Source organism: Streptomyces sp. NPDC028928 (genome assembly GCF_055564915.1).
Genome location: NZ_JBVHVI010000002.1, coordinates 169,639 through 272,897 on the forward strand (window position 1 = coordinate 169,639; position 103,259 = coordinate 272,897).

At 72.1% G+C, this 103,259-nt stretch carries 95 protein-coding genes and 4 tRNA genes; 47 read left to right on the top strand and 52 right to left on the bottom strand.

The features are described 5' to 3' along the window. Nucleotides 1-20: 20 nt before the first annotated feature. The 3 genes from ACZ4U1_RS06615 to ACZ4U1_RS06625 form a co-directional block, all read right to left on the bottom strand. The gene (locus tag ACZ4U1_RS06615; protein WP_467900404.1) at nt 21-887 is read right to left on the bottom strand and encodes an LLM class F420-dependent oxidoreductase; all 867 of its coding nucleotides are present in this window, start codon (nt 885-887) and stop codon (nt 21-23) included. 95 nt (nt 888-982) lie between these two features. Further along, nucleotides 983-1,486, bottom strand: a complete 504-nt coding sequence (locus ACZ4U1_RS06620; RefSeq protein ID WP_467900407.1) for a heme-degrading domain-containing protein — start codon at nt 1,484-1,486, stop codon at nt 983-985. Beyond that, nucleotides 1,486-2,559 carry a Gfo/Idh/MocA family protein gene (locus ACZ4U1_RS06625; RefSeq protein ID WP_467900409.1) on the bottom strand — a complete coding sequence of 358 codons (1,074 nt, stop codon included), beginning with the start codon at nt 2,557-2,559 and terminating at the stop codon, nt 1,486-1,488. Before ACZ4U1_RS06625 ends, ACZ4U1_RS06620 begins: the two co-directional genes overlap by 1 nt. On the opposite strand from ACZ4U1_RS06625, the gene ACZ4U1_RS06630 reads away from it, so the two are divergent. The 5 genes from ACZ4U1_RS06630 to ACZ4U1_RS06650 all read left to right on the top strand — a co-directional run bounded on the left by ACZ4U1_RS06630 (nt 2,558) and on the right by ACZ4U1_RS06650 (nt 7,440). Continuing rightward, nucleotides 2,558-3,844 carry an ROK family transcriptional regulator gene (locus ACZ4U1_RS06630; protein WP_467900412.1) on the top strand — a complete coding sequence of 429 codons (1,287 nt, stop codon included), beginning with the start codon at nt 2,558-2,560 and terminating at the stop codon, nt 3,842-3,844. The genes ACZ4U1_RS06625 and ACZ4U1_RS06630 overlap by 2 nt on opposite strands. Before the next feature lie 258 nt (nt 3,845-4,102). Then, the gene (locus ACZ4U1_RS06635) at nt 4,103-5,080 is read left to right on the top strand and encodes a hypothetical protein (RefSeq protein ID WP_467900414.1); all 978 of its coding nucleotides are present in this window, start codon (nt 4,103-4,105) and stop codon (nt 5,078-5,080) included. Between the two features lie 229 nt (nt 5,081-5,309). After that, nucleotides 5,310-6,089, top strand: coding sequence for an HAD-IIA family hydrolase (locus ACZ4U1_RS06640; protein ID WP_467900415.1), 780 nt, complete (start codon nt 5,310-5,312; stop codon nt 6,087-6,089). 114 nt (nt 6,090-6,203) lie between these two features. Beyond that, nucleotides 6,204-6,764 carry a hypothetical protein gene (locus tag ACZ4U1_RS06645; protein ID WP_467900418.1) on the top strand — a complete coding sequence of 187 codons (561 nt, stop codon included), beginning with the start codon at nt 6,204-6,206 and terminating at the stop codon, nt 6,762-6,764. A gap of 7 nt (nt 6,765-6,771) precedes the next feature. Then, nucleotides 6,772-7,440, top strand: a complete 669-nt coding sequence (locus ACZ4U1_RS06650; RefSeq protein ID WP_467900420.1) for a class F sortase — start codon at nt 6,772-6,774, stop codon at nt 7,438-7,440. A gap of 13 nt (nt 7,441-7,453) precedes the next feature. On the opposite strand, the gene ACZ4U1_RS06655 is transcribed toward ACZ4U1_RS06650, so the two are convergent. Together ACZ4U1_RS06655 and ACZ4U1_RS06660 are read right to left on the bottom strand one after the other, a co-directional pair. Next, nucleotides 7,454-8,143: a FadR/GntR family transcriptional regulator gene (locus ACZ4U1_RS06655; RefSeq protein WP_467900422.1), complete on the bottom strand. Its 690-nt coding sequence runs from the start codon at nt 8,141-8,143 to the stop codon at nt 7,454-7,456. A gap of 104 nt (nt 8,144-8,247) precedes the next feature. Then, nucleotides 8,248-8,321, bottom strand: a tRNA-Lys gene (locus ACZ4U1_RS06660). Nucleotides 8,322-8,507: 186 nt separating this feature from the next. On the opposite strand from ACZ4U1_RS06660, the gene ACZ4U1_RS06665 reads away from it, so the two are divergent. From ACZ4U1_RS06665 to ACZ4U1_RS06690, 6 genes are all read left to right on the top strand, one after another. Then, the gene (locus tag ACZ4U1_RS06665; protein ID WP_467900424.1) at nt 8,508-9,794 is read left to right on the top strand and encodes a peptidoglycan-binding protein; all 1,287 of its coding nucleotides are present in this window, start codon (nt 8,508-8,510) and stop codon (nt 9,792-9,794) included. Nucleotides 9,795-9,866: 72 nt separating this feature from the next. Then, complete coding sequence (locus ACZ4U1_RS06670) at nt 9,867-11,003, top strand: SPFH domain-containing protein (RefSeq protein ID WP_467900426.1); 1,137 nt, start codon at nt 9,867-9,869, stop codon at nt 11,001-11,003. Between the two features lie 112 nt (nt 11,004-11,115). After that, a complete protein-coding gene (locus ACZ4U1_RS06675) occupies nt 11,116-11,721 on the top strand; it encodes a lytic polysaccharide monooxygenase auxiliary activity family 9 protein (protein ID WP_467900430.1) in 606 nt (201 codons plus the stop codon). Nucleotides 11,722-11,841: 120 nt separating this feature from the next. Beyond that, nucleotides 11,842-12,249 carry a DUF3592 domain-containing protein gene (locus ACZ4U1_RS06680; RefSeq protein WP_467900432.1) on the top strand — a complete coding sequence of 136 codons (408 nt, stop codon included), beginning with the start codon at nt 11,842-11,844 and terminating at the stop codon, nt 12,247-12,249. A gap of 97 nt (nt 12,250-12,346) precedes the next feature. After that, a complete protein-coding gene (locus ACZ4U1_RS06685) occupies nt 12,347-12,814 on the top strand; it encodes a DUF3592 domain-containing protein (RefSeq protein WP_467900434.1) in 468 nt (155 codons plus the stop codon). Between the two features lie 40 nt (nt 12,815-12,854). Continuing rightward, nucleotides 12,855-14,519 carry an AMP-binding protein gene (locus ACZ4U1_RS06690; protein WP_467900436.1) on the top strand — a complete coding sequence of 555 codons (1,665 nt, stop codon included), beginning with the start codon at nt 12,855-12,857 and terminating at the stop codon, nt 14,517-14,519. 56 nt (nt 14,520-14,575) lie between these two features. Here ACZ4U1_RS06690 and ACZ4U1_RS06695 read toward each other — a convergent pair. From ACZ4U1_RS06695 to ehuB, 6 genes are all read right to left on the bottom strand, one after another. Beyond that, a tRNA-Lys gene (locus tag ACZ4U1_RS06695) sits at nt 14,576-14,649 on the bottom strand. A gap of 87 nt (nt 14,650-14,736) precedes the next feature. Next, complete coding sequence (locus tag ACZ4U1_RS06700; RefSeq protein WP_467900438.1) at nt 14,737-15,489, bottom strand: IclR family transcriptional regulator; 753 nt, start codon at nt 15,487-15,489, stop codon at nt 14,737-14,739. A gap of 194 nt (nt 15,490-15,683) precedes the next feature. Next, nucleotides 15,684-16,466 (bottom strand): ectoine/hydroxyectoine ABC transporter ATP-binding protein EhuA, encoded by a 783-nt coding sequence (ehuA, locus tag ACZ4U1_RS06705; protein WP_467900440.1) that lies wholly within the window; start codon nt 16,464-16,466, stop codon nt 15,684-15,686. After that, nucleotides 16,456-17,106 carry an ectoine/hydroxyectoine ABC transporter permease subunit EhuD gene (gene ehuD, locus ACZ4U1_RS06710; protein WP_467900442.1) on the bottom strand — a complete coding sequence of 217 codons (651 nt, stop codon included), beginning with the start codon at nt 17,104-17,106 and terminating at the stop codon, nt 16,456-16,458. Before ehuD ends, ehuA begins: the two co-directional genes overlap by 11 nt. Continuing rightward, the gene (gene ehuC / locus ACZ4U1_RS06715; RefSeq protein WP_467900444.1) at nt 17,103-17,750 is read right to left on the bottom strand and encodes an ectoine/hydroxyectoine ABC transporter permease subunit EhuC; all 648 of its coding nucleotides are present in this window, start codon (nt 17,748-17,750) and stop codon (nt 17,103-17,105) included. Before ehuC ends, ehuD begins: the two co-directional genes overlap by 4 nt. Beyond that, nucleotides 17,750-18,664, bottom strand: a complete 915-nt coding sequence (gene ehuB / locus ACZ4U1_RS06720; protein WP_467900446.1) for an ectoine/hydroxyectoine ABC transporter substrate-binding protein EhuB — start codon at nt 18,662-18,664, stop codon at nt 17,750-17,752. The genes ehuC and ehuB overlap by 1 nt, the downstream gene beginning before the upstream one ends. A 47-nt stretch (nt 18,665-18,711) precedes the next feature. On the opposite strand from ehuB, the gene ACZ4U1_RS06725 reads away from it, so the two are divergent. Then, nucleotides 18,712-19,206 (top strand): DUF3830 family protein, encoded by a 495-nt coding sequence (locus ACZ4U1_RS06725; RefSeq protein WP_467900448.1) that lies wholly within the window; start codon nt 18,712-18,714, stop codon nt 19,204-19,206. Here the strand turns inward: ACZ4U1_RS06725 and ACZ4U1_RS06730 are convergent. Both ACZ4U1_RS06730 and ACZ4U1_RS06735 read right to left on the bottom strand, forming a co-directional pair. Beyond that, the gene (locus tag ACZ4U1_RS06730; protein WP_467900450.1) at nt 19,187-20,593 is read right to left on the bottom strand and encodes an amidase; all 1,407 of its coding nucleotides are present in this window, start codon (nt 20,591-20,593) and stop codon (nt 19,187-19,189) included. The genes ACZ4U1_RS06725 and ACZ4U1_RS06730 overlap by 20 nt on opposite strands. A 29-nt stretch (nt 20,594-20,622) precedes the next feature. Then, complete coding sequence (locus ACZ4U1_RS06735) at nt 20,623-21,576, bottom strand: D-2-hydroxyacid dehydrogenase (protein ID WP_467900452.1); 954 nt, start codon at nt 21,574-21,576, stop codon at nt 20,623-20,625. A 138-nt stretch (nt 21,577-21,714) separates the two neighbouring features. Between ACZ4U1_RS06735 and ACZ4U1_RS06740 the strand changes: the two genes are divergently transcribed. The 3 genes from ACZ4U1_RS06740 to ACZ4U1_RS06750 all read left to right on the top strand — a co-directional run bounded on the left by ACZ4U1_RS06740 (nt 21,715) and on the right by ACZ4U1_RS06750 (nt 24,405). After that, the gene (locus ACZ4U1_RS06740) at nt 21,715-22,494 is read left to right on the top strand and encodes a maleate cis-trans isomerase family protein (protein ID WP_467900454.1); all 780 of its coding nucleotides are present in this window, start codon (nt 21,715-21,717) and stop codon (nt 22,492-22,494) included. Beyond that, entirely contained in the window at nt 22,491-23,222 is a 732-nt protein-coding gene (locus tag ACZ4U1_RS06745) for a maleate cis-trans isomerase family protein (protein WP_467900456.1), read from the top strand. Before ACZ4U1_RS06740 ends, ACZ4U1_RS06745 begins: the two co-directional genes overlap by 4 nt. Before the next feature lie 85 nt (nt 23,223-23,307). After that, the gene (locus tag ACZ4U1_RS06750; protein ID WP_467900459.1) at nt 23,308-24,405 is read left to right on the top strand and encodes an LLM class flavin-dependent oxidoreductase; all 1,098 of its coding nucleotides are present in this window, start codon (nt 23,308-23,310) and stop codon (nt 24,403-24,405) included. Here ACZ4U1_RS06750 and ACZ4U1_RS06755 read toward each other — a convergent pair. Continuing rightward, entirely contained in the window at nt 24,384-26,189 is a 1,806-nt protein-coding gene (locus ACZ4U1_RS06755) for a putative bifunctional diguanylate cyclase/phosphodiesterase (protein ID WP_467900462.1), read from the bottom strand. The genes ACZ4U1_RS06750 and ACZ4U1_RS06755 overlap by 22 nt on opposite strands. Nucleotides 26,190-26,565: 376 nt before the next feature. On the opposite strand from ACZ4U1_RS06755, the gene ACZ4U1_RS06760 reads away from it, so the two are divergent. Next, nucleotides 26,566-27,780 (top strand): M6 family metalloprotease domain-containing protein, encoded by a 1,215-nt coding sequence (locus ACZ4U1_RS06760; RefSeq protein ID WP_467901446.1) that lies wholly within the window; start codon nt 26,566-26,568, stop codon nt 27,778-27,780. A gap of 68 nt (nt 27,781-27,848) precedes the next feature. Here the strand turns inward: ACZ4U1_RS06760 and ACZ4U1_RS06765 are convergent. From ACZ4U1_RS06765 to ACZ4U1_RS06800, 8 genes are all read right to left on the bottom strand, one after another. Continuing rightward, nucleotides 27,849-27,922, bottom strand: a tRNA-Lys gene (locus ACZ4U1_RS06765). Further along, complete coding sequence (locus tag ACZ4U1_RS06770; protein ID WP_467900465.1) at nt 27,913-28,482, bottom strand: bifunctional DNA primase/polymerase; 570 nt, start codon at nt 28,480-28,482, stop codon at nt 27,913-27,915. The genes ACZ4U1_RS06765 and ACZ4U1_RS06770 overlap by 10 nt, the downstream gene beginning before the upstream one ends. A 111-nt stretch (nt 28,483-28,593) precedes the next feature. Further along, the gene (locus ACZ4U1_RS06775; protein ID WP_467900467.1) at nt 28,594-28,962 is read right to left on the bottom strand and encodes a hypothetical protein; all 369 of its coding nucleotides are present in this window, start codon (nt 28,960-28,962) and stop codon (nt 28,594-28,596) included. An 83-nt stretch (nt 28,963-29,045) separates the two neighbouring features. After that, nucleotides 29,046-29,201 (bottom strand): hypothetical protein, encoded by a 156-nt coding sequence (locus ACZ4U1_RS06780; protein WP_467900469.1) that lies wholly within the window; start codon nt 29,199-29,201, stop codon nt 29,046-29,048. Nucleotides 29,202-29,212: 11 nt separating this feature from the next. Continuing rightward, on the bottom strand, nt 29,213-30,550 hold the full coding sequence (locus ACZ4U1_RS06785; RefSeq protein WP_467900471.1) for an AAA domain-containing protein: 1,338 nt from the start codon (nt 30,548-30,550) through the stop codon (nt 29,213-29,215). Beyond that, entirely contained in the window at nt 30,547-32,136 is a 1,590-nt protein-coding gene (locus ACZ4U1_RS06790; RefSeq protein ID WP_467900474.1) for a hypothetical protein, read from the bottom strand. Before ACZ4U1_RS06790 ends, ACZ4U1_RS06785 begins: the two co-directional genes overlap by 4 nt. Further along, on the bottom strand, nt 32,127-33,329 hold the full coding sequence (locus ACZ4U1_RS06795; RefSeq protein WP_467900476.1) for a hypothetical protein: 1,203 nt from the start codon (nt 33,327-33,329) through the stop codon (nt 32,127-32,129). The genes ACZ4U1_RS06790 and ACZ4U1_RS06795 overlap by 10 nt, the downstream gene beginning before the upstream one ends. After that, nucleotides 33,301-34,245, bottom strand: coding sequence for a phosphatase PAP2 family protein (locus ACZ4U1_RS06800; protein WP_467900478.1), 945 nt, complete (start codon nt 34,243-34,245; stop codon nt 33,301-33,303). Before ACZ4U1_RS06800 ends, ACZ4U1_RS06795 begins: the two co-directional genes overlap by 29 nt. Before the next feature lie 200 nt (nt 34,246-34,445). Here ACZ4U1_RS06800 and ACZ4U1_RS06805 point away from each other — a divergent pair, with 200 nt between their 5' ends. Further along, the gene (locus ACZ4U1_RS06805) at nt 34,446-35,042 is read left to right on the top strand and encodes a histidine phosphatase family protein (RefSeq protein ID WP_467900480.1); all 597 of its coding nucleotides are present in this window, start codon (nt 34,446-34,448) and stop codon (nt 35,040-35,042) included. Nucleotides 35,043-35,083: 41 nt separating this feature from the next. On the opposite strand, the gene ACZ4U1_RS06810 is transcribed toward ACZ4U1_RS06805, so the two are convergent. Next, entirely contained in the window at nt 35,084-36,523 is a 1,440-nt protein-coding gene (locus ACZ4U1_RS06810) for a hypothetical protein (RefSeq protein ID WP_467900482.1), read from the bottom strand. Between the two features lie 266 nt (nt 36,524-36,789). Here ACZ4U1_RS06810 and ACZ4U1_RS06815 point away from each other — a divergent pair, with 266 nt between their 5' ends. From ACZ4U1_RS06815 to ACZ4U1_RS06825, 3 genes are all read left to right on the top strand, one after another. Beyond that, complete coding sequence (locus ACZ4U1_RS06815) at nt 36,790-37,200, top strand: hypothetical protein (protein WP_467900485.1); 411 nt, start codon at nt 36,790-36,792, stop codon at nt 37,198-37,200. Between the two features lie 46 nt (nt 37,201-37,246). Then, complete coding sequence (locus tag ACZ4U1_RS06820) at nt 37,247-38,116, top strand: spermidine synthase (RefSeq protein ID WP_467900488.1); 870 nt, start codon at nt 37,247-37,249, stop codon at nt 38,114-38,116. Nucleotides 38,117-38,281: 165 nt separating this feature from the next. Next, complete coding sequence (locus ACZ4U1_RS06825; RefSeq protein WP_467900490.1) at nt 38,282-38,632, top strand: hypothetical protein; 351 nt, start codon at nt 38,282-38,284, stop codon at nt 38,630-38,632. A 1-nt stretch (nt 38,633) separates the two neighbouring features. Here ACZ4U1_RS06825 and ACZ4U1_RS06830 read toward each other — a convergent pair whose 3' ends face one another. Next, nucleotides 38,634-39,137 carry a hypothetical protein gene (locus tag ACZ4U1_RS06830; RefSeq protein ID WP_467900493.1) on the bottom strand — a complete coding sequence of 168 codons (504 nt, stop codon included), beginning with the start codon at nt 39,135-39,137 and terminating at the stop codon, nt 38,634-38,636. Between the two features lie 99 nt (nt 39,138-39,236). Between ACZ4U1_RS06830 and ACZ4U1_RS06835 the strand changes: the two genes are divergently transcribed. The 4 genes from ACZ4U1_RS06835 to ACZ4U1_RS06850 all read left to right on the top strand — a co-directional run bounded on the left by ACZ4U1_RS06835 (nt 39,237) and on the right by ACZ4U1_RS06850 (nt 44,211). After that, on the top strand, nt 39,237-39,944 hold the full coding sequence (locus ACZ4U1_RS06835) for a response regulator transcription factor (protein ID WP_467900495.1): 708 nt from the start codon (nt 39,237-39,239) through the stop codon (nt 39,942-39,944). After that, the gene (locus ACZ4U1_RS06840; protein ID WP_467900497.1) at nt 39,941-41,344 is read left to right on the top strand and encodes a sensor histidine kinase; all 1,404 of its coding nucleotides are present in this window, start codon (nt 39,941-39,943) and stop codon (nt 41,342-41,344) included. The genes ACZ4U1_RS06835 and ACZ4U1_RS06840 overlap by 4 nt, the downstream gene beginning before the upstream one ends. A 107-nt stretch (nt 41,345-41,451) precedes the next feature. Further along, nucleotides 41,452-42,927, top strand: a complete 1,476-nt coding sequence (locus tag ACZ4U1_RS06845) for a glycoside hydrolase family 18 protein (protein ID WP_467900500.1) — start codon at nt 41,452-41,454, stop codon at nt 42,925-42,927. Between the two features lie 168 nt (nt 42,928-43,095). Next, nucleotides 43,096-44,211 carry an SH3 domain-containing protein gene (locus ACZ4U1_RS06850; RefSeq protein ID WP_467900502.1) on the top strand — a complete coding sequence of 372 codons (1,116 nt, stop codon included), beginning with the start codon at nt 43,096-43,098 and terminating at the stop codon, nt 44,209-44,211. A gap of 41 nt (nt 44,212-44,252) precedes the next feature. On the opposite strand, the gene ACZ4U1_RS06855 is transcribed toward ACZ4U1_RS06850, so the two are convergent. From ACZ4U1_RS06855 to ACZ4U1_RS06870, 4 genes are all read right to left on the bottom strand, one after another. Continuing rightward, nucleotides 44,253-45,683, bottom strand: coding sequence for a GH1 family beta-glucosidase (locus tag ACZ4U1_RS06855; RefSeq protein WP_467900504.1), 1,431 nt, complete (start codon nt 45,681-45,683; stop codon nt 44,253-44,255). 96 nt (nt 45,684-45,779) lie between these two features. Next, nucleotides 45,780-46,664, bottom strand: coding sequence for a carbohydrate ABC transporter permease (locus tag ACZ4U1_RS06860; protein WP_467900506.1), 885 nt, complete (start codon nt 46,662-46,664; stop codon nt 45,780-45,782). Beyond that, on the bottom strand, nt 46,661-47,686 hold the full coding sequence (locus ACZ4U1_RS06865) for a carbohydrate ABC transporter permease (protein ID WP_467900508.1): 1,026 nt from the start codon (nt 47,684-47,686) through the stop codon (nt 46,661-46,663). The genes ACZ4U1_RS06860 and ACZ4U1_RS06865 overlap by 4 nt, the downstream gene beginning before the upstream one ends. Beyond that, complete coding sequence (locus ACZ4U1_RS06870) at nt 47,683-49,011, bottom strand: ABC transporter substrate-binding protein (RefSeq protein ID WP_467900510.1); 1,329 nt, start codon at nt 49,009-49,011, stop codon at nt 47,683-47,685. The genes ACZ4U1_RS06865 and ACZ4U1_RS06870 overlap by 4 nt, the downstream gene beginning before the upstream one ends. A 310-nt stretch (nt 49,012-49,321) precedes the next feature. Here ACZ4U1_RS06870 and ACZ4U1_RS06875 point away from each other — a divergent pair, with 310 nt between their 5' ends. Then, entirely contained in the window at nt 49,322-50,377 is a 1,056-nt protein-coding gene (locus ACZ4U1_RS06875; RefSeq protein ID WP_467900513.1) for a LacI family DNA-binding transcriptional regulator, read from the top strand. 108 nt (nt 50,378-50,485) lie between these two features. Here ACZ4U1_RS06875 and ACZ4U1_RS06880 read toward each other — a convergent pair. The 4 genes from ACZ4U1_RS06880 to ACZ4U1_RS06895 form a co-directional block, all read right to left on the bottom strand. Beyond that, nucleotides 50,486-50,558 (bottom strand) — tRNA-His (locus ACZ4U1_RS06880). Nucleotides 50,559-50,662: 104 nt separating this feature from the next. After that, entirely contained in the window at nt 50,663-51,265 is a 603-nt protein-coding gene (orn, locus tag ACZ4U1_RS06885; protein ID WP_467900515.1) for an oligoribonuclease, read from the bottom strand. A 157-nt stretch (nt 51,266-51,422) separates the two neighbouring features. Beyond that, nucleotides 51,423-52,646, bottom strand: a complete 1,224-nt coding sequence (locus ACZ4U1_RS06890; protein ID WP_467900517.1) for a helix-turn-helix domain-containing protein — start codon at nt 52,644-52,646, stop codon at nt 51,423-51,425. Between the two features lie 378 nt (nt 52,647-53,024). Then, on the bottom strand, nt 53,025-53,294 hold the full coding sequence (locus tag ACZ4U1_RS06895; protein WP_467900519.1) for a hypothetical protein: 270 nt from the start codon (nt 53,292-53,294) through the stop codon (nt 53,025-53,027). 315 nt (nt 53,295-53,609) lie between these two features. On the opposite strand from ACZ4U1_RS06895, the gene ACZ4U1_RS06900 reads away from it, so the two are divergent. Together ACZ4U1_RS06900 and ACZ4U1_RS06905 are read left to right on the top strand one after the other, a co-directional pair. Continuing rightward, nucleotides 53,610-54,137 (top strand): universal stress protein, encoded by a 528-nt coding sequence (locus ACZ4U1_RS06900; RefSeq protein WP_053710488.1) that lies wholly within the window; start codon nt 53,610-53,612, stop codon nt 54,135-54,137. Between the two features lie 116 nt (nt 54,138-54,253). Next, nucleotides 54,254-54,814, top strand: coding sequence for a GPR1/FUN34/YaaH family transporter (locus ACZ4U1_RS06905; RefSeq protein WP_467900522.1), 561 nt, complete (start codon nt 54,254-54,256; stop codon nt 54,812-54,814). A 64-nt stretch (nt 54,815-54,878) separates the two neighbouring features. On the opposite strand, the gene glmS is transcribed toward ACZ4U1_RS06905, so the two are convergent. Both glmS and ACZ4U1_RS06915 read right to left on the bottom strand, forming a co-directional pair. Next, nucleotides 54,879-56,696, bottom strand: a complete 1,818-nt coding sequence (glmS, locus tag ACZ4U1_RS06910) for a glutamine--fructose-6-phosphate transaminase (isomerizing) (RefSeq protein ID WP_467900524.1) — start codon at nt 56,694-56,696, stop codon at nt 54,879-54,881. Nucleotides 56,697-56,722: 26 nt separating this feature from the next. Continuing rightward, entirely contained in the window at nt 56,723-56,980 is a 258-nt protein-coding gene (locus ACZ4U1_RS06915) for a hypothetical protein (protein ID WP_467900526.1), read from the bottom strand. A gap of 165 nt (nt 56,981-57,145) precedes the next feature. On the opposite strand from ACZ4U1_RS06915, the gene ACZ4U1_RS06920 reads away from it, so the two are divergent. Beyond that, nucleotides 57,146-58,711: a purple acid phosphatase family protein gene (locus ACZ4U1_RS06920; protein WP_467900529.1), complete on the top strand. Its 1,566-nt coding sequence runs from the start codon at nt 57,146-57,148 to the stop codon at nt 58,709-58,711. A 22-nt stretch (nt 58,712-58,733) separates the two neighbouring features. Here the strand turns inward: ACZ4U1_RS06920 and ACZ4U1_RS06925 are convergent, their stop codons facing one another. Next, the gene (locus tag ACZ4U1_RS06925; RefSeq protein WP_467900533.1) at nt 58,734-59,606 is read right to left on the bottom strand and encodes a DUF4429 domain-containing protein; all 873 of its coding nucleotides are present in this window, start codon (nt 59,604-59,606) and stop codon (nt 58,734-58,736) included. Between the two features lie 63 nt (nt 59,607-59,669). Here ACZ4U1_RS06925 and ACZ4U1_RS06930 point away from each other — a divergent pair, with 63 nt between their 5' ends. Beyond that, on the top strand, nt 59,670-61,271 hold the full coding sequence (locus ACZ4U1_RS06930) for a beta-N-acetylhexosaminidase (protein ID WP_467900535.1): 1,602 nt from the start codon (nt 59,670-59,672) through the stop codon (nt 61,269-61,271). A 64-nt stretch (nt 61,272-61,335) separates the two neighbouring features. Here ACZ4U1_RS06930 and ACZ4U1_RS06935 read toward each other — a convergent pair whose 3' ends face one another. The 6 genes from ACZ4U1_RS06935 to ACZ4U1_RS06960 form a co-directional block, all read right to left on the bottom strand. Further along, complete coding sequence (locus tag ACZ4U1_RS06935) at nt 61,336-63,105, bottom strand: IucA/IucC family protein (RefSeq protein WP_467900538.1); 1,770 nt, start codon at nt 63,103-63,105, stop codon at nt 61,336-61,338. Beyond that, on the bottom strand, nt 63,102-63,629 hold the full coding sequence (locus ACZ4U1_RS06940; RefSeq protein WP_467900540.1) for a GNAT family N-acetyltransferase: 528 nt from the start codon (nt 63,627-63,629) through the stop codon (nt 63,102-63,104). The genes ACZ4U1_RS06935 and ACZ4U1_RS06940 overlap by 4 nt, the downstream gene beginning before the upstream one ends. Continuing rightward, entirely contained in the window at nt 63,626-64,903 is a 1,278-nt protein-coding gene (locus ACZ4U1_RS06945) for a lysine N(6)-hydroxylase/L-ornithine N(5)-oxygenase family protein (protein WP_467900543.1), read from the bottom strand. Before ACZ4U1_RS06945 ends, ACZ4U1_RS06940 begins: the two co-directional genes overlap by 4 nt. Continuing rightward, a complete protein-coding gene (desA, locus tag ACZ4U1_RS06950; protein WP_467900545.1) occupies nt 64,887-66,329 on the bottom strand; it encodes a lysine decarboxylase DesA in 1,443 nt (480 codons plus the stop codon). The genes ACZ4U1_RS06945 and desA overlap by 17 nt, the downstream gene beginning before the upstream one ends. Nucleotides 66,330-66,440: 111 nt before the next feature. Further along, nucleotides 66,441-67,295, bottom strand: coding sequence for a siderophore-interacting protein (locus ACZ4U1_RS06955; RefSeq protein ID WP_467900548.1), 855 nt, complete (start codon nt 67,293-67,295; stop codon nt 66,441-66,443). A gap of 66 nt (nt 67,296-67,361) precedes the next feature. Further along, nucleotides 67,362-68,408, bottom strand: a complete 1,047-nt coding sequence (locus ACZ4U1_RS06960; RefSeq protein WP_467900550.1) for an ABC transporter substrate-binding protein — start codon at nt 68,406-68,408, stop codon at nt 67,362-67,364. 121 nt (nt 68,409-68,529) lie between these two features. Here ACZ4U1_RS06960 and ACZ4U1_RS06965 point away from each other — a divergent pair, with 121 nt between their 5' ends. Further along, nucleotides 68,530-68,991 (top strand): hypothetical protein, encoded by a 462-nt coding sequence (locus ACZ4U1_RS06965; RefSeq protein WP_467900552.1) that lies wholly within the window; start codon nt 68,530-68,532, stop codon nt 68,989-68,991. A gap of 3 nt (nt 68,992-68,994) precedes the next feature. On the opposite strand, the gene ACZ4U1_RS06970 is transcribed toward ACZ4U1_RS06965, so the two are convergent. From ACZ4U1_RS06970 to ACZ4U1_RS06985, 4 genes are read right to left on the bottom strand one after another with little or no spacing between them, the layout of a single operon-like run. Further along, a complete protein-coding gene (locus ACZ4U1_RS06970) occupies nt 68,995-70,155 on the bottom strand; it encodes an acyl-CoA dehydrogenase family protein (RefSeq protein ID WP_467900554.1) in 1,161 nt (386 codons plus the stop codon). A gap of 5 nt (nt 70,156-70,160) precedes the next feature. Further along, nucleotides 70,161-71,084, bottom strand: coding sequence for a hydroxymethylglutaryl-CoA lyase (locus ACZ4U1_RS06975; protein WP_467901448.1), 924 nt, complete (start codon nt 71,082-71,084; stop codon nt 70,161-70,163). Between the two features lie 17 nt (nt 71,085-71,101). Then, nucleotides 71,102-73,033 carry an acetyl/propionyl/methylcrotonyl-CoA carboxylase subunit alpha gene (locus ACZ4U1_RS06980; protein ID WP_467900556.1) on the bottom strand — a complete coding sequence of 644 codons (1,932 nt, stop codon included), beginning with the start codon at nt 73,031-73,033 and terminating at the stop codon, nt 71,102-71,104. Nucleotides 73,034-73,044: 11 nt separating this feature from the next. Beyond that, nucleotides 73,045-74,661 carry a carboxyl transferase domain-containing protein gene (locus tag ACZ4U1_RS06985; RefSeq protein WP_467900558.1) on the bottom strand — a complete coding sequence of 539 codons (1,617 nt, stop codon included), beginning with the start codon at nt 74,659-74,661 and terminating at the stop codon, nt 73,045-73,047. 107 nt (nt 74,662-74,768) lie between these two features. Between ACZ4U1_RS06985 and ACZ4U1_RS06990 the strand changes: the two genes are divergently transcribed. The 4 genes from ACZ4U1_RS06990 to tesB all read left to right on the top strand — a co-directional run bounded on the left by ACZ4U1_RS06990 (nt 74,769) and on the right by tesB (nt 78,231). After that, nucleotides 74,769-75,365: an SACE_7040 family transcriptional regulator gene (locus ACZ4U1_RS06990; RefSeq protein ID WP_467900560.1), complete on the top strand. Its 597-nt coding sequence runs from the start codon at nt 74,769-74,771 to the stop codon at nt 75,363-75,365. 74 nt (nt 75,366-75,439) lie between these two features. Next, nucleotides 75,440-76,069: a hypothetical protein gene (locus tag ACZ4U1_RS06995; RefSeq protein ID WP_467900563.1), complete on the top strand. Its 630-nt coding sequence runs from the start codon at nt 75,440-75,442 to the stop codon at nt 76,067-76,069. Nucleotides 76,070-76,170: 101 nt separating this feature from the next. Beyond that, complete coding sequence (locus tag ACZ4U1_RS07000; protein WP_391681117.1) at nt 76,171-77,328, top strand: acyl-CoA dehydrogenase family protein; 1,158 nt, start codon at nt 76,171-76,173, stop codon at nt 77,326-77,328. A 36-nt stretch (nt 77,329-77,364) separates the two neighbouring features. Then, nucleotides 77,365-78,231, top strand: a complete 867-nt coding sequence (gene tesB / locus ACZ4U1_RS07005; RefSeq protein ID WP_467900566.1) for an acyl-CoA thioesterase II — start codon at nt 77,365-77,367, stop codon at nt 78,229-78,231. 74 nt (nt 78,232-78,305) lie between these two features. Here the strand turns inward: tesB and ACZ4U1_RS07010 are convergent, their stop codons facing one another. Then, nucleotides 78,306-78,494, bottom strand: coding sequence for a hypothetical protein (locus ACZ4U1_RS07010; protein ID WP_467900568.1), 189 nt, complete (start codon nt 78,492-78,494; stop codon nt 78,306-78,308). Between the two features lie 332 nt (nt 78,495-78,826). On the opposite strand from ACZ4U1_RS07010, the gene ACZ4U1_RS07015 reads away from it, so the two are divergent. Next, the gene (locus ACZ4U1_RS07015; protein ID WP_467900570.1) at nt 78,827-79,174 is read left to right on the top strand and encodes a hypothetical protein; all 348 of its coding nucleotides are present in this window, start codon (nt 78,827-78,829) and stop codon (nt 79,172-79,174) included. Nucleotides 79,175-79,277: 103 nt separating this feature from the next. On the opposite strand, the gene ACZ4U1_RS07020 is transcribed toward ACZ4U1_RS07015, so the two are convergent. Together ACZ4U1_RS07020 and ACZ4U1_RS07025 are read right to left on the bottom strand one after the other, a co-directional pair. Continuing rightward, nucleotides 79,278-80,066: a phosphatase gene (locus tag ACZ4U1_RS07020; protein WP_467900573.1), complete on the bottom strand. Its 789-nt coding sequence runs from the start codon at nt 80,064-80,066 to the stop codon at nt 79,278-79,280. Nucleotides 80,067-80,156: 90 nt separating this feature from the next. Further along, entirely contained in the window at nt 80,157-81,653 is a 1,497-nt protein-coding gene (locus ACZ4U1_RS07025) for a PucR family transcriptional regulator (protein WP_467900575.1), read from the bottom strand. A 174-nt stretch (nt 81,654-81,827) separates the two neighbouring features. Here ACZ4U1_RS07025 and ACZ4U1_RS07030 point away from each other — a divergent pair, with 174 nt between their 5' ends. Genes ACZ4U1_RS07030 through ACZ4U1_RS07040 form a run of 3 tightly spaced genes read left to right on the top strand, consistent with a single transcriptional unit; the run spans nt 81,828 to nt 86,007 of the window. Beyond that, nucleotides 81,828-83,288, top strand: coding sequence for a sodium:solute symporter family protein (locus tag ACZ4U1_RS07030; protein ID WP_467900577.1), 1,461 nt, complete (start codon nt 81,828-81,830; stop codon nt 83,286-83,288). A 56-nt stretch (nt 83,289-83,344) separates the two neighbouring features. Then, nucleotides 83,345-84,325, top strand: a complete 981-nt coding sequence (speB, locus tag ACZ4U1_RS07035; protein WP_467900580.1) for an agmatinase — start codon at nt 83,345-83,347, stop codon at nt 84,323-84,325. Further along, nucleotides 84,322-86,007 carry a thiamine pyrophosphate-binding protein gene (locus ACZ4U1_RS07040; protein ID WP_467900582.1) on the top strand — a complete coding sequence of 562 codons (1,686 nt, stop codon included), beginning with the start codon at nt 84,322-84,324 and terminating at the stop codon, nt 86,005-86,007. The genes speB and ACZ4U1_RS07040 overlap by 4 nt, the downstream gene beginning before the upstream one ends. On the opposite strand, the gene ACZ4U1_RS07045 is transcribed toward ACZ4U1_RS07040, so the two are convergent. Further along, nucleotides 86,008-86,406 (bottom strand): ATP-binding protein, encoded by a 399-nt coding sequence (locus ACZ4U1_RS07045; protein WP_467900585.1) that lies wholly within the window; start codon nt 86,404-86,406, stop codon nt 86,008-86,010. Nucleotides 86,407-86,607: 201 nt separating this feature from the next. Between ACZ4U1_RS07045 and ACZ4U1_RS07050 the strand changes: the two genes are divergently transcribed. Then, nucleotides 86,608-87,366, top strand: coding sequence for a GntR family transcriptional regulator (locus ACZ4U1_RS07050; protein ID WP_467901450.1), 759 nt, complete (start codon nt 86,608-86,610; stop codon nt 87,364-87,366). Between the two features lie 48 nt (nt 87,367-87,414). Here the strand turns inward: ACZ4U1_RS07050 and ACZ4U1_RS07055 are convergent, their stop codons facing one another. Then, nucleotides 87,415-87,771, bottom strand: coding sequence for a peptidase inhibitor family I36 protein (locus ACZ4U1_RS07055; RefSeq protein ID WP_467900587.1), 357 nt, complete (start codon nt 87,769-87,771; stop codon nt 87,415-87,417). Nucleotides 87,772-87,937: 166 nt separating this feature from the next. Here ACZ4U1_RS07055 and ACZ4U1_RS07060 point away from each other — a divergent pair, with 166 nt between their 5' ends. Beyond that, nucleotides 87,938-89,242 carry a hypothetical protein gene (locus ACZ4U1_RS07060; RefSeq protein WP_467900590.1) on the top strand — a complete coding sequence of 435 codons (1,305 nt, stop codon included), beginning with the start codon at nt 87,938-87,940 and terminating at the stop codon, nt 89,240-89,242. On the opposite strand, the gene ACZ4U1_RS07065 is transcribed toward ACZ4U1_RS07060, so the two are convergent. Further along, a complete protein-coding gene (locus tag ACZ4U1_RS07065) occupies nt 89,239-91,392 on the bottom strand; it encodes a mannosyltransferase YkcB-related protein (RefSeq protein WP_467900593.1) in 2,154 nt (717 codons plus the stop codon). The two genes, ACZ4U1_RS07060 and ACZ4U1_RS07065, sit on opposite strands and share 4 nt — an antisense overlap. Before the next feature lie 204 nt (nt 91,393-91,596). Between ACZ4U1_RS07065 and ACZ4U1_RS07070 the strand changes: the two genes are divergently transcribed. The 5 genes from ACZ4U1_RS07070 (at nt 91,597) to ACZ4U1_RS07090 (ending at nt 99,354) form a co-directional block, all read left to right on the top strand. Next, nucleotides 91,597-92,520, top strand: coding sequence for a serine hydrolase (locus tag ACZ4U1_RS07070; RefSeq protein ID WP_467900595.1), 924 nt, complete (start codon nt 91,597-91,599; stop codon nt 92,518-92,520). A gap of 74 nt (nt 92,521-92,594) precedes the next feature. After that, the gene (locus ACZ4U1_RS07075) at nt 92,595-93,518 is read left to right on the top strand and encodes a serine hydrolase (protein ID WP_467900597.1); all 924 of its coding nucleotides are present in this window, start codon (nt 92,595-92,597) and stop codon (nt 93,516-93,518) included. Between the two features lie 93 nt (nt 93,519-93,611). After that, on the top strand, nt 93,612-97,331 hold the full coding sequence (locus ACZ4U1_RS07080; RefSeq protein WP_467900600.1) for an ABC transporter ATP-binding protein: 3,720 nt from the start codon (nt 93,612-93,614) through the stop codon (nt 97,329-97,331). Nucleotides 97,332-97,443: 112 nt separating this feature from the next. Then, nucleotides 97,444-97,836: a hypothetical protein gene (locus tag ACZ4U1_RS07085; protein ID WP_467900602.1), complete on the top strand. Its 393-nt coding sequence runs from the start codon at nt 97,444-97,446 to the stop codon at nt 97,834-97,836. A gap of 102 nt (nt 97,837-97,938) precedes the next feature. Then, entirely contained in the window at nt 97,939-99,354 is a 1,416-nt protein-coding gene (locus ACZ4U1_RS07090; protein ID WP_467900605.1) for a S28 family serine protease, read from the top strand. An 8-nt stretch (nt 99,355-99,362) separates the two neighbouring features. Here ACZ4U1_RS07090 and ACZ4U1_RS07095 read toward each other — a convergent pair whose 3' ends face one another. Next, nucleotides 99,363-101,204: a glycoside hydrolase family 3 protein gene (locus tag ACZ4U1_RS07095; RefSeq protein ID WP_467900608.1), complete on the bottom strand. Its 1,842-nt coding sequence runs from the start codon at nt 101,202-101,204 to the stop codon at nt 99,363-99,365. A gap of 187 nt (nt 101,205-101,391) precedes the next feature. Here ACZ4U1_RS07095 and aroA point away from each other — a divergent pair, with 187 nt between their 5' ends. Then, nucleotides 101,392-102,627 carry a 3-phosphoshikimate 1-carboxyvinyltransferase gene (gene aroA / locus ACZ4U1_RS07100; protein WP_467900610.1) on the top strand — a complete coding sequence of 412 codons (1,236 nt, stop codon included), beginning with the start codon at nt 101,392-101,394 and terminating at the stop codon, nt 102,625-102,627. 43 nt (nt 102,628-102,670) lie between these two features. Continuing rightward, a partial coding sequence (locus tag ACZ4U1_RS07105; protein WP_467900612.1) for an RBBP9/YdeN family alpha/beta hydrolase occupies nt 102,671-103,259 on the top strand: 589 nt, incomplete at its 3' end.

The window sequence follows — 103,259 nt, forward strand, 5'->3', positions numbered from 1 at the left end:
GCCCCTCTGAGCAGGACCGGTCACCCGAGCAGCGAGGCCAGGCGGCGCCATTCCTCCCTCGGGAGGGTGTCGTCCGTGTTCGCCGTGACCACCTGGAGGGCCACGTGGTCGGCGCCTGCCTCGTGGAAGGCGGTGATCCGGTCACGGATCCGGTCTTCGTCGCCCCAGGCGAAGACCGCGTCGATGAGGTGGTCGCTGCCGCCGTCGGCGACGTCGGTCTCGGTGAAGCCGAGGCGGAGGAAGTTGTCGGTGTAGTTGGGGAGTTGCAGGTAGCGGGCCAGGTAGGCGCGGGCCGTCTCCCGGGCGCGGGCCGGGTCGGGCTCCAGGATCACCTTGAACTCGGGGGCCAGCAGCGGCTCTTCACCGAGGATCTCGCGGGCCCGGGCGGTGTGCTCGGGCGTGACCAGGTAGGGGATCGCGCCGGCCGCACGGTCGCCGGCCAGGCCCAGCATCCTGGGGCCGAGGGCGGCGAGGACGCGGCGGTCGGCCGGGACTCCCGCCTTGTCCAGCTCGTCCAGGTAGCCGACCATGGCCGCGTACGGGCGGCGGTAGCCCTGCACCAGCGGGCCGTGGCTCACGCCGAGGCCCAGCGCGAAGCGGCCGGGATGAGCCGCCTCCACTTTCAGGAAACCGGCCGCCGTCGTGGCGGCGTCCTGCTGCCAGACGCTCTGGATGCTGGTGCCGACGACGACGCGCCGCGTCGCCGCGATGAGCGGGGCCGCGTGGTCCACGGTGCTGTTGCCGCCCAGCCAGACGGCGCCGTACCCGAGTTCCTCCAGTTCGGCGGCGGCCTCGGCCAGTTCACCGCGCCGGTCCGGGTCCTCCGAGCGCAGTTCGTGGCTCCAGATGCCGTGACGGCCGACGGTCTCCTTCAGCGAAGCGGTCATCGGGGTGGTCCCTCCGGTGGGTGGGTGCTGCTGTGATCATCACGTCTTCCGTCACAGCCAACCGGAGGGCGTCCCGGCTGATTCCCGCCGTCCGTTCAGCCGGCTGAGCGGTCCAGGAACACCTCCAGTGCCTCCACCACGAACCGGTGGTCCTGGAGCTGGGGCAGGCCGGAGACGGTCACCGCGCCGATCACGCCCACGCCCTCGACCGTGATCGGGAAGGATCCGCCGTGCGCCGCGTAGGTGTCCGGGTCCAGGCGGGAGGCCTCCTCGAAGGTTGTGCCCTTGGCCCGGAAGCGGGCGCCGACCAGGTAGGAGGAGGCGCCGTAGCGCTCCACCACCCGGCGCTTGCGGGCGATCCAGGCGTCGTTGTCCGGGGTGGAGCCCGGCAGGGCGGCGTGGAAGAGCTGCTGGCCGGCGCGGTGGATGTCGATGGCGACCGGCGCCTGGCGCTCCCGGGCCAGCTCCACCAGGAGGGCGCCGAGGGCCCAGGCGTCCTCGTAGGTGAACTGCCGGAAGACCAGGCGGCGTTGCTGTGCCTCCAGTTCCTCGACGGACGGGGTCAGTTCGGGTGTGTTCCGGGGTGTGATCTGGGGCATCAGAGGGTCACCGTCACCTTGTCGCGGGCGGACCTGCGGGCCGCTTCCAGTACGTCGAGCGCGGCGGCCGCCTCCAGGGCGGTCACCGGGTTGGGGCCGGCGCCGCGCAGGGCGTCGGCGACGGCCGCGTAGTAGGCGGGGTAGTCACCGGGGAGGGTCGGCACGGGGGTGCCGCCGCCGCTCAGCGGGGACTCACCGGAGCCGATACGACCCCACAGGGACTCGTCCTCGGCGCCCCAGTCGGCGATGGTGCCGGGGCGGCTGCCCTCGCGCAGGGCCGCTTCCTGGGGGTCCAGGCCGTACTTGACGTAGCCCGCGCGGGAGCCCAGCACCCGGAAGCGGGGGCCGAGCTGGGCGGCGGTCGCGGAGACGTAGAGGTGGGAGCGGACGCCGCTCGCGTGGGTGAGCGCGATGAAGGTGTCGTCGTCGGTCTCGGCGCCGGGGCGGCGGATGTCCGTCTCGGCGTAGACCTCGGTGGCCGGGCCGAAGAGGACCAGGGCCTGGTCGACGACATGGCTGCCGAGGTCGTAGAGCAGACCTCCGATCTCTGCCGGGTCGCCGGACTCGCGCCAGCCGCCCTTGGGCTGGGGGCGCCAGCGCTCGAAGCGGGACTCGAAGCGCCAGGCGTCGCCGAGTTCGCCGTCCGCGAGGAGCCGGCGGAGGGTCAGGAAGTCGTTGTCCCAGCGGCGGTTCTGGAAGACCGAGAGGAGCAGACCGCGCTCCTCGGCGAGGGCGGCGAGCGTGCGCGCCTCGGCGGCGGTGCCGGCGACCGGCTTGTCCACGACCACCGGCAGGCCGGCCTTGAGGGCGGCCGTGGCCAGCGGGACGTGCGTCTTGTTCGGGGAGGCGACGACGACCAGGTCCAGCTCGTCCGCGCGGTCGAACAGCTCCTCGGCGGTGGCGGCGAGCGTCACGTCCGGGAACTCGGCGCGGGCCTGCTGCTGCCGCTCCGGGTTCGAGGTGACCACGGTGTCCAGGGCGAGGCCCTCGGTGGCGGCGATCAGCGGGGCGTGGAAGACGGAGCCGGCGAGGCCGTAGCCGATCAGGCCGACGCGGAGGGGGGTAGCAGTCATGCCTCCACTTTGGCAACGCTGTTGCGAAAGTGCAAGCGGTGGGGAGAATGGGGCTGTGAAGAGGGTGAACGCGCCGACGACAGGGCCAGGTACGTCAGGGACGGGGACGGGGCCGAGGAGTGGCGGGGCCGTCGCCGGGGTGAACCTGGGGGCGCTGCGCAGCCACAACGCGGCGCTGGTGCTGGGGCTGCTGCGGGACGCCGGTGCGGAAGGCATCAGCCGGCTCGAACTGGCCGAGCGCACCGGGCTCACCCCGCAGGCCGTCAGCAAGATCACCGCACGGCTGCGGGAACAAGGGCTCGCCGCGGAGGCCGGACGGCGGGCGTCGACCGGGGGCAAGCCGCGGACCGTGCTCCGGCTGGTGCCGGAGGCGGGGCACGCGGTCGGGGTCCATCTGGACCGCGACGAGCTGCGGGTGGTGCTCGTGCATCTGGACGGGGCCGTGGTGGCGGAGCGGTGCGAGGAACTGGATCTGGGGGCGGGGGCGGAGGCCGTGCTGGGGGCGGTGACCGCGGCGGTGCGTGAGGTGGCCGGGGCTTCGGGCGCGGGTGGCGGTTCCCCGGCCGGCGGAGGGGACGGTCCTGTCGCCGGTGGCGGGGGGCTTGGCGGGGCCGGGTCCCTGGTGGGGGTGGGGGTCGCGCTGCCCGGGCCGTTGGACCATGCGCGCGGGGTGCTGCACCGGGTCACCGGGTTCCCCGAGTGGGACGGCTTTCCGCTGCGGGACGCGCTCGCGGAGCGGCTGGGCGTGCCGGTGGTGGTGGACAAGGACACCAACGCGGCGGCGCTCGGGCTGGCGGTCTGCGGGGAGACGGGCGTCGCGGGCCGGTCCTTCGCCTATCTGCACCTCGGTACCGGGCTCGGCGCCGGGCTGGTGATCGGCGGGAGCGTGCACCGGGGTGCGCGGACCGGGGCGGGGGAGTTCGGGCACCAGGTCATCCAGCTGGACGGGCCGCTGTGCGAGTGCGGGAACCGGGGGTGCGTGGAGGTGCTGTGCCTCGGGGCGGCGGCGCGGGGGGACGTGGCCGAGGCGGCGCGGGTGCTGGGGGTGGCCGCCGGGAATCTGGTGGGGCTGCTGGACATCGATGTGGTGCTGCTCGGGGGGCGGACCGTGGCCGGGGCGCCCGAGGCGTACGTGCGGGGGGTGGGGGACGTGCTGGGGGAGCGGGCTCGGCGGGAGGGGGTGCGTGGGGGTGCCGTGCGGATCGCTCCGCGGGGGGAGCGGTTGGTGGCTGAGGGAGCTGCGCAGTTGCTGTTGGCGCCGTTGTTCGGCCGCGGGGATGCGTGACGGGCGTGTTCGGGTGCCCTGTGCTGCGGCTGGGCGGGGGTGGGTCTCGCCTGCCCGCAGGCAGGCGTCGGCAGTAGCGCCCCGAAAGGGCGCGGGGAACTGCGCGATCGGCCACCGCGTGCCCGCAGCGGACGTACGGCCGCTAGCACCACGGCGCTGTCGGTCATCGCACCCCGCTCCGCTGATCGAGCGGACCTCGGCCCCGCCCCGGAGCGGTGCCGCTTCTCCTCCCGGCCCGACCGGCATGGTTATGTGTTCATGCGACCGTGCACGTCCCTGTCCCCCCGGCGCACCGCAGCCGTCACCGCAGCCCTCGCCGCCGCCGCTGTCGTCGTCCCCCTCTCGCCCGGCACCGCCTTCGCCGAGGCGATGCCGCCCCCCTCCTGTGTCGGCGCCGACGCGCGGGCCTTCCCGTTGGCCACCCGGATCCGGGGTGGGCCCGGGTCCTACGAGGCCGGTGGCGGGTACGGCACCTGGTACATCGACCTCACCAACACCACCCGCCGGACCTGCGCCGGCATCCACCCGGTCGTGGTGCTCGTCGACGACAAGCGCGCGCTGCGGCCGGACCAGCCCCGGCTGGACTTCTACGACGGCGCCCGGGACCGGCGGGTGGCCTTCGAGAGCACGGACGAGCAGGAACTGGTCGGCGTGCTGGACGGCGCCGGTTTCGGCGGGTTCACCGTGCCGCCCGGGCGGACGGTCAGCGTCCGGGTCCGGCTGGCGCTCCCCTCCGACGCCGTACCCGACCAGGTCACCGCCAACGCGGCCGTCGTGCAGCGGCGGGGCGAGGACGGGGACTGGGTCGGCGAGTCCAACGCGTACCGCTTCTCGATCGGCGAGGAGGGGGACGAGGACACGCAGGAGACCGTGCAGGAGGACGAGCGTGTCCAGGAGGCCGAGGGCCTGCCGACCACCCCCTCCAGCAGCGCACCGGCCACCGACGCCGCCACCGACGCCACGGACACCGCCGACGCCACCAACGGCACGGACGGCACGGACGGCACGGACGGCACGGAGGACACGGAGGACCCCTACGACTCCTACGACTCCTATGACCCGGACGACCCTGACTCCTCCCTGACCCTCGCCCAAGAGGCGCGGGAGGTCGGAGAACACGCGCGCGAGCTGGCCCGCACCGGGCCCGGCGGCCTCGCCCACGGCCTCCTCGCGGCCGTCGCCGCCCTCGGCTGCCTGGCCGCCGGCGCCTACCTCCTGGCGCGCAACCGCCACTGACCGCCTACGACAAGAAGGAGCACGCCGGCGTCATCGTGGAGCACCCCGCGTCGTACGTCGAGGACTGGAAGTGCGCCACCGGCAGCTGACCGGGGATACCAGCTGACCGGGGATACCAGGTGATCGGCGGGGTCAGGAACGGCCGGTCCTGACTAGGCTGGGGGCGTCGGTACGCCGTGGTTCCGGCGCCCCCGCTTCCCGACCGTACGTACGCCAGGAGACGCACAGCATGGCAGACCGCAAGCCCATCGAGTCATGGCTCACCGACATGGACGGCGTCCTGATCCACGAGGGCGTCCCGATCCCCGGCGCCGACGCCTTCCTGAAGAAGCTGCGCGAGTCGGGCCGGCCCTTCCTGGTGCTCACCAACAACTCCATCTACACCGCCCGTGACCTGCACGCCCGGCTGCGCCGGATGGGCCTGGACGTGCCGGTGGAGAACATCTGGACCTCGGCCCTGGCCACCGCCCAGTTCCTGGACGACCAGCGGCCCGGCGGCACCGCCTATGTCATCGGCGAGGCGGGTCTGACCACCGCGCTGCACGACATCGGCTACATCCTCACCGACCACGACCCCGACTTCGTGATCCTCGGCGAGACCCGCACCTACTCCTTCGAGGCCCTGACCAAGGCCGTCCGGCTGATCAACAACGGCGCCCGGTTCATCGCCACCAACCCCGACAACGTCGGCCCGTCCATTGAGGGCGACCTGCCCGCCACCGGCTCGGTCGCCGCCCTGATCACCGCCGCGACCGGCAAGAAGCCGTACTTCGTCGGCAAGCCCAACCCGCTGATGATGCGGGCCGGGCTGAACGCGATCGGAGCCCACTCCGAGACCTCCGCGATGATCGGCGACCGCATGGACACCGATGTGCTCGCGGGCCTGGAGGCCGGGATGCGTACGTTCCTGGTACTCAGCGGCGTGACCCAGCCGGACGACGTGGACCGTTACCCCTTCCGCCCGTCCCAGGTGGTCGACTCCATCGCGGACCTGGTCGACCTGGTCTGAGCGGGGAACGGGTCCCGCCGAAACCCGGCCTCACCCGTTCGGAGCAACAACGCGCCTCCCGAGGATGCGGGGGCGCCCGGGGCGGGGGAGCCTCCAGATAACTGGAGGTTCACGATGGGCTCACTACGCCTCACTCTCTGCACCGGAATCCTCGCCGTCGCCGCCGGCGCCGCGGGCGCCCCGGCGGCCCACGCGGCGGACGGCGGCGCGGTCACCGTGACCCCCGCCACCCCGGCGCCGGGCGACGACATCACCCTGCAGGTCAGCGGCTGCACCGGCGCGCAGGGCACCGCCGCCTCGGCCGCCTTCGTCGCCGACGCCCAGCTGACCGGCGCCCAGGGCAGCCTGACCGGCGAGACCCGGGTCCGCTCCGCCCTCGCGCCCGGCGCCTACACGGTGAAGATCAGCTGCGCCGGCTCCGTGCGCACCGGCAGCATCACGGTCACGGAGGCGGGCGGCGCCGGCCGGCCCGCAGAGCCCATGGAGCCGCCCGCCGACGCCGCCTCGCCCATCGCCCCCGTCCCGGCGGGCGGCGGCGGCACCGCGCACTTCGCCACGGTGGCCACCAGCGGCTCCGCTCCCGACACCGGGCAGGCGGTGACCGGCCTCGCCCTCGCCGGGGTCGCCGCGGCCGCCGTCGGGCTGCGCGCCCGCCGGAGCCGCGGCCCCCGCTGAACCCGCCATGTCCGACGAGGGGCGCACCACCGGCACCGGTCGGCTCGTCACCTGCCTGGCCTGGGCGCTGCTGCTGTTCGGGCTGTGGCTGTGGGGCCGTGGCGTGACCGGCGTACCGGAGGGCCCGGGCGGCCCGGCCACCGGCGACGTCTTCGCCCTGGGCCGGGACGCCGGCCCCCTCCGGCTGCCGAGCCCGGCGAAACCCCTGGCCGCCGCGGTCCCCCAGCGCGTCGACATCCCCCGGCTGGGCGTCCAGGCCCCGGTGGTGGCCCGCGGCCTGGACGCCCGCGGCGCGGTCGACCCGCCGCCCTACGACCAGCCGGGCGTGGTCGGCTGGTACGGCGCCGGTCCCAAGCCGGGCGCCGCCGGGGCGGCCCTGCTGGTGGGCCATGTCGACACCGAGACCCGGCCCGCCGTCTTCTACCGGCTCAGCACCGTCAAGCCCGGCGAGACGGTCCGGGTCTTCCGCGCGGACGGAAAGGTCGCCGAGTTCACCGTCGACGACGTCCGTGTGCTGCCCCGCGACGGCTTCGACGCCCGGCAGGCCTACGGCCCGCACCGACCCGGCCGCGCCGAGCTGCGCCTGATCACCTGCGGCGGCTCCTTCGACCGCGCCAGCCGCAGCTACACGGCGAACGTCGTGGTCTCCGCCTACCTCACCGGGACGCGCGGCTGAGGGCCCGCGCGGCTCACCGGTTGGTCACGGCCGCCGGGGAGAGCCGGGTGCGCAGATTGCCGAAGTGGTCTCGTATGGCCCGCTCGGCCCGCAGGGAGTCGCCGGAGCGCACCGCGTCCAGGATCTCCCGGTGCTGGCGGCAGGTGACCCGGGGATCCTGCGGGACCTCCACCAGGTCCTGCTGCACCCGGTGGAAGGCGTCCCAGAACGCCTCCAGCACCTCGCTCAGCAGCACGTTGTCCAGTCCCCGGTAGAGGGTGGCGTGAAAGGCGCGGTCGGTCCCGGCGAGCCCGGTGCCCTCGGCGGCCTCCCGTTCCATGCGCTCCACGAGCGCCTCCAGCTCCACCAGGTCCGCCTCCGGCAGCCGCCCGGCCAGCCGCGACACCAGCCCGGTCTCCACGGCCTCGCGCAGCTCCAGCAACTGCAGCAGGGAGTCCTCGCCGCGGTAGTGGCCGGCGACGGTCCGGAAGGCCAGCCCCTCGATCATCGGCGCGAACGACATCGAGCCGACGTACGTCCCGAACCCGTGCCGGATCTCCACGATCCCCATCGCCTGGAGCGCCTTCAGGGCCTCCCGCACCGAGTTCCGGCTCGCTCCGAGGAGCCGCATCAGCTCCGGCTCGGTGGGCAGCGGGGCACCCGAGGGCAGCCGCTGGTCCACGATCAGCTTCTTGATCCGCTCCTGAAGGTCCCGGGCTGCCATGGCGAGAGGGTATCCGGCCATTCGGGCGGAGGGCATAGGAGCGGGGGCATGCGAGCGGGGGCATGCGAAAGGCCCCTCGCTCTCGCGAGGGGCCTTCCGGTCGGTGCGCCGCCAGGGACTCGAACCCCGGACCCGCTGATTAAGAGTCAGCTGCTCTAACCAACTGAGCTAGCGGCGCCTGCTGACAGAGAAAACTCTACCCGACCTCCCAGGGTGCTCCTGACCACCGGCAGGTGGCGGGGGAGGCCTCCGGAGGGCGGCGTACATCATTCGGACCGTCAAAATGCGCGTTCTGTGCACAGTTGGGAAACTGATCAACGTGCACACTCGCGGACAAACCACCCCCGAATGTGAGGCAGATCGCATGACCGCTCCCGTGTTCGAGGACGTCGACCCGGCGAGCGACTGCGACTGTCCAGGCTGCGTCCACGAACGGCGGCCGGCCCCCCGCCCGCTGTCCGGCCGCGGCCGGCCGGCGGCCCGCGGAGTGGTGGTCGTGGCCGCCGCGTCCGCCGCCCTCGCCACGGTCCCGCCGGCCGCCGCCCTCACCCCCGGCCACTCCCCGCACCGCCAGGCCGTGCCCGGCGACGGCACACCCGACACCCCGCAGGGCGCCAAGGCCCCCCTGCACGGACCGGCGGCCAGACCCGGCGGGTCCGCCACCGTCCCGATCCCCGCCACCACCCGCACCAAGATCATCAACCGGGCCAAGGTCTGGGTGGCCGCCCAGGTGCCGTACAGCATGTACGCCTTCTGGTCCGACGGTTACCGGCAGGACTGCTCGGGCTATGTCTCGATGGCCTGGGGCCTGCCGAACAACGAGTGGACCGGCAGCCTCGGCCAGTTCGGGGTGAAGATCACCAAGGAGGAGCTGCAGCCCGGCGACATCCTGCTGTACCACAACCCCGACAACCCCGAGAAGGGTTCCCACGTCGTGATCTTCGGCGGCTGGACGGACTACACGCACACCTACTACACGGCCTACGAGCAGACACCCCCGCACACCCGCCGCCAGGCCACCCCCTACCCGTACTGGAGCCACGCCGACAAGTACGTCCCCTACCGCTACAAGGGCGTGACCAAGGCCGCGGCCGCCGCCCAGCCGGCGGCCGGCGGGAAGTCGGCGGCGGCCTACCCGGGCGCGGCCTACTTCGGTCCCGGCGCCGACAACAAGTACGTCACCCTGCTCGGCGAGATGCTGATCGCCAGGGGCGCGCGGGGCTACTACGCCACGGGCCCGGGCCCGGTCTGGGGCGAGGCCGACCGGCGCGCCACCCGGGCGTTCCAGCTGGCCCAGGGCTGGACGGGCGCCGACGCCGACGGGATCCCCGGCCGGCGCACCTGGCAGCTGCTGAGCACGGGCCGGGGCAAGGACATCGGACCCGGGGCCGGCGGACCCGCCTCGCACGGGGTGCCCGGCTACCCCGGCCGGCAGTACTTCCGCCCGGGCGCGACCAACGACCACATCACGCGGCTCGGCGCCCAGCTGGTGAAGAAGGGGTTCGGCCGGTTCTACACCCTCGGTCCGGGCCCGCACTGGGGCGAGTCGGACCGGCGTGCCGTCGAGGCCTTCCAGCGCGCCCAGGGCTGGCGGGGCGGCGCGGCCGACGGCTACCCGGGGCCGGAGACCTGGCGCCGCCTGTTCGCCTGACCGGGCCGGACCCGCCTGCTTCCCATTCCACCCCCTGTTCATGACGCGTCTGGCGCGGAGGCTGGAGCACGCATGAGTACGACCACATCCCACACGCCGCCCGGGTCCGAGGGGCAGTCGGACGGCGCGGGCGTCGGCCCCGGCACCCGGCCGGCCCGCCTGATCCAGAACGAGGCGACCACCGAGATCCCCGTCCACCTGCTCTTCCGGGACGATCCCGACCCGGTGAAGGTGCCGCTCCGGCCGGCCGTGGTGGCCCGCCGGCAGGGCACCGGCGAGCACCCCCGGCCGCGCCGCCCGGTACCGGTGCGCCGGCGGCCGCTGCCGGAGGTCGACGCGGGGCTGGCGGAGCGGCCGGCACGGGTGCTGCCCGGCGCGGCCGGGGTGCTCGCCGGGGCCTGCGGGGTCACCGGCTGTCTGGCCACCACCTGGTGGGCGGGGCTGCTGCCGCCGCTCGCCGCGGAGGCGCTGCGGCTGCCGGCGTACGCGGGCGCCGGTCTCGGTCCCGCGCAGTGGGCCGCGTACGCCGGGGCCGGGATGCTCGGGGTGCTGGGCTTCGGCGGGCTGGCCCGGGGCAGGACCGGGCGGGCCTGGGTGCTCGGGCTGTTCGGGCGGTACCGGGGGACGGTCCGGCGTACCGGGCTGCTGTGGGTGAACCCGCTGGTGCTGCGCCGCCGGGTGGATGTGCGGCTGCGGCACTGGCGCAGCGAGGCGATGCCGGCGACGGACCCCGACGGGGTGGCGCTGCGGGTGGTGGTGCTGGTGGTGTGGCGGGTGCGGGACACCGCGCGGGCGCTGCTCGGCATCGACGACCACGAGACGTACCTGCGCGAGTGCGTGGAGGCGGCGCTGGCCCGGGTGCCGGTGGAGCCGGCGGGCGGGACGCGGGGCGGGACGACGGCGGCGGGGGACGCGCTGACCCGGCTGGTGGCGCAGGAGACCGCGCCGGTCGGTGTGGAGGTGTTCTCGGTGCAGCCGGTCCGGGTTGACTACGCCCCCGAGGTGGCCGCCGCGATGCACCGGCGCCGGATCGCCGCGCTGGACGCCCGGCAGCGGGCCTCCATGCTCAGCTCGGTGGTGGACTCGGTGGAGGACACGGTGACCCGGCTGACCACGCGCGGGCTGGTCGAACTGGACGACTACGACCGCAAGGTGCTGGTCCGTGACCTGACGGTGGCGTTCTGCTCGGGGCGCGGGGAGCCGGTCTAGCGCACTCGGCGATTGGTATGGACATGTTCAACTACCGGCAATAATCTGAGACTTGGTCTAGACCTACTCTGCACGGCTCACCGAACTCCCCACGTTCCCCAGGAGCGGCAGTATGCGCACCAAGACCAAGTTGTCCGCGGTCGTGCTGGGCGCGGTGACCGCCGGAGCGTTCGCGCTCTCCACCGGCGGCGCCAGCGGGCACGGCTACACCGACCTCCCCATCAGCAGGCAGAAGCTCTGCCAGAACGGCACCGTCTCCAACTGCGGCTCGATCCAGTGGGAGCCGCAGAGCGTCGAGGGTCCCAAGGGCTTCCCGGCCGCCGGACCCGCCGACGGGCAGATATGCAACGCGGGCCTGAGCCAGTTCGCCCAGCTCAGCGCGCCGAAGACGCCGTCCGGCGCGGCCTGGCCCACCACGAAGGTGACGGGCGGCCAGTCGTACACCTTCCGCTGGCAGTTCACCGCCATGCACGCCACGACCGACTTCAGGTACTACGTCACCAAGCCGGGCTGGAACCAGAATCACAACCTCTCCCGCTCGGACCTCAACCTCACCCCGTTCCTGACGGTGCCGTACAACGGGCAGCGCCCGCCGGCCACCCTCAGCCACAGCGGCACCCTGCCGGCCGGTCTGAGCGGACACCACGTCATCCTCGCGGTGTGGACGATCGCCGACACGGGCAACGCGTTCTACGCCTGCTCCGACGTCACCTTCTGATCCCCCTTCGGGTAAGGTCCGCGTGCGCCGCGGCCCCGCACTCCGGCCCCGGCGCACGCGAGTCCTCACCATCGACGTACGGGGGTACGGGCACCTGTGGACGCCCTGTTCAACATATCCATGGCGGGTCTGCTCGGGTTCATGGTCTTCGCCGCCGTGGCACTCGTCCGCCGGACCCGGCAGCGGCGCTCGGCCTGGGAGAGCGGACTGACCGCGCAGGCGCGGGTCGTGCGCGCCTGGGCCACCGCTCAGGTGGTCAACAACGCCGCCCGGCGGGTGCAGTGGCACGAGTACGACTTCACCACGCACGACGGCCGGGCCGTGCGCTTCAAGGAGGCCGGCGGTCCGGCCGAGAGGGGCGCCGGCGACGTCGTCCGCGTGTACTACGCCCCGCAGGAGCCCGAACGGGCCACCGCCACCGAGCCGCAGCCCGGCAAGGACACGGCGGGCATGGTGGTCTGGCTGCTGGTGCTCGGCGCCTGCGCGGTCTTCACGGTGCGCGAGTGGATCGCATTGTCCCGGTTCTGATACTGAGCTTCCCTTGAGGCGGGCCGCCTCGCGCGGCGGGTACGTTCCTCGCACGCCGGCCGAGCGGGAACGGCGTACCTGACCTCGGGGGGACCTCATGCTCGAGTTGTTCTTCTACCTTGTGCCCGGACTGATGCTCGCGGGCTTCGCCTATGCCGCGTACCTGCTGGTCCGGCGTGCCCGGCGGATCGGCAGGACGTGGGCGCACGGCCTGACCGCCGAGGCCCGCTGCCTCAGGATGTTCACGACGACCAGCGGGGGCGGCGGGGACACCTCCGTGCACACGACCGTGCACCACGTCTACGAGTTCACCACGCACGAGGGCCGCACGGTCCGCTTCGAGGAGGAGAACGGCCCCGCGACCGTCCTGGAGGGCGACTTCGTGACCGTCCGCTACCTCCCGGAGTTCCCCCAGCGGGCCACCGCGCTGCCCCCGAGGCCCGGCAGGCTCGTCGCCGGCACCGGTTGCGGGCTCGTCCTCCTCGGCGTGGCCGGCGCCTTCTGCATCGGCTTCATGGCGGTGGCCCACATGATGTTCGCCGAGTCGGGCGGCCTGATGCCGTAGCCCTCCACATCTGACGGTATGTCAGTTACCGTGCCTCGCCATGGAGTCCACGACGGTCGCCGCGCTCGTCGCGGCGCGCTGGGGTGACCACCGGCCGGGGCTGTGGTGCGAGGACCGGGTGCTGACCCACCACGAGACGGCCGCCGGCGCCGCCGCCCGCGCCGCGCTCCTGGCCGACCTGCTCCCGCCCGGCGCCGTACCGCACGTCGGGGTGCTGCTCGACAACACCGAGGAGTTCCCGCTCTGGCTCGGCGCCGCGGCCCTCGCCGGAGCGGCCGTCGCCGGGCTCAACCCCACCCGGCGCGGCCCCGAGCTGGCCCGGGACATCCGGCACACCGAGTGCCCGGTCCTGGTCACCGAGCGGGCCCACCTGCCGCTGCTGGCCGGGCTCGACCTGCCGGGGGTACGGCTCCTCGTCACGGACACCCCGGAGTACGGCGCGCTGCTGGCGCCCTACGCCGGCGCCGTGCCCGACCCGTCCCGGGCCACCCCGGCCGACCGGCTGCTGCTGTACTTCACCTCCGGCTCCACCGGCGCCCCCAAGGCGGCCCTGTGCTCCCAGGGCCGGCTGGCGGCGGCCGGGCAGGCCCTGGTCCGGCAGTTCGGGGTCCGCGCGGACGACGTGCACTACGTCTGCATGCCGATGTTCCACGGCAACGCAGTCATCGCGGACTGGGCGCCCGCGCTGGCCGCCGGTGCCGGCGTGGCCCTGCGCCGGCGCTTCTCGGCCTCCGGTTTCCTGCCGGACGTACGCCGCTACCGCGCGACCTACTTCACCTACGTCGGCCGGGCGATCCAGTACCTCCTCGCCACCGAACCGCGCCCCGACGACCGGGACCACCGACTCCGGCTCGGCTTCGGGACGGAGGCGGGCGCGGTGGACGCGGCGGCCTTCGAGCGGCGCTTCGGGGTACGGCTGGTGGAGGGGTACGGCTCCTCCGAGGGCGGCGCGGCGATCCAGTGGGCGCCCGGGACCCCGGCGGGCGCGGTGGGTCCGGCCGGGCCCGGCCTGGTGGTGCTGGACCCGGCCACCGGGCGGGAGTGCCCGCCGGCCGTCTTCGACGGCGCCGGGCGGCTGCTCAACGCGGAGGAGGCGATCGGCGAGCTGGTCAACCGGGGCCCGAACCCCTTCGAGGGCTACTGGCGCAACCCGGCCGCCGAGGCCGAGCGGCGCCGCGCGGGGGCGTACTGGACGGGCGACCTCTTCTGCCGGGACGCCGACGGCTATCTGTACTTCGCGGGCCGGACCGGCGACCGGATCCGCGTCGACGGGGAGAACCTCGCCGCCGCGATGATCGAGAACATCGTGGCCCGGTACCCGGGCGCGGACGCCGTCGCCGTGTACGGCGTGCCGGACCCGGTCACCGGGGACCAGGTGATGGCCACCCTCGCCGGCAGCTTCGACCCGGCGGCCTTCGCGGCGTTCCTGCGGGCCCAGCCGGACCTCGGCACGAAGATGGCACCGCGGTTCGTGCGGGTGGTGGAGCGGATGCCGGTGACGGCGACGAACAAGATCGAGCGGGCCCGGCTGCGGCGGGAGGGGTACGTGTGCGCCGACCCGGTGTGGTGGCGGCCGCCGGGGGAGGAGTCGTACCGGCGGCTGACCGCGGAAGACGTCGAAGGGCCCCTCGCTTCCGCGAAGGGCCCCTCCGCGGGGGGTGTGGGTGGCGGAGCCCCCACCACGCGCGGCGAAGCCGCGCAATAACAGAGATGGCGAGCCAGGTCCGCGCTTTTTGCGGACGTGGCTCGCCATCGTCATCGTGCGCCGCCAGGGACTCGAACCCCGGACCCGCTGATTAAGAGTCAGCTGCTCTAACCAACTGAGCTAGCGGCGCATGACTCCCGCCTGCCTCGGTTGCCCGTGGCCGGCGACGAAGAAAATACTACCCGGTCCCGAGGGGTGCTCGTGACCACCGCCTGATCTAGATCGTCAGCGAGAGGACCACCGGGGCCGCGCTCCGGTTCAGCGTCTCCGCCGCCCGCTTCAGCCGGTGCGCGTGCTCCACCGGGAGCGAGAGGGCCAGGCAGCCCACCGAGGAACCCGCGGTCAGCGGTACGGCCGCGCAGACCGTGCCGACCGCGTACTCCTGGAGGTCCAGCACCGGCACCGTCGCCGGCTGCGACTCCAGCCGGGACAGCAGCAGCTTGTCGCTGGTGATGGTCCGCGAGGTGAGGCGGGCCATCTTGTACCGGGAGAGGTGGTCGCGGCGGGCGTTGTGATCCAGCTGGGTCAGCAGGCTCTTGCCGACGGCGGTGGCGTGGGCGGAGCAGCGGAAGTCCACCCACTCGTTGACCGCCGGGGTGGTCGGCCCGGCGGCGTACTGGGTGACCCGGACCTCGCCGTCGAGATACCGGCTGAGGTAGACCGCCGCGCCGACCGAGTCGCGCAGCCGGTCCAGGGTGTGCTGGAGCTTGTCCCGCAGGGCCCGCTCCCGGTCGTGCGCCGAGGTGAGCCGGCGCAGGGTGTCGCCGGTGACGTACGCACCGTCGGTGACCTGCTCGACGTAGCCCTCGCGGCGCAGCATCCGCAGCAGGGCGGTGAGCCGCTCGGCGCCGAGGCCGGTGCGGCGGGCCAGCTCGGTGTCGGTGACGCCGGCGGAGTGCCGGGCCACGGTCTCCAGTACGCGCAGCGCGTCCTGGGCGGAGTGGTACGGGGCGGTCGGCTCGATCCTCATGTCGGTCCCCTCGGCCACGATCCGGGTCGGCGGATCGTTACCACGATAGCCGTCAAAGGCTGCACGGTGAGAGGGTGTTGGCGAGATTGCGCCCGTGCGCCCCGGCCCCCAACTGCGGTGCTGATCCGCTGGCATATGCCAGGGTCATGCCCCAGTGAGCGGACCTCGGCTCTTTCCGCCCGCACCCCCCGCCCTCACAGGACCGCGCTGATGAACTCCCGGGTGCGCTCCTGCTCCGGGTCGCCGAAGATCTTCTCCGGCGGGCCGGCCTCGATGACCCGGCCCCCGTCGAACATCAGCACCTGATCGGAGATGTCCCGGGCGAAACCCATCTCGTGGGTCACGCACAGCATCGTGATGTCGGTGCTGCGCGCGATGTCCCTGAGCAGGTCGAGCACGCCCGCGACCAGCTCCGGGTCGAGCGCGGAGGTCACCTCGTCCAGCAGCAGCACCTGGGGCCGCATCGCCAGCGCCCGGGCGATCGCCACCCGCTGCTGCTGGCCGCCGGAGAGCCGGGTCGGCTTCGCGTCGCACTTGTCGGCCAGGCCCACCAGGTCCAGCAGCTCCCGGGCCCGCGCCTCGGCCTCATCCTTCGACAGGCCGAGCACCCGGACCGGCGCCTCGGTGAGGTTGCGCAGCACCGACATGTTCGGGAACAGGTTGAACTGCTGGAAGACCATCCCGATCTTCTTGCGGACCTCCCGGACCTGCCGCTCGGGCGCCGGGAACAGCCGCTGCCCGTCGACGGTGATCGTGCCCGCGTCCGGCTTGGCGAGGGTCATCAGCAGTCTGAGGATCGTGGTCTTGCCGGAGCCGGAGGGCCCGATCAGGGTGACGTGCCGGCCCGCGTCCACGGACAGGTCGAGGCCGTCGAGGACGGTGTTGTCCCCGAACCGCTTGGTCACCCCCTCGATGCGGATCAGCTCGGTCGGCGGGGTGCCGGTCAGGGCCGGCTGCTTGCTGGTCTCAACGGACAAGGCGTCGCTCCAGGGTGCGCAGACAAACGGAGGCCAGGTACGAGACGACGACGAAGGCGACCCCGATCACCGTCAGGGGCTCGGTGAACTGGAAGTGCTGCTGGGAGACGAGCCGCGCCCGGCCCAGCATCTCCAGCACGCCGATCGTCATCAGCATCGGCGTGTCCTTCAGCATCGCGATGACGTAGTTGCCGAGCGGCGGCACCACCCGGCGGACCGCCTGCGGCAGGATCACCGCCGTCCAGGTGCGCCGCACCGGCAGGCTGAGCGCGGTCGCGGCCTCCCACTGGCCGGCCGGCACCGCCTCGATACCGGCCCGGTAGACCTGCATCGTGTACGTCGAGTAGTGCAGCCCGAGCCCGAGGACGCCGGTGGTCAGCGGGGACAGGGTCACGCCCGCCTCGGGCAGCACGTAGAACAGGAAGAACAGCTGCACCAGCAGCGGGGTGTCCCGCACGAACTCCGTGAAGACCCCCACCGGCCAGCGCACCCACCGGGTCGGCGTGCGCGTCAGCAGGGTCCACACCAGGCCCAGCGCGAACGCGATCAGCGACCCCAGGGCCAGCGCCTCCAGGGTGACCAGCAGGCCCTTCCAGAAGTAGGGCATGAAGTCGGAGACGGCTCCCCAGTCCCAGTTCATCGGGCCACCTCCGCCTTCAGCCGGCGCTCCAGCACCCGCATCCCGCGGGTGAGCAGGAACGCGATCACGAAGTAGATCAGCAGCAGGTAGGCGTAGATCTGGCCGCTCTGCTGGAGGGCCAGGCGGACCAGGTTGCCGCTGAACGCCAGGTCGCCCATGCCCGTGATCGACACCAGCGCGGTGCCCTTGAGCAGCTCGACCAGCAGGTTGGAGAAGGACGGGATCATCTCCGGCACCGCCTGCGGCAGCAGGATCAGCCGCAGCCGCTGCCAGGCCGAGAAGCCGAGCGCGATCCCGCCCTCCCGCTGGGCCGGGTCCACCGCCGCGAGGGCACCGCGCACGATCTCCGAGCCGTACGCGCCGTAGGTGAGGCCCAGCGCGAGCGTGCCCGCCCACATCGGCACCAGCTGCCAGCCGAAGGCGACCGGCAGCACGAAGAACACCCAGAAGATCATCACCAGCGCCGAGATGCCGCGGAACACCTCGGTGTAGCAGGCCGCGAGGAAGCGGACGAGCCGCGAGCGGTGGGTGCGCGCGGCGCCGACGACGAAGGAGACCAGGGCGGTGAGCAGCGCGCTGTACACCAGCAGCTGGAGTGTGGTGCCTATGCCCTGGAGGACGAGTTCCCAGAGTCCCCGAGTCATCAGCCGCACAGCTCCTTCGCGGTCAGGGTCGTCATCTCCGCCTTGGTGAAGCCGAAGGGCCGCACGATCCGGTACAGCTCGCCGCTGCGGCGCAGCTTGTGCAGCTCGGCGTTGAAGGCGTCCCGCAGGCGGGTCTCGGTCGGCCGGAACGCGAACGCCCCGCCGTCCGCCTTCGGCTTGCCGTCGACGAGCGCGACGAACGGCTCGGTCGACTCGGCCCTGGCGGAGCCCCGGGCGACGAGCCGGGCGGTGACCGCCGTCGCCGCGAACAGGTCGACCCGCCCGGACTCCACCGCGTTCAGCCCCGCGACCTGGTCCGGGACGATGACGAGGTCGTTCTCCTTGTAGCCCGCCTCCACGGCGTGCTGGATCTGCGCGTACCCGGTGCCGGTGGCCACCTTGGCGTGCCGGCGCAGCGCGTCCGCGTAGGTGCGCAGCCCCAGCGGGTTGCCCTTGCGGACGATGAAGGCGTCCGGCATCTGGTAGTCGGGATCGGCGAAGATCACCTGCTCGCAGCGGTCCGGAGTGACGTACATGCCCGCGGCCACCACGTCGAACTGCTGGGACTTCAGCCCGGGTATCAGCGAGCCGAACTCGGTCGGCACCGGCTGCACCCGGTCCACCCCGAGCCGCTTGAAGATCGCCTTCGCCAGCTCGGGCGCCTCCCCGGTGAGCTTCCCGTCCCGGTCGATGTACCCGAAGGGAATCTCCCCGGCGATCCCCAGCCGTACGACACCCAGCGCGCGCAGCCGCTCCAGCAGGTCGCCGCCGTCCTTGCCGGACGCCGACGCCACCCGGGTACAGCCCGCCGCGCCCAGCGCGCCGAACGCGGCGAGGCCCGCCAGCACCGAGCGCCGGGTGTGTCTGTGTTCCGACCGGATCGTGTGTACGTCGTTGCCAAGTGGTGGAGCCATGGCGGCGCGGCTACCCAAGCGCAACCGGGCTATGCACCCTGGTTCTCATGGCCGAACGATTCGTCACCGTCTCGCTGGACCGGCGGGACGTGCACTGCACGGCACGCCTGTTGACCGACCGCGCGCCCCTGACCTGCGCGGCAGTGGAGGAGGCACTGCCGCTCACCGGCGATGTCTTCCACGCCAAGTACGCGCGCAACGAGATCTACGCCCTCTTCCCGCCCTTCGCCTCCACGGAACCCCCACTGGAGAACCCGACGGTCACCCCGATCCCCGGCGACCTCTGTTACTTCTCCTTCGCCGGCACCGAACTGGGCACGCGGGCCTACGGCTACGACCACGAGGTCCGCCCCGGCACCACGGTGGTCGACCTGGCCCTGTTCTACGAGCGCAACAACCTGCTCCTCAACGGCGACGTCGGCTGGGTGCCCGGCATCGTCTGGGGCCAGGTCACCGAGGGCCTCGACCGGATGGCCGAGGCCTGCAACGACCTGTGGCGGACGGGAGCGGCGGGGGAGACGCTCAGTTTCCGGCGGGCCTGACGAGCCCGGACAGGGGGACGCGGGCCTCGTACAGGGCGTGCGCGGCCCGCAGCACCAGATCGTCGCGGTGCCGGGCCGCGACGATCTGCATCCCCACCGGCAGACCCGCCCCGTCCGCCCCCACCGGCACGCTCGCCGCCGGCTGCTGGGTCAGGTTGAAGGGGTACGTGAACGGCGTCCACCCCGTCCAGCGCCGGTGTGCGGAGTGCTCCGGCACCTCCCGGCCCGCCTCGAACGCCGTGATCGGCACCGTGGGCGTCACCAGCAGGTCGTATCGCTCGTGGAAACGCCCCATGCGCTGCCCGAGGTTCATCCGGACGTCCACCGCGGCCAGATAGTCCAGCGCGCTCATCCGGGCGCCCTGGGCGCAGATCTCCCGCAGCCCGGGGTCCAGCAACTGCCGGTGGCGCGGCGGAAGGTTCTGGGTGAGCCGGGCCGCGCCGGTGAACCACAGGGTGTGGAAGGCGTCCACCGGTTCGCTGAAGTCGGGGTCGGTCTCCTCGACGTACGCCCCCAGCTCGGCGAGCGCGGCCACCGCCCGCCGTACCGCCGCGGCCACCGCCGGCTGGACCGCCACCTGCCCGCCCAGCGACGGCGAGTACGCCACCCGCAGCCCCCGCACACCCCCCTTCAGCGCCTCCCGGAAGGAGCCCGGCGCGGGCGGCAGCGCCGACCAGTCCCGCGGGTCGGGCGTGCCGATGACGTCGAGCAGCAGGGCCGCGTCGGCCGCGTCCCGGGTCATCGGGCCCGTGTGCGACAGCGTGCCGAACGGGCTCGCCGGATACACCGGCACCCTGCCGTACGTCGGCTTCAGCCCGAAGATCCCGCAGAACGCGGCCGGGACGCGGATGCTGCCGCCGCCGTCCGTGCCCAGCGACAGCGGGCCCGCGCCGAGCGCGACGGCCGCCGCGCTGCCCCCGCTGGAGCCGCCCGCGGTGCGCGTGGGGTCGTAGGGGTTGCGGGTGATGCCGGTCAGCGGGGAGTCGGTGACGCCCTTCCAGCCGAACTCGGGCGTGGTCGTCTTGCCGAGGAACACCGCGCCGTGCGCGCGCAGCCGGGCCACCGGCGGCGCGTCCTCGTCCCAGTCGCCCCGCTCACCGACGGTCTTCGAGCCGCGCAGGGTGGGGTGGCCGCGCAGCAGCAGGATGTCCTTGACCGTCACCGGCACCCCGTCGACCAGCCCGGCCGGCTCCCCGCGCCGCCAGCGGGCCTCCGACTCCCGGGCCCGGGCCAGCGCGTCCTCCTCGGTGAGCCGTACGAACGCGTTCACTTCCGGCCGGCTCCGCCGCGCCCGCTCCAGCGCCTCCTCGGTCACCTCCACCGGGCTGAACTCGCCCGTCCGGTAGCCGTCGAGGAGCCGGACGGCGGTGAGGTCGGTGAGCTGCATGCACCCTCCAGGGGTTCGGTGGCAGGCCTTCAGTGACCGGGCACGTAACCACGCGTCTTGTCGACCACGTTCAGCAGAGATCTGCCCGCCGCCCACCGCTCGTACAACTCCACGAACTGCGTCCCCAGCTCGTCCCGCCAGCCGACCGTGTCGCCGCTCATGTGCGGGGACACGATGAGCCCCGGCAGCTTCCACAGCGGGCTGTCCGCGGGCAGTGGTTCGGCGGCGAACACGTCCAGGGCCGCGCCCGCGATCCAGCGCCGGGTCAGGGCGTGCGCGAGGGCCTCCTCGTCGACCAGACCACCCCGTCCGACGTTCACGAAGAACGCCGACGGCTGCATCACATCGAACCGGTGGGCGTCGAACATGCGGTACGTCCGCTCGGTCAGCGGAGCCGCCGCGATCACCCAGTCCGCGCGGGAGACCAGCCGGTCCAGGTCGTCGGGGCCGTGGACGCCGGTCCGCGGCACCCGCCCCACCAGCGCCGTCGTCACCCCCAGGGCCTTCAGTGTGCGGGCGATCGCCCGGCCGATCGGGCCCGAGCCGACCACGCACGCGCGCGTGCCCGCCACCCGCCGGGTTTCCCGGTGCCGCCAGGTCCGCTCCCGCTGGTACTCCAGCGTGCGCGGCAGATCCTTGGCGGCCGCCAGCACCAGGGCCGCGACGTACTCGGCGATCGGCTGGTCGAAGATCCCGCGCGCGTTGGTCACCACCGTGTCCGACGCGGCCAGCTCCGGGCACATCAGATGGTCCACGCCCGCGCTCGCCGTGTGCACCCAGCGCGGCCGGGGCCCGCCGCCGGGCCACGCCTCGCGCACCGCGTGCGAGGTGAAGTCCCACACCAGCAGCACGTCCGCGTCCGGCAGCCGCTCGGCCAGGTGCGCCGCGTCCGTGTGCACGATCCGGGCGCGGCCGGTGAGGCGGCCGAGCCGGGGCGGCGGATCGGCGTCGAGGACCACGACGGTGGGGGGTGTCGGCGTCATGCAGGGCTGCTCCCGGCGTCTGACATGCGCGGATTGTGCGCGGATTGACCACGCTCGCACCCGAACCTACCTTCGTCAACACGGGCGTACCCACGATCCGTTGCCCACTCGTCTCCCAGCGTGAGGCCGGTGCCAGCCATGGACGTCCCTCTTCTCGGCGGCCCGCAGCGCGGCATCGGCGTGGTGGCCCCCTTCGACTTCGCCCTGGACCGCGAGCTGTGGCGCTGGGTGCCTGACGAGGTCTCCCTGCACCTGACCCGGACCCCGTTCGTGCCGGTCGAGGTGAGCCTGGACATGGCCCGGCTGGTCAGCGAGCACGAGACCCTCGGCGAGGCGGTCCGCGCGCTCACCGCCGTCGCCCCCGAGGTCGTCGCCTACGCCTGCGCCTCCGGCAGCTTCGTCGGCGGGATCGCCGGGGAACGGGCGATGTGCGCGGCGATGACCATGGCCGGATCCCTGCCCTCGCTGACCACCTCCGGCGCGCTGCTGGAGGCGCTGGCCGAGCTGGGCGCCCGGCGGGTCGCGCTGGTCACCCCGTACACCGGCTCCCTGACCCGGGCCCTTGAGGAGTACGTGGGGCAGGCCGGCGTCCGGGTCACCGGCTGCGCCTGCATGGGCCTGACCCGGCACATCTGGAAGGTGCCGTACCGGGACGTCGTCGCCATGGCCCGCCGGGCGGCCCGCCCCGGCACCGCCGACGCCCTCTTCCTGTCCTGCACCAACCTGCCGACCTACGACGTCATCCCCCAGCTGGAGGCGGAACTGCGGATGCCGGTGATCTCGGCCAACCAGGTCACGATGTGGGCGGCGCTGCGCCGACTGGGTACCCGGGCCGTGGGGCCCTACCAGGCGCTGCTGGACGCGGCTGCCCGCGCATGGCCCGTACTGCCGGAAGAACAGCAGGAAGGCTGGACATGACCGCACTCGGATTCCTCTACCCGGGCCACTCCGCCGAGGACGACTATCCACGCATCGAGCAGCTCCTGGGCAGCGACATCCGGGTGGACCTGTTCCACACCGACATCGGCGAGGACGCGCACCGGGTGGACGCCCTGCGCGAGATGGGCTCCGCCGAGCGGCTCGCCGCGGGTGTGGAGGGGCTGCGGCTGGCCGGGGTGGAGACGGTGGTGTGGGCGTGCACCAGCGGCGGCTTCGTGCACGGCTGGGAGGGCGCCCAGGAGCAGGTGCGGAGCCTGGCCCGGCTGGCCGGCATGCCGGCCTCCTCGACGTCCTTCGCCTTCGTGCACGCGGCCCACGAGATCGGCGTGCGCCGGGTCGCCGTCGGCGGCACCTATCCCGAGGACATCACCGCGCTCTTCGCCGACTTCCTGCGGGCCGGCGGCCTGGAGGTGACCGGAACGCGCTCCTCCGGGATCGTCACCGCCGCCGAGGTCGGCACCTGGGGCGAGGAGGACGTGCTCACCCTGGCCCGCGCGGCGGACAGCCCCGACGCCCAGGCCGTCCTCCTCCCGGACACGGCACTGCACACGGCCGCCCACCTCGGCCTGCTGGAGAAGGCCCTGTCCAAGCCGGTCCTCACCGCCAACCAGGTCACGGTCTGGGAGGCCCTCAGGCTCGCCGACCGCCGGGTGAACGCGCCGTCCCTCGGGACGCTGTTCACGCGGGAACCCCTGGTCCAGGCCTAGGCGGTCCGGCCACCGGGAATAACCGGAGACACCCTCCTGTTAGCAGCGCGAGGACAGCCCACGCGCGACAACAGGAGGCCACACCGTGGCGGCAGACGAGGCAGACGAGATCCGGGGAACCACGCACGGCACGGCCCCCGCCCCCCTCTCCGTACTGGACCTGGCCACCGTCGGCACGGGCAGTACCGCGAGCGACGCCCTGCGCACCGGCGTCGCGCTCGCCCGGTTCGCCGAGTCCCGCGGCTTCCACCGCTACTGGGTCGCCGAGCACCACTCCATGCCCGGTGTGGCCTCCTCCTCGCCCGCCGTGATCCTCGCCCACCTCGCCGCCCACACCGACCGCATCCGGCTCGGCTCGGGCGGCGTCATGCTGCCCAACCACGCCCCGCTGGTGATCGCCGAGCAGTTCGGCACGCTGGAGGCCATGGCGCCCGGGCGGATCGACCTGGGCCTCGGCCGGGCGCCGGGCACGGACGGGGCCACGGCGGCGGCCCTGCGCCGCACCGACACCCTGAACGAGGGCGCCGACGACTTCCCGCAGCAGCTCGCGGAGCTGACCCGGTTCCTGGACGACGACTTCCCGGACGGACACCGCTACGGCCGGATCCACGCGATCCCCGGCCCGGTGCAGGGCACCACCCCCGGCGGCGTGCAGTCCCCGCACCGCCCGCCGATCTGGCTGCTCGGCTCCTCCGGCTACAGCGCCCGGCTGGCCGGCGTGCTCGGCCTGCCGTTCGCCTTCGCGCACCACTTCTCCGCGCAGAACACCATCCCGGCCCTGGACCTGTACCGGCAGACCTTCCGGCCCTCCGCCGTCCTGTCCGAGCCGTACGCCCTCATCGGCGTCTCCGCCCTCGCCACGGACGACGAGCGGGAGGCCCGCCGGCAGACCCGGGCGCTGGCGCTGAACATGCTCCGGCTGCGCACCGGCCGCCCGGGCCTGTACCCCGCGCCGGAGGAGGCCGAGCGCCACGAGTTCAGCCCGATGGAGGAGGAGTTCGTCACCTCCTGGACGAGCAACGTCGTGCACGGCACGGCCGACGAGGTCCGCTCCGGCCTGGACGACCTCCACAAGCGCACCGGCGCCGACGAGCTGATGCTCGTCTCCCACGCGCACCGCGGCGAACTGCGTCTGCGCTCCTACGAGTTGATCGCGGACGCCTACGGCTTGCCGACCGCGTAGGCCTGCGACCCCAGCAGCTCGGAGATACGATCCGGCGGCACCGGGCGGGAGTACAGCCAGCCCTGCCCGGTGTCGCAGCCGATCCGGCGCAGCCGGGTGGCCTGGGCCGAGGTCTCCACGCACTCCGCGGTGACCGTCAGACCGAGCCGGTGGGCGAGCTGGATCATCGCCTCCACGATGACCTCGTCGGCCGGGTTGGGCACGGCCCCCTTGGCGGCCTCCTCGTACTGGAAGCCCCGGACGAAGGAGCCGTCCAGCTTCAGCACGGAGACCGGCAGACGGCTCAGGTAGGCGAGGTTCGAGTAGCCGGTGCCGAAGTCGTCGATGGCGATGTGCACGCCCATGTCGCTGAGGGCCTGCAGGGCCTGGAGCGGCCGGCCCGCCGAGCCCATCACCGCCGACTCGGTCAGCTCCAGCTGGAGCAGGTGCGGGGCGAGCCCGGTCTCCGCGAGGGTCTCGGCCACGTCGGCCACCAGGTCCGAGTCCCACACCTGCCGCACGGCGACGTTCACGCTGACGAAGATGGGCGGTTCGCCGGGGTGGTCCAGCTGCCAGCGGCGGGCCTGCCGGCAGGCGGTGGCCAACGCCCAGCGGCCGAGCTGCACGATCGAGCCGTCCTCCTCGGCCAGTCCGATGAACCGATTCGGCGTCAGTGTGCCGAACTGCGGGTGATGCCAGCGGATGAGGGCCTCGACGCCGTTGAGCCGGCCGTCCTCCATCGCCACCAACGGCTGGTACTCCAGGGCGAACTCGCCGCGCTCGATGGCGGGGCGCAGGGTGGAGGACAGCGCCTGGCGGGTCATGCGGTGGGCGTTGCGCTCGGGGTCGAACAGGGTCCAGCGGGCCTTGCCGTCGGCCTTCGCCCAGTACAGGGTCGTATCGGCCGCCTGCATCAGACCCGTGGCCGTGGTGCCGGCCGCGTGCCGCTCCACGACCCCGATGGACGCGGTCAACGACAGCCGCTGCCCGGCCAGATCGAAGGGCTGCTCCAGCGCCTTCAGCGCGGACTCGGCGAGGTCGGCGAGCTGTTCGGTGCCGGTGGAGTCCTCCACCAGCAGGGCGAACTCGTCACCGCCGAGCCGGGCCACCAGGGGAGTCGCGGCGCGGGCGTACCCGGCCTCGTCGGCGACCCTGGTCAGGCGCTCGGCCACGGCCGCGAGGAGCCGGTCGCCGACCCGGTGGCCGAGGGTGTCGTTCACGGCCTTGAAGCCGTCGAGGTCCAGGTAGCACAGGCCGATCCGGCCGGTGCCGCTCTGCTCGTACGACTCCGCCTCCAGCGCGGCCGAAAGACGCTCGAAGAACAGCGTGCGGTTGGGCAACCGGGTCACCGGGTCGTGCATCTGCAAGTGCCGCAGCCGCGCCTGGAGTTCGCGCCGGGAGCTGATGTCGGCGACCGACAGCAGGACGCCGGGCTCGCCGCCGGTCAGCGGGGCGACGGTGACCTGCACCCACAGCGAGTGCCCCTCGGGGTGTTTGAGGCGGCGGGTGCAGCGCAGGCGGGCCTGCCGGCCGCGCAGCACCTCGCGGTAGGCGTGCCAGCTCCGGGCGTCGGAGGCCAGGTCCACCAGGTCGGCGGCGACCCGCCCGACGAGCGTGTCCGGACCGGCGCCGAGCAGCTCGCCGAGGGCGGCGTTGGCGCTGACGACGAGTCCCTCCGGGGCCACGACCGCCATGGCGAGCGGGGCGGTCGCGAAGACACGGTGGTAGGTGGTGTGGTGACTGTCTGTGACGGCAGACCGGTCTGGGTCTGCCGCGGGCGTCGGCCCTTCGGACGTTCCGCTCACCGCTCGCTCCCGCAGTGCACTCGATCTGTGTCCGTGCCTGTCCGTGCCGGAAAGTGTGCCGATCATAGAGGCTGGCCCCGGGCCCTTCCAGCCACTGTCCAGTGTCCCGGACGGAGTACAGGTTCTGACAGATCGTTTCTGCCCGCACCTGGACGGGTTCCACAGGCCCCCGACCAGTTGTGACGTTCCGTGAGTGTTTCGGGGTGTCGGGCGCCGGGGCGCGCCGGCGTACGACGGGGGCGCGCTCACCCTTCTGGTGCAGGCAAACAGGGCAAAACACGGTGAATGCCAGCAATCTGGGTGCGGGTCCCGCGAACCGCATCCGGAGGTCAAGTCCGTGCCCAAGCTGCGCAGCACCGCCGCCGTGTTCACCACGATGTCGGCGCTCGCCGCGACCTCGATCCTCACCGGCCCGTCGGCCGCCGAACCGTTCTCGACGGCCCCCTGCGCCCTGCACCGCAGCGAGGCCCACCACTCCGAGGGCGTGGACAGCTGGAACCCCTCCTACACCCGCCCGACCGGCGCCCTCGACGCCGTGATGATCTTCCTCTCCTTCCCGGACGCCACCCCCCGCACCACGCCCGCCCAGCTGACCGCCGACCACTTCCCGGCCACCAGCCGCTTCTACGAACAGGCGTCCTACGGCAGGTTCACCCTGCGCCCGCACCCGCTGGGGCACTGGCTGCGCATGCCGCGCCCGTCGACGTCGTACGCCATGAGGCGGGACTGGAGCGCCGAGGACCGGGCCGCCTATCTGCGGGACGCCTTCGCCGTGGCCGACAAGGAGGTCGACTTCTCGCGCTACCCGGTCGTCTACCTCGTCGCCGACCCGGACGCGCCCGGCGTCGACTCGGACGCCACGAAGGTCGTGAACCTCGACACCCCCGTGCGGGCCGACGGCACCGACATCCAACGGGTCGTCACCGTGTTCGAGCACCATCCGCCGGACCGGCTCGTCCTCGCCCACGAGACCGGCCATGTCTTCGACCTGCCCGACCTCTACCACCGGCCGGTGGACGGCAAGGGCGACTGGGACACCTACGTCGGCGACTGGGACCTGATGGGCAGCCAGTTCGGGCTGGCCCCGGACCTGTTCGGCTGGCACAAGTGGCGGCTCGGCTGGCTGGGTCCGCGCCAGGTGGTCTGCGTGCGCGGTGCCACGCCGACCCGGCTCACCCTGGAGCCCCTCGCGGCCGGGCCGGGCGTGGCGGTGCCGGGCGCGGGCGGCGCCCCCGCCTTCGGCCTCGGCCAGGGCGTCAAACTGGCCGTCGTGCGCACCGGCGAGGACAGCGCCCTCGCCTTCGAGGCGCGCGGCACGGCCGGCAACGACCGGCTGTCCTGCCGGCAGGGGATCCTCGTCTACCGGGTGCGGGGCGGCGCCCCGTCCGGCGACGGCCCGGTCCAGGTCGTGGACGCCCACCCGCGTACCGAGTCCTGCTGGGAGAACTCCGTCTACCCGCCCCTCGCCGACGCGCCGGTCTTCCTCGGGGAGAGCTTCACCGTGCCCGGGGAGGGCGTGAAGGTGGAGGTGGAGGGGCGCACGGCGTCGGGGGCCTGGACGGTGAAGATCACGCCCGGTCTGCGCGAGTGATCAGGGGCTCGTGTATACGAAAACGGCGGGCCGGATTCTTTCGAACCGGACCCGCCGTTTCCCTCAGGTGCGCCGCCAGGGACTCGAACCCCGGACCCGCTGATTAAGAGTCAGCTGCTCTAACCAACTGAGCTAGCGGCGCCTGCTGACGTCGTAGACATTAGCACCCTGGTCGGCGGGAGGAAAAATCGATATCCGCACGGCGGCCCGGGCGGCTCGCACGGCCGCCCAGAGCAGCACCTCGGGGCCGGGCAGCCAGGGGTGCCGGGTGTCCGGGGCGACCACCCAGCGGGCGGTGCCGACGGCGTCCTCGCAGGTCAGGGCGGGCACGGTCACCGCGTCGCCGGTGCCGTGGCACAGCAGCGGCGGCACCTCCCGGGCCCGCTGCGAGCCCCACTCCTCCCAGTCCAGCAGCGAGGGCAGCCGCTGGGCCGTGCCGGGGGCGGCGAACAGCAGCATCCGGCCCCGGAACACCGCGACCGGGCCCGAGCCCGCGCCCTCGTCCCACAGCCGGTCCAGCATGCGGCGCCCGAAGACGACCGGGGCGCTCACCACGTCGAAGACGGTGCCGCAGGGCAGGACGACGGGGGCGTCCGGGCGGTCCTGCCACAGGACGAGGGTGCTGCGGGGGAACGGTGCCGCCGAGGCGAGCCAGGCGACGCCGTCGGAGCTGACACGGGTGACGTTCGGTGCGCTGCTCATACCACCCAGGTGTACAGGCAGTGAGCGGACCGTTCTTCTGAGTTGCGGAAAACCGGGACACGGGCGCGCGGGGAGGAGTATCTTGCCCGCCTGGCATATGCCGCGTGGGTGCTACACCGGGTCGGCGGTCGTCCGCCCGTCCTGCTCCCCGCGCAGCAGATCCTGGCCGAACTCGACCATCTTCTTCGCGTAGTCCTCGGTCCACTCCGCGCGCTCGGCGATGTCCGCCGGGGTCAGCCGGTCGAACCGGCGCGGGTCGGCGAGCTGGGCCGCCGCGATGGCCTGGAACTCCACCGCCCGGTCGGCGGCCGCGCGGAACGCCTGGGTCAGCTCCGTCGCCCGGGCCAGCAGCGCCCGCGGATCCTCGATCGACTCCAGGTCGAAGAAGTGCTCGGGATCGGAGGCCGCCTCCGCGGGCTCGAAGAGCAGGGGCGCGGGGCGTAGCCGCGGTTCGTTACGACGCGGCGTGGGCTCCGCCATGTCTTCTCTCCTCCTCGTACGATGCACCGGCCCCGCCTTCAGGTGGGCCACCGTCCATTGTCCCGCGCCCACGCAAGGGGCCCTCACACCCGCCGGCTCACGCGGTGTTCGGCCAGGTGGGAGAGGACCGCGTGGTTCGCCTCCCAGCCGTCGGGGCTGTTTTCATCGGCCGCCTCCGGCGGCGTGCCGGACTCCGTCCGGCGGAGGGTGGTGTCGTCGTCAGGTCGGTGGCTGCCCACGCAAGGGGCCCTCACACCCGCCAGCTCACGCGGTGTTCGGCCAGGTGGGAGAGGACCGCGTGGTTCGCCTCCCAGCCGTCGGGAAACTTCACCAGGGTGCCCAGCTGGACCGGCTCCGTGGACGGGTAGTCGTCCAGGAGGTCGGTGACGCCGGCCCGGCAGATCATGATGCAGGCGTGGCGGTGGCGGGAGGCCAGGACGCACAGGCGGCCGGTCTCCAGGTGGAACGCGGTGGCGTCGGGGCGGCCGGAGAGCGGGTGCAGGACGACCGTGACGTCGTACTCACGGCCCTGGAGCCGGTTCGCGGTGTCGACGGTCACGTCCGGTACGCCCAGCTCGGCCAGGGCCGTGCGGACCGCCGCCGCCTGGTCGCGGTGGGCCGTGCCCACGGCGATGCGGTCGGCCGTCAGCGGGGTGGGGTCCGGGGAGCGTTCCGACAGGGCGGCGCCGCCTCTGTCCAGCAGGCGGCGGACCACCGTCGCCACCGCCCGCACCGCCTCCGGGTCCGTGCGCGGGGTGTGCCGGGCGGGCAGCTCCAGCAGGCCCCAGCCGGACTCCGCGGCCTCGTCGATCACCCGGTCCGGGCCGGAGCCGTCGGAGGGCACGGCGAAGCCGAGGCGGCGGTCGCCGTGGTCCGTGCCGCTGCGGAACGGCGTGTACGGGTAGAACGCGTCCGAGACCAGGGGCGCCGCGGAGGCCGGCAGGCGCCAGGACACCGGGAGGCGGTGCTGGGGCAGGCCCGGGTTGTGGGCCAGGAGGGTGGTCACCGCGGAGGCCGACGGGTCGTACGACAGGCCCGCCCACTGCTCGCTGCCGACGATCGCGAACGGGTCCAGCTGGCCCGGGTCACCCACGAACAGCGCCCGCTCGAACAGGCCCGCCACGGCCAGCAGGGAGTCCGAGCGCATCTGGTAGGCCTCGTCCACGATCGCGTGCCGCCACGGCTCGTCCACCTTCACGTGCGCCCACTTCGCGGCCGTGGAGAGGACCACCGGGAGGCCGCTCAGATCGGCCGCCTTCGCCGACGTACGGACCTGCGGCAGGGCGTCCAGCGCCTTGTCGTACGCGTCGGCGTCGCTGCTGTGCAGGCGGCCCACCGGCAGCTCCGGGTTCTTCTCCGCCAGCCGCAGGACCAGGTCGTCCACCTGGGCGTTCGTCTGCGCCACCACCATCAGCGGGCGGCCCGCGCCGGCCAGCTCCAGGGCCGCGCGCACCACCAGCGTGGACTTGCCGGCGCCGGGCGGGGAGTCGACCACCACGCCCCGCTCGCCGCCGTGCAGCGTGTCGTGCAGGATCGCGTCGGTGGCACGGGCGGCCGCGGCTCCGGGGTCGAAGTCGACGGTCGTCACAGCACGTCCTCCTCGGTCACGGGGTCGGGCGCCTCCGGAGCCGGCTCGCCCGGCGGGCCGCCGTGCGTCCAGGGCGTCTCCTCGGGGTCGGGCAGCTTCGCGCCGCCGCGCTGCTCGTGCTCGAAGAGGGTGAAGCAGACCCGGTCGCCCTTCTCCGGCACCGACCCGGGCTCGGGCTCCTTGCCGCGGCCCATCTTGTCCAGGATCCGCAGCACCAGCGCCCCGTCGTCCTCCTGGCCGACGAACTCCGCGGACTGCGGCTTGCCGCCCAGCGAGCGGTACACCTTCGCCCGCTCGGCCAGGTGCGGCCGGTCCTCCGTGCGGACCGTCACCAGCGGGCGCGGGCTCGGCCGCCTGCCCTCGCTGTACGCCATCACCACGTCGGTCACCTCGCCCGCGAACGCCTCCCCGGCCAGCCGCCGCCCCGCCATCACCAGCGGATCGTCCAGCGCCTCCTGCGCCTCCAGCCGGGCCTGCTCCCGCTCGCGCGTGGCCAGCTTGTTCGCCGCCGTCACCGCGTCGTCCCGGCGCGGTTGCGGGGGCTCGCCGGCCAGCACCCGGTCCCGGTGCGCGGTGAACGACCAGCGGTCCCTGGTCCAGCGCGCCGCCACATGCGCCCCGGCCGGCAGCGCCCGCAGCAGGTCCAGGCCCCGCCACACCGCATCCCAGGTGGGCCGGGTGCGGCTCTCGACCAGCTCCCGGACCTCCCGCTCGGCCAGGGTGAGCGCGGCCAGCCGGTCGTCGGCCTCCAGCGGGTCCTCGGCGGCGGCCAGGGCGGTACGCGCGCGGTCGTAGCGCTCGATCGCCGGGGCCAGCAGCTTGTTGTCGAACGCCGGGTCGGTGGCGGGACCGGCCGGCGGGCACAGCAGCTGCCCGTCGGTGTCCCTGGCGAGTTCGGCCCGGCGGGCGGCCTCCGCGCCGGTCAGGCCCTCCGGGGGGTCGATCCAGGCGAGCAGCGCGCCCAGGTGCTGGTCCTCGAGACCGGACTGGCCGGTCGCCCAGTGCCGGGACAGCACGTCGGTCAGGGCGAGCAGCAGCGAGGAGCCGGGCACCCGGGACCGCTCGCCGTAGTGGGTGAGCCAGCGGCCGAGCAGCGGCACCCGGGGCGGCGCCGGGTAGGGGGCGTCGGGGTCCTGCTCGGCGGTGCGCCGGAACCGCATCGAGCGGCCCAGCAGCCGTACGAAGTCCAGGCCCGTGCGGCTCGGCACGATCAGCTGGGGCGCGTCCGCGCACAGCTCGGCCTCCACCTTGACCCGCTTGCCGGTCTCCGGGTCGGTCTCGGTGCGCTCGGCCGCCTCCACGGACTCCGCGTACGCCTCGATGTAGGGCAGGACGATGTCCGCCAGGTCGGCGAGGAACGCGAAGCGCAGGTCGCGGTCGCGGGGCTGCGGTACGACCAGCAGGCGGGGCGCGTCCCGGTCGGTGCCGACCAGCGCGCCGAGCGGGGCGCCGGTCTCACCGGCCGTGGTGAGCGGCACGAACACCAGCGGGTGGTCGGACAGGTGCCGGTGCCGGACGGTCGCGGCCGGCTGCGCCCGGCCACTGCCGACGGCCTCCAGCCGGGCGAGGGTGGTGATCAGGGACACGCGGTCGCCTCCCGGGCCGTCGCCGGAGCATCCCCGGCCGTCGCCAGTGCCTCCGCGCGCGGGGCCGCGACACCGGCGGCCGTCCGGGGGGCCGCCACGCCGCCGGCCGCCCGGAGGGCTTCCGCGCGCAGGGCCGCCGCGCGGCGCAGGGCGGCCACCGCCGGGTCGTCCGGGTCACCGGCCTCGCCGCGGGCGGCGGCCAGGACCTCCTCGACCGTGGCCAGGCCGCCCAGTTCGGCCCGCAGGGGCCGGCCGAGCCGGGTGACCGCGCCGGCCGCGCGGGCGCGGTCCCGGCAGTGGAAGGCCAGTTCGCAGGCGGACAGGCACTCGGGCGCGTACGTCGCCGGCACCGCCTCCACGGCCGCCGTCAGTTCCTCGGCGGGCCGGTCGGGCGCGAAGCAGGTGCCCTCGGGCAGCGCGTCGGTGAGTTCCTCGATGCGGGTGAGCCGGGCCAACTGGCGCGCGGTGACGGCGCGCTGCTTGCGGACGTCCACGGCGGAGCCCGCGGCCAGGTTGGAGAAGTCCTTCGGGCACACCAGCAGCACCCGGTGACGCACCCGGGGAGCGGGGGAGAGCCGGGCCGCGACCTCCTCCAGGGCGAGTACGTAGACCGCCGCCTGCCGGGCCGCCGCGCCCACCTTCGCCGGGTCGGCGGTGCCGTCCACCATCGGGAAGGACTTGATCTCCACCACCGACCAGCTGCCGTCGGGGTGCACCACCACCGCGTCCGGCTCCAGGAAGGCGAGCGAACCGGCGACGTCCAGGGCGAGCATCGGGTGGTCCAGCAGCGTCCAGCCGCCGGCCCGCACGGCCTCGCGCAGCGCCAGCGCCGTACGGGCCGTACGCCCCTCGGGGCCGTGCGCGGTCAGGTCGGGTACGGCCGCCCCGGCGGGCGGTTCGGCACCCGGATCGAGCCGGGCGTGCACCAGCCGCAGCAGCTCCGCGCCGCCGTCCGCCTTCACCCGCGCCTCGAACGCGTTGCCCCGGGTCAGCGCGAACTGCGACTGCCCGAAACCGGACGGCGCGCCCAGCGCGGTCGCCAGCCGGGCCTTGTCCACCCCGGCGCCGTCCAGGACCGCCCGCCGGGCGCACCCGGGGTTCGCGGCGAGCGCCGCGAGGGCGCGGGCGTCCAGGGCCTTGGCCGGTACGTCGGGACCGCGCAGCTCAGCGAGCCGGTGCCGGAGCTTCCTCACCGACGTCGGAGGGGGAGGCGTCCGGTCCGGCCGCGGGGTCGAGCCGCGACTCGCGCTGCCGTGGAATTCGCTCACCCGCGGAAGTCTGGCACCCGGCACTGACAATCGGGGAACCCGTGCCGTCCGCGGCCGGTGCGGCACGGCGTGCCGGCCGGGTCCGGACGAGGTCCACGGCCCGCATCACGTGCGGTGCCAGCAGCAAGCCGACGCCCATCGCGGCGACGCCCGCGACCGCGTCCAGGAAGTAGTGGTTGGCGGTGCCCATGACCACGAGCGCGGTCACCAGCGGGTAGACGACACCGAGGACCTTCGTCAGGCGCGTGCCGCCGTACCGCCACAGCATGACGCCGCACCACAGCGCCCAGCCCACGTGCAGACTCGGCATCGCCGCGTACTGGTTGGTCATGCCGCCCATGCCGCGCGGGGCACTGGCCGCGCCGCCCCACCAGCCGTACGTGCTGTACTGCGCCATCGTGTCCACGAAGCCGTGGCCGGCGGAGAGCAGCCTGGGCGGGCAGGTCGGCAGCAGGGTGAAGCCGATCAGGCCCAGGAACGTGGACGTCATCAGCCAGGTGCGGGCCGCCCGGTAGTGCCGGGGACGCGCGCGGAACAGCCAGACCAGGACGGCGGGCGTGACCAGGTAGTGCAGCGAGGCGTACCAGAAGTCGGCCGGGACCCCGAGCCAGGCCTCGTGCGTGAACAGCCGGTTCAGCGGGTGTTCGGCGTTGAGGTGGAGGGCCTTCTCGACGCGCAGGATCGCCAGGCCGTGGTCGACGGCGCTGGTGACGTCACCGCGCGCGAGGAGCCGGCCGGCCGAGTAGCAGCCGTAGACCAGCAGGATCAGGGGCAGCTCGGTCCACCAGCGCAGCCGGGGTTGCGGGACCACCTCGGTGCCCGGTGTCTCGGTCTGCGGCATCCGATCGCCCTCCCCCTTCTGCTGTGCGGCGCCCCGGCGGGCGACCGTGCCACTTTACGGTGTGCCTACTCCGCCCCTGGCGGGCACTCCGATCACGCCGGTGCGTCAGCCCTCGAAGACGCGGAGATCGCCCGGCCGGTTGCCTCGGACCGGGGTGCGCGATGATGGAAGGACCGCATCCGCTCACTGAGAGGTCCTCCATGGCACCGCGCATCCTGCTGGCCCGGCACGGACAGACGGCCTGGTCGCTGTCCGGCAAGCACACCGGCAGGACCGACGTGCCGCTGCTGGAGGAGGGGCGGCGCGGGGCCAAGCTGCTCGGCGAGCGGCTGCACCGGGCGCCGCTGGACGGGCTGGCCGGTGCGGAGGTGCGCACCAGTCCGCTCTCCCGCGCGCGCGAGACGTGCGAACTGGCCGGCTTCGGTGACCGTGCCACGGCGTGGGACACGCTCATGGAGTGGGACTACGGCGTGTACGAGGGCATGACCCCGGCCGAGATCCAGGCCGTCCGGCCCGGCTGGCTGATCTGGCGGGACGGCGTCCCGGAGGGCGAGACCCTCGCCGAGGTCACCGCGCGCGCGGACGAGGTGGTCTCCTGGGCCCGCTCCGCCGACCGCGACGTCCTCGTCTTCGCCCACGGCCACATCCTGCGCTCGATCGGCGCCCGCTGGCTGGGCCTGCCCCTGGACTTCGCCGCCCGCATCCGCCTGAACCCGACCTCCCTGTCCGTCCTGGGCTGGGCCTACGGCGAACCGGCGATCGAGAGCTGGAACGACCTGGGGCACCTGGCCGGCTGACGGGTGAGCGCCCCGCAGGGGCACCCCGGACCGGAACGGCCCTACGCCCGCCGTGGCAGAGAAGCGTGGCGGTCCAGGAAGTCCGACACCCCCGAAGCCCGCCGGTGGGGCAACAGCACACGCGCCGTACCCGCGAGCATCGTCTGGATGCGGGAGGACTGGACCTGGTCCAGCAAGCCCAGCACCCGCAACCCGGCCTCCGCCGCCTCGTCGGGACGACCCTCGCGGGCGAGATCGTCGGCCAGTTCCGCCGTGTAGAGCGCGATGTTGCGGGTGAAGTGCGGATCCTGCAGATGCGCCGCCCGCCGCGCGTGCCGGGACGCCCGGCGCCAGTCGCCCAGCGTGGACCAGCACTGCGCCTCCAGCCCCTCCAGCTCGGCCTCGCCGTAGAAGCTCATCCACTCGGGGTCGGCGTCCGAGCGGCCCCGGTCGAAGAGGGCGTGCGCGCGGGCCAGCGCCTGCTCGCAGCCGGTGCGGTCGGCGAGTCCCGCCCAGCCGCCCGCCTCGCGCAGCGCGAGCAGGGACATCAGCCGGTCGGAGCCGAGCGGCCGGGCGGCGCGCTGGGCGGCCTGCGCGGCCCGGACCGCCTCCCGGGGGCGCCCGGCGTCCCGGGCCAGGAACGCGGTGTTGCAGAAGGCGTGCGCCTCAAGGGCCGGGTCGCCCGTCATGCGGGCGGTGGCCAGCGCCTCCGCGTAGTGCGAGCGCGCGTCGTCGAAGCGGCCGGAGTCGTGGGCCAGCCAGCCGACGGAGATGGCGAGTTCACCGGCGCCCGCGTGCAGCCGGTCGGCGGTGGTCTGCCGGGTCGCGCCGGCGTCGAGCAGCGCGTAGGCGGCGCGCAGCGGAGCCGCCGCGCGCCGGTAGAGGCCGTCCGCGCCGTGCCGGTCGTCGAGCAGCCGGATCCGGCGGACGGCCTCCTCCAGCGCCGCCGCCTCGGGGGTCCCGGCCCGCCGCAGCGGCCGTTCCGCCGCCACGGCGGGCGTGTTGAGCCCCAGCGGGGCCAGCGTGGCGGCGGCCACCGTGGCGCCTCCGCCGGTCATGAATGCGCGACGCAGCACGTCGCTCTCCTCGTGGTTCAGGGGGTCTTTCTCGTGGGGGTCCTGCGGGTCATACGGATCGAGGGTCCCGCCCGGCTCACCGGCCCCCGCGTCGGGGACGAGCGCCTCCGGCGCCTCCCCGGCCGTACGCGCCGCGCGTCCGCGGACGGACGAGCGGGGTGCGAAGCCGAGGTCGGTGAGCGTGCGGCCGGGGAACATATGCAGGAACACCCGTTCGTACGCGTAGTTGGGGCAGCGGATCTCACCGGCCTCGACCCGGCCGATGTAGCGCGCGTCACAGCTCACCCGCTCACCGATCTCCCGCGCCGCCCGCCGTACCAGCGCCGCGAACTCGGCCGGTGAGCGCCGGCCGCGCAGGTGTCGGAAGGCGAGGTTCGGCCGGGCTGGCCGTTCGGGTTGTGACGAGGTCATCGTTGACGACGCCATGGCCGGGTCCTCTCGTGCGAACCGTCGAACCATGCCGGAGCCCGGGTGATTTCGGGACGAGTTGCCCGTGTGACGCCCTGGTTCCGGCGGGCATGAACGTACCTGCTGTGAAGGACCCGCCACGCGGTGTTTGGCTACAAACCGGATATCTCATCCACGATCTGCCATGAAGTGCCATCCTTTGCGGCGCACTTGTGCCGTAGCCGTTGACGGGCTCGCGCGTTGGACCCCATGGAGCGCAACAGGTCTGTGTGGTGGAGGTCGGCATGGAGACCAGCCAGAGCAACGATCCTTGTACGGCGCCGTCGTCGTCCGCGTCCGTGGCGGGCGGCACGGCATGCGACCTCGTGACGGTACCGACCCGGCAGGGGCTGGAGGCGGTCGACATCCTGCGGCGGGGCGCCGCGGACGCGGTGGGTCCTGTTCTGCACGACGACGGCTGCGGCACCCTCGGCTTCCTGGTGCCGGCCGGTACGGCCGCGGGCTGGGACGTGCCCGGCAGCACCTGCACCGAGACGAACGGACGCGGGCTGCGGCTGAACCCCGAGCCGCCGGTGGAGGGCTCCGACTGGCTGCTGCCCCCCGGCGAGGCCGACCTCGCCACCGACCCGGTGGTGCTGCGCCGGGCCCTGGGGGAGGCGGCCCGCCTGATCGAGGCGGCCGACAACTGCCGCTGACCGCTCCGGCGCCGCGCCCACCCCCCACACCTGCGAAAATGGACAGATGGGCAGGTCCAGGAACACGCGCCGCAGGTCGGCCGCCGCAGCCGTCGTCGAGGAGCCGGTCGACGGCGGGCTCGCGCGGCTCGTGCCCGATCCGGACCGCGGCCGGGCCTGGACGCTGCTGATCGACGGGGCACCCCAGTCGCACGTCGACCTGGACGACCCGGCGTACCTCTCCTTCGAGTACCAGCGCCGCCTCGGCCATGTCATCGACCTCGTCGCCCCGCCCGGCAAGCCGGTGCACGCCGTGCACCTCGGCGGCGGCGCGTTCACCCTCGCCCGGTACGCCGCCGCGACCCGGCCCCGCTCCACCCAGCAGGTCGTGGAGCGCGACACGCGCCTGGTCCACCTGGTCCGCCGCGAGCTGCCCCTGGACCCGAACGCGCGGATCCGGGTGCGGGCGACCGACGCCCGCGCGGGGCTCGCCAAGGTGCCCGACGGCTGGGCCGACCTGGTCGTCGCCGACGTGTTCAGCGGTGCCCGCACCCCCGCCCACCTCACCTCCACCGAGTTCCTGGACGAGGTCCGCCGCGCGCTGAAGCCCTCCGGGGTCTACGCGGCCAACCTCGCCGACGGCCCGCCGCTCGCGCACCTGCGCGGCCAGATCGCCACCGCCGCCGCCCGCTTCGGTGAACTCGCGCTGATCGCCGACGCGGCCGTGCTGCGCGGCAAGCGCTTCGGCAACGCGATCCTGGTCGGCTCCGACCTCCCGCTGCCGCTCGCCGAACTGACCCGCCGCGCCGCTTCCGACCCGCACCCCGGCCGGGTCGAACACGGCCGGCAGCTCGTCGACTTCGCCGGTGGCGCGGTGCCGGTGACGGACGATACGGCAGCGGCCTCCCCGGCCCCTCCGCCCTCGGTGTTTCGCTAGGGTCCCGCGGCCCGGGCCGAAAGGGTTGCCGGGCGGATCAGGATCGGTCAGAAACGGTCTGACTTAGAGCAACTCCCTTCATTTCAGGAGGCTTTCGCGTGTCGCTTTGCGGCTGCTGCTGATCTGGTGGCCCATCGTTTCGGTAGGAACCGAAAGGAAACGGTCATGAGCGCTGCTGTCCGACGGATGGCCTACACCCTGGGCGCGGTCGCCGCGGTCCTCCTCGCCCTGGTCGCGTTCAACGCGTTCACCTCCTCCACGGCCGACGCCGCGGTCTCCAACCCCCTCGTCAGGTCCCAGTACTTCACCACCGGCTCCTCCACGATCTACTGTCCGTCCGGCTACATCGCCACCGGCGGCGGTGTCGGCGTCGACGTGCCGGACAGCATGTACGTCTCGCGCACCGAGCCGGTCCAGAACTCCGCCGGCCAGCCGGTCGGCTGGAAGGGGGACATCCGCCAGCGCGCCAACGGCGCCGCGGCCAGCGGCACCGTCTACGTCGTCTGCGCGCAGTGACTCAGTAGGTTCCGACCTCCACCCGCGGCGGACCGTCGTGCCAGGTGCAGAACACCGACACCCGGTCCGCGCCCCGGCTGAACTCCACCCGGATCCAGCTCTCCGTCTTCCACACCTGCATCGACCAGCCGGTCCCCGGGGTCGCCGAGACCAGGGTCGCGCTGGAAGTGCCCAGGTCGAACACCGCCCGGCCGCCGTCGGTGTCGTACGACTCGACCCGGCCGGCGGCCGTGGCGGTGGGGGAGGGCTTCGGCGTGCGGGCCGGGGTGCGCGTCGGCGTCGGGGCCGGCGCCGACCGCTCGCGGGACGGGGTCGGGGACGGAGCGGGCGCCCGGGACGCCGACGTCACGTCCCGGGCGCCCGCGTCGGCCGCCGTGACCGGCAGGGCGCGCGGCGGTTCGTACGCCGTCCCCGCCATCACCGTGTGCACACCCCACCACGACAGCGTGACCGCCGCTCCCGTCGCGAGCAGCCACGCCAGTACGTGTACGAGTCCTCTGCGCATCGCGGGCCATACTGCCCCAGGGGCACGGCCGTACGCACATGCCCGGAGTTGTCCACAGGCCCCCGCCCGGTGTTGCCCGCATGGCGTACGGTGCGGCGCATGGCAAGTGTGCTCGTGGTCGAGGACGACCAGTTCGTACGCTCGGCGCTCATCCGGCACCTGACCGACGCCGCCCACACCGTGCGCAGCGTCGGTACGGCACTGGAGGCGCTGCGCGAGGTCGCCCATTTCCGCTTTGACGTGGTCATCCTGGACCTCGGACTGCCCGACCTGGACGGCTCCGAGGCCCTGAAGATGCTCCGCGGCATCACCGACGTGCCCGTCATCATCGCCACCGCCCGGGACGACGAGACGGAGATCGTCCGGTTGCTGAACGCCGGGGCGGACGACTATCTGACCAAGCCGTTCTCCGTCGAGCACCTCTCCGCCCGGATAGCGGCCGTGCTGCGCCGGGCCCGTTCCGGCGGCGCGGAGCCCCCGCCCTCGCCCGTCCTGCGCGTCGGCGGGCTCACCGTCGACCCGCTGCGCCGCCAGGCCGAGCTGGACGGGGTCCGGCTCGACCTCACCCGCCGCGAGTTCGACCTGCTCGCCTTCCTGGCCGGCCGCCCCGGGGTCGTCGTCGCGCGCAAGGAACTGCTCGCCGAGGTCTGGCAGCAGTCCTACGGCGACGACCAGACCATCGACGTCCATCTGTCCTGGCTGCGCCGCAAGCTGGGGGAGACGGCCGCCCGGCCGCGCTATCTGCACACGCTGCGCGGCGTCGGCGTGAAGCTCGAACCCCCGTCCGACGACGAGGGCGCGCCATGAGATGGGCTCTGGTCAAGGTCTGCCTGGCGGTCACCACGATGGTCGTGGTCGCCTTCGCCGTGCCGCTCGGCCTGGTCGTCAAGGAGATGGCTCGCGACCGCGCCTTCTCGAACGCCGAGCGGGAGGCCGCCGCGGTCGCGCCCGCGCTGTCCATCACCACCGACCGGGACCAGCTGGAGCGGGTGGTGGCCTCGGCCGGCGCCGACTCCGGCATGGCGGTCCACCTGCCCGCCGAGGGCGGCCGGGCCGCGCTCGACCTCGGCCGGCAGCGCGCCCCCGGCCGCGACATCCAGGCCGTGCGCAGACTCGGCCGCGCCTCCACCACCGCCGTGCCCGGCGGCTCCACGCTGCTCCAGCCGGTCGCGCTCGGCTCCGGGGCGATCGCGGTGGTCGAGGTGTACGTCCCCGAGTCCGAGGTGACCAACGGCGTCGGCACGGCCTGGGCGGTGCTCGCGGCCGTCGGCCTCGCGCTGATCGTCGGCTCGGTGGCCGTGGCCGACCGGCTCGGGGTGCGCATGGTGCGGCCCGCCCGGCGGCTGGTCGAGGGCGCGCACGAACTGGGCGAGGGCAAGCTGGGCGCCCGTGTCCCGGAGGAGGGCCCGACCGAACTCCGCCTGGCCGCCGTCGCCTTCAACTCCATGGCCGACCAGGTCGTCCAACTCCTCGCCAACGAGCGGGAACTGGCCGCCGACCTCTCGCACCGGCTGCGCACCCCGCTCACCGTGCTCCGGCTGAACGCGGCCTCCCTCGGCGCCGGACCGGCCGCCGAACAGACCCGGGCGGCCGTGGCCCAGCTGGAGCACGAGGTCGACACCATCATCCGGACGGCCCGCGAGGCCAAGCCGCAGACGACCGCCGCCGGACCCGGCGCCGGCTGCGACGCGGCCGAAGTGGTCCGCGAGCGCATGGAGTTCTGGTCCGCGCTCGCCGAGGACGAGGGCCGCAAGTGGCGGGTGGCCGGCGTGGACCGGCCGGTGCGCATACCCGTGGCCCGCGCCGACCTCGCCGCCGCCCTCGACGCCCTGCTCGGCAATGTCTTCCGGCACACCGCCGAGGGCACCGCCTTCGCGGTCGACGTGCACAACGGCGAGGACGCGGTGATCGTGCTGGTCTCCGACGCGGGCGCCGGCATACCCGACCCCGATGCGGCGATGGCCCGCGGCCGGGGCTCCGGACACGCCGGCTCCACCGGCCTCGGCCTGGACATCGTCCGCCGGCTCGCCGAGTCCACCGGCGGAGACGTCCGCATCGGCGGCTCGGTGCTGGGCGGCACGGAGGTGCGGATCTGGTTCCAGCTGGACGGCCGCAAGACCGTGGGCCGCAGACAGCGGGGAGCCGTACGGAGGCGCCGAACGGGCAAATTGGTCTCGACCTTTAACCGTCCCCGATCGCTTCCTTAAGCGAACCCTAAGGTCTGCGGCCGGCGCCTGGAACGCGCGGTTCGTCCCTTTCCTGATCGCTAGCGTGCTGCCACCCCACCCCGTGAACAGCGAAGGCAGGCACGCGCATGAGCACGCACCGGCGCAGGATCAGTGGCAGGAACAAGGCGATAGGCGGCCTGGTGGCCGCGGCCGTGATCGGCGGCGGCGCCGTCCTGCTCACCGGCACCGCGAACGCGGCCGGGGTGAACGCCGCGTACACCAAGACCAGCGACTGGTCCACGGGGTACACCGCCCAGTACGTCGTCACCAACAACACCGGCCAGGCCGAGAAGACCTGGACGCTGGAGTTCGACCTCCCGGCGGGCGCCACGCTCTCCTCCCTCTGGAACGGCGAGTCGAGCGTCAGCGGCCGGCACGTCACCGTGAAGCCCGCCAAGTGGGACACCGACGGCCTGGCCCCCGGCAAGTCGGTGACCGTCGGCTTCGTGGTCAACGGCGGCGGCGACCCGACGGGCTGTCGTATCGACAACGCGGCGTGTACCGCGGACGGCGGCGCGACCCCCGAGCCGAGCGGCCGGCCGACGGAGCCCACCCGGTCGCCGGCCCCCACCCCCACCAGGACGACCACCCCCACGCAGACCGCGACCCCGACGCGGACCGCGACCCCCACCCCCACCGGCAGCACCGGCACCGGAACCGGCACCACCTCCTCCGCAGGCTTCGCCCCCTACGTCGACACCAGCCTCTACCCGGCCTTCGACCTGCTCGGCGCCGCCGACGCGACCGGCGTGAAGAACTACAACCTCGCCTTCCTCACCGACGGCGGCGGCTGCACCCCCAAGTGGGGCGGCGTCACGGACCTCACCGGCGACGCCGTGGCCGCCCAGATCGGCGCGCTGCGCGCCAAGGGCGGTGACGTCCGCGTCAGCTTCGGCGGCGCCTCCGGCTCCGAGCTGGCCACCACCTGCTCCTCCGCGGACGCGCTGGCGGCGGCGTACGGCAAGGCGGTCGACGCCTTCAAGCTGACCAAGGTCGACTTCGACGTCGAGGGCGGCGCCCTGCCCGACACCGCGGCCAACACCCGCCGCGCCCAGGCCATCGCCAAGCTCCAGGCGCGGCACCCGGGCCTGGACGTCTCCTTCACCCTGCCGGTGATGCCCGAGGGCCTCACCCAGGACGGCGTGAACCTCCTCGCCGACGCCAAGGCCAACGGCGTGAAGATCACCACCGTCAACATCATGGCGATGGACTACGGCGCCTCGTACAGCGGCGACATGGGCACCTACGCCGAGCAGGCCGCGACCGCCACCCAGGCCCAGGTCAAGAGTGTGCTGGGGCTGTCGGACTCCGCCGCCTGGAAGGCCGTCGCCGTCACCCCGATGATCGGTGTCAACGACGTCTCCTCCGAGGTCTTCAAGGTGGAGGACGCGACCCAGCTGGTGAACTTCGCCAAGTCCAAGGGCCTCGGCTGGCTCTCCATGTGGTCCGCGACCCGTGACAAGGAGTGCGCGGGCGGCAGCAAGCCCGCCGCCGACGCCACGTGCAGCTCGATCACGCAGGAGAAGTCCGCCTTCTCGAAGGCGTTCGGAGCGTACAAGTAGTCGCGCGAAGTACCGAGGAACCCATAACGGGCCCGGCGCATCGAATGCGCCGGGCCTCGCCTCATCAGCCCCTCTGGCACCAGCCGGTCAATTCCACTGGCGGGGCCGCGAATCGCGTCGCTACGCTGCCCCAGCCGTCGTGCGCCGGCGGAGAATCGGGGGAGAGCCATGGGCTCGATACGTATGCGCGGGACCGCCCTGCTGCTGGCGGGAGTGTCACTGTTCGCCCTGGTGGGCGCGGCCGGCTGCGAGAAGCAGGATCCGTCCGTGTCCTTCACACCGGAATTCGTACCGGTGACCTTCACACTCGACGCCTCCGGAAAGATCAGCGTTTCCGTGGGCAAGAACTTCGTGACACCGATCGGCACTTTCAGTGTGAACACCGGTGTGGAACACCAGTTCGCCATCAATCCCAAGGGATATCTCACCGCCGTCATCCGGTACGTCGACAGAAATCTCGGACTGGTCGAATCCGGCTACCTGGTCCATACCGACCGCAAGGTGGAACCGGCTCTCGACGGAGTCCCGCTGGCCCCGGCGAAAGGCATTCTCCGGGCCGACTTCACGCGGCGCAGGACCGGCGGAACCCTGAAGATCTCCGACACCCGGCAGAACACCCCGGTGCCCACCGCCACCGCCTCCGCCTCCTCCTGCCCGAGCGGGGGGAGCGTCGGGGTCACCCTGCCCGAGGTCTCCGCCGGCGACTCCGTCGCGGACACGGTGGCCGAGCTGTCCGCCGCCTGCCTCACGGTCCAGTACGCCACCGAACCGGCCGGCCAGGACGACGGCACGGTGACCCGCGTGGTGATCCCCACCGCGCCCGAGGGATCCGTCCAACTGCCCCCGGCCGCCGACGGGGACCCGGGACCGGGCGACAAGGTCACCGCGAGCACCGAGCAGGCCGCCACGGTCTACGTCTCCGGGCCCGACGCCCCACCGAGCCCCTCGGCCACCGACGGCACGCCCTCCCCGACCGACACCGCCTCCCCGGAGGCCACCCCCACGGACACCCCGGACGCCGTCCCCACCGACACCGACGCCACCACCGTCCACGCCGACGCCGGCGCCCCCGTCCGCTCGGCGCCGAGCACCACCGGCGAGCGGGTCGGCGGCGTCGTGGCCGGCGCCGACTACCCGGCGGTCTGCGTCCAGCAGGGCGACGAGGTCACCGCCCACGGCCGTACCAGCGGTGTCTGGGTGCGGCTGCGGCTCGCCGACGGCGGGACCGGCTTCGTCACGGCCACCGCCCTCACCGGCGAGCCGACCACCCTCGCCCCCTGCTGACCCGCGGCGCGGCCCGCCCCCACGACGGGCCGCGCCACCGGTCACGCGGCGGAGTCCACCGGCGGCAGCACCCCCGTCCGGGCCGCCTCCGCGTACCACCGCGCGCTCGACTTGGGCGTCCGCTCCAGCGTCGCGTAGTCCACGTACACCGCGCCGAACCGCTTGTCGTAGCCGTACGCCCACTCGAAGTTGTCCATCAGGGACCACAGGAAGTACCCGCGCACATCGGCGCCGTCGGCGATGGCGTGGCGCACCTCCGACAGATGGCCGTGCAGGTAGGCGATGCGCTCGGGGTCGTGCACCCGGCCGTCGGGGTCGGGCTTGTCGTCGTAGGCCGCGCCGTTCTCGGTGATGTACAGCGGCAGGCCCGGTGCCTCGCGCGTGTAGCGCATGAGCAGGTCGTACAGGCCCGTCGGGTCGATCGTCCAGCCCATCTCCGTGCGCTCGCCGGGCGTCTGGTGGAAGACGATGTCGTCGCAGGCGGGCCAGGGCGAGTGGTCGCTGCTGCCGTGGCCGTCCGCCCGGGGGCCCTTGACCTCGCCGGACGCGGCCGAGACCAGGGTCGGCGTGTAGTAGTTCAGGCCGAGCGCGTCCAGCGGGGCGTTGATGGTGCGGACGTCGCCGTCGAGGACGTACGACCAGTCGGTCACCGGGGCCGTCGCGGAGAACAGCGTCTCGGGATACGCGCCGTGCAGCATCGGGCCGTGGAAGACGCCGTTGGCCAGGTCGTCGATCCGGCGGGCCGCGGCCAGGTCGGCCGGGTCCTGGGACAGCGGCCGTACCACGGAGGAGTTGAGGCTGATCGCGATCTGGTTGCGGGACGGCATCGCCGCCCGCAGGGCCGAAACGGCCAGCCCGTGCCCGAGGTTGAGATGGTGCGCCGCGCGCAGCGAGGCCGCCGGGTCGGTACGGCCGGGCGCGTGCACCCCGGAGCCGTAGCCCAGGAAGGCGCTGCACCACGGCTCGTTGAGGGTGATCCAGTGCTCCACCCGGTCGCCCAGCGCCTCGCCGACGAGCTGCGCGTACTCGGCGAACCGGAACGCGGTGTCCCGCAGCGGCCAGCCGCCCGCGTCCTCCAGCTCCTGCGGCAGATCCCAGTGGTAGAGGGTGAGCGCCGGCTTGATGCCCCGCGCCAGCAGCTCGTCCACCAGGCGGCGGTAGAAGTCCAGGCCCCGCTGGACCACCGGACCCCGGCCCGTCGGCTGCACCCGGGACCAGGAGACCGAGAAGCGGTACGCGCCGAGGCCCAGCTCCGCCATCAGCGCCACGTCGTCGCGGTAGCGGTGGTAGTGGTCGACCGCGACGTCCCCGGTCTCGCCGCCGGCCGTCCTGCCCGGCGTATGGCTGAAGGTGTCCCAGATGGAAGGGGTGCGCCCGTCCTCCCGCACCGCCCCCTCGATCTGGTACGCCGAGGTCGCGGCGCCCCAGAGGAAGGCGGGAGGAAAGGTCACGGACGAAACGGAGTCAGGCATGGAAGCGCTCCCATGAAGGGTCTGAAGAGCCGGTGGATGCGTGCGGAGAAGGGGCCGGGACGGCGGTGACCCGGCCCCGTGGAGCGGACGGGCGGATCAGCCCTTGATCGCGCCCTGCATGATCCCGCCCACGATCTGCTTGCCGAACAGCAGGAAGGCGACCAGCAGCGGCAGCGTGCCGAGCAGCGCCCCCGCCATGATCACAGCCTGGTCGGGGACGTAGCCGGTGCCGAGCGAGTTCAGGGCCACCTGCACGGTCGGGTTCTGCTGGTTCAGGGCGATGATCGGCCACAGGAAGTCGTTCCAGGCGAACACGAACGTCAGCAGGCCCAGCACCGCCATCGCGGGGCGCGCCGCCGGGAAGACCACGTGCCAGACGATCCGCAGACTGCTCGCCCCGTCCACCCGGGCTGCCTCGATCAGCTCGGTCGGCAGCGCCTGTACCAGGTACTGCCGCATGAAGAACGTACCGAACGCGGTCACCAGGCTCGGCAGGATCACCGTCTGCAGCTGGTTCGACCAGCCCAGGTCCGACATCCACAGATACAGCGGTACGACGGCGAGCTGCGGCGGGATCATCATCGTGCCGATGGTGAGCAGCAACAACAGGCCCGAGAACCGGAACCGCAACTTGGCGAAGGCGAAGCCGGCCAGCGTGGAGAACACCACCGTGCTCACCGTGATCGTGCCCGCCACGATCACCGAGTTGACCATCGCGGTGCCGAGCCCGGCCTCGTCCCAGGCCGTCTCGAGGTTCTTGAACAGGTTGCCGCCGAACCACAGCGGCGGCGGGGTCTCGGCCAGCCGGTGATTGGTACGGGAGGCCGCGATCGCCGTCCACACCAGCGGAGCCAGCGAGACCAGCGCGAACACGGTCAGCACGACATAGGTCACCGGGCCCGCGTGCAGCTGCTTGCCCGCACCCCTCCGGCGCCGGCGCCCGCCGGTCTTCCGGGGCAGCGTGAGTTCAGTGGTGGTCATTGGGACTTCCTCAGCCGTCGGGTGAGCAGCAGATTGACCGCGGCGATGATCAGCAGGATGAGGAACATCGACCAGGCGATCGCGGAGGCCTTGCCGAGGTTGCCGATGATCCAGCCCTGGTCGTACATGTACAGGCCGAGCGTCTGGTACTGGTGCTCCGAACCGCCCTTGGACCCGCTGACCCCGCCGAACAGCAGCGGCTCACCGAAGAGCTGGGTCGCTCCGATGGTGGAGACGACCACGGTGAACAGGATCGTCGGCCGCAGCTGAGGGATGGTCACGTGCCGGAACTGCTGCCAGCGGTTGGCGCCGTCGATCGCCGCCGACTCGTACAGATCGGCCGGGATCGCCTGCATCGCCGCCAGGTAGATCAGCGCGTTGTACCCGGTCCACCGCCAGATCACGATGGACGACACCGCGAACTGCGAACCCCAGTCGGACTCCCGCCAGTTGACCGGACCGACTCCGAAGAAATCGAGGATCCAGTTGACCATGCCGCCGTCCCACGAGTACAGCAGCGTGAACACCAGGGTCGCGGCCGCCACCGAGGTGGCGTACGGGGTCAGCATCACCACGCGCCACGCGGTCGAGCCGCGCAGCTTGTAGTTCAGCAGGTGCGCGAGCCCCAGCGCGGCCAGCAGCTGCGGCACGGTCGAGATGATGCCGATCGTGAGGGTGTTCTTCAGGGCGTTCCAGAAGAAGTCCGAGGACAACAGCTTCTGGTAGTTGTCCAGACCCGCCCAGGTCTGGTGGTCGAGGGCCGACAGCTGCACGTCGTGCAGCGAGTACCAGGCCGTGTAGAGCAGCGGGACCAGGGAGAAGGCCCCGAAGAGGAGGAAGAAGGGGGCGACGAAGGCGTACGGCGACGCCTTCATGTCCCAGCGGTACAGCCGGCTGCGCCAGGATTCGGCGCCCGCCGGCCCACCGCGACCGCGAGCGCCCCGGGCCGCGCCCGGCGTGGAGCCGGGCGCGGCCTCGGCGCTCGACGCGGTACGCGCGAGAGCCTGCTTGGAGCTGCTCACTGGCCGAGCACGTCCTTGATCTCGTTCTTCGCGGCGTCCCAGCCCTGCCCGGGCGACTTGCCCTTCTGCTCGACCTGGAGGATGCCGACGTCGGTGAGCGCGGTGTTGATCGCCTGGTCCTTGATGCCGAAGTACTGCGTCGGGATCGTCTTCGCCGAGTCCGAGAAGATCTGTGTCAGCGGCGCGTTCGAGAAGTACGCCGTGGTGTCGGCGGCCGGCTTCAGGTCCGCGTACGCCGACGGCGTGGACGGGAAGCTGGCCTGCTTGGCGAAGACCTTCGCCTGCTGCTCCGGCGCGGTCAGCCACTTCGCGAACTCGATGGCCTCCTTCTGGTGCTTGCTCGCCGTCGGCACACCGAGGAAGGAGCCGCCCCAGTTGGACGCGGTCGGCGCCGCCGCCACATCCCACTTGCCCTTGCCGGAGTCACCGGCCTTCTCCTGGATCTGGCCGAGCATCCAGGCCGGGCAGGCCACGGTGGCGAAGGTGCCGTTGGCGAAGCCCTGGTCCCACGGCTTGTCGAACTGCTTCAGCTTCGCCGACATGTCGCTGGTGGCCACCTCCATGGCGGTGTCCCAGGCCTTCTTGACGCTCGGCGAGGTGTCCCAGACGACGGTGCCGTCCTCCTTGTAGTACCGCTGGTCCCCGCCGCCGAGGGCCGCGTTGTAGACCGAGGAGGCCGAGTCCACGAACTTGGTGCCGCCGGGCGCCTTCTTCATGTACTGCTTGCCGAGGTCGACGTACTTGCCCCAGTCGCCCTTCCACTGCTCGGCGAGCTTGGTGCGGTCGGTCTCCAGGCCCGCCTTCTCGAACAGGTCCTTGCGGTAGCAGATCGCCATCGGGCCGATGTCGGTGCCGAGTCCGATCAGCTTGCCGTCCTTGGTGGTGGCCTGGGCGTTCTTCCAGTCCAGCCACTGGGATTTGTCGGCCTCCTTGCCGAGGTCCACGAACTTGGCGGCCTGCGTCTGCACCGCCTCGGTGATGTTCATGACCTCGATGGCCTGGACGTCGTCGGTGCCGGAGCCGGCCTGCAGGCGGGTGAGCACCTTCGGCCAGTACACGTCTGTTCTGGTGGTGACGTTCTCCTTGATGTTGATGTCCTTGTGCAGCCTCATGTACTCGTCGTAGAGGCCGGCCTGCTTGTAACCGAAGACGCCGAAGGTCCCGATGGTCAGCGTGATCTTGCCCTTGCCGCCACCGCCGCCGCCCGAGTTGTCGGACGTGCCGTCGTCCGAGTCGTCGGCGCAGCCGGCCAGCAGCCCCGTGGTCAGCGCGGCCACGGCCGCGAGGGCCATCAGCCGCTGGGACCGGCGGATGCTCGTGCGCATTGCGTCCTCCTGTTGCCTGACGTGCCGACCCCCCGGCCAACTGCATGGAATCGGGCCCGTTCGTACTCGCTGCGGCTCGGGCGGGGAACGTGCGGGATGTGTAGGTGTCAGGTACTGTGGGAGCGCTCCCACAAGTGATGTGTTGAAGAGTCGTCGGTTCCCGGCGGGGTGTCAAGGGAGCGGACGGGGCGAACCGCGTTCAGTTATCTGCCTGTTAACTGCCCTCGCGGGCCCCTCGCCCCGCCCGTCACTCTGGCCAGGACTGTTAGATTCCAGCCATAAGAAGGACGCGGCGAGAAAGGCGGAGCCCATGGCAAGCCACGGAGGGCGGGGCCGGAGCGGAGGGCGGCCCACGCTCGAAGAGGTCGCCGCCCGGGCCGGGGTCGGGCGGGGCACGGTCTCCCGCGTGATCAACGGCTCGCCCCGGGTCAGTGACGCCACCCGCGCCGCGGTCGAGGCGGCCGTAGCCGAGCTGGGGTACGTCCCCAACACCGCCGCCCGCGCCCTCGCGGCCAACCGCACCGACGCCATCGCCCTGGTCGTCCCCGAGCCGGAGACCCGCTTCTTCGCGGAACCGTACTTCTCGGACATGCTGCGCGGTGTCGGCGCGGAACTCGCGGACACCGAGATGCAGTTGTTGCTGATCTTCGCCGGCAGCGACCGCGAGCGGCAGCGCCTCGCCCAGTACCTGGCGGCCCACCGCGTCGACGGCGTCCTCCTGGTCTCGGTCCACGCCGACGACCCCCTCCCCGACCTCCTGTCCCAGCTGGAGATCCCGGCCGTGATCAGCGGCCCGCGCTCGGCGGCCGAGTCGCTCACCTCGGTGGACTCGGACAACTACGGCGGCGCCCGCTCGGCCGTGGAGCACCTGCTGGGCCGGGGCCGCCGGCGGATCGCGCACATCACCGGCCGCCTGGACGTCTACGGCGCCCAGCGCCGCGCCGACGGCTACCGCGACGCCCTGCGCGACGCGGGCCACCCGGCGGACGACCTCCTCATCGAGCCCGGCGACTTCACCGAGGAGGGCGGCCGCCGCGCGATGCAGCTCCTGCTCACCCGCCACCCCGACCTGGACGCGGTCTTCGCCGGCTCGGACGTGATGGCGGCCGGCGCCCGGCAGGTGCTGCGCGAGGCGGGCCGCCGCATCCCCGACGACGTCGCCCTGGTCGGGTACGACGACTCCGCCATCGCCCGCCACATGGACCCGCCCCTCACCAGCGTCCGCCAGCCCATAGAGGAGATGGGCCGCGCGATGATCGACCTCCTCCAGGCCGAGATCGCCGACCGCCGCCCGCCCGCGTCCCGAGGCCTGGACCGCCGCCGGGCGGTGCTCCCCACGGAACTGGTGGTCCGCGCGTCGTCATGAGCGCGGGGAGGTCGACCTCGAGCGCGCGGGCGTCGGCATCGGACCCCGCGGTGAAACGCGATCAGCCGGTGACCCGTCTTGCGACGGAGTCACCGGCTGATTACTCAGGGTGAGTGACGGGACTCGAACCCGCGACATCCTGGACCACAACCAGGTGCTCTACCAGCTGAGCTACACCCACCACGACCGGCTGTTCGAGGAGTGTTTTCCCCGACCGGCCGAGAAGAAGTCTACAGGGTCCGAAGGGGTGCTCGCGCACAGGTTTTCGCGCGGCCCCGGTGACGGCTACTGCGCGGGCAGGACGTGCTTGGCGGCGATCGTCTTCGCGGTGTCGGAGTCCGGGCCGGGCTGCGGCACGAAGATGGCCTCGCGGTAGTAGCGCAGTTCGGCGATCGACTCGCGGATGTCGGCGAGGGCCCGGTGGTTGCCGTTCTTCTCCGGGCTGTTGAAGTACGCCCGCGGGTACCAGCGGCGGGCCAGCTCCTTGACCGAGGACACGTCGACGATGCGGTAGTGGAGGTAGTCCTCCAGCGTCGGCATGTCCCGCAGGAGGAAACCGCGGTCGGTGCCGACGGAGTTGCCGCACAGGGGCGCCTTGCCGGGCTCCTTCACGTACTCCCGGACATAGGAGAGGACCTGCTCCTCGGCGTCCTGCAGGGTCGTACCGTTCTCCAGCTCGGCGAGCAGCCCGGACGCGGTGTGCATCTGACGGACCACCTCCGGCATCGTCTCCAGCGCACGGGCCGGCGGCCGGATGACGATGTCGACCCCCTCGCCCAGCACGTTCAGCTCGGAGTCGGTGACGAGGGCGGCCACCTCGATGAGAGCGTCGTCGGACAGCGAGAGGCCGGTCATCTCGCAGTCGATCCACACCATGCGATCGTTCATGCGACCACCCTAAAGCGGACCTGAGCTTTTGGGTGCCCCCTGTGACGGGGGCCGCGGGTCCGGAGAAGCCACCGGTACGGAGAAGCCACCGGTCCGGAGAAGCCACCGGTACGGAGAAGAGGGGGCGAGCATCCGCTCGCCCCCTCTTGCTCTGCGCTCAGCTACCGCTGCGCGGCCCCGGCAGCAGTCCCACCGCTCCGGCCGCGGCCCGGCGGGTCTGCATCGGCACTCCGCCGTCCCGGTGCTCGTGCAGCAGGGCGGGCGGCGGGCCGCCCACCGGTCCGGGCCCGGACAGGCCCGCGGGCGCGCCCTGCTGGCCGGGCTGTGGCGCCGTCGGTTCCGTCTCACCCGGCCTGTCGCCCTGCGGCCGGCGGGCCCGGTAGGCGGCCCGGTAGGCGGCGGGGGACGAGCCGAGCTGGCGGCGGAAGTGGCCGCGCAGGGCCACCGGCGAGCGGAAGCCGCACCGGCCCGCCACCTCGTCCACGGAGTAGTCCGACGTCTCCAGCAGCCGCTGCGCCTGCAGCACCCGCTGCGTGATCAGCCACTGCAGCGGAGCGCTCCCGGTGAGCGAGCGGAACCGGCGGTCGAACGTACGGCGGCTCATGTAGGCGCGTGCCGCCAGTGTCTCCACGTCGAACTGCTCGTGGAGGTGTTCCAGCGCCCAGGCGACGACCTCGGCGAGCGGGTCGGCGCCGATCTCCTCTGGTAAAGACCTGTCGAGGTAGCGCTCCTGTCCTCCGGACCGGCGCGGCGGGACCACCAGGCGGCGGGCCAGCGCGCCGGCCGCCTCGTTGCCGTGGTCCGTCCGCACGATGTGGAGACAGAGATCGATTCCGGCCGCCGTACCCGCCGACGTCAGGACGTCGCCGTCGTCGACGAACAGTTCCCGTGGATCCACGTGGACCGACGGGTAGCGCTTGGCCAGCGTCGGTGCGTACATCCAGTGGGTGGTCGCCGGGCGGCCGTCCAGCAGTCCGGCCGCCGCGAGCACGAACGCGCCCGTGCACAGCCCGACGATGCGGGCGCCTTCCTCGTGTGCCCGACGCAGCGCGTCGAGCGCCTCCTCCGGTGGCGGTGAGGTGATCGAACGCCAGGCCGGTACGACGACCGTCCCGGCGCGTGAGATCGCCTCCAGCCCATGCGGTGCGGTCAGTTCCAGGCCCCCTGTGGTCCGCAGCGGGCCTTCCTCGCCGGCACACACCAACAGGCGGTAGCGCGGCACGCCGGCGTCCTGGCGGTCGATCCCGAACACCGACAGTGGAATGGAACTCTCGAAAATGGGGCCGCCGCTGAACAGCAGCACCGCGACGATCTCCTTGCGGCGTCGCCCGGACAGTTTCCGGGCTGCGGCGTCCGGCGAGGCAGTGGAGTCGTGGCTCATACTGCTAAGCCCCCCTCGGTGGTCGCGGCTCCTCGGTTGTGTCGCTCCTGCACGTTTCCCCTCGGTCCTGCACGAGTCCCCCGCCGTAAGACAGTCAAGATCGAATTTACTGGCTCCCGCGATCGCGCGGTGACCAGTTCCCCACGCGGCACATTGTCGACATGACAACTTGGCGTGAAGCATTCGATCACGAAGCGTTGCACTCGCGAGGCGCGCAGGGAAGTGCGCCTTGTCGCAGTGGCCAAACCGCGTAGGGTGCGCAGCGGCCCGTAGACCCTTTCCGTGCAGGTGGAACGGGGGTTGGAGGGTGGTTGGGACCCCTCCTGGCCGATATCGAGAAGTTGGCTGAAAAGCAGCGTTCGAAGGCGCGGAAACAGGTCAGTCGACCGGTGTCTGCTCCCGGGTGTGACGTCCGCCTCTTTGCGCCTCGCAACGCCGGGCGCACTGCTCGGAGCGGCGCAGCAGCACCCGGCAGACGGCCGTGACGGCGGCGAGGCCCAGCGCGGTGCCCGTGGCGCCGGCCAGCGAGGTGCCGTACCAGACGAGCACCACGGGGACGAGTACGCAGCTGAAGGCCGCCCAGCGGATCACATCGCTCGCGGTGTCCGGCGCGGGGCGCGGGTCGCTGCTGGGGCGGGGTGCGGGCATCTCGTACTCCCTGTGGCGGTGGCTCACCCCGATTCAACGCCCGTCCGACCGCTCGGTCACCGCAGGCGCATCTGTGAATGCTGTGCAAACCGCCTGTACGGGGCAGCAACCATTGCGTTACGGGCGCGGCTCGTGCATGCTCCGGTGAACCCCTACGGACGTCGGGGGGCCGCTCACGGAGCGTGTGCGGGATCTGGGCTCAGGAGGCGTGCCGCCGTACCCTTGGGGGTATGGGCTTGGGAAGATGTTTCCCGGACACAGCTCCGCCGCACACTGTCGTCCCACCCATAAAAGGATCACAACGCCGAGACAGCCATGGCCGGTCACGAATTCTTCGAACCCGCGGACCGCAAGCGGCCGGTCGCCGATCCCACGGCGGCCGATCCCCTGGCGGCGGAAGAGTCACGCCCTTCCTGCGACCCCGCCTTCCGGCACGGAGTCGTCGTCGGCTTCGACGGCTCCACGTCCAGTGAGCGCGCCCTCGCCTACGCGATCGGCATGGCCCACCGGTCCCACTCCGGCCTGATCATCGTCCATGTGGCCAACCGGCTGCCCACCACCGTGTGGGCCGGCTGCGAGCCGCCGGTCTTCGTCGACGTGCCGGACCACCGCACGGAGGTCCTCGGGCTGGAGCTGGCCTGTGCGGACTATCTGGCCGAGGTGCCGTGGATCCTGGTCGAGCGGGGCGGTGACATCTGTCACGAGCTGGAGGAGGTCGGGCGGGAGTACGAGGCGGACGCGATCGTCGTCGGCTCCACGCACGGCATCGTCGGCCGGATCTTCGGCTCCGTCGCGGGACGGCTCGCCAAGCGGGCGCAGCGGCCCGTGATCGTCATCCCCTGAGCCTTTCGACTCCCTTGGTGCAGCACAGAACTACTCGCGCGTAGAGGTGGTTTGTGCCTTTGTGAAGGGCATATAGCGGTCACCGCGCACCTGCACCTGCACGAAGGGAGCCCGCCGTGGACAACGACGTCTCCGCGGGAATCGGAAACACCACCGTCGTCGGCCGACTCGCCCTGGGCATCACCCTGTTGGCGTTCGGCCTCGGTACGACCGGGGTCATCGACGGAGTGGCCACGTCCGACGCCGTGTCAGTGGCCCACTACGTGGGCGGAGTTGCCCTTTTCCTCATCGGTCTGCTGGCCTTGCGGGGCGGTGGCAGCGCCTCCGGCACGGGCTTCGCGGCCCTCGGCGCGCTGTGGTTCACCTGGGCGGTCGCCGGTCAGTCGTCCGCCAACGCGGCCGGGCTCTTCCTGCTCCTCTTCGCCCTCGTGGCGCTCACCCTGACCCTCGCCGGCGGGGACACCCTGGGGCAGCTCACGCACGGGCTGCTGTTCCTGGCGATGCTGGTGCTGGCCGTCGCGGCCTTCGCCGACAGTTCCTCCGTGGCCGAGGTCGGCGGTTGGGTGGCTGTCGCGTCCGGTGCGGTGGCCTGGTACGCGGCGACGGCCGCGCTCGCGCACTGGCCGACGGCCCTTCCGGGGCGTGCTGCGGGCCGGGGGGTGACGGCCGCCGGCTGAAATCGAGCAGCACGGAAAGGACCCCCACGTGATGGCTGGCACACGTGGGGGTCCGTTCTGTTTCCTACTCGACGGTCACCGACTTCGCGAGGTTCCTCGGCTTGTCGATGTCCCGGCCGAGAGCCTTCGCCGTGTGGTACGCCAGGAGCTGGAGGGGGATGCCCATCAGGATGGAGTCCAGTTCGTCCTCGTTCTTCGGGACGATGACCGTCTGGTCGGCCTTCTCCTGGTGCTGGTGGGCGACGGCGAGGATCTTGCCCGAGCGGGCCTTGATCTCCTCCAGGGCCGCGCGGTTCTTCTCCAGCAGGTCGTCGTCGGGGACGATCGCGACCGTGGGGAGGGCCGGCTCGATGAGGGCCAGCGGGCCGTGCTTCAGCTCGGAGGCGGGGTAGGCCTCGGCGTGGATGTAGGAGACCTCCTTGAGCTTCAGGGAGGCCTCGCGGGCCACCGGGTAGCCCCGGACGCGGCCGATGAAGAGCATCGAGCGGGCCTCGGCGTAGGTCTCCGCCAGCTGCTTGATCTCCTCCTCCTGCTTGAGGATCTCGGTGATCTGCTCGGGCAGCCTGCGCAGGCCCTCGATGATCCGCTTGCCGTCGCGCACGGAGAGGTCGCGGGTGCGGCCGAGGTGCAGGGCGAGCAGGGCGAAGGCGACCGTGGTGTTGGTGAAGCACTTGGTCGAGACGACGCAGACCTCGGGGCCGGCGTGCACGTAGATGCCGCCGTCGGCCTCGCGGGCGATCGCCGAGCCCACCACGTTGACCACGCCGAGAACCCGGGCGCCCTTGCGCTTCAGCTCCTGGACGGCGGCCAGGACGTCGTACGTCTCACCGGACTGGGAGACCGCGATGTACAGGGTGTCGGGGTCGACCACCGGGTTGCGGTAGCGGAACTCGGAGGCCGGCTCGGCGTCGGCGGGGATGCGGGCCAGCTCCTCGATCATCTGGGCGCCGATCATGCCCGCGTGGTACGAGGTGCCGCAGCCGAGGATCTTCACGCGGCGGATCTGCCGGGCCTCGCGGGCGTCCAGGTTGAGGCCGCCGAGGTGCACGGTGGAGAACCGGTCGTCGATGCGGCCGCGCAGCACACGGTCCACGGCGTCGGCCTGCTCGTGGATCTCCTTGTGCATGTAGGTGTCGTGGCCGCCCATGTCGTACGACGCCGCCTCCCACTCCACGGTGGTCGGCTCGGCCGAGGTGCGGGTGCCCTCGGTGGTGTACGTCCGGAAGTCGTCGGCCTTGAGGGTGGCCATCTCGCCGTCGTCCAGCGTCACTATCTGGCGGGTGTGGGCGACCAGGGCGGCGATGTCCGAGGCGACGAACATCTCCTTCTCGCCGATGCCGAGGACGACGGGGGAGCCGTTGCGGGCCACCACGATGCGGTCGGAGAAGTCGGCGTGCATGACCGCGATGCCGTAGGTGCCCTCGACCACCCGGAGGGTCTCGCGGACCTTGTCCTCCAGCTTCTCGGCCGTGGAGCGGGCGATCAGGTGGACGAGGACCTCGGTGTCGGTCTCGGAGAGGAACTCGACGCCGTCCGCCTCCAGCTTGCGGCGCAGGTCGGCGGCGTTGTCGATGATGCCGTTGTGGACGACGGCCACCTTCTGGTCGGCCGACATGTGCGGGTGGGCGTTCACGTCGGAGGGGGCGCCGTGGGTGGCCCAGCGGGTGTGGGCGATGCCGGTGGTGCCCTTGAAGCGCGCCGGGACCTTGGCCTCCAGGTCGCGCACCCGGCCCTTGGCCTTGACCATCTTCAGACCGGGCGTCTTCGGGGAGGTGACGACGATGCCCGCGGAGTCGTAGCCGCGGTACTCCAGCCGCTGGAGGCCCTCCAGGAGGAGGGGAGCTACGTCACGCTTCCCGATGTATCCGACAATTCCGCACATATATAGGTATCTCTCAGCCTGGCGTCTCAGCCGTAGACCATGCGGCGCAGCTGCCTGAGCGTCAGCTCCGGCGGCGCCACCGCCCGGTATTTCAGGTCCGCCTCGATCCGTTCGAAGATCTCCGCGTTCACCAGGCCCTGCGCCTGGAGTTCGCGGTGGCGGCGACGGACGAAGTCCTGCGTCGTCTCGTCGAAGTAGGCGAGCACGTCCTGGATCACCCGCAGCGCCTCGCCCCGGTTCAGGGGCGTGGACCTCGTCAGATGATCAACAAGTTCGTCGTGCACCCGGTAGATCCTGGAGTACCGGCGCCTCTTTCGCAAGAATCGTGCCCGATTCCGGGCAAGCACCTGTTGGATCTCTCATGGTGCGCTGTTCGCACGCTGTCCATCCTGCGTCTTGTGTCCCGTTGCCCGAGCGGACGAGTTTCAGACGCCATGGACATTCCTCGTATGGGCGTACCCGAGAAGCTGGCCGAGCGCATGAGCATGGCCGAGCAGCACGAGTACCTGCGCGCCAGATTCTCGCGGCGCACCATGATCAGGGGCGGTGCCGTCACCCTGGGCGCCGTCGCGGGTGGCGCGTTCGTGCCGGGTGCCACCGCCCGGGCCGTCGTCCCGGCCCAGCGCACCGTCACCTCCGCCGCCACGGTCGACGGTTCCCTCGTCGCCCCCTTCGGCCGCCACCTGGCCTGGGGCAACGACCCGCGCACCGAGATCACCGTCTCCTGGCAGGTCCCGGTCGCCGTCAAGAAGCCGTTCATCCGCATCGGCGCCCACCCCTGGGACCTCTCCCGCGCGATCGAGGCCGAGGTCCGCACCCTGTACACCCCGGCCGGTGTCGGCGCGAGCGGTGACCACACCCAGTACTACCTGCACGCCAGGCTGACCCGCCTGCGCCCCGGCAGGACGTACTACTACGGCGTCGGCCACCAGGGCTTCGACCCGGCCCAGCCGCACCTGGCGGGCACTCTGGGCACCTTCACCACCGCCCCCGCCCACAAGGCGCCGTTCACCTTCACCGCCTTCGGTGACGAGGGCGTCGGCTACCACGGCCTGGCCAACAACGCCCTGATCCTCGGCCAGAACCCGGCCTTCCACCTGCACGCCGGCGACATCGCCTACGGCGACCCGTCCGGCGCGGGCAGGACCACCGACACCGGGTTCGACTCGCGCACCTGGGACCAGTTCCTGTACCAGACCGAGTCGGTCGCCAAGCAGGTCCCGTGGATGGTGTCGTACGGCAACCACGACATGGAGGCCTGGTACTCGCCCAACGGCTACGGCGGCGAGGAGGCCCGCTGGACGCTCCCCGACAACGGGCCCGACAAGAGGAACCTGCCGGGCGTCTACTCCTTCGTCTACGGCAACACGGCGGTCATCTCGCTCGACGCCAACGACGTCTCCTTCGAGATCCCGGCGAACCTGGGCATATCGGGCGGAACCCAGACCAAGTGGCTGGAAGGGCAGCTGAAGAAGTTCCGCGCCGCCAAGGACGTCGACTTCATCGTCGTCTTCTTCCACCACTGCGCCTACTGCACCTCCACCGCGCACGCCTCCGAGGGCGGGGTGCGCCAGGAGTGGGTGCCGCTGTTCGAGAAGTACACGGTGGACCTGGTCATCAACGGCCACAACCACCAGTACGAGCGCACCGACGTCATCAAGGCCGGCAAGGTCACCAGGAAGCTGCCGATCGGCGGAACCGCCTACCCCGAGACCGACGGTGTGGTGTACGTCACCGCGGGCGCCGCCGGCCGCAGCCTGTACGCCTTCTCCGCCCCGGACTCCTACGAGGGCCACGAGCACGAGACCGACTCGGTCGCCTCGTTCGTGAACACCAAGGACGGCAAGGTCGACGAGACCGTCGCCTGGTCCCGGGTGCGCTACCTCGACTACTCCTTCCTCCGCGTGGACGTCACGCCCGCCCCGAAGGGCCGGCAGACCACGCTGAAGGTGTCGGGCATCGCCGAGACCGGCGACCGTATCGACCACTTCACGGTCTCCCGCAAGGCCAAGTAGGCCACCGGCGAGCAGGCGGCCCTCACAAGCGCTTGAGGACCGCCTGCTTGGCCAGGGTGAACTCCTCGTCCGTCAGCACCCCGTCCCGGTGCAGCTCGCCCAGCTCCCGCAGCCGGCGCAGCAGCACGTCGTGGTCGTCCCCGGCCGGCTCCGCGGCCCGCTGCGGCGGGATCTGAGGCACCTCGGGGCCGGCCGCCGAGGGATGCGGCAGACGCGCCTGCACGGCCGCCGCGACCAGGACCATCAGCGGATCCTTCTTGAAGCCCCACAGCTCGACCGCGTTCGGGTCGTACTTGGGCGGCACGGCGGCCGGGGCGCCGCGCACCAGGAACCGCAGATGCCCGTTCTCCAGGCCGGCCGCCGGCTGCCAGTCCACACCGGTGATCTCCGCGAGGGGGATGGTGCGCGGGCCCGAGGAGGCCTTGGCGTCCTCCGTCTTCCAGTTCCACTCCAGCCTCACCCGGTCCCCGTCGAAGCCCGCCGTGCCGTCCCCGGCCGAGACGGACACCGGCACCGACGGGCCCGGCAGCAGGTACGCGGTGACCGGGGCCGGGGAAACCCCGTCCAGCAGCAGGGCGTTGCGCACCTCGTCGGCGACGTACTCGGCGACCCCGTACCGGTCGGGCTCCACGCTCAGCTGATACGGGTCGTGGGCCTCGGCCAGCCGGCCCGCCGTGGCCTGGAGCAGCGGATCGGCGCCGTCGCGCAGCCGCAGCCTGAGCCGCCCCGCCTTCCGGCCCTGCTCGAAGGAGATCCCGGCCAACGCGCCGAGCGGTACGACGAGTTCGCCCAGCTCGCGGCGGAGCAGGCCCACGCTCTTGTCCCGGCCCGGTGTGATGCGCAGGGAGTCGCCGTCGAAGGCCCAGGTTCCGTCCTTCTGGATGATTTCCGCCATGCGGGGATTGTTCCACCCGATCTGCGGGACAGTTGGTCCCGACCACATCGGAAGGGAGCGCATGTGAGACGGCACCACAGCACGACTCCCCGAACACCCCGCGTCCTCGGTTCCCTGCTGCTGCTCGCGGCAGCCGGCGGCTTCACCCTCGGCGCGGCCCCCACCGCCCGGGCCGCCGCCCCCACCCCGCTGAACCGGGTGATCCCGGCACCCGCCTCGGTCACCCCGGGCGGAACGCCGTACCGCATCACCCGCGCCACCACCGTCCGCGTCGACGGCTCCGCCGAGGTCCGCCGCATCGGCGGCTACCTGGCCGGCCTGCTGCGCCCCGCCACCGGCTATCCGCTGCCGGTCACCGACGGCGGCACCGGAGGCATCCGACTCCGCCTCGCGGACGGCGACTTCGGCGCCGAGGGCTACCGGCTGCACAGCGGCGCCGGTGGGGTGACCCTCACCGCGCGCACCCCCGCCGGGCTCTTCCACGGTGTCCAGACGCTGCGCCAGCTCCTCCCGGCGGCCGTCGAGAAGAAGACCGTCCAGCGCGCGACCTGGCAGATCGCCGGCGGCACCGTGCAGGACCGCCCCCGCTACGCCTACCGCGGCGCCATGCTGGACGTCTCCCGGCACTTCTTCACGGTCGCCCAGGTCAAGCGCTACATCGACCAGCTGGCGCTCTACAAGGTCAACGAGCTGCATCTGCACCTCAGCGACGACCAGGGCTGGCGCATCGCGGTCGACTCCTGGCCGCGCCTGGCCTCCTACGGCGGCTCCACCCAGGTCGGCGGCGGCCGGGGCGGCTTCTACACCAAGGACGACTACCGGGAGATCGTCCGGTACGCGGCCTCCCGCTATCTGGAGGTCGTCCCCGAGATCGACATGCCCGGCCACACCAACGCGGCCCTCGCCTCCTACGCGCAGCTCAACTGCGACGGCGTGGCACCCCCGCTGTACACCGGCACCCAGGTCGGCTTCAGCTCGCTGTGCGTGCCCAAGGAGGTCACCTACGACTTCGTGGACGACGTGATCCGGGAGCTGGCCGCCCTCACCCCCGGCCGCTACCTGCACATCGGCGGCGACGAGGCGCACTCCACCAGCCACACCGACTACGTGACGTTCATGGACCGCGTGCAGCCGGTCGTCGCCCGGTACGGCAAGACGGTCATCGGCTGGCACCAGCTCACCGGCGCCCACCCGGCCCGCGGTGCCCTCGCCCAGTACTGGGGCCTGGACGGCACCAGCGCGGCGGAGAAGGCCCAGGTCGCGAAGGCCGCCCGGAACGGCACCGGCCTGATCCTGTCCCCGGCCGACCGGATCTACCTCGACATGAAGTACACGAGCAGCACCCGCCTCGGCACCAAGTGGGCGGGCCTGGTCGAGGTCAGACGGTCCTACGACTGGAACCCGGGCGCCTACCTCGCCGGGGCACCCGCCTCCGCGATCAGGGGCGTCGAGGCGCCGCTGTGGTCCGAGACCCTGACCACGTCCGCCGACATCGCGTACATGGCGTTCCCGCGGCTCGCCGGCGCGGCCGAGCTGGGCTGGTCCCCGGCGGCCACGCACAGCTGGACCGCCTACAAGGCGCGGCTCGCGGCGCAGGGCCCGCGCTGGGACGCCCTCGGCATCCGCTACTACCGGTCGCCGCAGGTGCCCTGGCCGGCGCGCTGACCGAGAAGCCGACGGGCACCCCGGGGGACCGTACTCCGGGGTGCCCGTCAGGTCTGTGGCGCCGTCAGAACCCGGCGATCGGGTTCTGCAGGGTGCCGACCAGCTGGAGCGCGCCGGACGGATCGGCGAGGTCCACCATCTGCTTGTTGTTGCGCAGCTGGAGCCGGTTGAGGCAGGACAGCGCGAACTTTGGGGCGAACATGTCGTACTGGCGGAACTTGTCGGCCAGCTCCGGGTTCGCCTCCTGGTACGCGCGGGTGACCTCGGCGACCGTGCGCCAGAAGTCGTCCTCCGCCAGGACGCCCTCGGCGGCGAGGTGGGCGGCGAGGAAGCGGAAGAAGCAGTCGAAGACATCCGTGAAGATCGACAGCAGCTTCTTGTCCTCCGGGACCTCGACCCGGATCCGCCGCACCTCCGGCGGCAGGGCCGCGTCCGGGTCCATGACGGCGATCTCCTCGGCGATGTCCTTGTAGACCGCCCGCTGCACGGCGCCGTCCTTCAGCACCAGGACGACGTTCTCGCCGTGCGGCATGAACACCAGGTCGTAGGCGTAGAAGCTGTGCAGCAGCGGGGTGTAGTAGGCCCGCAGGTACTGCCGCAGCCACTCCACCGGGGCCAGGCCCGACCGCTCGATCAACGCGCCCGCGAGCGAGGCGCCCTCGTGGTCGACGTGCAGCAGGGAGGCCATGGTCGCGAGGGTCTCGCCGTCCCGCAGCGAGGGCACCGGGCTCTCCCGCCACAGCGCCGCCAGCATCTTGCGGTACGGCGAGTAGCGGTCGGTGGCCGCCTCGTACTCCAGGTGCCGGTAGCCGACGGCCGCCCGCTCCCGGATGATCGACAGGCCCGTCGACTTCAGCACCGGGTCGCTGTCGATCAGCTGGGCCAGCCAGTCGTTGATCGCCGGGGTGGCCTCCATGTAGGCGGCGGACAGGCCGCGCATGAAGCCCATGTTGAGGACCGACAGGGCCGTCTTCACATAGTGCTTGTGCGGGTCGCTGGTGTTGAAGAAGGTCCGGATCGATTGCTGGGCCAGGTACTCGTCGTCACCCTCGCCGAGGCAGACCAGCAGCTCACGGGCCACCTCGGCGGCGAACGTGACGCTCAGCTTGTTCCACCACTGCCAGGGGTGGACCGGGATGAACAGGTAGTCGGCGGGGTCCAGGCCCCGGTCGGTGAGGACGGCACGGAACCGCTCCACCGTCTTCTCGCCCAGCTCCGCCCGCAGGAACGACTCGTACTCGATCCCGGCACCGGCCGTGAACGCGGCCCGCGAGCGGTGCGCGGCCAGCCACACCAGCCGCACCGGGCTCGCCGTCTCCGGCGCGTACGACAGGTACTCGTGGATGCCGAAGCCCAGCCGCCCGTTGTTCGCGACGAAGCACGGGTGGCCCTCGGTCATCCCGGTCTCGACGGCCTGGAAGCCGCTGCGGGCCAGCTCGGCGGAGGTCACCCGCGGCTTGGTGAGCTTGTAGCAGGTGCCCGACAGGGTGGAGGAGATCTCCTCCAGGTACACCGGCAGGATCTCGTCGCTCAGCCCCAGTGCCTCCTTCAGCTCGATGAAGAAGTCCAGCGCGGCCAGCGGCAGTTCACCGCCGTCGCGGTGCCGGGTGAGGGAGTCCGGGTCGATCTCCCAGTGGTCCAGGGCCCGCCGTACGGCGCTGAACCGGTAGCTGGTGAGCCCGTCGTCGCTGCGGACGACGTACTGGCCGCCGTCCTCCTCCGGGGTGATCAGCCGCTCGTGCGCGAACTCGGCGAGCGCCTTGCGCAGCAGCAGCCGGTTGGCGGTCGCCCAGCGCTCGGGGGACAGATGGGCCACGGCGTCGGCGAGGGTCATGCGGTAACCGCCTTCTCGAACTGCTCGCGGGTGCAGAAGCTCAGCAGCGCCCGCTTCTCCGGCTTGTCGATCTCCCGTTCGGCCACGAAGCCGACGGCCTCGTTCAGGGCGTGCACGGCCGTGTTGCGGACGTCCGGCTCGACGACGACCCGCCGCACCGACGGGTCCTCGAAGAGGTGGAACATCACGGCGGTGATGACCGACCTGGTGAACCCGTGCACGGGGGTGTCGGTGGCCGGCACCAGGAAGTGCATCCCGACGTCCCCGGACCGCGGCTCGTACAGCCCGACCAGCTCCCGGTGCGCGGGGTCGTACTTCTCCATCAGGAACGCGGGCGTGCCGTCCTCGGCGAGACCGAGCAGCGCGTGATGGTGCTCGTCGGCCGCGATCTCCATGTAGGCGCGCTCGACGTCCTCCAGTTTCGCGTCCTGCATCATCCAGAACGCGGCCTTGGGGTGGGTGACCCACGTGTGCAGGAGCTCGGCGTCCTTCAGCGGGTCGAGGGGGCGGAACGTGAAGGTCATACGGCGAACTCCTGGAAGGCGATGGTCTTCTCGACCGGGTAGTACTCCGTGCCGAGCAGCTCACGGATGATGTACGCGTTCCGGTACGCGCCCATGCCCAGGTCGGGGCTGGTGATGCTGTGCGTGTGGACGCCGGCGTTCTGCAGGAAGACGCCACGGCCGGTGATGTCGACGGCGTAGTTGCGGGCGACGTCGAAGTTGCCGCGGGAGTCGTAGACCAGGCGGTCCTTCACGGGGTTCAGGAACTCCGGCTGGGCGTACTTGTAGCCGGTGGCCAGCACCAGGCCCTGGGACTCGATCTCGAAGTCCTTCTCCTGCTCCTCCTGGCGGAAGGAGAGGGTGTACGTGCCGTTTTCGTACGTCGCGCCGCGCAGCGAGGAGTTGGTGAGCAGACGGGTGGGGACCGGGCCGCCGAGACTCTTCTGGTAGAGCAGGTCGAAGATCTCGTTGATCAGGTCGCCGTCGATCCCCTTGAACAGGCCCTTCTGCTCGGCCGTGAGGCGGTAGCGGGTGGCCTCGGGAAGCTCGCGGTAGTAGTCGATGTACTCCGGGGACGTCATCTCCAGCGTGAGCTTGGTGTACTCGAGGGGGAAGAAGCGCGGGGAGCGCGTCACCCAGTTCAGCCGGTAGCCGTGGACGTCGATCTCGCCGAGGAGGTCGTAGTAGATCTCGGCGGCCGACTGCCCGGAGCCGACGAGGGTGATCGACTCCTTCTTCACCAACTCGCTTCGGTGCTGCACATAGCGGGAGTTGTGGATGAAGTCGCCGCCCAGGCCCCGGCAGGCCTCGGGGATGTACGGCGGGGTGCCGGTGCCGAGCACCAGGTGGCGGGCGCGGTACACGTCACCGGTGTCGGTGCGCACGAGGTAGTGCTCGTCCTCGTACGTCACCTCCGTCACCGTCGTACCGAAGCGGACGCTGCTCAGTTGGTTCGCCGCCCAGCGGCAGTAGTCGTCGTACTCGATCCGCAGCGGGTAGAAGTTCTCCCGGATGTAGAACGAGTACAGTCTGCCCTTCTCCTTCAGGTAGTTCAGGAAGGAGTACGGCGAGGTCGGGTCGGCCAGGGTGACCAGGTCCGACATGAACGGCGTCTGGAGGTGGGCGCCGTCCAGGAACATGCCGGCGTGCCACTCGAAGTCCGGCTTGGACTCCAGGAAGACGCCGTCCAGTTCGGCTATCGGCTCGGTGAGGCAGGCGAGCCCGAGGTTGAAGGGGCCGAGCCCGATCCCCACGAAGTCGTAGGTCGTGGTCGGGGCTTCAGGACGCGCGGTCAAGGGACTCTCCCAGGTACTGCTCGGCATGGCCGGCGATCAGATCGAGGACGGCGGCGATGTCGGCCGCCTGGGTCTCGGGGTTGAGCAGGGTGAACTTCAGGTAGTGGCGGCCGCCGACCTTGGTGCCCGCGACGACGGCGTCACCGGAGGCGAACAGGGCCTTGCGGGCGTAGAGGTTGGCGCGGTCGATCTCGGCCGGGTCGGTGACGGCCGCCGGGATGTAGCGGAAGACGAGGGTGGACAGGGTGGGCCGGACGACGACGTCGTAGCGCGGGTCGGCGGCGAGCAGCTCCCACCCCTCCCGCGCCAGGTCGCAGACCTCGTCGAAGAGCTGCCCGATGCCGTCGGCGCCCATGGTGCGCAGGGTCAGCCACAGCTTGAGGGCGTCGAAGCGGCGGGTGGTCTGGAGGGACTTGTCCACCTGGTTGGGGATACGTTCCTGCACCATGCGGCGCGGGTTGAGGTACTCCGCGTGGTAGGTGGCGTGCCGCAGGGTGGCCGCGTCCCGGACCAGCACGGCGGAGGAACTGACCGGCTGGAAGAAGGACTTGTGGTAGTCGACGGTGACCGAGTCGGCGCGCTCGATGCCGTCGATGCGGTCCCGGTACTTCAGGGAGGCGAGCAGTCCGCAGCCGTAGGCGGCGTCCACGTGCATCCACACGCCGTACTGGGCGCACAGTTCGGCGATCTCCGGCAGCGGGTCGATGGAACCGAAGTCGGTGGTGCCGGCGGTGGCGACGACGGCCATGGGGACCAGTCCCTCGCTCGCGCAGCGCTCCAGCTCGTGGGCGAGCGCGACGGTCTGCATGCGCTTGTCGTGGTCGACGGGGACGGTGACCACGGCGTCCGGTCCGAGCCCGAGCAGTTTGGCGGACTTCTTGACGCTGAAGTGGCTGACCTCGGAGGCGAAGACGCGCAGTTTCGCGAGTGTCTCGCTCTTGGCCTCCTCCCGCGCCAGCAGCAGCGCCTGGAGGTTGGACTGCGTGCCGCCGGAGGTGAAGACGCCGTCGGCGGCCGGGCCGAGGCCGATACGGGCGGCCGTCCAGTCGATGATTTTGCGCTCGATGAGGGTGCCGCCGGCCGACTGGTCCCAGGTGTCCAGCGAGGAGTTGACGGCGGAGAGCACGGCCTCGGCGAGCACCGCCGGGATGACGACGGGGCAGTTGAGGTGGGCGAGGTAGCGGGGGTGGTGGAAGTAGACCGCGTCCCGGAGGTAGACGTCCTCCAGTTCGTCCAGCACGGCGGCGGTGTCGCCCAGGGGACGGTCCAGGTCGATCGCGTCGACGGCGGGGGCGAGGGCGTCCACGGTGACGCCGGTGAACGGACGGTCGGTGGTGGCGAGTTTGGCCGCCACCCGCTCGACTCCTTCGGTCACGGAGCGGCGGTAGTGCTCCGCGGTGAGGCCATTGAGCAGGTGCGAGCGCATGTGGGGGTCCTCCGAGGGGACGGTCCGTGCGGGATCAACTTAGGTTAGCCTAACCTAAGTTATCTGGGTCGGGGCACACCTCTCCCGTGACCGGGGTCACGGACAAGGGAGTTACTCGGCGGCCCGGAGCTGTTCCTCCGTCATCCCCTGCCGCCAGTACCCGACGAAGGTGACCCGCCGCCGGTCCACCCCGCGCTCGCCGACGAAGTGCCGCCGCAGCGCCTTCACCTGACCGGACTCGCCCGCGAGCCACACGTACGCCCGCTCGGCGTCCGGCAGTTCGGCGGCCCGTACGGCGTCGACGGCCATGGGGGATCCGTCGTGCCGTACGAGCCACGTGATCTCCGCGTCCGCCTCCGTGCGCACGTCCTGGATGTCACCGGCGTGCGGCACCTCCAGCCAGACCCGGGCCCGGGTGCCGGCGGGGAGGGATTCGAGGATCGCGGTCGCGGCGGGTACGGCGGTCTCGTCGCCGCACAGCACGACGAGACCGGTGTCCTCGGGCGGGCGGAAGCGGATCGCCCGGTTGTCGGCGACGGCCGGCCCGAGCAGCAGCACCCGGTCACCGGCGGCGGCCCGCGCGGCCCAGCGGGAGGCCGGCCCGGCGGGCGTGCCGGCGCCCGGCTCGACGCCGTGCAGCGCGAAGTCGATGTCGATCTCGACGGTCTGTCCCAGGGCGTCCCGGCGCAGCGCCCGCAGCGTGTACGAGCGCATCACGGCCCGTACGTCATCCGGGAGTTCCCGCCACCCCTGCCACCAGCCGTCACCCAGCTCCAGCGGCACGACGGGCTCGCTCTGCCCCGGATGCGGCAGGAACAACGACAGGGACTGGTCCCGCCCGAGGGAGTGGAAGGCGTGCAGATCGGGCCCGTCGAAGGTGACCCGGACCAGAGACGGACCGAGCCGCCTCGTCCGCACGACCTGGAGGGAGAAGAAACGGAACGGGGCGGCTACGGCCGTCGTCATCTGTGGCTCCTGAGGGTGGGGGTCAGGGCTTTGTCGGGAGCTTTGCCGCGGGGGCCTCGCCGGAGGTCAGCTGACCTTCTTGGCCTTCTCCAGGGCCTCGGCCAGGTTCGTCAGCAGCGGCACGCACTTGTCGTACGACAGGATCGGCTCGGGGGAACGGGCGATGACCTGACCCGCCTTCACCGCCGGCAGCTTCTTCCAGGTGGCCTTGGTGATGTCGGCGGGCTGGATGGCCGAGGTGCGGTCGTCCATCATGATGATGTCGGCCTTGTACTTGTCGACGTTCTCCCAGCTGAGCGACTCGAACCAGCCGCCGCCCTGCTTCTTGGCGCTCTCCGGCGGCTCCACGAAGTTCACGCCGAGGGCCTTGAAGTACTCCAGGTCGATGGAGAGGTTGGTCCCGGAGACGTAGAACAGCTGGTCGCTGGCGCTGCCGGCCATCACCTTGATGTCGGGCTTGGCCTTGGCGGCGGCGCGCAGCCGGGCGGCGGCGTCCTCGAACCGCTTCTTGGCGTCGGTGACCTTGGCGGCCTTCATGTCCGCGCCGAGCGACTCGGCGAGGTCCCACATGCGCTGCAACGGCTGGGTGAGCTGGCGGTCGTAGACGGAGATGCCGACGCTGGGGGCCAGCTGGGCGATCTTCTTCTTCGACTCCTCGGGGACGTACCAGAGGGTGCCGGCGTTGTCGAACATCGTGCTGATGAGCACGTCCGGGGCGAGGGACGCGTACTTCTCGATGCTGAACTGGCCCCAGGCGTTGCCGAGGACCGTCACCTTGCTGATGTCCATGTCGCCGGCCTGGACGTCGGCCTTGCCGGCGGTGGTCTTGGTGGGACCGAACACACCCTTGACCTGGATGCCGTAGTCGTACAGCGCGGCGCCGACACCGGTGAACGCGACGATGTTCGCGGGGACCTTGTCCAGCTTCACGGCCGTGCCGCGGTCGTCCTTGAAGGACCAGGGCCCGGACTTGCCGGCCTTCCCCTGCGCCCCGTCACCGCCGTCTTTGCCCTTGTCGTCCCCGCAGGCGGCGAGCGCGGCACCGAGTCCGAGGGCGCCGCCGGCGGCGAGCAGACCGCGGCGAGTGAGGTGGGTGGCACGGGCATGGGACATGGGTATGACTGCTTTCGAACGGGGCGAGGCGCCCGCTGGACAAGGTCAAAGGTAGGTTAGCCTAACCTCAGCTGATGTCCAGGGGGGTGGGGTGACTCCCGTCGCTCCCTAGGATGAGCGCGTGATCACCTCTCCGCGAAGACCCGCACGCCGGGCCGCCGTTCTCCTCACGCCCCTGATGCTGGTCGCCGGGTGTGCCCTCATGGATGACACGGCCACCGTCTCGGTGCGCCAGGTCGTCGGCACCTGGAAGGCGGCCGAAGGCGAGACGCTGACGTTCGCCGACGACCACACGTTCACGTCCACCGGCCTCGACTCGAAGAAACTCATCGACTACTCCGAGCTGTGCCCCGGGAAACGGGCCACCGGCACCTGGTCGTTCTTCGCCGACGAGGGGGACGGGCTGTACGGCACGTCGGAGAAGGCCCGGTCAGGATCGGAGATCGGGCTCTCCTTCGACGGGCAGTCGCAGCAGGACTGCTCGTTCGGTCTGCTGGCGATCGACGGCGGCGCGACCCTCTGCGCCACCGTCGACCCCGACGACCCCTGCGGTCCTGACGTCCACTTCACCCGGCGGAAGTGACCCTCAGCCCACCAGCCCCAGTTCCCGGGCGATCAGCATGCGCTGGACCTCGCTCGTGCCCTCGCCGATTTCCAGGATCTTGGAGTCGCGCCACATGCGGGCCACCGGGTACTCGTTCATGAAGCCGTAGCCGCCGTGGATCTGGGTGGCTTCGCGGGCGTTGTCGACGGCGACCGTGGAGGAGTACAGCTTGGCCAGGGCCGCCTCCTTCTTGAAGGGTTCGCCCGCCACCAGGCGGGATGCCGCGTCGCGCCAGGCCAGGCGGGCCGTGTGGGCCTTCATCTCCATGTCGGCGATCTTGAACTGGATGGCCTGGTTGGCGCCGATCGGCTTGCCGAAGGCGTGGCGCTCCTTGGCGTACTTGACCGACTCGTCCACGCAGCCCTGGGCCAGGCCCGTGGCCAGCGCCGCGATGGCGATGCGGCCCTCGTCCAGGATGCGCAGGAACTGGGCGTAGCCGCGGCCCAGTTCGCCCAGCAGGTTGGCCGCGGGCACGCGGACGTCGGTGAACGACAGCTCCCGGGTGTCGGAGGCGTTCCAGCCGACCTTCGAGTAGGGCGGCGCCACCGTGAAGCCCGGTGTGCCGGACGGGACGATGATCGCCGAGATCTCCGGGCGGCCGTCCGGCTTGCGGCCCGTGACGGCCGTGACGGTCACCAGGCCCGTGATGTCCGTACCCGAGTTGGTGATGAAGCACTTCGTGCCGTTGATCACCCATTCGTCCGTGTCCGGGTCCAGGCGGGCCGTCGTACGGGTCGCACCGGCGTCGCTGCCGCCGTCCGGTTCCGTCAGACCGAACGCGCCCAGGATCTCGCCCGAGCACAGGCGGGGGAGCCACTCCCGCTTCTGCTCCTGTGTGCCGAACAAGTGGAGGGGCATCGCGCCCAGCGACACCCCTGCCTCCAGGGTGATCGCCACCGACGAGTCGACGCGGGCCAGCTCCTCCAGGGCGATGCCGAGGGCCAGATAGTCGCCGCCCATCCCGCCGTACTCCTCCGGGAACGGCAGCCCGAACAGGCCCATACGGCCCATCTCGCGGACGATCTCGTACGGGAACTCGTGCCGCTCGTAGAAGTCGCCGATCTTCGGCGCCACCACGTCGTGCGCGAACTGCTCGACCGTACGGCGGAGTTCCTCCAGCTCGGGGCTGAGACGGTGGTCCATGCTGATCACTGGTCCTTGTGGGAGAGAGCGCGGACGGTACGGGACGGGCTGGGCCGGTCCAGGTGGGCGGCCATCCACACGCTCGTGGCGGTCAGACGGCCGAGGTCGACCCCCGTCTCGATGCCGAGGCCGTGCAGCATCCAGACGAGGTCTTCGGTGGCGAGGTTGCCGGTGGCGGACTTGGCGTACGGGCAGCCACCGAGACCTCCGGCGGACGCGTCGATCGTCGTCACGCCGTGCTGCAGCGCGGCCAGCGTGTTGGTGAGGGCCTGGCCGTAGGTGTCGTGGAAGTGCACGCCGATCTCGTTCGTCGGCACGCCCCTCTCGTTCAGCAGCGAGAGCAGTTCGAGGACGTGTCCGGGGGTGGCCACCCCGATCGTGTCGCCCAGGCTCAGCTCGTCGCAGCCCATGTCCCGCAGGGCCGTGCAGACCCGGGCCACCTGGTGCAGGGGGACCGCGCCCTCCCAGGGGTCGCCGAAGCACATCGAGACGTAGCCCCGTACGTGCACGCCCTCGTCCTTCGCCCGCCGGACCACCGGCGCGAACACCGCGAGGGACTCGTCCAGCGTGCGGTTGAGGTTGGCCTTCGCGAAGGACTCCGTCGCGCTGGCGAACACGGCGACCCGCTCGGCGCCCAGGGCCAGCGCCCTGTCCAGGCCGCGCCGGTTGGGGACCAGGACCGGGAGTTCCACCCCGGGCAGGCCGCTCACCAGCGGGAACAGCTCCTCGGCGTCCGCCAGCTGGGGCACCCACTTGGGGTGCACGAAGCTCGTCGCCTCGATCGTCGTCAGGCCCGAGTCGGCCAGGCGCCGGATGAACTCCGCCTTGACCGACGTCGGTACGGCCATCTTCTCGTTCTGCAGTCCGTCCCGCGCGCCGACCTCGTGGATCCGCACCCGCGCGGGCAGGTCCGGGGCCGGGACGACCATGGGCAGTTGCTCGGCGGTCACCGCGCCACCTCCTCGTGCGGTGCGATGACGGCCAGCACCTGGTCCATGGCGACCGTGCTGCCCGGGGACACGTCCAGCTCGGCGACCGTGCCGGCGTGCGGGGCGGAGATGACGTGCTCCATCTTCATCGCCTCCACCACCAGCAGGCTCTGCCCGGCGGCCACCTCGTCACCCACGGCGACCTTCACGACGGTCACCGTGCCGGGCATGGGGGCGGTGAGGGAGTCGGCGCCCGCGTGGGCCGCCTGGTTCAGCGACGCGGCCACCGGGTCGTGGTCGCGCACCAGCCAGGCGTCGCCGTCCCGGCCGATCCAGTCACCGGCACGGTGGAAGGTGTGCCGGACGCCGTCCAGGGTGACGCTCACCCGGTCCTCGGTGACGGTGTGGCTGCCCCGGGGGGTGTACGTCAGGGGTTCCTGCACCCGGAGGTGGAAGGCGGGCGGTTTCGGGGTGCCGCCGAGACGCCAGCCGTTCGGCACCGAGAAGGGGTCCGTCCAGCCCTCCGCACGCGGCTTCAGCGCCTGGAGCCGTACGGCCGCCGCCGCCTCGTACACCTCCTCCGGTACGTCCGTGGAGACCAGCTCGTCCACCACCCGCTCGACCAGACCCGTGTCCAACTCGCCCGCGACGACCGCCGGATGGGCCAGCAGCCGGCGCAGGAAGCCCGCGTTGGTCGGCACGCCCAGCGTGACCGTCTCAGCCAGGGCCGAGCGGAGCTTCCTGAGCGCCGTCTCGCGGTCGGGGCCGTAGGCGATCACCTTGGACAGCATCGGGTCGTACAGGCTGCCCACCTCGGTGCCCTCGCTGAGCCCGGAGTCGGTGCGCACACCGTCGCCCTGGGGTTCGTTCAGCAGCAGGACCGTGCCGCCGGAGGGGAGGAAGCCGCGCGCGCCCTCTTTGACGGACACGGTCTCGGCGCAGATCCGGGCCTCCACCGCGTGACCGGTCAGCCGCAGCTCCTCCTGCGCGAAGCCCAGCCGCTCCCCGGCCGCCACCCGCAGCTGCCACTCGACCAGGTCCAGCCCGGTGACGAGTTCGGTGACCGGGTGCTCCACCTGGAGGCGGGTGTTCATCTCCATGAAGTAGTACGACGAGGGGTCGCCGCCCGGGACGATGAACTCCACCGTGCCCGCCCCGCGGTACCCGCACGAGCGGGCCGCCTGCACGGCCGCCTCGCCCATCGCCGCCCGGGTCTTGTCGTCGAGCAGGACGGAAGGCGCCTCCTCGATGATCTTCTGGTGCCGCCGCTGGAGCGAGCACTCGCGCTCGCCGAGGTGGACCACGTTGCCGTGGCCGTCGGCCAGCACCTGGATCTCGATGTGCCGGGGCCGGTCGACCCACCGCTCCACCAGCAGGGTGTCGTCGCCGAAGGAGGCGCGGGCCTCACGGCGGGCGGCGGCGATCTCCTCCTCCAGGACCGACATGTCCCGGACCAGCCGCATGCCCTTGCCGCCACCGCCGGCGGAGGGCTTCAGCAGGACGGGCGCGCCCAGCTCACGGGCCGCCTCGGCCAGTTCGGGGTCACGTCCGCCGGGCACCACCGGCACCCCGGCCGCCTTCACCGTCTCCTTGGCCCGGATCTTGTCGCCCATGAGCGCGATCGCGTCGGCCGACGGGCCGATGAACACCAGCCCCGCCTCCTCGCACGCCCGCGCGAAGGCGGCGTTCTCGGCGAGGAAGCCGTACCCGGGGTGGACCGCCTGGGCGCCGGTGCGGGCGGCGGCGTCGAGCAGCCGCTCCACCGACAGATAGCTCTCGGCGGCCGGCGCCGGACCGATCCGTACCGCCGTGTCGGCCTCCCGGACGTGCCGCGCGTCGGCGTCGGCGTCGGAGAAGACCGCCACCGAGCGCACGCCCAGCGAGCGGAGCGTACGGATGACGCGTACGGCGATCTCGCCCCGGTTGGCGACCAGCACTGTGTCGAACACGGTTCCCCTCCTCACATCCGGAAGACGCCGAACTGGGGGTCTCCCAGAGGCGCGTTGGCGCAGGCCGTCAGGGCGAGTCCGAGGACCTGACGGGTCTCCAGCGGGTCGATCACGCCGTCGTCCCAGAGGCGGGCGGTGGCGTAGTAGGCGTTGCCCTGGCGCTCGTACTGGGCGCGGATGGGGGCCTTGAAGGCCTCCTCGTCCTCGGCCGGCCAGTTCTCGCCGCGCGCCTCCAGCTGGTCGCGCTTGACCGTGGCGAGGACGGACGCGGCCTGCTCGCCGCCCATGACGGAGATCTTGGCGTTGGGCCACATCCACAGGAAGCGGGGGGAGTAGGCCCGGCCGCACATCGAGTAGTTGCCCGCGCCGTAGGAGCCGCCGACGACGACGGTCAGCTTCGGCACGCGCGTGCAGGCCACCGCCGTCACCATCTTGGCGCCGTGCTTGGCGATACCGCCCGCCTCGTAGTCCTTGCCGACCATGAAGCCGGAGATGTTCTGCAGGAACACCAGCGGGATGCCGCGCTGGTCGCACAGCTCGATGAAGTGGGCGCCCTTCTGGGCGGACTCGGCGAACAGGATGCCGTTGTTGGCGACGATCCCGACCGGGTGGCCGTGGATCCGGGCGAACCCGGTGACCAGGGTCTGCCCGAACTCGCTCTTGAACTCGGCGAACCGGGAGCCGTCGACCACGCGCGCGATGATCTCGCGTACGTCGTAGGGGGTACGGGAGTCGACGGGGACGGCGCCGTAGAGCCCGTAGGGGTCGACCTTGGGCTCGACGGACGGCCGGACCTCCCAGGGGAGGGACTGCCGCGCGGGCAGCGTGGCCACGATGTTCCGGACGATCCGCAGGGCGTGTGCGTCGTCCTCGGCGAGGTGGTCGGTGACCCCGGAGACGCGGGAGTGCACCTCGCCGCCGCCCAGCTCCTCCGCGGTGACGACCTCGCCGGTCGCCGCCTTCACCAGCGGCGGACCACCCAGGAAGATCGTGCCCTGGTTGCGCACGATCACGGCCTCGTCGCTCATCGCCGGGACGTACGCCCCGCCCGCCGTGCACGAGCCGAGGACGGCCGCGATCTGCGGGATGCCCGCGCCGGACATCCGCGCCTGGTTGTAGAAGATCCGCCCGAAGTGGTCCCGGTCCGGGAACACCTCGTCCTGCATCGGCAGGAAGGCACCGCCGGAGTCGACCAGGTAGACGCACGGCAGCCGGTTGTCCAGGGCCACCTCCTGGGCGCGCAGGTGCTTCTTGACCGTCATCGGGTAGTACGTGCCGCCCTTGACGGTGGCGTCGTTGGCGACGATCACGCACTCGCGCCCGCTGACCCGCCCGATTCCGGCGATCACGCCGGCGGCCGGGGCCTGCCCGTCGTACATCCCGTCGGCCGCGAGCGGGGCCAGCTCCAGGAAGGGCGAGCCCGGATCGAGCAGCGTGTCCACCCTGTCCCTCGGCAGCAGCTTGCCGCGCGCGGTGTGCCGGGCCCGTGCCTTCTCGCCGCCGCCGAGGGCCGCCGCGGCCAGCTTGGCGCGCAGCTCCTCCACGAGCGCGAGGTGGGCTCGTTCGTTGGCCCGCCAGGCCTCCGACGCGGGATCTGCCGCGCTCGTCAGCTCCGGTGCCTCGTGCATTCTGCGGTCCCCTCACCCGGTGATCGAACCTGTGATCCGCTGTTAATGAGCGTTAACCATTGCCATCAGGTTAACGACCGCTAACCTCGCTGTCTAGAATTGTCTGCATGGTCAGCAGAACCGACGCCCCCACCCGCCGCGAGCAGATCCTCAAGGAGGCCGCGCGGCTCTTCGCCGAGCGCGGTTTCCACGGCGTCGGTGTCGACGAGATAGGCGCCGCGGTCGGCATCAGCGGCCCCGGCCTGTACCGGCACTTCCCGGGCAAGGACGCGATGCTCGCCGAGCTGCTCGTCGGCATCAGCGGCCAGCTGCTGACCGGGGCCAGGCGGCGGCTGGCGGAGGCCGACGGGGTGCCCGCGGTCCGCGTCCTCGACTCCCTGATCGAGGGCCACATCGACTTCGCCCTGGACGACCGCCCGCTGATCACCCTGCACGACCGGGAGCTGGACCGCCTGCGCGACAGCGACCGCAAGCTGGTGCGGCAGCTCCAGCGGCAGTACGTCGAGCTGTGGGTGGAGGTGGTCCGCGAGGTCTACCCGGGCCTGACCGAACCGGCCGCCCGCTCCGCCGTCCACTCCGTCTTCGGCCTGCTCAACTCCACCCCCCACCTCGGCCGCGCCGGCACGCTCCCCGGCCGGGGGACCACGGCGGCCCTGCTGCACCGGATGGCGCGCGGCGCGTTCGAGGCGGCGGGCGAGGAGTAGCCCGGCCGCACTGTTCACCCAGGTCAGCGGCGTGATCTGATGCCCCCCTGCACATGATGAAGGGGGGAGCCGTGATGACCGACACGGCCGGAAGAGCGACGGGCGCGAGAGAAGCGACGGGCGCGAGAGCAGCGACGGGTGCGAGAGCGAGGACAGGTGCGGGAGCGAGGACGGGTGCGAGAGCACTGCGCGCGGTTGCCGCGCTCGCTGTCGCGGGGGCGCTGACCGCGGCGGCCGGGGGTGACCGGGCGCGGGACTACGCGCAGGGGGACAGCATCACGCTGCCGGCGGAGGCGTCCTTCCGCGCCGGCTACGAGCACGCGCGCGTCGGCGCCGCGTACTGGGTGAGCGCGCCGGTCCCGGACAACGGCACCGGTGAGCCGCTCACCGTCCTCGACATGCGGATGGTGCACGTCCCTCAGGGGCTGCGGGTGGTGCGCTACGGAGTCGTCACCCTCCGGCAGACCGGCGGCTACGGCATCGGTGTCACCGACGATCTCCACGTCGGACCCGCCCGGCCGTTCGTCGTCGCGCCGCACGCCAGGGCCGACGCCTACGTCCAGATCCGGGTCGAGGTGACCGGGCCCGTCCACGGCACCCTCTCCGGCTGCCGTTTCCGGTACCGGCAGGGCGCAGTGGAGTACCGCCAGGACGTCGGCTGCGAGACCGACATCCGACTCGGCCCGCCCCTGGAGGGGGCGTGACGAGCGTTACGGCGGAACCCCTCTGGACGGGCTTCCGTACTCGCCGGTACGGTTGAGTGAGCAAGCGCTTAGACATGCCGATGGTACGTGGAGGTGGCGGCGTGCGCCGTACGGTGTTCAACGAGGATCACGAGGCGTTCCGGGAGACCCTTCGCGCCTTCATCGAGGCCGAGGTCGTACCGGTCTACGACGAGTGGTTCGCCGCCGGCCAGGCGCCGCGCGACTTCTACTACAAGCTCGGTGAGCTGGGCATCTTCGGCATCAGCGTGCCCGAGGAATTCGGCGGCGCGGGCCTGGAGACCCACAAGTTCGAGGCCGTCCTCTACGAGGAGACCGCCCGCGCGGGCGTGCAGTTCGGCGGCTCCGGCGTGCACGTGCTGCTCGCCCTGCCGTACATCAAGATGCTCGCCACCGACGAGCAGAAGAAGCGCTACCTCCCGAAGTTCGTCTCCGGCGAGGAGATGTGGGCCATCGCGATGACCGAGCCGGGCACCGGCTCGGACCTCGCGGGCATGAAGACCACCGCCAAGCTCTCCGAGGACGGCACGCACTACGTCCTCAACGGCGCCAAGACCTTCATCACCGGCGGTGTGCACGCCGACAAGGTGATCGTCTGCGCCCGCACGGCCGCGCCGACCGCCGAGGACCGTCGCCACGGCATCTCCCTGTTCGCCGTGGACACCAAGTCCGAGGGCTACTCCATCGGCCGCAAGCTCGACAAGCTGGGCCTGCGCACCTCCGACACCGCCGAGCTGGCCTTCGTCGACGTCAAGGTCCCGGTCGAGGACCTGCTCGGCGAGGAGAACAAGGGCTTCTACTACCTCGGCCACAACCTGGCCTCCGAGCGCTGGGGCATCGCCTTCGGCGCCTACGCGCAGGCCAAGGCCGCCGTCCGGTTCGCCAAGCAGTACGTGCAGGAGCGCACCGTCTTCGGCAAGCCGGTCGCCCACTTCCAGAACACCAAGTTCGAGCTGGCCGCCTGCCAGGCCGAGGTGGACGCCGCCGAGGCGGTCGCCGACCGCGCCCTGGAGGCCCTGGACGCCGGCGAGCTGACCCCCGCCGAGGCCGCCTCCGCGAAGCTCTTCTGCACCGAGGTCGCGCACCGCGTGATCGACCGCTGCCTCCAGCTGCACGGCGGCTACGGCTACATGAACGAGTACCCGATCGCCCGCCTGTACGCGGACAACCGCGTCAACCGCATCTACGGCGGCACCAGCGAGATCATGAAGACGATCATCGCCAAGGACATGGGCCTGTAGGACGCCGGTAACCACTGGCCGGTACAACTACCACCCATGAGCCAGGCACTCCAGGATCTCCTCGATCTGCTCGACCTCGAGCAGATCGAGGAGAACATCTTTCGCGGCCAGTCCCGCTCCGCCGTCGTACCCCGCGTCTTCGGCGGGCAGGTGGCGGCGCAGGCGCTGGTCGCCGCCGGGCGGACGGTCCCCGCGGACCGGCCCGCCCATTCCCTGCACGCCTATTTCCTGCGCCCCGGCGACCCCGGTGCGCCGATCGTCTACACCGTGGACCGCATCCGCGACGGCCGGTCCTTCACCACCCGCCGGGTGGTCGCCGTCCAGCACGGCAAGCCGATCTTCCACCTGTCGGCGTCCTTCCAGACGTACGAGGAGGGCCTGGAGCACCAGGCGCCCATGCCGGCCTCGCCCGACCCGGCGACCCTGCCCACCTCCCACGAGCGGCTGCGCGGCTACGCCCATCTCGCGCCCGAGGTGGTGGAGCGGTTCCTGGAGGCCCGCGAGGCGATCGACCTCCGGTACGTGGACGAGCCGCCGTACGGGCGGTTCGGCGAGCCGCGCGAGCCGCACTCCCAGGTCTGGTTCCGCACCAACGGCAAACTCGACGACGACCCCCTGCTGCACGTCGTCCTCGCCACCTACGTCTCCGACATGACCCTGCTCGACTCGGTGCTGCTCGCGCACGGGCGTGGCGGCTGGGCCGTCGGTGACGTCGTCGGGGCCTCCCTGGACCACGCGATGTGGTTCCACCGGCCCTTCCGTGCCGACGAATGGCTGCTGTACGACCAGGAGTCGCCCTCCGCGCACGGCGGCCGCGGCCTGGGACAGGCCCGTATCTACACCCAGGACGGGCGGCTCGCCATCTCGGTGATCCAGGAGGGCGTGGTCCGCGTCCCGCGGTGACGGCCCGGCCGCACACGCCAGGAGGCGGACGGAGACCCCGGAACGGGTCCGTCCGCCTCCTGGCGAGTGCCGGATCAGTGGAGGTAGTCGCCGACGTGGGCGCAGCCTGCCTCGCCCCAGACGACGTGCGTGTCACCGGCCGAGCCGCCGCCGCCGGACTGCCAGCAGTAGCCGATGTCGCCGTCGTGTGCCGTGGCGGGAGCGGCGGCCACGAACCCGGCCGCGAGCAGACCGGCGAGAACGAGGGATATGCGCCTGAGCATGGGTTGTCTCCTTGTCGTCGGGGGACCTGCCACGACTCTCCGGCAGGGGTCGGCGGCCCGCATTCCGGAAGGTACGACCGGGTGGTGTTGCTCCGGTCCGCTCCGAGATGACGTGTGACATATGGGGCATTAGGCTCTTTGAGTGAACGCCGCAGCGAACGGCATGCCCTGTGTGCCCCGGCACCACGAGGAGCCTGAGGCCGTTCCGTTCAACCGGCTGCGGTGACACCTGCGGACCGCGCCGCGTCTTCCCCCTCTTGCAGCGGCGCGGCCATCCGTCTCGCGCCTTCCCCGGGAGCCGCGAGAGACGATGGAGATGGAAGGTATTTCCCATGCGATCACAGCGCACGAGGCGTCTTGTCGCGTTGTCCGCCTCCGGCCTGCTGCTGGCCGGCGGAGCCGCGATCGGCACGGCCGGGACCGCCTCTGCCGCGGACCACAGTGACCACAGCTCCTACAGCAGCAGCTGGGGAGACGACGACAACGGACGTCACCACGGCGACTACGGCTCGTGGGACGACGATGACGACGACTACGGCTACGGCGGCGACCACGGCGGCTACGACGGCGACCACGGCGGCTACGGCGGCGACCACGGCGGCTACGGCGGTGGCGACCACGGTGGCAACGGTGGAGACCACGGTGGAGGCGGCCACGGAGGAGGTGGCCACGGTCACTGACCGACCTGATCCGACCGCGAACTGACAGGACGTCGAACCGGCAGGACGTACGGCCCCGTCCGGCGGGACCGGACGTCCTGTCACCGCGTCAGGCCGGGCTCGCTCAGGCCAGACCCGCCTCGGCGAGCAGATACGCCGTCATGGGGTCGTAGTAACGCGGGCTGACCACATGGTCGTCCAGCGGCACGACGACCTGGACGGTGCCCTCCGACTCGGCGAGGAAGAGCGCCGGGTCGTTGCTGTCGGCGTACCCGACGGAGTCCACGCCGTGCTGTCCCGCGTACCCGGCCCAGCCGTGGTCGGCGACCACGAGGTCCGGCAGCGGGCGCCCCTCCCGCTCAAGTCCCGTGAGAATGGCCCGCATCGGCTCGCCCGAGTGGGTGTGCCAGAGCGTCGCCCCGTGCTCCAGCACGGCGACGTCCGCGAACTGCATGACATAACCCTCGTCCGTCTGCAGCCCGTCCGGGATGACGACGATCTCACAGCCGGCGGCGCGCAGCGCGGCGGCCGTGGCCCGGTGGACGTCCAGCAGGCCGCCCGGGTGCCCGGTCGCGAACAGCACCCGCTGCCGTCCCTCGGCCGCCTTGCGCAGCCGCGCCGCCATCCGGTCCAGCGCGTCCACGGTCAGTTCGGGGTCGATGGTGTCCTGGCCGTACCGGTACTCGGGGTCGTCGTTGACACCCACCCGCTCGGCCATGACCGCGAGCACGTCCTGCTCGTCCGTCCAGCGGTCGCCCAGCTCCAGGCCGAACCAGAAGCCACGGACACCGTTGGCGAGCTGGCGGTAGTGGGAGAGGTTGTTCTCGCGGGGCGTGGCGACGTCCCCCGCGATTCGGGTGCGCACCAGGTGGTCGACGAGCTGGGCGCGGCTGGGTGTCCCGGATATCGGCATGCCTCCCATTGTGAGGCAGTGCCAGGCCCGCGTCCTCGGCATATCGCCCGCTGGGACGGGGGTCACTCGGCCATGCCCTCAGCTGTGCCCTCAGCTCTGCCGTAGGGCGAACCACAACTCCATGCGGACGTCCGGGTCGTCCAGGTCGGCGGCCAACAGGGCGGCACAGCGGTTGATCCGCTGCCGCACGGTGTTGCGGTGCACGTCCAGTGCCACCGCCGTACGGTCCCAACTGCCGTGCAGGGAAAGCCAGGTGCGCAGGGTCTCGGCGAGCGCGGGCTGCCCGGCGAGCGGCGCGAGCAGCGTACGGGCGTGTGCCTCGGCGTCCGCCCGCGGGACCAGGTCCTCCAGCGCCGGCCGGGCGGCGTGCCGGACCCGTGCGGTCCGGGTGGCCCGGGCCCGGGCGAGGGCACGGGCCGCCTGGGTGTCGGCGGCCGGCCACTCCCGCGGGCCGGCCGCGGCGCTCACCCCGAGCGTCCAGCCCGGCTGCGGCTCCGGTTCCCGGTCCGCCGGCACCAGCACCCGTACGACGTCACCGGCGAGGTCGACCAGCGGTGAGCCCAGGGCGGCGCCGAGCGCGGAGGCGGCCATGGTGTCGGGAAGCCGGCTGTCCGGGCGGGCGTGCACCACGAGCCACTGCCCGGTGCCGAGCAGCGGCGCCACCTCCGCGGGCGGCGTGCCCAGCAGCACCCGCACCAGCGCGGACGACCGGGCCGCCCCGCTGCCGCTCTGGTGCTCGCCGGTGAGCAGTGACAGCAGCACCGAGGCGACGGAGGCGATGGTGTGATCGCCCGGTTCACGCCGGGGGGCGGCCACGCCGAGCACGAACCCTTCGCCCGCGCCGAGGGCGTAGGCGGCCAGATGGGTGTCGCCGGCGGTGTCGGTGGCGGAGGTGGCCCTGGGTGCCGTACCTCCCGCGGGCCGCACCACGCCCGCGAGCCCCGCGAGCGCCTCCCGCACCGCCTGTGCCGGTTCCCGGCCGGCCCCGGCGATCTCCGTGCCGTCGGGCCCGTACAGCACCGCGTGGCCACCCAGGCGCTGGGCCAGCTGGCGCAGGACCGAGGGGACCGGATCCGGCCGGGAGGCGGCTGCCGCCAGGCTCTGCTGGGCCTCGGTGACCCGGCGCAGCTCGGCCAGCCGGGCCTGCGCCATCAGCTGCCACACCGCGCGGGCCACACCGGAGAACGTGGTCTGCGGCGGCACCTCCAGCAGCGGCAGGCCGTACCGCTCGCAGGCGGCGACCAGGGCCCGCGGGACCGTGTCGTGCACCGGGGCGAGACCGAAGCCGAGGGCCGCGCCGCCCGCCGCCACGATCCGGGAGACGTAGTCGTCGAAGTACGTGCCCGAGCCGGCGGCCTCCGGGATGTGCACCCCGGCGGTCAGCAGCAGCTCGCCGCCCAGGAGATACGGGTACGGGTCGGCCATCTCCGAGGTGTGCGCCCAGTGGACCACGGTCCCCGGGTCCTCCGGCCCGGCGATCTGCCGCAGGGCGAGGTCCTCGCGGGCCAGCAGCGCCTGGAGGGGGACCGGTGGGGTCGGTGGGACGGCTGGGGTGATCGTCTCCGGCATGGTGTGCGTTCCCTCCATCCCGCCCCGCGCATATGGATGAAACGTACACTTCGCAGTCGCTTTCCGGCCACCTACTGTCAAGTGAGCACGGCAGCCGCGGGTACGGGCGGATGTCCCCGCGAGCCGCTGCCGACCACCCCCGAAGCACCTGCACGACACGCCACCGGACAGTGAGCGAAGGAGGGCCGCCCCATGGCCGTCGACTACACAGTGATCGTCGTCTATCTCGCCGGCATGCTGGCGATGGGCTGGTGGGGCATGCGCCGCGCCCGGTCCAAGAGCGAGTTCCTGGTGGCCGGCCGGCGCCTCGGCCCCGCGATGTACTCCGGCACCATGGCGGCGATCGTCCTCGGCGGCGCCTCCACCATCGGCGGGGTCGGCCTCGGCTACCGGTACGGCCTCTCCGGCGCCTGGATGGTCTTCACCATCGGCCTCGGCCTGCTCGCCCTGTCGGTCTTCTTCTCGGCCCGCATCGCCCGCCTGAAGGTCTACACCGTCTCCGAGATGCTCGACCTGCGCTACGGCGGACGGGCGGGCGTGATCTCCGGCGTGGTCATGTGGGCGTACACCCTGATGCTGGCCGTCACCTCGACCATCGCCTACGCCACGATCTTCGACGTCCTCTTCGACCTGAACCGCACGGTCGCGATCGTCCTCGGCGGCTCGATCGTCGTCGCCTACTCGACCCTCGGCGGCATGTGGTCCATCACGCTGACCGACATGGTCCAGTTCGTGGTCAAGACGATCGGCGTGCTCCTGCTCCTGCTGCCGATCGCCGTCGTCAAGGCGGGCGGCTTCGGCGAGATGAAGGCGAAGCTGCCGGCGTCGTACTTCGACCCGCTGGGCATCGGCGGCGAGACGATCTTCACCTACGTCCTGATCTACACCTTCGGCATGCTGATCGGCCAGGACATCTGGCAGCGCGTGTTCACCGCCCGCAGCGACAGGACCGCCAGGTGGGGCGGCACGGCGGCCGGAACCTACTGTCTCGCCTACGCCCTCGCCGGCGCGGTGATCGGCACCGCCGCCAAGGTGCTCTACCCGAAGCTGGGCAGCCCCGACGACGCCTTCGCCACCATCGTCAAGGACGAACTCCCCGTCGGCGTGCGCGGCCTGGTGCTGGCCGCCGCCCTGGCCGCCGTGATGTCCACCTCCTCCGGCGCCCTGATCGCCTGCGCCACGGTCGCCAACAACGACATCTGGTCGCGGCTGCGGGGCATCGCCAACCGCTCCGGGGACCACGACGAGGTCAAGGGCAACCGCGCCTTCATCCTGGTCATGGGCGTCGGGGTGATCGGTACCGCGATCGCGCTGAACAACGTGGTCGAGGCGCTCACCGTCGCCTACAACCTCCTCGTCGGCGGCCTGCTCGTGCCGATCCTCGGCGGCCTGCTGTGGAAGCGCGGCACGGTCCAGGGCGCGCTGGCCTCGGTGATCGTCGGCGGTCTCGCCGTGATCGGCCTGATGGCCGGCTACGGCATCCTCGCCAACGAGCCCGTCTACTACGGCCTGTCGGCCTCCCTCGTGGCCTACCTCGCCGTCTCCCTGGCGACCCGGCCCACCGACGAGACGGTCCTCGCCACCTGGCGCGAACGCCTCGCCGGCGGCCCGTCCTCCGAACTTCCGTCCGAACCGGTCCCGGCTCACCAGTAGAGTCGTAGGGATAGCAGTACATGCGCGACGAAGCGCAAGAAAGAAGGCATTTCATCATGAGCAGCAACGAGACGCCCCGCGGCCCCGTCGACTCCTCCCGCATCCCGCGGTACGCCGGGCCCGCGACCTTCGCCCGGCTGCCCCGCCTGGACGAGGTCGGCACCGCCGACGTCGCCGTGGTCGGCGTGCCGTTCGACTCCGGCGTCTCGTACCGGCCGGGCGCCCGCTTCGGCGGCAACGCCATCCGCGAGGCGTCCCGGCTGCTGCGCCCGTACAACCCGGCGCAGGACGCCTCCCCGTTCGCCCTGGCCCAGGTCGCGGACGGCGGCGACATCGCTGTGAACCCGTTCAACATCAACGAGGCCGTCGAGACCATCGAGGCCGCGGCCGACGACCTCCTCGGCACCGGCGCCCGCCTGATGACCCTGGGCGGCGACCACACCATCGCCCTCCCGCTCCTGCGCTCGGTCGCGAAGAAGCACGGCCCGGTCGCCCTGCTCCACTTCGACGCCCACCTGGACACCTGGGACACCTACTTCGGCGCCGAGTACACGCACGGCACCCCGTTCCGCCGCGCGGTCGAGGAGGGCATCCTCGACACCGAGGCGCTCTCCCACGTCGGCACCCGCGGCCCGCTGTACGGCAAGCAGGACCTGACCGACGACGAGAAGATGGGCTTCGGCATCGTCACCTCGGCCGACATCTACCGCCGGGGCGCCGACGAGGTCGCCGACCAGCTGCGCCAGCGCATCGGCGACCGCCCGCTGTACATCTCCATCGACATCGACTGCCTGGACCCGGCGCACGCGCCCGGCACGGGTACGCCGGAGGCGGGCGGCATGACCTCCCGCGAGCTGCTGGAGATCCTGCGCGGTCTGGCGTCGTGCAACCTGGTGTCGGCGGACGTGGTCGAGGTGGCGCCGGCGTACGACCACGCCGAGATCACCTCGGTGGCGGCCTCCCACACGGCGTACGAACTGACCACCATCATGAGCCGCCAGATCGCGGCGGCCCGGAAGGACGCGGAAGCGAAGTGACCCACGACCACGACCTGGTACTCCGCCCGACCGACCAGCAGACGGCGGCCGCGCTGAACCCCCCTCCCGGCCGGAACGGCGGAGACCTGGTCGTGGAGACGCTGACCGGGCTCGGCGCGACCACGGTCTTCGGCCTGCCCGGCCAGCACGCGCTCGGCATGTTCGACGCGCTACGGCGTTCTTCCCTGCGCTACGTGGGCCTGCGGGTGGAGAACAACGCGGGCTTCGCGGCCGACGCGTACGGCAGGATCACGGGAGAGGCGGCCCCGCTGCTGCTCTCCACGGGCCCGGGCGCCCTGACCTCCCTGGCCGCGCTCCAGGAGGCGGCGGCCGCCTCCGCCCCCGTGCTGGCGATCAGCAGCCAGATCCCGACGGCGGGCCTGGGCGGTGCCCGCAAGGGCTACCTGCACGAACTGCCCGACCAGTCGGCGTCGTTCCGCGGCGTGGTGAAGTCGGTCCACACGGTCCGCACCCAGTCCCAGATCCCGTCGGCGATCGCGGCGGCCTGGAAGTCGGCCCTGACGGCCCCGCACGGCCCGGTGTGGGTGGAGATCCCGCAGGACGTCCTCCTGTCCCCGACCGCGCTGCCGGTGGTGACGGCGATGGACGCGACACCGGACGACGTCGTCCCGCGCCCCGAACTGACGGCACTCGCAGCCCACCTGCTCTCGCACGCGGCCCGCCCGGCGATCATCGCGGGCGGCGGCGTCGTACGGTCGGATGCTTCCGGGAAGCTGAGGGCGCTGGCCGAGAAACTGAACGCGCCGGTCGTTACCACGTTCGGCGGCAAGGGCGCGTTCCCCTGGAACCACCCCCTCTCGCTCCAGTCCTGGCTGGAGGACCGGCACACGACGGACTTCCTGGAGGACGCGGACGTCCTGCTGGTGGTCGGGTCGGGACTGGGCGAACTCTCCTCGAACTACCACACGTTCAAGCCCCGCGGCCGAGTGATCCAGATCGAGGCCGACCTCGGCAAACTGGAGTCCAACCACCCGGCCGTGGGCATCCACGCGGACGCCCGCCTGGCGCTCCAGGCGCTGCTGGAGACGGTGGAGGAGCGGAAGGACGACACGGCACGGCAGCGGGTCCGTGACCTCCTGTCCCGAGTCTCGGAGCGCATCGCCTCCCAGGACCTGACCCTGGAGCAGCAGGTCCTGGCCTCGGTCCGCCGCGCCCTGCCCTCCGACTCCCCGTCCTTCTGGGACATGACGATCCTGGCCTACTGGGCCTGGTCGGCCTTCGACGCCCAGGGCCCCAACACCATGCACTCCGCCCAGGGCGCGGGCGGCCTCGGCTACGGCTTTCCGGCGGCCCTGGGCGCGGCGGCGGCGGACCCGACCCGCCCGGTGCTGGCGGTCTCGGGCGACGGCGGAGCCCTCTACTCGATCGCCGAACTGGCCACGGCCCGCCAGTACGACCTCCCGGTCACCTGGCTGATCGTCGACGACGGCGGCTACGGCATCCTCCGCGAGTACATGACGGACGCCTTCGGCCAGGCGACGGCGACGGAACTGACCCGCCCGGACTACGTCGCCCTGGCGGAGTCCTTCGGTGTACCGGGGGTCCGTACGACGCCGGAGACGCTGGAGGAGGACCTGAGGAAGGCGTTGTCGACGCCGGGCCCGTCGGTGGTCGTCCTCCCGGCGGTCCTACGGATGTTCGCGCCGACGCATCTGGACTGATCAGGCGGGCGGCAGCATCAGCTCGGCCCAGGTCGCCTTGCCGATGCCGTGCCGACGGGGGCAGCAGCCCCAACGCACCGCGAGTGCGCTGACGATGGCGAGTCCGCGCCCCTGCTCGTCATCGGCCTCCGCCGTCCTCGGCACCGGCCTGCCGGAGTTGGCGTCAGCGACCTCCATGCGCAGCCGGCCGTCGTACTGGGCGAGGCGCACGCCGATCTCCCGGCCGGGCGGTCTGCGGGCGTGCCGGATGGCGTTGCTCATCAGCTCCGAGAGCAACAGCTCGGCGGCCTCGGCGATTTCACCGTCGATCTTCCATTCGGTGAGTTGCGTGCGGAGAAGCGCGCGGGCGCGTCCGGCGCTGCGTGGGCCGTGGGGTAAGCGCCACTGGACTTCGGTCATGAGGGGGCCTCCGAGGTGATCAGGTGGCTGACGCGGGCTGCTACATCTCTAGAGATGTGTGAAGTAAAGCGCTCTGCGTATCTCCGCGCAATGCATCTCTAGAGATGTGACGGCTGGTGGTCGAATTCGGACGCCGTCTGACTGCGGCTGCGAGGCCTCTGATGCCTAGGATGTCTAGAGATGATCGGAGGAGAGGTCTGGATGAGCAGCCGGGAGACGGGGCGGCAGCCCAAGTACCAGCGGATCGCTGCGGAACTCCGCGCGGCGGTCGAGGCCGGTCGGTACGGTCCGGGGGACCGGTTGCCCGGTGAGAACGACCTGATGGCCGAACACGGTGTCGCCCGGATGACGGCGCGGCAGGCGCTGGGCGTACTCCAGGCGGAGGGCATCGCGGAAGCCCGTAAGGGTGCCGGGGTGTTCGTCCGGGACTTCAGGCCCATCCGGCGCCGGGGTATCGAGCGGCTCGCGCGTGCGCAGTGGGCCGAGGGGCGCTCCATCTGGTCGGCCGACATCGGGGACCGGGAGCTGGTGGTGGACTCGGTGGAGGTGACGGAGGAGCCGGCGCCCGCTGCCGTGGCGGCGGTCCTGGAGCTCGGCGAGGACGCGTCCGCGTGTGTCCGGCGGCGCCGCTTCGTGCTCGACGGCAAGCCGGTGCTGCTGTCCACGTCCTACCTGTCGGCCGACACCGTCGCGGGCACACCGATCACTCAGCCGGAGACCGGCCCCGGCGGTACGTACGCGAGGCTCGCGGAGCTGGGGCGCGGGCCCGTCCGGTTCCGGGAGGAGATCCGGTCCCGGATGCCCGGGCGGGAGGAAGCCGAGCGCCTGGCACTCCCTGCGGGTGTGCCGGTCGTGCTGATCGCACGGACTGCCTACGACGCCGAAGGGCTCGTGGTGGAGGTCAACGAGATGGTGCTGGATTCGTCGGTCTATGTCCTGGAGTACGACTTCGAGGCCTGAGGCGGGAGTTGGGGCCGCCTCAGGCCTCGTCGTCTCGTTCGGCGCGGGTCAGCAGCCGCCCGGCCCCACCCCGTCCATCCGGCCGCCGAAGTCGCCCCGGTACTGGGAGCGCCAGTCGCCGTTGAAGACGTCCCGCTTCTCCACCGGGCCCCAGTTGATGAAGCAGGCGCGGGTCGAGGCGACGAAGGAGCCCACGCGGTCGTGGAGGTTGGGCGGCAGGTCGCGGTAGCCGCTGCGGGCCGTCCACTCCCAGTAGTCGCCGCCGAAGCCCTCGCCGCTCCAGAAGCAGACGGAGCCGTCGGGACAGGCGGGCTGGGCGGCGCGGGCCGTCGCGGTCTGGGCGGGCAGCAGTACGGCGGTCAACGCGAGGGCGGCGGCCAGCGTCCAGGAGCGGAGCTGCTTCATGGCTCTCCAGAGGGGGAGTCGGGGCGCCCGGCCGTGCACCGGGCACCGCCATGGTGGGGGCCGGCCACCGGGACACGCCCGGGAGCAAGATCGCTGTCGCTGGTGTGAGGGAAGAAGTGGGACTAGTCGGACCGCAGGCACCCCTTCGCTGTCTACCCTCGTTGGCATGAGCATTTCCATCAGGCTTCGGCTGCCCAGAGTGCATCTGGCGGTCGGCCTCACCTTCGGCCTGCTGTTCCTCATGCTGGTCCGGGCCCAGCCCGCCGCCGCGGCCAGCACCCTGGACCCGATCGCCGACCCGGGCAGGATGTCGCTGGTGGCCGGGGACTTCGAGAGCCGCTGGCGGGCCATCGACGCCATCGAGGCGAGCGGTGCCGTGACCGCGTACGACTCGCTGACGCCCCTGCTCAGCGGTAACGGTCACAGCGGCTACCCGTACCTCTGCCACGGCAACCAGAACCTCAACACGTCGTACCGTGTCGACGGCTTCTGCTGGAACCAGGCCGACGACACGACCGGCGAGTGGGTGCCCCAGGGCATCACCGGCTCGCATGACGCCCAGCCCGGCGGCACCTGGCTGAACAAGTACGTGTACATCGCCTCCTGGCACAGCCGGAACACCGGTTCCGACGAGTTCGCCCGGATCTCCGTCGTGGACAACAACGGCGGCGACTCCACGATCTACAACCACATCATGCTGGTCGACCCCTACTGGGACACCGACACCACGGCCAACTTCCGCGCCGTCGGCAAGGCCGGCACCGCGCTCAACGGCCACGCCGACGGGATCTCCTGGTACGGCAACAAGCTCTTCGTGGCCAGCGGACACCAGATCCAGGTCTACGACCTGCGCCACCTCTGGCGCATGTCGGGCAACACGCAGGAGTCGGTCGGCATCAGCGGCGGCAAGTCCTCCGCCCGCTGGCACAACTATGCCCTGCCCATGATCGGCCTGTACGTCAACGGCGCCAAGGGCGACCCCTGCACGGACCTCAACCCGTGCATGAACTCACTCAGCCTCGACCGCACCGGCACGGACGCGCTGATCACCACCGAGTTCCGCCGCTCGACGGGCGGCGCCCCGGTCGTCCGCTGGCCGCTGAACAGCACGGACGCGCTGCTCGACACCGACGGCAGCACCAACTACCGGGGCAGTGTCCACGCCACCGCCGGTTACCGCACCCCGGTCTGGGCGGTCCAGGGCACGGCTACCGACGGCACGTACTTCTACTTCAGCGGCACCTGTCCCGAGTACGCCGACCGCGACCCCGACGACTCGGCCACCGCCGACCTCCCGTACTGCATCCACTGGGCCAAGCCCGGCGCCTCACCACACGTCCTCACCTACGGTCCTCCCCTCATCCAGAACCTCTCCTGGGCGCCGTCGTCCGGCCGGCTGTGGGGCATCAACGAGCGCATAGCCGCAGCCCCCGGAGTCCGCTCCGTCTTCTCCCTCGATCCGCCCAACTAGCCCACTGACGACGGGTCCAGACGGTAGATCGTCGACGACTGGGTGGTCGAGGAGGTCGAAGTGGCCTTCGATGTGGCGCTCTCGCTGTACGCGCTCTCCTTCACCACCGTCCCGTGCTTCTTGACCCACGCCGTGACCTCGGAGCTGACGCTGTCGCCGCCGCCGCCAGGCCCGCCGCCCATGCCGCCGCCGAGCTGGATGTAGTGCAGCTCGCCCTTCTTCACCAGTTCCTTGAGCCGGGCCAGGGTCATCGCCTTGTCCGTGCCGGACCAGCCCCACATGGAGATCACCGGCCGGCCGCTGCTGAGGATCAGCTGGGCCGCGCCCTGGGAGTTCGACACGGCCAGGAGCCACTTGGCGCCGTCCTGGTGCTTCTTCAGGTACGCGATCAGTTCGGTGCTCGCGCCGCCCATGCCCATACCGCCGCCCATGCCGCCGTCCGTACCGCCCATGCGTCCCGGGCCGCCGCCGCTCGTGCTACCGCCGGGCTGAGCGCCCGTACCCGCCGACGCGCCCTGGTCGCCGGGCAGTTCGCCGCCCTGGCCGTCACCCGGCATGTCACCGACGGGTGCGCCGCTGGGGGCGCCGCCGCCCGGGAAGCCCCCGCCTGCCTCGGCGTTCTGTCCGCCGCCGGGGAAGCCGCCCCGGCCGTCACCGGCACCCCCACCGGCACCCCCACCCGGCCCCCCGCCGAACCCACTCCCCGTAGAAGGCCCCGCCGTGGGATTCGTGCCGCCCATGCCCCCGCCCGACCCCGACGGTACCGACCAGGCGTACGCCGCCGGTCCCGCCACCGCCGCCACCACGGCCGCCGTCAGGGACGCGGCCAGCAGCCGCGTCCGCGTGCCGGAGCGGAACAGGAGCAGTCCCGTGATCGCCGCCGCCATCAGGACGCCGACGGCCGGCCACAGCCACGTGTTCCAGCCGGAGGCCCGCCGCAGCAGCACGATCGACCAGAGCGCAGTCGCCGCGAGGGCCACCGGCAGGACCCAGGCCCAGCGGGCGTCCGTGCGGAAGGCGCGCCACAGCATCACGCCCCCGCCGCCGCACAGCGCCGCGATACCCGGGGCGAGGGCGGTCGTGTAGTACGGGTGCATCGTGCCCTCGGCCATGGCGAAGGTCAGGTAGTGCAGGGCCGTCCAGCCGCCCCACAGGAGCAGGGACGCCCGGGTGAGGTCGGTGCGCGGGGCCCGGCCGCACAGCAGCAGGCCCGCGACCAGGGCCACGGCGGAGAACGGGATCAGCCAGGAGATCTGGCCGCCGAGGATGTCGTTGAACAGGCGGCCGATGCCCGCCGTGCCGGAGAAGCCGCCGCCACCGCCGCCACCGCCCATGTTGCCCTCGCCGCCGAAGACCCGGCCGAGGCCGTTGTACCCCATGATCAGGTTCCAGGCGGTGCCGTCCGTCGAGCCGCCGATGTACGGGCGTTCGGAGGCGGGCACCAGGGACACCGCCGCCGCCCACCAGAAGCTGGACACCGCCAACACCACGGCCGCGGCGGCCGAGTTGGTCATCCGCTTCAGCAGCGGCAGCCGGGTCGCGTACACGTACACCGCGAAGACGGCGGGCAGCGCGATCCAGCCCTGCAGCATCTTGGTGTTGAAGGCGAGGCCGAAGCAGGCCGCCGAGCCGAGCAGCGGCAGCAGCCGGCCGTTCGTCACCGCGCGCAGGGCCAGGGCCGCGCCGCCGGTCATCAGCAGGACCAGCAGGGTGTCGGGGTTGTTGTCCCGGTTGATGGCGACCGTGATGGGGGTCAGGGCCAGGACCAGGGCGGACAGCGCCGCCGCCGCGTGTCCCCACACCCGCTTCACCGTCGTGTGCAGGATCCAGATCGTCGCCAGCGCGGCCGCGATCAGCGGCGCCATCATCTGCCAGGTGCCGAAGCCGAAGAGACGGCACGACAGGCCCATCACCATGAGGGCGAGGGGTGGTTTGTCGACGGTGAGGAAGTTGCCCGCGTCCAGGGAACCGAAGAACCAGGCCTTCCAGCTCTCGGTGCCGCTCAGGACGGCCGCGCTGTAGAAGCTGTTGAGGCCGGAGCCGGAGAGGTTCCAGGAGTAGAGCACCGCCGCCAGGAGCAGGGTCGCGAGCAGCGCGGGGCGCGACCAGCGGGGCGCCGGGCGGGGGAGGGGATCGGTGGCAGTCGTCACCCGTGCACCGTGCCGACCGGCGATGAGGGCGCGCTGTGGCCCGCCTGGGCGGAACCTGTGGGTCGGTGAGAGTCGGGTAAGGAACTCCCGTTCAGCGAACGCGCGTACAACTTTCGAGCGTCGTGGCGAGTCCAGTCAGACAGCGCACGGGTGCGCTCAACGGCGTTCAGGGGGACGCCCGTACGACGTTCAAGGGGACTTTCCATGACTTACCGGACACCCGGCCGGGCGGGCGTGCTCGCCGCCGCCGTCAGTGCCGCACTGCTCATACCGGCCGTGACCGCCGCCACCCCGGCCGCCGCGACCACGCCCACCGTGACCTGTACGTCCGCCACGACGGGGCTGGCCGCGAAGCTGAAGAAGGACATCACGGCCGCCCTCGCGAACCGCAAGGGCACCGTCGCCATCGGCCTGTACGACCGCAGCACCAAGACGACCTGCACCCTGCGGGCCACCAGCGCCTACGACTCGGCCAGCACCGTCAAGGTCACCGTGCTCGCCACGCTGCTGTGGGACGCCAAGAAGCACAACCGGTACCTGACGAGCACCGAGCAGTCGCTCGCCAAGGCCATGATCACCCGGTCCGACAACGACGCGACCAGCAAGCTCTGGAAGCAGCTCGGCATGACGAAGATCAAGGGCTTCCTGGCCGCCGCCGGTATGACCAAGACCGTGCCGGGCTCGGGCGGCTACTGGGGGCTCACCCAGGAGAACGTCACCGACGAGCAGAAGCTGCTCAAGCTCATCACCGCGAAGAACAGCGTGCTGAGCGACAACGCCCGGTCCTACATCCTCAAGCTGATGGGCCAGGTCGTCGCCGACCAGCGCTGGGGTACGCCCGCCGGGGCGCCCTCCTCCGTCTCCGTGCACGTGAAGAACGGCTGGCTGCAGCGCTCCACGCACGGCTGGCGGGTGCACAGCCTGGGCACCTTCAAGGGCGCCGGTCACGACTACATGATCACCGTGCTGACGCAGGACAACAGCACGATGGGTTACGGCGTGACCACCATCCAGAACGTCGCCAAGGCGATCCACAAGGACCTGGTGCCGACCACGTCCGGGGTCACCCGCTACACCCCGACCGACTCGCCGCGCGAGGCGTTCGTCGCCGTACCGCCGCAGGGCTGAGACCCGGGCGCCGCCGGGACGCACCCGGCGGCGCCCGCAGGGTGACCGAGAGACCTTCAAGGGGGAAACACGTCATGACCCACCGGGTATCCGGCCGAGCCGGGGTGCTCGCGACCGCCCTCGGTGCCACGCTGCTGGCCTCGGCCGTCACCGCCCTCCCGGCCGCGGCGGCACCCACGACCGGCGTCAGCTGCACCTCCGCCGAGGCGGGGCTCGCCGCGAAACTGAAGAAGGGCATCACGGCCGCCCTGGCCGGCCGCACGGGCACCGTCGCCGTCGGCCTGCACGACCGCGCCACCGACACGACCTGCACGCTGAACGCCGCCACCGCGTTCGACTCGGCCAGCACCGTGAAGGTCACCGTGCTCGCCACGCTGCTGTGGGACGCGAAGAAGAGCAACCGGTACCTGACCGGCACCGAGGACGAACTCGCCACGGCCATGATCACCGAGTCGGACAACGACGCGACCAGCAAGCTGTGGAAGCAGCTCGGCACGGCGAAGATCCAGGGCTTCCTGACGGCGGCCGGCATGACGAAGACCGTGCCCGGTGCGGACGGCTACTGGGGGCTCACCCAGGAGAACGTCACCGACGAGCAGAAGCTGCTGAAGCTCGTCACCGCGAAGAACAGCGTGCTGAGCGACAACGCCCGCGCCTACATCCTCAAGCTGATGGGCCAGGTCGTCGCCGACCAGCGCTGGGGTACGCCCGCCGGGGCGCCCTCCTCCGTCTCCGTGCACGTGAAGAACGGCTGGCTGCAGCGCTCCACGCACGGCTGGCGGGTGCACAGCCTGGGCACCTTCAAGGGCGCCGGTCACGACTACATGATCACCGTGCTGACGCAGGACAACAGCACCATGGACTACGGCGTGACCACCATCCAGAACGTGGCCAGGGCGATCCATGCCGACCTCGTGCCGGCCGCGCCCGGCATCACCCGCTACACCCCGACCGACTCGCCGCGCGAGGCGTTCGTCGCCGTACCGCCGCGGGGCTGACCCGGAGCACCCGCCCTTGTCGAGGCGGGATGAAATCGCACGCTGAACGCGTTGGTGTCTTCCGGAAGAGCAGGTCGAAAGGAAGGCACCGGCGTGGCAGCGGAACGGGGATGGGCCAGGCGCCTGGCGGCATACGCCTGGCGGTATCCGAAGGACGTCGTCCTCGCCCTCGGCTCCTCGCTCGCCGGCATGGCCGTCATGGCCGTGGTCCCGCTGATCACCAAGGTGATCATCGACGACGTGATCGGCGGCCACACCCGGTCCATGGCCCCCTGGGCCGGCGCCCTCATAGGCGCCGCCCTCCTCGTCTACGGCCTGACGTACATACGCCGCTTCTACGGCGGCCGGCTCGCGCTCGACGTCCAGCACGACCTGCGCACCGAGATGTACGGCACCATCACCCGGCTGGACGGCCGCCGCCAGGACGAGCTGTCCACCGGGCAGGTCGTCGGCCGTGCCACCAGCGACCTCCAGCTGATCCAGGGCCTGCTCTTCATGCTCCCGATGACCATCGGGAACGTCCTGCTCTTCCTGATCTCCCTGGTGATCATGGCGTGGCTGTCGCTGCCGCTGACCCTGGTCGCCCTGGCCGTCGCGCCCGCCCTCGGCTGGATCGCGGGGCGCAGCCGCAGCAGGCTGCACCCCGCCACCTGGTACGCCCAGGCCCAGGCCGCCGCCGTGGCCGGTGTGGTCGACGGCGCGGTGAGCGGCGTACGCGTGGTGAAGGGGTTCGGGCAGGAGGACCAGGAGACGAACAAGCTGCGCGAGGTCGGCCGCCGGCTCTTCGCGGGGCGCCTGCGCACGATCCGCCTCAACAGCAAGTACACCCCGGCCCTGCAGGCCGTCCCGGCGCTCGGCCAGGTCGCCATGCTGGCCCTCGGCGGCTGGCTCGCCGTACGCGGACACATCACGCTCGGCACCTTCGTGGCCTTCTCCACCTACCTGGCCCAGCTCGTCGGCCCGGTCCGCATGCTCGCGGTGGTCCTCACGATCGGCCAGCAGGCCCGGGCCGGCACCGAGCGCGTCCTGGAGCTGATCGACACCGAGCCGACGCTGACGGACGGCACCAAGGAGCTGCCCGCCGACGCGCCCGCGACGGTCGAGTTCGACGACGTGTCCTTCGGGTACGACCACGAGCGCCCGGTGCTGGAAGGGCTCAGCTTCGAGATCCGGTCGGGCGAGACCCTCGCCGTCGTCGGCTCCTCCGGCTCCGGCAAGTCCACTCTCTCCCTGCTCCTGCCGCGCTTCTACGACGTCACCCACGGCGCCGTCCTCATCGGCGGCCACGACGTCCGCGAGCTGACCCTGGACTCGCTGCGGGCCGCGATCGGACTGGTCCCTGAGGATTCGTTCCTCTTCTCCGACACCGTCCGCAACAACATCGCCTACGGCCGCCCCGACGCCTGCCGGGAGGAGATCGAGGCCGCCGCCCGCGCCGCCCAGGCGGATCGTTTCATCGCGGAGCTGCCCGACGGCTACGACACCAAGGTCGGCGAGCACGGCCTCACCCTCTCCGGCGGCCAGCGCCAGCGGATCGCGCTCGCCCGCGCCCTGCTCACCGACCCCCGCCTGCTGGTCCTGGACGACGCCACCTCCGCCGTGGACGCCCGCGTCGAGCACGAGATCCACGAGGCGCTCAAGCACGTCATGCAGGGCCGTACGACCCTGCTCATCGCCCACCGCCGCTCCACCCTCAACCTCGCCGACCGCATCGCCGTACTCGACGGCGGCCGGCTCGCCGACATCGGCACCCACGAGGAACTCCAGCAGCGTTCGGCCCTCTACCGCCGCCTGCTCACCGACCCGGACGAACTGGGCGGAGTCTCCCCGGGCCACGCCCGCCCGGCCGAGCCGCCGGAGGACACCTCCCTCCGCGACGAGCTGGACGCCGAGTTCGACGCCGAGCGGGGCGTGACCCCCCGCCTGTGGACCGGTGACCGCGAGCCGAAGGACCCGGCGCTGGCCGGCACCCCGGCCACTCCGGAACTGCTGGCCCAGGTGGCGGCCCTGCCCCCGGCCACCGACACCCCCGACATCGACGAGGGCCGCGCGGTCCTGCCCGAGGACTCCTACGGCCTGCGCCGCCTGCTGCGCGGCTTCGGGCTGCCGCTGCTGGTCAGCCTGCTGCTGGTCGCCGTGGACGCGGGCGCCGGCCTGCTGCTGCCGGTGCTGATCCGGCACGGCATCGACTCCGGCGTGACCAAGGCGGCGCTCGGCGCGGTCTGGTCGGCCTCCCTGCTCGGCCTGCTGACCGTGCTCGTGCAGTGGGCCGCGCAGATCGGCGAGACCCGGATGACCGGCCGTACCGGCGAACGCGTGCTGTACACGCTGCGGCTGAAGATCTTCGCGCAGCTCCAGCGGCTCGGCCTGGACTACTACGAGCGCGAGCTGACCGGCCGGATCATGACCCGGATGACCACGGACGTCGACGCGCTCTCCACCTTCCTGCAGACCGGCCTGGTCACCGCGTTCGTCTCGGTCGTCACCTTCTTCGGGATCATGGTGGCGCTGCTGGTGCTCGACCTCCAGCTCGCGCTGGTCGTCTTCGCCACCCTGCCCCCGCTGATCGTGGCTACCTTCTTCTTCCGCCGGGCGAGCGTGAAGGCGTACGAACTCGCCCGCGAGCGGGTGTCGGCGGTCAACGCCGACCTGCAGGAGACCGTGGCCGGGCTGCTGATCGTGCAGGCCTTCCGGCGGGAGCGGGACGGCGGGCGGCGGTTCACCGAGCGCAGCGACGGCTACCGGCGCGCCCGCGTCCACGGCCAGCGGCTGATATCCGTCTACTTCCCGTTCGTGCAGCTGCTGTCCTCGGTCGCCGCCGCGGCCGTGCTGATCGCGGGCGCCGGCCGGGTGGAGGCGGCCACGCTGACCACGGGCGCCCTGGTGGCCTACCTGCTCTACATCGACCTGTTCTTCGCACCGGTCCAGCAGCTCTCCCAGGTCTTCGACGGCTACCAGCAGTCCACGGTCTCGCTGCGCCGCATCCAGGAGCTGCTGCGCGAGCCGACGTCCACCAAGTCCGCCGCGGAGCCCCTGGAGGTGCTGTCCCTGCGCGGTGACATCGCCTTCGAGGGCGTGCGCTTCGCGTACGGCGACGAGGAAGAAGCCCTGACCGGCATCGACCTCACGATCCCCGCCGGGCAGACGGTCGCCTTCGTCGGCGAGACCGGCGCCGGGAAATCGACGCTGGTGAAGCTGGTGGCCCGGTTCTACGACCCGACCGCCGGGCGGGTCACGGTCGACGGCACGGACCTGCGCGCCCTGGACCTCACCTCGTACCGGCACCGGCTCGGGGTCGTGCCGCAGGAGGCGTACCTCTTCCCGGGCACCGTCCGCGACGCCATCGCCTACGGCCGCCCCGACGCCACCGACGCCGAGGTGGAGGCGGCGGCCCGCGCGGTCGGCGCGCACGAGATGATCGCCATGCTGGACGGCGGCTATCTGCACGAGGTCGCCGAGCGCGGCCGGAACCTCTCCGCGGGCCAGCGCCAGCTCATCGCCCTCGCCCGCGCCGAACTGGTCGACCCGGACATCCTGCTGCTGGACGAGGCCACGGCCGCCCTGGACCTGGCCACCGAGGCCCAGGTCAACCAGGCCACCGACCATCTGGCCGGCCGCCGTACCACCCTGGTCGTGGCCCACCGGCTGACCACGGCCGCGCGGGCGGACCGGGTGGTGGTCATGGACCACGGCCGGGTCGCCGAGGACGGCACCCACGCGGAGCTGCTGGCCCGCGGCGGCCGGTACGCAGAGCTGTGGCGGACCTTCCTCGGCCAGTCCGAGCCGGAGGAGCCGGTCGGCGCCTCCCGCTGACCCCCCCGGCTGACTCGTCCTGCTGACGGTCGTGCAACCATCCGGCACATGTGTGCGTCCGTACATCAGTACGGGCACGGGGGACGTGACCGCGGTGACGGGGAGGACGACAGTGGACAGTGGTGCGATACGCCGGCGGCTTGCGCTCGGTGCGGCCGTGCTGGCCGCGTCCGGCGCGTTGGCGTTCACGGCGGCCGGTACCGCGCAGGCCGGCTCGGCCGGCGGCTGCGCCGGGCGCGAGGTGAAGACCCTGCCGTTCAAGACCGGGGTCACCCACGTCTACAAGCGCAACGGCTACGTCTGCGCCATCACCGTCGCCCGGCGCCCCGGCGCCGTCCAGACCATGTCGGTCAGTGTGCAGGCCCGCGGCAGCCGGCCGGTCGTGGACAAGGGCCGCTACCGCTACAACGCCGGCCCGGTGACCGTGCACGCCGGGCACCGCTGCGTCTGGATCAAGGGCGCGGTGGGCCGCTACTCGAAGGACTCCGGCTGGATCCTGTGCTGAGCGTCTGACGCCGGCGCATGCGGAGCGCTCAATTCCCTCTGGTGGGACGACAGTTGCTGGGATAGCTTCCGGCGCACATCTGTCTCACAGGGGAGAGTGCGCATGCGCAAGGCGCTCAGATGGCTGCTGGCGCTCACGGTCTTCATAGGCACGCTGAGCACGGCGGCCGGCGCGGCCACCGCCGCCGAGTCCGAGCCCACCGACATCAAGGACCGGCTCCTGTCGATACCCGGCATGAGCCTGATCCAGGAGAAGCCGTACCCCGGCTACCGCTACTTCGTCCTGAACTACACCCAGCCCGTGGACCACCGCCACCCGGACCGGGGCACCTTCCAGCAGCGCATCACCGTGCTGCACAAGAACGTGAGCCGCCCGACCGTCTTCTACACCAGCGGCTACAACGTCTCCACCAACCCGTCCCGCCGCGAACCCACCCAGATCGTGGACGGCAACCAGGTCTCCCTGGAGTACCGCTTCTTCACCCCCTCCCGCCCCGCCCCGGCCGACTGGACCAAGCTCGACATCTGGCAGGCCGCGAGCGACCAGCACCGCGTGTACGAGGCGCTGAAGCCGGTCTACTCCGCCAACTGGCTGGCCACCGGCGGCTCCAAGGGCGGCATGACGGCCACCTACTACGAGCGCTTCTACCCGCACGACATGGACGGCGTGGTGGCCTACGTCGCCCCCAACGACGTCGTGAACAACGAGGACTCGGCCTACGACCGGTTCTTCGAGCGGGTCGGCACCCAGGAGTGCCGGGACCGGCTGAACGCCGTCCAGCGGGAGGCGCTGGTGCGCCGCGAGCCGCTGGAGAAGCGGTACGCGCAGTACGCCGCCGACAACGGCTACACCTTCACCACCATCGGCGGCCTCGACAGGGCGTACGAGGCGGTCGTCCTCGACTACGTCTGGGGCTTCTGGCAGTACAGCCTGCTCAAGGACTGCGACACCGTCCCGGCGCACGCGGCCACCGCGACCGACGACGAGATCTGGAACTCGGTCGACACCATCTCCGGTTTCTCCGCCTACACCGACCAGGGCCTGGAGACGTACACGCCGTACTACTACCAGGCGGGCACCCAACTGGGCGCCCCGACCATCCACTTCCCGCACATCGAGGGCAAGCTGATCCGCTACGGCTACCAGCCCCCGCGCAACTTCGTGCCCCGCTCCATCCCGATGCGCTTCCAGCCGCAGGCGATGCGCGACGTGGACACCTGGGTCCGCCACCACGCCACGCACATGCTCTTCGTCTACGGCCAGAACGACCCCTGGGGCTCCGAGCGCTTCCGGCCCGGCAAGGGCGCCCGTGACTCCTACGTCCTCACCGCGCCCGGCATGAACCACGGCGCGAACGTGGCGGGCCTGGTCCCGGACGAGAAGACCCTCGCCACGGCCCGCATCCTGAAGTGGGCGGGCCTCTCCCCGTCCGCCGTGGCCCAGGCGAAGCCGCTGGCCCGGTACGACGCGAAGCTGGACGTCCGGGACGTGGAGCGGGAGCCCGCGCTGCGCCCCTGAGACGCCGGCTAGTACGTCAGCCCGTACCCGATCGGGTACAGCACCCCGGCCGGGTCGTCCGCCCGCTGCACCGGCACCGGCAGCTTCCCGCGCGGTGCGACCCGGCCGGCGATGACCCGTGCGGCGGCGCGCAGTTCGACGTCCGTCCAGCAGTACGTGGCCAGGCAGGCCCGGACGGAGGGGAACTGCGCGACGTCGTACGGGTTGCGGATCGCCACCACGGCCACCGGCCTGCCCGTCGCGAGCAGCCGCTCCACCAGGGTCCGCTGGGCGTTGCCCGCCGTCACGTTGTACGTGCCGACGACCACCGCGTCCGCGTCCCGCGCGGCGGCGACCGCCTTGTCGATGGTCGCCGCGGAAGGTGCGGTGCCGGTGGACAGAGCGGTGGCGGTGAAGCCCAGCTCGGTGAGGGCGGCGGCCAGGACGCCGGTGGGCGGGCCGGTGGTGCCCGACGGGGAGGCGGGATCGGCGCCGACGACCAGCAGCCTGCGTTCCCTGTGGCGGTCGAAGGGCAGCGTGCCGTCCTCGTTGACCAGCAGGGTGGTGGTGCGCTCGGCGATGCGGTCGGCCGCCGCCAGGTGGGACTTGGTGCCCACCGTGCGGTCGACACCGGCGTGGCTCGCCCAGGGGTGGTCGAACAGGCCGCGCCGGGCCTTCAGGCGCAGGATGCGCAGGATCGATTCGTCCAGCCGGTCCTCGGTCAGTTCGCCCTCCTGCACGGCCTTCAGCACCGCGTGCCAGGCCACGTCGAGCGAGGGCGGGTTGAGCAGCTGGTCCACGCCGGCCTTGAGGGCGAGCACCGGAACCCGGTCGTCGCCGTACTTCGTACGCACGCCCTGCATACCGAGGGAGTCGGTGATCACCACCCCGTCGTAGCCGAGTTCCCCGCGCAGGATGCCGGTGAGGATCGGGCCGGAGAGGGTCGCCGGGTCGCCGGAGCCGTCCAGCGCCGGGAACTGGATGTGCGCGGTCATGACCGAGTCGATGCCGGCCGCGATCGCGGCCCGGAAGGGCACGGCGTCCAGCCGCTCCCACAGCTCCCGGCTGTGCGTGATGACCGGGAAGCCGTAGTGGCTGTCGACGGCGGTGTCCCCGTGGCCCGGGAAGTGCTTGGCGGTCGCCGCGACACCGGCCGCCTGATAACCCCTCACCTCGGCGGCGACCAGGGCGGCGACCGCGTCCGGGTCGGCGCCGAAGGAGCGGACGCCGATGACCGGGTTGGCCGGGTTGACGTTCACGTCGGCGTCGGGGGAGTAGTCCTGGTTGATGCCCATCGCGCGCAGCTCCGCGCCCGAGAGCCGGCCGAGCGTGCGGGCGTCGGCGCGCGAACCGCCCGCCCCGATCGCCATCGCGCCCGGGAAGAGGGTGGCGGGCTTGCCGACCCGGCACACCGCGCCGTGCTCCTGGTCGGTGGCGATGAGCACCGGCAGGCCGCGCGGCTGGTCCAGCGAGGCCTGCTGGATGCCGTTGGACAGGTCGGCGATCTGGTGCGGGTCGCGGGTGTTGTGCGCCCAGGCGAAGTAGATGATGCCGCCGACCCGGTACTCGGCGATCAGCTCGGCGGCGGTGCGGACGCCGATCTCCTTGAGGTTGGCGTCGACGTCCGCCTGGTCGGGGGCGGTGGCGGAGTGGCCGTACACCCGCATCACGAAGAGCTGGCCGACCTTCTCCTCCAGCGTCATGCGGGAGATCAGGGCGCGCAACCGGCGTTCGCCGGGGGTGCCGTGGGCGGCGGCGTGGGCGGTCGCCGGGACGGTCAGCGCGGCGCTGAGGCCCGCGGTCGCGGCGAGGACGGCGCGTCTGGACGGCCGTGCGGTGTTTCCCGTGCTGTCCGTGCTGGAGTCGTGCACGTGCGCTCCTTCCAGAGGAGAACCGCTGAAGGAAACTTCCGAGGAGTCACCAATATCCGGGAAGTTTCTTTCCGTCAAGGGAATGCACAGTAACCAGGAAGGGGCCGTCGACCGCGCATTCACGGGGGCGCGTCCAGCCCCTGGAATCCGGTCCCGGCACTCACGACGGGCCGTCATGATGGCTGCCATGCCCGCAGTCGACATCCCCGGATCCAAGTCCATCACCGCCCGCGCGCTCTTCCTCGCCGCCGCGGCCGACGGCACCAGCACCCTCCTGAGGCCCCTGCACTTCGACGACACCGAGGGCTTCGCCGAGGGCCTGACCCGGCTCGGCTACCGCGTCGCCCGTGAGCCCGGCGCCTGGCGGATCGACGGCCGCCCCGGGGGACCCGCCCACACCGAGGCCGACGTCTTCTGCCGCGACGGCGCCACCACCGCCCGCTTCCTGCCCACCCTGGCCGCCGCCGGCCACGGCACCTACCGCTTCGACGCCTCCCCGCAGATGCGCCGCCGCCCCCTCGGCCCGCTCACCCGCGCCCTGCGCGACCTCGGCGTCGACCTGCGGCACGAGCAGGCCGAGGGACACCACCCGCTCACCGTCCACGCGGCCGGCGTCGAGGGCGGCGAGGTCGTGCTGGACGCCGGCCAGTCCTCCCAGTACCTGACCGCGCTGCTGCTGCTCGGCCCGCTGACCCGCACCGGCCTGCGGATCCGGGTCACCGACCTGGTCTCGGCACCGTACGTGGAGATCACCCTCGCGATGATGCGCGCGTTCGGCGTGGACGTCGTCCGCGACGGCACGGTGTACGACGTCCCGCCCGGCGGCTACCGCGCCACCACCTACGCCATCGAACCGGACGCCTCCACCGCGAGCTACTTCTTCGCCGCGGCGGCCGTCACCCCGGGCCGCGAGATCACCGTGCCCGGCCTCGGCACCGGCGCCCTCCAGGGCGACCTGCGCTTCGTGGAGGTGCTGCGCCGGATGGGCGCGCACGTGGAGATCGCCGAGGACGCGACGACCGTACGCGGCACCGGCGAACTGCACGGCCTCACCGTGAACATGCGGGACATCTCCGACACCATGCCGACGTTGGCCGCGCTCGCGCCGTACGCCTCCGGACCGGTCCGCATCGAGGACGTCGCCAACACCCGGGTGAAGGAGTGCGACCGCCTGGAGGCCTGCGCGGACAACCTCCGGCGGCTCGGCGTGGACGTGGCGACCGGCCCCGACTGGATCGAGATCCGTCCCGGCACGCCCGCACCCGGAGCCGAGATCAAGACCTTCGGCGACCACCGCATCGTGATGTCCTTCGCCGTCACCGCCCTGCGCACCCCCGGCCTGACCTACGACGACCCCGGCTGCGTACGCAAGACCTTCCCCGGCTTCCACGAGGCCTTCGCGGCCCTGCCCGCCGCCGGCTGAGGACACACCGGCCACGGGCCACGGCCCGGAGAGGATCCCCCGCATGACCGAGCGCTCGTACCTCATCCTGCACGGCTGGCAGAACCACCGCCCGAAGCCGCACTGGCAGCACTGGCTCGCCGACCGGCTCACCGCCGCCGGCCACCGGGTCGGCTACCCGCAGCTGCCCGACGCCGACGACCCCGACCTGGACGTGTGGCTGGCCGAACTCGCCCGCCACCTGGAGGAGCTGGACGGCCCGGGGGAGCGGGTCGTGGTCGCGCACAGCCTCTCCGCCGTGCTGTGGCTGCACGCCGCCGCGCGCGGCATGAAGCAGCAGCACCTCGCCGACCGGGTGCTGCTGGTCGCACCCCCCTCCGGCTCCGTCCTCGCCCGCCACCCCGAGGTGGCCGCCTTCGTCCCGCCCCCGCCCGACTTCACCCTGCCCGGCCCGACCCGGCTGGTCGCGGGCGACGACGACCCGTACTGCCCCGAGGGCGCGGGCCCCCTCTACGCCGAGCCCCTCGGCATCCCCGCCGACACCCTGCCCGGCGCCGCCCACCTCGACCTGGACGCCGGGTACGGCCCCTGGCCGGCCGTCCTGCACTGGTGCGCCGACGGCACGACCCCCCTCACGGCCCGTCCGGTGCCCA

Excerpts from the sequence above, each read along its gene's own strand:
- ACZ4U1_RS06875 (WP_467900513.1), top strand. The coding sequence starts at position 49,322 with ATGGCAAGCCACGGAGGGCGGGGCCGGAGCGGAGGGCGGCCCACGCTC.
- ACZ4U1_RS06700 (WP_467900438.1), bottom strand. The coding sequence starts at position 15,489 with ATGAGGATCGAGCCGACCGCCCCGTACCACTCCGCCCAGGACGCGCTG.
- ACZ4U1_RS07075 (WP_467900597.1), top strand. The coding sequence starts at position 92,595 with ATGACCCACCGGGTATCCGGCCGAGCCGGGGTGCTCGCGACCGCCCTC.
- ACZ4U1_RS06635 (WP_467900414.1), top strand. The coding sequence starts at position 4,103 with ATGCGACCGTGCACGTCCCTGTCCCCCCGGCGCACCGCAGCCGTCACC.
- ACZ4U1_RS06690 (WP_467900436.1), top strand. The coding sequence starts at position 12,855 with ATGGAGTCCACGACGGTCGCCGCGCTCGTCGCGGCGCGCTGGGGTGAC.
- ACZ4U1_RS06855 (WP_467900504.1), bottom strand. The coding sequence starts at position 45,683 with ATGCCTGACTCCGTTTCGTCCGTGACCTTTCCTCCCGCCTTCCTCTGG.
- ACZ4U1_RS06960 (WP_467900550.1), bottom strand. The coding sequence starts at position 68,408 with ATGTCCCATGCCCGTGCCACCCACCTCACTCGCCGCGGTCTGCTCGCC.
- ACZ4U1_RS06955 (WP_467900548.1), bottom strand. The coding sequence starts at position 67,295 with ATGACGACGGCCGTAGCCGCCCCGTTCCGTTTCTTCTCCCTCCAGGTC.
- ACZ4U1_RS06650 (WP_467900420.1), top strand. The coding sequence starts at position 6,772 with ATGTCCGACGAGGGGCGCACCACCGGCACCGGTCGGCTCGTCACCTGC.
- ACZ4U1_RS07070 (WP_467900595.1), top strand. The coding sequence starts at position 91,597 with ATGACTTACCGGACACCCGGCCGGGCGGGCGTGCTCGCCGCCGCCGTC.
- ACZ4U1_RS06620 (WP_467900407.1), bottom strand. The coding sequence starts at position 1,486 with ATGCCCCAGATCACACCCCGGAACACACCCGAACTGACCCCGTCCGTC.
- ACZ4U1_RS06830 (WP_467900493.1), bottom strand. The coding sequence starts at position 39,137 with ATGCGCAGAGGACTCGTACACGTACTGGCGTGGCTGCTCGCGACGGGA.
- ACZ4U1_RS06920 (WP_467900529.1), top strand. The coding sequence starts at position 57,146 with ATGGGCGTACCCGAGAAGCTGGCCGAGCGCATGAGCATGGCCGAGCAG.
- ehuB (WP_467900446.1), bottom strand. The coding sequence starts at position 18,664 with ATGGCTCCACCACTTGGCAACGACGTACACACGATCCGGTCGGAACAC.
- ehuC (WP_467900444.1), bottom strand. The coding sequence starts at position 17,750 with ATGACTCGGGGACTCTGGGAACTCGTCCTCCAGGGCATAGGCACCACA.
- ACZ4U1_RS06625 (WP_467900409.1), bottom strand. The coding sequence starts at position 2,559 with ATGACTGCTACCCCCCTCCGCGTCGGCCTGATCGGCTACGGCCTCGCC.
- ACZ4U1_RS07030 (WP_467900577.1), top strand. The coding sequence starts at position 81,828 with ATGGCCGTCGACTACACAGTGATCGTCGTCTATCTCGCCGGCATGCTG.
- ACZ4U1_RS06630 (WP_467900412.1), top strand. The coding sequence starts at position 2,558 with ATGCCTCCACTTTGGCAACGCTGTTGCGAAAGTGCAAGCGGTGGGGAG.
- orn (WP_467900515.1), bottom strand. The coding sequence starts at position 51,265 with ATGAACGATCGCATGGTGTGGATCGACTGCGAGATGACCGGCCTCTCG.
- ACZ4U1_RS06665 (WP_467900424.1), top strand. The coding sequence starts at position 8,508 with ATGACCGCTCCCGTGTTCGAGGACGTCGACCCGGCGAGCGACTGCGAC.
- ACZ4U1_RS06680 (WP_467900432.1), top strand. The coding sequence starts at position 11,842 with ATGGCGGGTCTGCTCGGGTTCATGGTCTTCGCCGCCGTGGCACTCGTC.
- ACZ4U1_RS06895 (WP_467900519.1), bottom strand. The coding sequence starts at position 53,294 with ATGCCCGCACCCCGCCCCAGCAGCGACCCGCGCCCCGCGCCGGACACC.
- ACZ4U1_RS06655 (WP_467900422.1), bottom strand. The coding sequence starts at position 8,143 with ATGGCAGCCCGGGACCTTCAGGAGCGGATCAAGAAGCTGATCGTGGAC.
- ACZ4U1_RS06870 (WP_467900510.1), bottom strand. The coding sequence starts at position 49,011 with ATGCGCACGAGCATCCGCCGGTCCCAGCGGCTGATGGCCCTCGCGGCC.
- ACZ4U1_RS06675 (WP_467900430.1), top strand. The coding sequence starts at position 11,116 with ATGCGCACCAAGACCAAGTTGTCCGCGGTCGTGCTGGGCGCGGTGACC.
- ehuD (WP_467900442.1), bottom strand. The coding sequence starts at position 17,106 with ATGAACTGGGACTGGGGAGCCGTCTCCGACTTCATGCCCTACTTCTGG.
- ACZ4U1_RS06740 (WP_467900454.1), top strand. The coding sequence starts at position 21,715 with ATGGACGTCCCTCTTCTCGGCGGCCCGCAGCGCGGCATCGGCGTGGTG.
- ACZ4U1_RS06850 (WP_467900502.1), top strand. The coding sequence starts at position 43,096 with ATGGGCTCGATACGTATGCGCGGGACCGCCCTGCTGCTGGCGGGAGTG.
- ACZ4U1_RS07020 (WP_467900573.1), bottom strand. The coding sequence starts at position 80,066 with ATGCCGATATCCGGGACACCCAGCCGCGCCCAGCTCGTCGACCACCTG.
- ACZ4U1_RS07055 (WP_467900587.1), bottom strand. The coding sequence starts at position 87,771 with ATGAAGCAGCTCCGCTCCTGGACGCTGGCCGCCGCCCTCGCGTTGACC.
- ACZ4U1_RS07015 (WP_467900570.1), top strand. The coding sequence starts at position 78,827 with ATGCGATCACAGCGCACGAGGCGTCTTGTCGCGTTGTCCGCCTCCGGC.
- ACZ4U1_RS06745 (WP_467900456.1), top strand. The coding sequence starts at position 22,491 with ATGACCGCACTCGGATTCCTCTACCCGGGCCACTCCGCCGAGGACGAC.
- ACZ4U1_RS06735 (WP_467900452.1), bottom strand. The coding sequence starts at position 21,576 with ATGACGCCGACACCCCCCACCGTCGTGGTCCTCGACGCCGATCCGCCG.
- ACZ4U1_RS06845 (WP_467900500.1), top strand. The coding sequence starts at position 41,452 with ATGAGCACGCACCGGCGCAGGATCAGTGGCAGGAACAAGGCGATAGGC.
- ACZ4U1_RS07045 (WP_467900585.1), bottom strand. The coding sequence starts at position 86,406 with ATGACCGAAGTCCAGTGGCGCTTACCCCACGGCCCACGCAGCGCCGGA.
- ACZ4U1_RS07025 (WP_467900575.1), bottom strand. The coding sequence starts at position 81,653 with ATGGAGGGAACGCACACCATGCCGGAGACGATCACCCCAGCCGTCCCA.
- ACZ4U1_RS06900 (WP_053710488.1), top strand. The coding sequence starts at position 53,610 with ATGGCCGGTCACGAATTCTTCGAACCCGCGGACCGCAAGCGGCCGGTC.
- ACZ4U1_RS06820 (WP_467900488.1), top strand. The coding sequence starts at position 37,247 with ATGGGCAGGTCCAGGAACACGCGCCGCAGGTCGGCCGCCGCAGCCGTC.
- ACZ4U1_RS07090 (WP_467900605.1), top strand. The coding sequence starts at position 97,939 with ATGCGCAAGGCGCTCAGATGGCTGCTGGCGCTCACGGTCTTCATAGGC.
- ACZ4U1_RS06645 (WP_467900418.1), top strand. The coding sequence starts at position 6,204 with ATGGGCTCACTACGCCTCACTCTCTGCACCGGAATCCTCGCCGTCGCC.
- ACZ4U1_RS06970 (WP_467900554.1), bottom strand. The coding sequence starts at position 70,155 with ATGGACCACCGTCTCAGCCCCGAGCTGGAGGAACTCCGCCGTACGGTC.
- ACZ4U1_RS06935 (WP_467900538.1), bottom strand. The coding sequence starts at position 63,105 with ATGACCCTCGCCGACGCCGTGGCCCATCTGTCCCCCGAGCGCTGGGCG.
- ACZ4U1_RS06860 (WP_467900506.1), bottom strand. The coding sequence starts at position 46,664 with ATGACCACCACTGAACTCACGCTGCCCCGGAAGACCGGCGGGCGCCGG.
- ACZ4U1_RS06925 (WP_467900533.1), bottom strand. The coding sequence starts at position 59,606 with ATGGCGGAAATCATCCAGAAGGACGGAACCTGGGCCTTCGACGGCGAC.
- speB (WP_467900580.1), top strand. The coding sequence starts at position 83,345 with ATGAGCAGCAACGAGACGCCCCGCGGCCCCGTCGACTCCTCCCGCATC.
- ACZ4U1_RS06840 (WP_467900497.1), top strand. The coding sequence starts at position 39,941 with ATGAGATGGGCTCTGGTCAAGGTCTGCCTGGCGGTCACCACGATGGTC.
- ACZ4U1_RS06975 (WP_467901448.1), bottom strand. The coding sequence starts at position 71,084 with ATGGTCGTCCCGGCCCCGGACCTGCCCGCGCGGGTGCGGATCCACGAG.
- ACZ4U1_RS06835 (WP_467900495.1), top strand. The coding sequence starts at position 39,237 with ATGGCAAGTGTGCTCGTGGTCGAGGACGACCAGTTCGTACGCTCGGCG.
- ACZ4U1_RS06940 (WP_467900540.1), bottom strand. The coding sequence starts at position 63,629 with ATGACCTTCACGTTCCGCCCCCTCGACCCGCTGAAGGACGCCGAGCTC.
- glmS (WP_467900524.1), bottom strand. The coding sequence starts at position 56,696 with ATGTGCGGAATTGTCGGATACATCGGGAAGCGTGACGTAGCTCCCCTC.
- ACZ4U1_RS06670 (WP_467900426.1), top strand. The coding sequence starts at position 9,867 with ATGAGTACGACCACATCCCACACGCCGCCCGGGTCCGAGGGGCAGTCG.
- ACZ4U1_RS06775 (WP_467900467.1), bottom strand. The coding sequence starts at position 28,962 with ATGGCGGAGCCCACGCCGCGTCGTAACGAACCGCGGCTACGCCCCGCG.
- desA (WP_467900545.1), bottom strand. The coding sequence starts at position 66,329 with ATGCGCTCGCACCTGCTCAATGGCCTCACCGCGGAGCACTACCGCCGC.
- ACZ4U1_RS07050 (WP_467901450.1), top strand. The coding sequence starts at position 86,608 with ATGAGCAGCCGGGAGACGGGGCGGCAGCCCAAGTACCAGCGGATCGCT.
- ACZ4U1_RS06760 (WP_467901446.1), top strand. The coding sequence starts at position 26,566 with ATGTCGGCGCTCGCCGCGACCTCGATCCTCACCGGCCCGTCGGCCGCC.
- ACZ4U1_RS06995 (WP_467900563.1), top strand. The coding sequence starts at position 75,440 with ATGACCGACACGGCCGGAAGAGCGACGGGCGCGAGAGAAGCGACGGGC.
- ACZ4U1_RS06815 (WP_467900485.1), top strand. The coding sequence starts at position 36,790 with ATGGAGACCAGCCAGAGCAACGATCCTTGTACGGCGCCGTCGTCGTCC.
- ACZ4U1_RS06800 (WP_467900478.1), bottom strand. The coding sequence starts at position 34,245 with ATGCCGCAGACCGAGACACCGGGCACCGAGGTGGTCCCGCAACCCCGG.
- ACZ4U1_RS06685 (WP_467900434.1), top strand. The coding sequence starts at position 12,347 with ATGCTCGAGTTGTTCTTCTACCTTGTGCCCGGACTGATGCTCGCGGGC.
- ACZ4U1_RS06640 (WP_467900415.1), top strand. The coding sequence starts at position 5,310 with ATGGCAGACCGCAAGCCCATCGAGTCATGGCTCACCGACATGGACGGC.
- ACZ4U1_RS06810 (WP_467900482.1), bottom strand. The coding sequence starts at position 36,523 with ATGGCGTCGTCAACGATGACCTCGTCACAACCCGAACGGCCAGCCCGG.
- aroA (WP_467900610.1), top strand. The coding sequence starts at position 101,392 with ATGCCCGCAGTCGACATCCCCGGATCCAAGTCCATCACCGCCCGCGCG.
- ACZ4U1_RS06985 (WP_467900558.1), bottom strand. The coding sequence starts at position 74,661 with ATGCACGAGGCACCGGAGCTGACGAGCGCGGCAGATCCCGCGTCGGAG.
- ACZ4U1_RS06890 (WP_467900517.1), bottom strand. The coding sequence starts at position 52,646 with ATGAGCCACGACTCCACTGCCTCGCCGGACGCCGCAGCCCGGAAACTG.
- ACZ4U1_RS06730 (WP_467900450.1), bottom strand. The coding sequence starts at position 20,593 with ATGCAGCTCACCGACCTCACCGCCGTCCGGCTCCTCGACGGCTACCGG.
- ACZ4U1_RS06725 (WP_467900448.1), top strand. The coding sequence starts at position 18,712 with ATGGCCGAACGATTCGTCACCGTCTCGCTGGACCGGCGGGACGTGCAC.
- ACZ4U1_RS07010 (WP_467900568.1), bottom strand. The coding sequence starts at position 78,494 with ATGCTCAGGCGCATATCCCTCGTTCTCGCCGGTCTGCTCGCGGCCGGG.
- ACZ4U1_RS07060 (WP_467900590.1), top strand. The coding sequence starts at position 87,938 with ATGAGCATTTCCATCAGGCTTCGGCTGCCCAGAGTGCATCTGGCGGTC.
- tesB (WP_467900566.1), top strand. The coding sequence starts at position 77,365 with ATGAGCCAGGCACTCCAGGATCTCCTCGATCTGCTCGACCTCGAGCAG.
- ACZ4U1_RS06990 (WP_467900560.1), top strand. The coding sequence starts at position 74,769 with ATGGTCAGCAGAACCGACGCCCCCACCCGCCGCGAGCAGATCCTCAAG.
- ACZ4U1_RS06770 (WP_467900465.1), bottom strand. The coding sequence starts at position 28,482 with ATGAGCAGCGCACCGAACGTCACCCGTGTCAGCTCCGACGGCGTCGCC.
- ACZ4U1_RS06825 (WP_467900490.1), top strand. The coding sequence starts at position 38,282 with ATGAGCGCTGCTGTCCGACGGATGGCCTACACCCTGGGCGCGGTCGCC.
- ACZ4U1_RS06615 (WP_467900404.1), bottom strand. The coding sequence starts at position 887 with ATGACCGCTTCGCTGAAGGAGACCGTCGGCCGTCACGGCATCTGGAGC.
- ACZ4U1_RS06805 (WP_467900480.1), top strand. The coding sequence starts at position 34,446 with ATGGCACCGCGCATCCTGCTGGCCCGGCACGGACAGACGGCCTGGTCG.